The sequence below is a fragment of the Planctobacterium marinum genome (assembly GCF_020687805.1).
Classification (GTDB): Bacteria; Pseudomonadota; Gammaproteobacteria; order Enterobacterales; family Alteromonadaceae; genus Planctobacterium; species Planctobacterium marinum.
The window spans coordinates 768,575-883,917 of sequence record NZ_JAJEWQ010000001.1; the positions used below are offsets into that span (position 1 = coordinate 768,575).

The window sequence follows — 115,343 nt, forward strand, 5'->3', positions numbered from 1 at the left end:
GAATTCGATCGCTTCGAATTCAATTTTTCCGGCATCCACTTTAGAAAAATCTAAAATGTCATTGATCAGACTTAACAGCGATTCAGCACTGGAGCGTGCCACCCGCAGCCGAGCTTTCTGTTCTGCCGTCAAAGGTGTTAACTCGATCAACTCCAGCATTCCCAATACGCCATTCATGGGCGTTCGTATTTCATGGCTCATCGTGGCCAGAAATTCCGACTTAGTTTTGTTTGCTTGTTGGGCCTCTTCCAGCGCGTGTTTAAGTTCACTGGTTTGTTCATAGACGACATCTTCCAGGTTGCGATTTAACTGCTCAAGTTCCTTGTTTGCCGTTACCGCTTTGCGGCTGGCTGTTTCCAATTCTTTGATACTGGTGCTGAGCTTTTCTGCAAAGCGCCTTATGACCGGCACGATACGTTGAAACTCCTTTACTTCAGAGCTAAATCGAATGGACTTCAGTCGTTGAAAGTCTCCGGAGTCGCTAATAGCGGATAACTCCCGACTAAAACTGACAATGGGTTCGCTAATCTTTCTGGCTAACTTTTCTACTGCCCAAAAACACACCATCAATATCAACGCTAATATCGACAAGGACCAGACCAGATTGGAGGCAACATTCTGCTCATAAATTGTGCGCGGTAGTAAACTAATTACCTGCCAGTTGCTGCCCTCAATAAAACTCCGTTCTGCCATACAATACTCGCCATTGGCAGTCACGAAATAATAATTGCCACGGTCTTTGAGGTGTCTGAGCACGGGTTCTTCACTCATATCCTGTAAAAAATCAAACCCCAGTTCCTCAGAAGAAAAAATGATCCGCGACTCGCTATCCAGAATCAGCAATTGTTGTGAGTGATGTATTTTCTTACGATCCAGATTGGCGAGTCGTTTTAAATTTAAAGACGCTTCCAAAATACCGGTAAACGACCCTGCCCGGTTTTTGGGCACCGACAGCGCAACAATGGGATCATTGCCAAATCCGCGTCCCTGAAATACATCGGATACAAAGGGCTGTTTATTGGCTTTTACCTGATAAAAATAAGGCCGATCGGCCACACTGACAGACGCTGTAGACTGAGACGTGATCGCGGCCAACATTTCGGCTGGGTGCGTTGCAGTGATCATCCCCGCTTTGTCGGTTACCAACAACGTTAAAATGTCCGGATAATTGGTCGCGAGTTGTTGAATTGTCACCGACCAGTTGTCTGTTTGTGTTTGATTTAAATCGGCAGCCAGCTCCAGTACCTGGAGATGTTCCTGCAAGTAACCCTGGAGTTTTAACGCCACCACTTCACTTTCAAGACGCAACTCCTCCTGCAGATAACCCAGCGCTTCTGACTGGTAGCGTTTTAACCAGTAAAAGGTGTTGAGTAATAGTCCGGTTGTTAGCGCTATAAAGATGGCTACCGCAATAATGCGGCTAAAATGAAGGGATTCTCGCCAGGAAGATTTGATATATGGACGTAACAAATAGGCTAAGACATAGCCGAACATCACATTAACAATACCATTGACGATGTATTTAACAGTTATGGCAAATTTTGTAATAACAAAATAATCACTGAAACTAAAATACTGAATGGCAACCACGATCCATCCCGCTGTAAACCAGTATCGGATACCAAACAAAAAAGCACTTTTTTGTCTGCCCCTGGCATAAGCGATTACCGCAATTTCTCCCGCAAACGGCAGTAACACATAGAGGTGTTGCCAGTTAAACCAGGTCACTAATCCGGAAATCAGGCAACAGGCAATCCCATACCTGGCCCCCAGCAACAAAGTGACCGCCACCGCAATCACATTTCCCAGAATCAGTTGTGAGCCGGTAAAAAAATCGATTGGAAAATAATTTGCAGTGCAAGCCAGCAAAGTGGCTACGGCAAACAATAATATATCGTGGGACTGCAAAGATTCACGCGTCAAGGTAACCAGGCCCCGTCAAAGAATTAAAGAGGCCAAAGTAGCACAATGTAAACGCTTAGATAATCACAATTGACTAATACTTTAGGCGTATAAAGTAACCCAGAAAATATGCAGACAGGTTTTACGAAGCCAGCATGGCGCTCACCATTGCCTGACATTGTTTGTTATTCATGTACCTGGGAACCGGATATAAATAGTGAGCCTCTTTTAATGCACCTTTAGCTATCGCCGGGATATCTTCTTGCTTTAGTTTATCCAGCGTCGACGGTATACCGATTTGCTGATTCAGAGCTTTGACCGAATCAACAAACTTTTGCGCTAAAACCGGTTCGGCTTCACTGTGATCACCCAGCCCGGTGGCAACAGCTAATTGCGCCAGACGTTCAGTGGCGGCCGGCAACGAATAATCCAATACTTTCGGTAGTACAATGGCATTAGCCAGGCCATGAGGGGTGTGGTAAAAGGCGCCAAACTGGTGAGCGATTGCATGTACATAACCCAGATTTGCTTTAGTAAATGCCGCACCGGCGTAAAACGACGCCAATGCCATGGCTTCTCTGGCTTCCAGGTTATTACCGTCTTTGTATGCGACGGGTAAATACTTCATTATCATCTTAACGGCGCTGAGCGCATACACATCAGTATCAGGAGCGGCATGTCTGGAAATGTAAGATTCGACGGCATGTGTTAAGGCGTCCATACCGGTTGCTGCCGTTATCTGTGGTGGCAACCCCGTCATTAATACCGGATCTAAGGCTGCGGCTACAGGCACTAATTTGGGATCGATAACCGGTGTCTTCTGGTTAGTATCGGGATCCGACACCACGGCAGCTATAGTTGTTTCTGACCCCGTACCGGCGGTAGTTGGAATTGTAAAAATCGGCACGGGAGCTACTTTGACTTTCAAAACACCCACTAATTTTTTGATGGGGACCGGATTAGTCAGTCTCGCTGCAATGATTTTTGCCGCATCCAGTGATGAGCCTCCACCAAATCCCAGAACCGCATCACATTTGTGAGTCACCCCTAAATCTACACCCGCCTCAACTATCTGGTAGCCCGGATCAGGTACCACCTTATCAAACACCACGAATTCGATATTCAAGGCCTTTAACCGTTGTTCAATGGGTTCCAAAAGCCCCAATTTAACCAACATCTCATCGGTAACAATCAGTAACCGGTTAACCCCCATGTAATTCAGAGATTCACAAAGTTTGAGTGAAGAACCCGCACCAGAATAGATTGTGGGTTTAGGAGCAGGTATAAACACGGTCACCAACTTCAGCATAACCATAACAAATTTGTATAACAAAACCCGAACGGCGAAAGGCATAACGAATGTTCTATAAAACCAAAATTATGTCTAAGTTAGCAACAAAGCTGAAAGGCCACAATGCCTTGATGAATATTTTTTAAACTAGCGTTTAAAACCACTGTATGATCAAACGTATAGCGCGAAACCCTGGGCAAAAACCGTGAAGCAAAACCTTTCACGTTGACTATCAAACCGGGCATAAGATCATTAGTACTAGGGGTATAATTCAAAGGATTGAGAGCGCAAATGTGCTTTTTTCGGGCATAATACCCGGCACCTAAGCCTCGTATTTTGAGGATGAAGGCAGACTGCTTAGTTTAAAGCTTTAGCAAGGTCAGTCTGTGTCCGCATACCGCGCAAAAATCGTTGGCACTCCTACCCTGTATAATTTTATTGTCAGTGAACAATGGAAAAATAAACATCATCATCGGTATAAATTTGTTTTTTCCTGCACAAATGCGCAATCAATTTCTCAATAGGAATGAGTAATTACTTGCCACAATTAAGGCCTCACCGGCAGTTTATACGACCCTGAAAACAAGGGCCAGGCATTGGCATTTCGACTTAAAAGGTAGCATTACTTCAGCCAGACAAGGACTCAGCAGACAAATACCTGCCAGGTATTTGTCAGTGATTAGCGGTATCGATGGATTTTAGAATTAATAGCGATGGAAGAGTTTTAACAGAAGTTCTTTTCTGGCTACTGCGTAACTGGTGGGCAGCGCTTTGATACCCATGCAGTACAGCTGCCATGAAAAAGCAACTTTACCAGGTACAGCCAGCATCATGGGGGTTTTCAACAACAGTATCAGCCCCACGTGCAGCAAGTTAAGGGGCTCAAAAAACAGTGCCCGACAGTAATTTGCCAATGCAGATTTTAATGGCAATTTTCTGAGATATTCGTGGTATACGAATTCATCATTGTTATTGTCATCCGTGGACGCCATAACTACTCCACCTTTCTATTATGTGAAAGTTCATACTAGCTCTGTTCGCCAGTCTTTGCACTATTCATTTTGCAAACCTGTACTTTTTAACTAGAAGCTCGCGCCACAGGTCTGATTTTTAAGGATAATTAAATTGTAATTAAGACACACTTTTTTGCATATTTAAAGTACCAACGGACTTCAATTAACAATTTTGCAATGAGAAAGCACTTTCTGAATAAGGATCTGATTTAAGTCAGGTTACACCGCTTGTAACTGTTCTTCGAAAAAACGTACATAATCAATGCGGTAGCTTCTGGCTGAGGTAGGTTCAGATATTTCTTCACTGTGATGTAGCCCCAAATCGATGGTTCTTTTAGCCAAAAAGTGATTGGAGCGGGTGGAATAAAATGCAGTCACTTTAGGACGAAACACCATGTCATTATTCAGATCCGTAATCACGGCGATTTTTTCACTTTTCAGTTTAACCAAAGAGCCAATAGGATAAACACCAATACACTTGATAAACTTACACACCAGCTCTCTGTCGTATTTTGATTCTGAATATTTGAGCAATAATTTTAGTGCATTGGCGGCCAAAATGGGTTTTTTGTAAGGCCGCTCTGAAATCATCGCATCGTAGGTGTCAACGATAGCTAACATGCGACTATACAAACTGATTTTATCCCCGCTAATACCTAATGGGTAACCGGTACCATCTAATCGCTCGTGGTGACTACGAATCGTATTTAAAACCGTTTCGTTTACCTCCTGAAACGGAGCCAGTAATGCCACCGAGACTTTAACATGTTGCTGCATTACTTTAATTTCGGCGGCAGTGAGCTTTCCGGGTTTATTGATTATCTTTGCCGGTATCTTCACCATTCCGATATCGTGCAGTAAACCGGCAAGTGTCAGTTCATTAACAATGGCTTCTTCAAAACCCATAGCTTTGGCAAATGCTGCCATCAAAACGCCGCAATTTACCGAATGTTCGTAGTGATACCCGCCCTTTTCGCGCATTTGAGTCATACACAACAGGGCATTCGCGTTGCGATCCAGGGAGGCACTTACTGCTGCTACTATTTTGCTTGTGGCATAGAGGTCATAATCCAGACCTTTATCAATTGCATTAAACAGGCGCTTCTGGATATTTTTAGCGTTTTTGTATAGTGCCGAGGCACGTTTTATTTCGATTTTAAAATCAACATTGCCAGCGGGCGCTGTGGTATCCGGCACTGACTCGCAAAGCCTGGAACCCGAGTTTGCTAAATTTATGAAACTATCTGCTTTGAGTCGCACACATTTACTGACATCGACTACAACTTCCAGTATTCCCTTATCCTTCAGCCAACTAATGACGCTCTTGCTTTTAATCGTGCCCTGACTGGTGATCTTGAGGTTTCCGGTTTGTTTCACCACGGCCTCCACAAACATTCCTGTTTGCAGATCATCAATACTGACTTTTTGGAAGTGCGACATGGCCCTGTTCCCCAGACTAATTTCACGCCATTATGAGCTGGGGTATGGGGCTGTCAATGGGGGGCAGAAACGCCCATAAACTATGAAAAAGGATGATCCGAAAATCATCAAAACAAAGAATAATGTGTATTTTTTACTACACATTTATATTGCTGAAATTCCTTAAATATCAGTCGGTTGAATAAATTTATGGCAATTTTTGAAGATTTTCAGCCATTCAGGGAGAACGGCCTTTCGCAATTACTTATCGGGCTTTATCAGGAACCTTCATGTTTCTTCATAGAAGACCGGCAGATTACCTGGATTTTTTGGGTGTCGCAGTTGCCCAGGGGTTGCTCACGTCAGGCTGCCGTTTGGGCTGAGTGTATACGGGTTTTATACCTTTGTGTTTGCGATATAAATTTTCCACTTTTTCTCTGGCCCACGGCGTGCGGCGCAAAAATGTCAGACTGGATTTCACACTGGGGTTACTTTTAAAACAGTTGATGTTAACGCGGGCGCTGAGCCCTTCCCAACCCAGCGCTTGTTGCAACTCTGTCAACATTATTTTCAGGGTAACACCATGTAGCGGGTCCGTACTATTCATCACTGTCCTTTTTCACATGATTCCAGGCATTACTGTAATCCAGATCGGGCTTGCTGCTGACTGGCGCCTGTCTTTTTTCCTGGTTTGACCATTTTACCCTGATCTTATTCCCTTCCAGTACTTTGCTATTGAGCGCGTCGATGGCCTTGTCGATACTTTCTTGCTCGGTAAACTCAATAAAGCCGAACCCCTTTGACAGACCGGTTTGTTGATCCATTACCAGCTGACAAGATTCAATCTCGCCATATGGCGTAAACATTGTTTTTAAATCTGCTTCAGATAACGACCTGGGCAGATTGCGGACTAATATACTCAACGGATTCCCCACTTAGGTTAGTGTGCCAATGATACCACAGTTAATTGAAAGTCCCGGTACTGACACTCTTACGCCATATAATTATGGTGGATATGAACAAATATTAAACAAAAAATAGTCAAACACCAATTTATCCTGTATGCTCCCCGGCCCTTCACATCGGGTGAAGCTTCATTTTCAATTTTTCGTTCCGGTTCAAGATTTTATTATATGACATTTGACTCTCTTTCCCTTTGTACTCCCATTTTAAACGCTTTAAAAACTCAGGGATACACGTCTCCTACTGATATCCAGCAACAGGCGATCCCTGCCGTATTGGCTGGCAAGGATGTTATGGCGGCGGCGCAAACAGGTACAGGCAAAACCGCGGCATTTACTCTGCCACTACTGCATAATTTGGCAAACAGTCGTCGTCGCGCCAGTCACAATCAGGTGCGTGCTCTGGTGTTGACACCTACCCGAGAATTGGCTGCGCAGGTTGCCGATAATGTTATGAAATACGGTAAAGAGTTGAATCTGAATTACAACGTGGTTTTTGGCGGTGTAAAAATTAATCCGCAAATGATGAAACTGCGCAAAGGCACCGATGTACTTATTGCTACACCGGGACGCCTGTTGGACTTATACCAGCAAAATGCCGTTAAGTTTCAACAGCTTGAGACTCTCGTTTTGGACGAAGCCGACCGAATGCTGGATATGGGCTTTATTCACGATATTAAAAAGATTCTTGCCTTGTTGCCCAAAAAACGACAAAACCTGTTGTTTTCTGCCACCTTTTCAAAAGAAATCAGAGATCTGGCGAAGCGTCTGGTTAACGACCCCATTGAAGTATCTGTAGCGGCAGAAAACTCTACCGTAGATCGCATCGAACAATGCGTGCATCCGGTAGATAAAAACAAGAAAACGCGCCTGCTAGTTCATCTGGTCAAAAGTGAAAACTGGTTCCAGGTGTTAGTATTTTGCCGCACCAAACACGGAGCCAACCGACTCACCACCGACTTGGTGAAAAAAGGCATCCCGGCGGCTGCAATTCACGGTAACAAAAGCCAGGGGGCGCGTACCAAAGCACTGGCGCAGTTTAAAGACAATAAAATACAGGTTTTAGTGGCTACTGATATCGCAGCGCGGGGGATTGATATCGCAGAACTGCCACATGTCGTTAACTATGATTTACCTAATGTGTGTGAAGATTACGTGCATCGCATTGGTCGAACCGGGCGAGCCGGTAAAAATGGCCGGGCTATCTCTTTTGTCTGTCACGCTGAAAACGAACAACTCCACGCGATAGAACGCTTTATTAAACTGAGAATTCCCAAGCAAATTGTGGAAGGTTTTGAGCCAGGTCAGGCGTTACCCGCAGAACCCAGCAAGCCGGTTAAATCAGGTGCTCCCAAGCGCAACAGCAGTGGTAAACCTGCCAATGCGGGCCAAAAGCGCCGCAGACCAGCTAAGGCAAGAAAAACCAGCGGAAACGACGCGCAACCGGGTAAAAGCAACCCATGGCAAAGCAAGAAGCCTAAACCCGCCAACAGATCTTCGGTGACCAATAATCAGTAAGCAGCAACGAGGAGCTATTTGTACTGATAGTTCCTTGTTTCATCGTTATTAAATTTTGTCTGATGACGCTTTAACTCATTCTCTGCAGATTGAGCTTTGGTGTTCCAAGTCTGAACAAGAGGCCGTTCCGTCTAATTAGTATAATGAAGATGGCTTGCTTTGTTTAAGAGCAAACATAAATGCGCATTCTAGCCTTTTCGATGTCCCTCAGCGCCAGTCACTCTTCGTTGTCTCTGATTAACGTGCCCGGCGAAATTTCCCCTTAACTTGTCAATATCATTCCGATTTTAGTCGCTATAGACTCGTTTTATGAAAAGACACAAATTAAAATAATATTCGCGAAATTTTCACATAGAATACAACGCCTTGTGATAAATTAAACTAAAACGATAAAGAGTGATTTCTCATATGACAAAAAGTGGAAAAAACAATGCCTGGTCTATTTGCAAAAGATATCTAATACTCTTTTTATTTGTCATGTGTTTCTCCTCTTACGCAATTGCACAAATCAGACTTCCGATTAATCCCCCAATAGAAGGAGATTGGAAAAATGCGGATCCAGAGCAAAAATCCTGGGCTATTGATATTTATAGCAAACGCATCGCTACGATAGAAAAAGTGTCATCGCTTCAGGTAAAAGTGATTGAAATTCCTTTCTACACAAAACAAAAACAAAATGCTGTTTTGTATTCGATACACGAAAACACAAAACCCAATCAGCGCTATTTATTTTTAAGAAATATGACAAATGAGCGCTTCTATCAACTGGGTGAAAATATTTCCGACGTATTACCATCAATCAACAAAGATTATAGACTGTCTCTTAACAATTCAGTTGATGTTATTAACTACGTGAAGTTCTACGGCTCTTTACATGGCACTGACAAAGGCATTTTTTATGTTTTAGATCCCAATTCACATTTGGAAATGTCTGATGACCTTTATCGAAAGTATGGCATCACGTCAATCAATGCCATCAGAACAAACACCGAAAGCTGGAAAGTGTCCGCTTTTATGCTTTATGCCAGGCAACTATTCAAGGTAACGTTTTCAGTGACTGAACAAGGTAGGGTGACAATGCTAGATGATACTCCACTTCAGATATTGCCTGAGTCAATTGTTGCCAATACACTCACTGTTAAGGGCAAGGCTCGATTGCAACAAAATCACTTAAGCCATCCTGAACCTGTAGAACATTCAGATAAAAATAACCAAATATCCGAATCGACCAATGTGCCGACTTTAAGTTTTGCCACCAGAGTGAAAGCTCGCAAATTATTAAAACAATATATCACCAGCAGTGAAAACATTAAAAATATTGCCACCCGTGCATCACAGCTGAATCAAGACAATTCCATTCAAGACTACATGGAATATTGTGTTGATGTTTTACAGAGTAGTGCAGAGGGCGAACGTTGCAAAAAGAACGACGAAAAAATTGCTGATTACCTTACTCAGGGAATACAACACACTCAGTTCATGACTGAGATTTTTACCCTGGTTAAATCGGCGGAGGCGGTTATGGGAACATACGCTAAATTAGACGAAAATCAACGTCTGCCAAAAATCATTAATTTATTAGAAAATGATGTAGAAATTGAGGAAATACTAACAGCAACGGAAGATCTGGAAAATTTAACCGGGTCACTGGAAAGATTGCATAAAGCTTTGCTGGACGTGATAAACGCCAGTGAATGCAGTTGCAGCAAGGTATCTATAAATCAATAGCACCCTAAAATTGCAAAATTACGTTGGAACAGAAATTTTTTGGTGAATATAAAAAATGGTGCGTCCGAGTAGACTCGAACTACCGACCCCCACCATGTCAAGGTGGTGCTCTAACCAACTGAGCTACGGACGCACTGATTTGAAAGGGTTAACGCCTGATGCGCTGTCTTTCGAAGCGGCGCGTATATTATCGCCAGGAAACCGCCGGTGCAAGCACTAATTTTGAATTGACGTTTGAAAGCCGAGTTTTTAATCAATTGCTGATAACCGGCGGCACCTTCATGGCGTTGCTGACTTGCAAGTCGCAGGCTACGCGTTTATAACTCGCATTCTTTTGATTATTTCAGAGATATTGACCAGATGAGCCAGTGTTCCGATTGCCATGAAGTCGATCTTCAGGGCATTTTAGATGAAGTAAAACCCCTGCTCGGCCAGGGGAAAGTGGCGGATTATATTCCGGCACTGGCAAAAATCAGTGGTCAAAAGCTGGGCATAGCGATTTGCGACATCAATGGTAAAGTCTATTCCGCCGGTGATGCCACCGAACGATTTTCCATTCAAAGTATCTCAAAAGTCCTGAGCCTCACCATGGCGTTTAATCTGTATGGTGAAAGCCTGTGGCAAAAAGTCGGACGTGAGCCTTCCGGACACGCCTTTAATTCACTGATCCAGTTGGAGTTAGAGCAAGGTATTCCCCGTAATCCCTTTATTAATGCCGGTGCAATAAAGGTATGTGATCTGTTGGCTACGCGATTGTCAGCACCTAAACAACGACTCAAAGAACTGCTCTGGGACTTGTGCGGCAATACCCGTATTACCTCCAACAAAGTTGTGGCCCGTTCTGAAAAGCAATTCAGTGATCGCAATGCCGCCATGGCGCACCTGATGAAAGCATTTAATAACTTCGACAATGATGTACAAAAAGTACTGGATATCTATTTTCATGCCTGTGCTATTGAGATGTCCTGCATTGAACTGGCCCGAGCATTCTTTTTTCTGGCCAATCAGGGCAAATCGGCGGTGACACAGCAACAAGTGGTCACGCATCGCCAAAGCAAACAATTAAACGCCCTGTTGGCGGTTTGTGGCCTCTATGATCAGGCAGGAGACTTTGCTTACCGCGTAGGACTACCGGGCAAAAGTGGTGTTGGTGGCGGTATCGTCGCGATTATTCCCGGCGAATGCAGTGTTTGTGTCTGGTCGCCGGAGCTCAACAGCTTTGGCAATTCATTGGCGGGTAGTGAAGCACTGGCGTTATTTACCAGTGCTTTAGGTCGCTCTATTTTCTGAAGCTTAAATCGTTTTAAAGGGCAAGGGTTTAAGCACCTCATTGAGACAGGCTACATCCTGCAGATTTAAAAAAGCTTCGCCCAGCCGGTCTGTCTCAGACAGTACGGTTTTCCAGTATGCCAGGCGTTCGGTCACCGGGATTTTGCTGAAATCGTGCCTGTCGGGAATTTTGCCATAAGGTAAAGACGCCACAAATTCGGGAGAAGGCACCACCATAACCACATTGTCATAGCACATTTTGTGAGGATGCCGCCAGGGTAGCGATTTATCAAACCATCCGGGTTTTGGCACAGAATAAAAGTGTGGGAATAGCACCAGGTTATTTTCGACTTTATCGGTCAACGCCGCATCGGCGTCAAAGCGTAAATCGAAATGATAATCTGTCACCCCGCCGTCGCGATACATGCCTTTTCCCGCGCCTTCGATGTTGGGGATCCCCCTTAAAATGCCGGGTATCGCCCCTGAAGCCAGAAGTGCATCTATGACATTGGTTTCTGTCAGGGCAACCTGCCTGGTTTTCAATCTGGCGGGGTCTTCAAAATTTAGAGCTTGTCCGGCTCCTGAAAATACAAAGCGTTCATAAAACCGGCCCAACTGGCGTCGACTGATACCATTGGCCAATGCACTTAACAAAAGTCCGGGGTATTGGATAGCCTTGCGTTCCGGCGCCAGCAACCCACGACACCGGGCTGCAATAAAATGAGCCACGAAAACCGGGTTATTTGCAACGAAATGGCGATTCTCTGCGGGTAACATTCGCGTCAGTAATGCCGACGCTTTGTCAGATATCTCAGTAATGTCAGGCCTTTCACTGTAAACCGTTTCAGAATAGTCTTTTGCCAGTCGGTTAATGGCTGCCACCGGATCTGGCTGGGTCAGGCAGGCAAACCGAAACGCACCCGCAGAAGAGCCCACCATATTCAGAGGCTGCGCTCTGCGATTAAAAAATTCGGATATCAATACTCGATCAATGCCCGCCAGAACAAACCACTTTGGACCTCCTGATGCACCAAGTACAGTATGAAAAAGCTCAGGTTTCAGGCCATATACCTTAAGTAGCTGGAGCGCTCTGGGCCCGGCAAAAACATTTAACACGCGATTCATTACACCAAAATTCCTACTATTTTTTTCTTAAATCATTTGCTGGGAATCAAAAAATCAGCACTTTGCTCACTAATAAAACAAAGCCCCTGTGGATTGTTTAAAATCACACCAACCAATAAAAACATTAAATATCAACAACATAACAAGTTAAACAATGGTTGCCCCCAAAGTTACCCACAGACTTTGTGAATAACTAAGTAAAAGTGGTGAAGTTATGCACAACTGAAACTTTACTTGAACTCTGGGGCAAGGTTGCGCACAATTCCGATAGATTCGCAAAGGACATGTTATGCCAAAACAAACACTAGCCACTCTACCACAAACATTCATTGTACATAGCCTTGCCGCTGATGCAGAAGTACCGCGTCAGGTATTCAACGCATCGGTTTTTTTTATTGGCAAAACCAACGATGAACTGTCTATCGTGGTACCCGAAACGGTTTCCCTGGATTCAGAAGAATCTGATGGCGACTGGCGAGCACTGGAAGTGTTAGGCCCTTTGGAATTATCCATGGTGGGTATTATGGCGCAAATTGGCAATGTGCTGGCAAAAGCCCGCATCAGTATTTTCGTGGTATCCACCTTTGAAACTGATTATTTTTTGGTGAAAGAGCGGGATTTGCATAATGCCGCAGAAGCTCTGGAAAAGGATGGCTACAAAGTTATTTTATGAAGCCTTTTCTGGGAAGACTAATTGACTCTGAAGACAGCGTAGAATTCAAAAAGCATATCGCCATTGCTGCTCCGGTGAATGGCAAAGTCTGTACATTAGACAACTTCCCATCCCTGCTCTACACGCAGCGTCTGTTTGGCGAAGGTGTTGCCATCGAACTCAGTGGCTATCAGGTTGTGGCGCCCTTTGACTGCACCGTAGAACAGCTGCCGCCTACCGCTGAAATGATACGCCTTAAGTCGGCACAAGGTATCAGGATGCAAATTCAATTGGGACTGCAAACCGAAGTGCTTATGGGCAATGGCTTTCGTTTGTATGCCAGGCCGGGGCAAAAATTGCGACGTGGCGAAGCCTTACTGGATTTTAATTTACGAAAAATGAAAGATAACCTTAAATCTTCACTTGCTGCTGTGACTATATTAAACAGCAACAGGCTAAGCGGCATAAGACCACATTACCGCCAGGTTATCGCGAATGAAGATGTGCTACTCGATCTCTATATTTAACCATACCTGACACTCACAGGACCAACAATGACAACAGTATTCGGTATTAAGAATTGCGACACCATCAAGAAAACCAAAAAGTATCTGGAGACAAAACAAATAGATTTCCGGTTTCACGATTACCGTGTTGACGGTATTGATGCTGTCTGGCTTGAAAAGGTATTAGCGCATCTTGATTGGGAGAAAGTACTCAATAAAAGAGGCACCACGTACCGCCAGCTAAGTGATGATGCGAAAACGGCCATAACCCGCGATACAGTCACCGAGGTATTGGTGCAGCATCCGGCCATGATTAAACGCCCCATTATCGAACACCAGGGGGAATTTATTTTAGGCTTTTCTGCAAAGCAACTGGATGAGGTTTTTGCCTGATGTCAGCGGTAGTTGAATTAACCAAAGATCTGATAAATCGTCGCTCTGTAACACCTGAAGATGCTGATTGTCAGAAAATGATGGCAGAGCGCTTAGCGCCTTTGGGGTTTGATGTAGAATCGATGGTGTTTCACGACACAACCAATATGTGGGCCCGCAAAGGCAGTGAAGGCCCGGTTTTTTGTTTTGCGGGACATACCGATGTCGTACCTTCCGGCCCTGAAGAAAACTGGAAGTATCCCCCTTTTAGCGCAACCGAAGATGGGGATTTACTTTATGGTCGTGGCGCAGCCGACATGAAAGGCAGTTTAGCGGCGATGCTGATCGCCACTGAGCGGTTTGTACAAAAACACCCTGATCACAAAGGCTCTATTGCTTTTTTAATTACCAGCGATGAAGAAGGCCCGTTTATTAACGGCACCACAAAAGTGATTGATACTCTGGAAGCGCGAAACGAAAAGATCACCTGGTGTCTGGTGGGTGAGCCTTCCAGCACTGAAAAAGTCGGTGATGTAGTCAAAAATGGGCGTCGAGGATCACTCACCGGTGACCTCACGGTAACAGGTGTTCAGGGTCATGTTGCCTACCCTCACCTGGCGAAAAATCCGGTACATCTCGCAGCACCGGCACTGGCAGAACTGAGCACGACGGTTTGGGATGAAGGCAATGAGTTCTTCCCTCCTACCAGTTTTCAAATTTCCAATATTCACGGTGGAACAGGAGCCGGCAATGTGATTCCCGGTCATCTTGATGTGTGCTTTAACTTTCGTTTTTCTACCGAAGTTACCGATCAAAAACTGATTGCCCGCACCCGGGAAATATTCGATAAACACCAGTTGGATTACGACATTCACTGGACCTTTAACGGACAGCCTTTCTTAACCGCAGCAGGTGATTTGGTAGCCGCAACTCAAAAGGCGATTGCATCTGTAACCGGCAGGGAAACTCAGTTGTCGACCGCAGGTGGTACATCAGATGGTCGTTTTATCGCTCCCACAGGCGCACAAGTGGTGGAACTGGGTCCAGTTAATGCCACCATTCACAAAGTGAATGAATGCGTCAGTATGTCTGATTTAGATCAGTTAGCACTGGTGTATGAGAATATTCTGGCCGAATTATTAGTGGAATAAGGCCCGATGGAAATATTGCAATCTCTTCCGCTGGTGAAAATAGACGACAGGCATTACTTGCATGAAGCTATTGTCAGTGACTTTCTGAAACTACGCCAGGCTGCCAACAATGCCGGGGTAAATCTGGATATCGCCAGCAGCTACCGTCCTGTAGAACGGCAATTGTTGATCTGGAACGAAAAGTGGTCCGGTAAACGACCATTGTTGAACCGCGTCGGTACCCCCTGCGATGCCAGTGCACTGACGGATAAAGAAAAGCTGGATACCATTTTAATCTGGTCAGCATTGCCGGGCACCAGCCGACATCACTGGGGCACCGACATTGATGTTTACGATGCCCCGCGTATTGCTGAATCTGGTAAAACTTTGCAATTAGTGCCAGACGAATATCTGCCTGGTGGCCCCTGTGGTCAGCTCAAACGCTGGATGAATGACAACCTTGAAGCTATGGGATTTTATTGCCCCTACGCGACGGATAATGGCGGGGTTGCTTACGAACCCTGGCATATCAGTCATCTGGCGCAGAGCGCGAAATTTGAACGTTTACTGACTCCCGAAGCACTGGCAACCACCATCAGTCAACTGGATATTCTGGGAAAAAGTACCATCCTGGAAAACCTGGAGGTAATACACCGCCAGTTTATCAAATAATCGACAATATTATTTACCGCCAGCCAAATCCAGAAACGTACCGGTAATATAAGACGCTTCGTCTGACAACAACCAGGCAATGGCATGTGCAACTTCTTCGGGTGTACCACCGCGTTGCAATGGAATTTGCGGGATCAACCGTTCGACCCGTTCAGGTTCACCGCCATCAGCGTGCATATCGGTATAAATAAAAGCAGGTCTGACACTATTTACCCTGATATTCCTGGCGGCCAGTTCTATCGACAGTCCTTTGGTAATGGCATCCATCGCGGCTTTTGATGCGGCGTAATCGACATATTCAAAAGGTGCACCGGTACGGGCGGCAACCGAAGTAACATTAACAATTGCACCTGCGCCTTCAGCCTGTCGGATAAAGGCCCTGCAACACAAAAAACCGCTTAATACATTTGTATTCATCGTTGCCTGAAAACGATCGAAACTCATATCCTGTAATGGCATTTGCGTTTGCAGCATACCGGCATTATTTACCAGGCAACGGACTGGCCCCCATTCAGCATTGACCTGGTGGAACAAGCGCTGAACGTCTGATTCAAGGGACACATCCGCCTGAATAGCAATGGCTCTGCCGCCAGCGGCCACAATATCCTTTGCAACCTTGTCAGCGCTCTTAGCATCGCGACGATAATTGACAACAACGGCATAACCCTGACTAGCCAGTTTTTTGGCTGTTGCGGCGCCAATCCCCCGACCAGCTCCTGTTATCACTACGGTTTTATGCAATCTTCTGCCTCCTGAGATATTACCCTGTGGCCAGCTTAGGGTAATTTGGTTTCGATACACACTTTTGGCGCATCTTTTACCACCACCAGTGTACCTGAAATTTTATCCTGTATCGCTTGTCGGTTAGGATCCCAATACACCTGAATAAATCCCATCAACCCGGTGGCAAAACCTGCGGTATAGCCACCGTAGCGGCCGAATGCTTCCCACAAGTTCAGGTCCGAGCCATCCAGCTTTATCACCTTGATGCCACATATTTTTTTACCAATAGTCTGACCAGAAAACCATCCGGTAAATACACTAAAATAAAACGCAGCCCAACCAAAGTTGATCCCCATTGACGCCAGTTCATCTTCGATTTGCTGCCACAAATCCCGTGACTCGGCGCTGCTCAAGTCGGTCTCTTCCGGCTCTGCCGGTAGAGTTGTTTCTGAGATTTCAGCAGGGTTAACCTCATCCCCGGGAACATGGGTAACCTCATATTCTGGTCCTTTCGTGAAATGTTTATCATCGATATATTCCCAACAACCGACAACAAAGATAAACATACAAAAGCCACCAATTACTTTAAGGGCGTTTCGGGAAAAACGGTAACCCGGTTTACTGGCCAATTGCCGCCCTGCCCCCAGCAGCGTCCAACCTATAAAGCCAAACAGCATAAAATCGCTGAGATGGGTTAACAACAGTACCAGTGCGGCATCAATCAGCATCGCCAATCCTCGCCTACCCGGCCCGGCCAACGGTTTTCCATATAATTCAGCGCTAACCGCAAAGGCGTATGGGGTGATATAGTTCTTATTGTCTTTTGCAACAGACGGGAGTTCATGGCCCGGAGCCTCTACCACTGGTTGCTTATGATTGTCTGGCGAAGGCGAGTTCATTTACAATAATTCCTTAATCCCCTTAGTGATACCTGTCAGGGTTAACGGATACATCCTCTGTTCCATAATTTCATGCATAATCTTCACCGACGCATAGTAAGACCAGTATTGTTCCGGTTGCGGGTTCAGCCAGATGGCGTGTTTAAAGTGCTGTAATAAACGGTTCATCCATACCGCCCCGGCCTCTTCATTCCAGTGTTCTACGCTACCGCCAGGATAGGTGATTTCATACGGCCCCATGGTGGCATCACCAACAAAGATCACCTTATATTCGCTGCTGTATTTATGAATAATATCCCAAACAGAAATGGTCTCTTTACGTCGACGGCTGTTGTCCTTCCAAACCCCTTCGTAAACACAATTGTGAAAATAGAAGAATTCCAGGTGTTTGAATTCGGCGTGTGCGGCTGAAAATAATTCTTCGCAAGCCTGGATATGTGCATCCATGGAACCACCCACATCAAAAAATAACAGGACTTTAATAGCATTATGCCGTTCCGGCATCATTTTGATATCCAGGTAGCCAGCATTTTTTGCCGTTGCCCCAATAGTACCGGCTAAGTCCAGTTCATCTCTGGCGCCGCTTCGCGCAAATTGGCGCAGTTTGCGCAATGCCACTTTGACATTTCGGGTGCCCAACTCTACATCGCTGGCCAGGTCTTTAAACTCGCGTTTATCCCAGACTTTAGCTGCGGAAAACTGGCCATTGCCATTTTGCCCGATACGCACACCTTCCGGGTTGTACCCACCTGAGCCAAAAGGTGACGTTCCTCCCGTGCCTATCCATTTGTTCCCTCCCTGATGGCGTTTTTGTTGTTCCTGCAATCGCTGCTGCAGCGTTTCCATTAATTTTTCCAGGCCGCCCAGACTTTTAATTTTGGCTTTTTCTTCTTCGCTGAAAAGTCGTTCAAATTCCTTGCGCAACCACTCTTCCGGGATCGTGTCGCCTAATAAATCGACGGACTGGATGCCTTTGAAATAATCAGCAAAGGCCCTGTCGTATTTGTCAAAATGGGATTCATCTTTAACCATACACAGTCGTGACAAATGATAAAAATCCTCCAGGTCCGCAAACGCCAGGTTTTGATCTAAGGCATTGAGCAGATCCAGTAATTCCCTTAGCGAAACCGGGATCTGATACTCACGCAGTTTAAAAAAGAAAGGAATTAACATTAGCGTCGCGCCATAAACGCCAGTTTCTCAAACAAATGAATGTCCTGCTCGTTCTTCAGCAATGCACCGTACAGAGGTGGAATGGCATTTTTATTATTTGCTTCATGCAATACGTCCTCAGGAATGTCTTCTGCCACTAATAGTTTTAACCAATCCAGCAACTCCGAAGTCGACGGCTTTTTCTTAAGGCCCGGTATTTCACGTAAACTGAAAAACGACTCCAAAGCCCTATTCAGCAAGCTTTTCTTCAGATCCGGATAATGCAGTTGCACAATCTGTCGCATTTCATCCTCTGACGGAAAACTAATGTAATGAAAAAAACAACGGCGCAAAAAAGCATCCGGCAGTTCTTTTTCATTGTTAGAGGTAATAATTACGATCGGGCGTTGAGTAGCTTTGATGGTTTGCTGAGTTTCATAAACATGAAACTCCATTCGGTCTAATTCCAGCAGCAGGTCATTGGGAAATTCAATATCGGCTTTATCGATCTCGTCAATCAGCAGTACCGGGCGCTGCTCATGTTCAAATGCCTGCCACAGCTTCCCTTTAACGATATAGTTAGCAACGTTGTGTACTTTGTCATCTCCCAACTGAGAGTCCCGTAATCGCGACACCGCATCATACTCATACAATCCCTGTTGCGCTTTGGTGGTGGATTTAATATGCCACTGTAACAAGGGAACGCCCAGGCTATCCGCTAACTCCTGCGCCAATACGGTTTTACCTGTGCCCGGCTCACCTTTGATCAGCAGCGGTTTTTGCAATGTAATAGCGGCGTTTACCGCCAGTTGAAGGTCTTTTGTTGCGAGGTATTTATCGGAACCCTGAAAGGACATCATTTCTCCAAAATAGACTGTGATTCGATGAATCTGGATTTGTTTCAAAAAATTTAACAATAAGTTATAGCAAAATACACTTTCGTTTTAGGTAAATCGGCCTAATCTAGTGTTTAATTGTGATTAGGTGGTCATTTAAACCCTAATCACCGACAGAATATAAATGCCAGTATTTCAAGGACATATTATGAAGTTTTTTGAAGATAATTCCCAATCCATCGGTGGTACCCCACTGGTAAAACTCAACCGGGTTACGCAAGGTAATGTGTACGCCAAAATGGAATCCAGAAACCCCAGCTTCAGTGTTAAATGCCGTATCGGCGCTAACATGATTTGGGATGCCGAAAAGCGCGGTTTACTGACAGCAGGTAAAGAGTTGGTTGAACCTACTTCCGGTAACACCGGTATTGCGTTGGCGTTTGTTGCCGCATCCAGAGGTTATAAGCTTACCCTGACTATGCCTGCCAGTATGAGTCTGGAACGTCGCAAGCTGTTAAAAGCACTTGGTGCCAATGTCGTATTAACTGAGCCACCCAAAGGCATGAAAGGCGCCGTTGCTAAGGCCCAGGAAATCGTTGACTCAGATCCTGACAAGTTTGTCATGCTGCAACAATTCGATAACCCGGCCAACCCGGAAATCCACGAAAAAACCACAGGTCCGGAAATTTGGGAAGATACTGATGGCAATATCGATATCTTTATCGCCGGTGTGGGTACTGGTGGCACTATCACAGGTGTAAGTCGCTACATTAAAAAGACTAAAGGCAAAGCTATCACCAGCGTTGCGGTCGAACCCACTGATTCTCCGGTGATAACTCAGGCCAAAGCTGGCCAGGACCTGACGCCTGGACCTCACAAAATTCAGGGTATCGGTGCAGGCTTTATTCCGGGCAACCTGGATTTAGATTTGGTTGATGAAGTTGAGCAGGTCAGTAACGATGACGCTATCGCCATGGCTCACCGCCTGATGAAAGAAGAAGGTATCTTAGCGGGTATTTCTTCCGGAGCTGCGGTTGTCGCTGCACAGCGCATTGCTGCCAGACCGGAAAACGAAGGTAAAAATATCGTCGTCATCATGCCAAGCTCTTCTGAGCGTTATCTGTCCAGCCCACTGTTCGCAGGGCTGTTTTCAGAAAATGAGCTGGAACAATAAGTTAAATTCCAGTGAATTAATACGGTTTTAGTAAAGGGAGGGTTGACCTCCCTTTACTTTTTGCGAAAAAAAAATCAGACTAGAGGACTAAATTTAGCTACGTTGATTTAAGCATTATATGAAAAAACTAGCGGTTCTCATTCCATTCCTGATCTTTGTCCTGACCGCCTGCGAAAAGATCAAATCCTCTGGTGAGCAAGTTAACAATACGGCCGACATGTCAGCCCTGATTTTCTTCGACAGCATCTATAACAAAAATGATTTCAGGACAGCGCTGAATCACGCATCGCCGCGAATGCAAAGACTAATGAAGTCTTACCATACCTCCACCAATGTAGCGCGTCACATCATTAATCTTCGCTACGATGGTGAGGTGTACATGGAAATTGATGCCGGCGACTCGGTAGGTCGTTTGGAATATGCTACCAAACAGAATGTTTCCATCTTTTTCACCGGCAACTATCAGGGCAATGTTATCGACGAGCTGCGCACGGTCAAAATGGTCAAAGAAGATGGAAAATGGGTGGTGGATTCAATCATGGCGGATAAGTTTCGCTAAGCGATAAGCCGCTTAGCCCCCCACCGCGATACCTTCTCTTCTGGGATCGGCACCACCGATTAATTTGCCATCCTTAATCTGAACGCCATGCAAACCACTATTCAGATCAATGATTTTTAATTTGCTGTGGCCTTTTGCTTTGAGCGTTTCTGCCAACGGTTCCAGATCAGTGCCTTTTTCTATCGCTGTATAATCATTGCGATTAGTGAATTTAGGTAAATTAATAGCCTGCTGTACATCCATTTCCCAATCCAGTACCGCAATCAAAGTTTGCGCCACATAATTGATAATACGGCTACCACCTGGTGATCCGATAGCTAACACCAACTGATCGTTTTCATCAAATACCATAGTGGGCGACATTGAACTTCTGGGACGCTTTCCTGGCTCAACCCGGTTTAATACCCGGTAAGCCCCTTTCGAAGGCTCAAAATTAAAGTCGGTTAATTGGTTGTTGAGCAAAAATCCTTCGACCATTAACCCGGAGCCAAAGGCAAACTCGATACTGGTGGTCATCGAAACAGCATTGCCTTTCTTATCTACGATAGAAATATGACTGGTATTGGGTAGTTCATAGGCATTACCCATTTTCAAAAATGCCTCAGAATAAGCCGTTCCGGCACGGGCATATCGAATGTTTTTATCCGGAGAAATTTGCTCTGCCCGGCGTTTTAAATAACTCTGATTAATCAGAGCAGCAAAGGGTAACCGGCTAAACGCAGTATCGGCGATATACATGTTGCGGTCGGCAAAGGCCAGTTTTGAGGCCTGAGTAAAGAGGTGAATGGCTTCGGCGCTATTAGGCTGAAATTGTTCCATTTTGAAACCCTCCAACATTTTGAGGATTTGCAATACGCTGATACCACCTGATGCAGGCGGCGCCATACCACAGACTTTATACTTTTTATAATGACCGCAAATGGCATCACGCTTTAAAGCCTTGTAGTTACCTATATCTTCTTTAGTAAGCAGGCCGGGACGTATAGAGGCGGTTTGTACCGTTTTGGCAATGCGTTCTGCCAATTCCCCCTGATAAAAATAGTCAGCACCTTCCAAAGCGATGCCGTGTAGCGTACGCGCCAGTTTTTTGTTGGTTCGCTTGTAGCCTGATTTAATCGCAGAGCCGCCTGGATAGAAGTAAAGTTTGGTATTGGTAAATGCCTGTAATCCGGGATGTAAATTCAGGCCCACCAGTTTTTCCAGCCGCGGTGTAACAGTAAACCCCTCTTCCGCGATTGCCGCAGCATCTAAAAACAACCGTTGCCATTCCAGTACACCAAATTCTTTATGGGCCGTCTCCAGTGCTTTCAGAACCCCGGGTACCCCTACAGAACTGCCACCGACAACGGCATCTTTCCAGGGGATAGGTTTGTTGTCTCGCATAAACATGATGGGGCTTACTGCTGCGGGTGCCGTTTCTCGTCCATCAAAGGTGTGTAATTGTTTATTTTCGTTGTCCCAGTACAGAATAAACGCACCACCACCCAAGCCTGACGATTGCGGTTCTACCAGGGTCAGCATTGCCTGTATGGCTATCGCGGCATCAATGGCACTGCCACCTTCGTTAATGATCTTTTTCCCCACCCAGGAAGCATAAGGATGTGCCGCTACCACCATGTAATTATCAGCAACAACGGCGGACTTTGCTTTGAATCCTGTCGCCGCTTCAGGCTCCCCGTCTTCTCTTACTTTTTTCGTCTGGGCCAATGCGCTGCTGGTGAAAACAAACAAAAAACAGAGTGCGAAGATACGTTTTAACAATTTTCAAATTCCTTGGTTTGGCGTGAGAAGTAAAAACACAGATAAAATCGAGCTGGCGCTAACAATACTTTTTCGGATCTGGCTTGCGCTTTTCCAGGAAGGCACTAAACGCTTCTTTTGCCGCTTCCGACTTCAGTTGTTCAACAAAAACCTCAATTTCTTTGTCGATGTGCAAGTTTACGCTATCTGAAGCAGATTTCATTAAGGCTTTAGTATGCCTAAGTGCGGTATAAGGTTTTGCAGCTAACTGGCTGACCACTTTTTGGCAATGAGCGGCTAATTGCTCCGGTTCCAGTACATCATTTACCAGCCCAAATTCCCTGGCCTGCTCGGCGCCAAACGATTCACCTAACAGCAACCATTCACTGGCTTTACGGTGACCCGCCAGCTGTGGCAATAACAAACTGGATGCATATTCAGGCACTAATGCCAGATTAATAAATGGCAGGGAAAACACACAACTGGTATCACAGTATACTAAATCACAATGCAATAACATGGTGGTCCCTATCCCCACAGCCATCCCCGATACCTGGGCCACCACAGGCATGGGAAACTGCATCAGGGCCTGCATAAATTCCAGTGTTGAGTGCAGTTCAGCTTTGCTTTCAACCTTAGCGAACTGTGCCAGGTCATTTCCTGCGGTAAAATGCTCTCCCGCACCTTTTATCAGTACCGACTTAATTGCCGGATTTTGCTGTTGTTTTTTGAGTTCGTCGGCTAACTCTTTATACATGTCAGCGCTAAGGGCATTGCGTTTTTCCGGGCGGTTTAAGGTTAAGGTCAAACACTTTTCATTTATTTCTTTCAAAATCAGCGACATAGCAAATATTAATTCTGTTGTTTTTGTGGCATATTCATTTCAACATAAACGTTGCATAGCAGCGATGCAATCCCAAACTGAGTTTTTTCAGCATAATGTCATTAATAAAGTCATTGTTACCCAATCATCTACCAATTAAAACCATTCACTGGTTAGTATTGGCGTGCTGCGGCGTACTGGCGGTTTGCTTATATGGTTTTGACGGGGTGCTTCACGCACGCCTGAATTATGATCTGAATGCCATAAAAGATGGCGCCTGGTGGCGTTTGTTCAGTGCCCATTTTTTACACACCAATCTGTATCACTTGCTGTTGAATCTCGCCGGGTTACTGTTGTTGTGGGCATTGCACGGCGAATATTACCAGTACACAAACAGTCTGAGCTTACTGTTTCTCTGTACGCTTGGAACAGCTGTGGGTTTGTTTGGGTTTTCCGATCTCAGTCATTATGTCGGGCTGTCAGGCATGCTGCATGGGTTGTTTGCCTGGGGCGTTGTACAGGATATTAAACGCGGCTATACGACCGGATGGTTGCTATTGGCGGGTTTGCTGATAAAGCTGTTGCAGGAGCAAATATATGGTGGCAGTGTTGCCACTGCGTCGCTGATTCAGGCTAATGTTGCCGTTGATGCCCATCTCTATGGGGCGCTATCAGGCTTTCTTGCCGCCATTGTCATACCAGCGCACAAACAGCAAAAAACAAAAGACACTCAGGTGTCCGAAGACACCTGAGTAAGTTCGCTAGCGTTATTTTACGTGGGTTTCCATTAACTTATAGATCCGACGATATTCATCCAGCCATGAGCTTGGCTCTTTAAAGCCATGAGGCTCTACGGGGTAAATTGCGGTTTCAAAATTCTCTTTTTCCAGTTCAATTAAGCGCTGTACCAGTCTTACCACATCCACGAAGAACACATTGTTATCCACCATAGGCGCATTGATTAGCAATGGCTTTTTAAGGCCCTCTGCAAAGTATATCGGTGAACTGCGCTCAAATGCGATGGGATCAACCTCCGGTGTGTTTAAGATATTTGAGGTGTATGGCGTGTTGTAATGAGCCCAGTCTGTAACCGGACGCAAAGCTGCACCAGCCTGAAACAAATCGGGTTGTGTAAACAACGCCATAAAGGTCATAAACCCACCGTAAGAACCACCATAAGTGCCAACCCGGTCACGATCGACTCTGGCGTTTGCTACCAGCCAGTCGACACCATCTTGTAAATCCTGAATCTCCGGTGTCCCCATTTGTCGATAAATAGCAGTACGCCAGTCTCTGCCATAGCCTTTAGATGCCCGGTAATCCATGTCCATTACAATATACCCTTGTTGGACAAGGAAACTGTGGAACATAAATTCACGGAAGTAGCCCGACCAACCAAGATGAGAATTTTGCAGATATCCGGCACCGTGGTTAAAGATAACCGCCGGATACTGTTGCTCAGATGACAACTGACTGGGCATATACACTCTTGAATAAATGGGTCTGTCGCTGTGATCAGATTGCACCGGAACAATTTGAGGTGCGACCCAATCAAAACTCAGAAATTCTTCACTGACAGTATGTGTCAGGCGTTTAACCTCTGCATTAGGCTGAGCAGGCAGCACATATAATTCCGGTGGCAAGGTTAATTTGGAGTGTTGAATAACCAGACGTGACTCATCCGGGCTTAGTTGATAGAAAGTCTCCCCATTTAAATCGGTTATTGCTGCTATTTCCCCTGAACTGAGATTAACCCGATAGATTTCGTAAATGCCAGGGTGTTTTTTATTGGCCTGAAAATAAATATATTCATCGTTTCGGGTCAACGTAAGCTCATCGACTTCATAAGCGCCAGGTGTCAGATTGGTTGCCGATCCCTGTAGCGGTTTGACGTACAGATTGGCAAACCCGGTTTCTTCCGACAGATAAAACAAGGTATCGCTGTTGTTTAACCAACCGAAGCTGTTGAACTTATAATTAACCCAGGCTTCATCGTGCAGGCGATGTTGCTGCCTGAATTGTTGTTCTTCCCAATCTACTGTCGCTATCCAACGGTCTTTATTGTCCCAGGCTTCTAACATGACCGCCACCTGAGAACCTGTTTCATTCCATTGAATCGCACTTTGATTCCAGTACCAATCCTGCATTAAACTGATGGCTCTTGGCACGGCTTCGGACTCGTATTCTTCGCCATCTCGCTGTGCATTTTCCGCTTTAACTTCGGCCAGAACATCCTCATCAAAACCTGCCAACGTTTCAAAACTCAGCAGATGCTTTTCCTGAGTCGTTAGATCCAGAAACCAGATTTCATGCTCAACCGGCTCTGCATCAGCCACCCGCGCTCTGACACTTTCCGCTTTTATGCGGCCGTTTTCTTTTATGTAGTTTGGCATAATGTCGGTATCAGAGCGTGTCTCCACATCTTCTCTGGTCACCAGAATCGCTTTGCTCAGGTCGGGGGAAACACTGACTTCAACTAGCTCTGTGGCACTGTCAAAATAGAAGACATTATTATTGTAAACCGGGTTTTCTGCTTTTAATTGTTGTTTATAGTCAAATTGCTGCTGACGTTTTTCTCGTTGAGAGGCCACGTAACTGATCAACTTAATTTGTTCTTCAGCAATGTAATCTTCCGGTTCTTCCAGAGCTTCAGGTGCATCGTCAAAATGCCAGGCTAATAGTTGTGAAATACCACCTTGTTGCAGATCCACCTGATAAACCGAACCTGCGTCGGCATAAATCAAATTGCCCTGACGAGTGAATTTTGGATTGTAAGGCTGCCCCATCTGCCTTGTATGCTGTTTAACCTCACCGCTTTGCAAGTTTTTACTGAAAACGCTATTTTCGTAGACCCAGGCTAATGTGGTTCCGTCGGGAGACAAAACCGCATCATCCGGTGCCAGGTGCTGTTCCGCTAACCCAACCAGTTCACCATTGCCACTGTCAGGCTGACCGCTGTCCAGTCGCCACAACTCATCCACTACTGAACCTTCTCGTTTGCGGTAATAAAATACTGATTGTGAGTCATCCGCCCAGTAATAGTGACCGGGTTGACGTCCCAGCCAATCGGGATCTGACATGATTTTTTCCAGGGTAATACCTTTAGGCGTAGCCTGATTTGCCAGTTGCGCAATAACCGGCGGGACATCTACCGGTTGCATTGCCATTGAAGAGGAAGTTGCAGTACTTTGCGCGGTAGCTGCGCAGGCGGTCAGCATGACCAGCCCGGCACTTAACAGAGAGACCTTAATTTTCCGGGGAACCATATTTTTTCCATCGTTATTTTTGTTTCTGGACAATAAATCATTAAAGCGTCATTGTGTAGAGGTTGCAAACACGGCCAGGACAATAGTTAATAGCGATTGATCCTTCGCTGTGTCATTTTAGTAACAGCTACAATCCCAATGTTGAAGAGTAAATTATGAAAAGAATCCTTCTGTTAGCAATACTTTCCTTGTGTTCCATTCCTGCGTCATGGGCATCTGAATGCCCTTCTGAACTCAAGCATCTGAAACGCAAATTAAACAGCCAGGAAACTGTAAATTTATGTAACGAATATGGTGGCAAAGCCGTTTTGATTGTCAACACAGCCAGTTATTGTGGTTTTACCCCACAGTTTGAAGGATTAGAAGCACTGTACAGCCAATATAAAGACAAGGGTTTTGTGGTACTGGGATTTCCCAGCCATGACTTTAACCAGGAAGACAAAGACGAGGCGAAAACAGCGGAGTTATGTGAACTGACTTACGGCGTAAAATTCCCGATGTTTGAGCCACTGCATGTTAAAGGCGACGATGCGGATCCGCTTTACCGTCAGTTGTCTAAAGCCACGGGCACTGAACCGAAATGGAATTTTTATAAATATCTGATCACCAGTACCGGTGAAAAAATAACAAGTTATTCGTCGTATACGAAACCCACAGATAGCGACTTTATTGCAGATATAGAAAGCGCTTTGCCCCGGTAACCTTTTAATACTAATCTCACAGCCCGGATACGGCATAAAAAAAGCCCCGTTAATTTAACGGGGCAATAAGCACACTCAACTTGGAACACACTTTAGCTAACAGACTTGTTATCGGGGAGATAACAATGTCAGCTTTGCTAACTGCAATAGTTTAGGCAGCGGTTTTATTGATTAGTTCAATAATTTTTTCATTTGCCTGTTCAAACGCACTGTTGGCGGTTTCAGCCCCCATTGCCAAGCCTTCAGCATAAACAAACTCTACGTCCGTGATCCCCACGAAGGCAAAAAAGTCATTTAAATAGGTGGTCTGTGAGTCTTTAGCAGTCCCCGCGTACATGCCACCTCTTGCCGCCATCACATAAACTTTTTTATTTTCCAGCAAACCCTGCGGACCATTTTCAGTGTAGCGAAAAGTGATCCCGGCCCGCGCAATGCGGTCAATCCAGGCTTTCAATGTAGATGGAACACCAAAGTTATACATAGGTACGCCAAGCACAATCACATCAGCCTGTTGCACCTGATAAACAAAATCATCAGACAAACTCGCCAGCGCTTTTTGCACATCATTGCGCTCTTCCGGGGCCGTCATCCAGGATTGCATTTCCTCTGCACTGAGATGGCCTATATTGCGCTTACTCAAATCCAGTGTTTCAATCTCAACCTGTTGTTCATCACCGAGCTGACGTAAAAAGTCCTGAACTAACTTATTCGAGTTACCTTGCTCACCATTAATACTGCTGTTTACTACTAAGACATTTTTCATTGTTTGCTCTCACTGAAAGAATTAAACCAGTGACAACTATAATAATTATATTTTTTCGATTTTAAATCGCATAAATTCGGCACTTAAATCCTATTTTTTAGAACTATAAGTAAATTAGCCTATTTTAACCTTTTAAACCTGGCTGAATAGCCGTGAAAACAACGGCCATGTTCATAAAAACCTGACTACGGGGTTAACAATTAGCCAGTGAATTCTCACTTTTTAACCGAATTGTTTACTTCGCCAGCAGTTAATAAATTTGTCATAAAAAGGGGTTGACCTACCCTATCCAGATCAGCATAATACGCGCCACTCGACAAGCAGTCGGGTAAACGGCTAAGTAGCTCAGCTGGTTAGAGCACATCACTCATAATGATGGGGTCGCAGGTTCGAGTCCCGCCTTAGCCACCAACTTTTTTAGCGGAAGTGGTGAAATTGGTAGACACGCTGGATTTAGGTTCCAGTGCTTCACGGCGTGAGAGTTCGAGTCTCTCCTTCCGCACCATAGATTGTTGGGGTATAGCCAAGCGGTAAGGCAGCGGGTTTTGATCCCGCCATTCGTTGGTTCAAATCCAGCTACCCCAGCCACCTTTTTTATTCACAAAGCCGTTTGCTTGTGAATATTGGGGTATAGCCAAGCGGTAAGGCAGCGGGTTTTGATCCCGCCATTCGTTGGTTCAAATCCAGCTACCCCAGCCATACAAAAACGCCAGACCATTGTCTGGCGTTTTTTTATGCCCGCATTTCTGCAGAATAACGATTTCATCTGGACTTATGACGCTACAATAGTCAGTATTGTTGCCAAAAAAACTATAAGGTCTTTATATTTTGGTCAACGACATCGTTTCCGCCATTAACGGCGTACTCTGGGGCAATACGATATCCTTGCCAGGCATTGGCGGCGTTCCCATCCTTATTCCCATGTTAGTGTTTGCGGGTTTCTGGTTTTCAGCAAAATTAGGCTTTTTGCAATTCCGTCATTTTGGTCACATGTTCTCTGTTATGAAGGGCAGCACAAAAGGCGGTGAAAACGGCATTTCATCTTTTCAGGCGTTGTGTACCAGCCTGTCCGCGCGGGTAGGCACCGGTAATCTGGCCGGGGTCGCTGTTGCCATTTCTCTGGGCGGTGCTGGCTCTGTATTTTGGATGTGGATGATTGCGCTGTTGGGCATGGCCACCGGTTTTGCTGAAAGTGTATTGGGACAGCTTTACAAAGTAAAAGATGACAACGGTGAATTCCGTGGTGGTCCCGCCTATTATATCCAGCAGGGGCTGAACAAACGCTGGTTAGCCATTGCTTTTTCGCTGTGTTTGTTTCTGGGTTATGGTTTTATTTTCAGTGCCGTTCAGGCCAATACCATAACCGATGCACTGAATAATGCTTACGGTATTCCGACCTTCTATAGTGGCCTGGTGATCATATTGGTTGCCGGTGCCATCGTGGTGGGAGGGCTGAAACGCATCGCTTCGTTTGCCGAATACATTGTGCCTTTCATGGCCGTTAGTTATGTGGTTATTGCCCTTACTATTACCTTACTCAATATTCAACACGTCCCGGCGGTACTTTGGGATATTATCAGTTCCGCCTTTGGTTTGCAGGAAGCCGGTGCCGGTGCATTAGGCGCGGCCATTAAAAATGGTATTCAACGCGGTTTATATTCTAACGAAGCCGGCTCAGGTAGTGTGCCTCATGCCGCAGCTGGCGCCACGCCGAATCCCAATCACCCGGTGTCGCAGGGATATGTGCAAATGCTGGGCGTTTTTATCGATACTATGGTGCTGTGTACCTGCACTGCAGTCATTATATTGCTGGCCGGTGGCTCGCAAAGTGATCAGATGGAAGGTATCCGTCTTACTCAGTCTGCAATGGAAACACACCTAGGGGGAATGGGAGCAGATTTTGTCGCAGCCGCCATCAGTTTGTTTGCATTTACCTCAGTAGTTGCCAATTACGCCTACGGCGAGAGTAACCTGCACATGTTCAAACTGGATCACAAAGTTGGTCGTACAGTTTATACCACAGGTTATCTGGCCATGATTTTATGGGGTTCCAGTGCGGCATTACCTGAAGTATGGGCGATGGCCGATATGGCGCTGGGTATGATGACAGTAATCAACATTACCGCCATCATCATGTTAACCCCCACGATTGTAGCAATCAGCCAACATTATTTCGCCAGGCGGGATGCCGGTGAAAAACCAGAGTACAAGAATGGCGATTGCGAAATTCAGGGCGAAACGGAAAATGGGATCTGGTGATCAATCAGGTTTAACAGATATTAGGCATGAGGCAGGCTACCCTGCCTCAAAAAAATGCCATCCGAATTAACTGCAACACCAGCATGATACCCACCAATGGCCAGATCCAGCGGGTGATCTTTTGTAATTCTTCAGGGCTGTGACGCTTGCCATGCTTTTCCACCAGCGGCACCACTACAAATAAGGCCAGAAACAACAAGCCCAAAATGATAAAAACTGTCACTATTTCACTCCCAACGCTCTTTTGAGCGCGTGTTTTTTCAAAGGGCCGCTTCGTTGTGCCAAAAACAACCCGGTATTACGCATTAACTTTAATATTGGATTGGGATTGCAAAAAGCAATATTAAACCCATCCATTGCCGTCATCATGACACTGTTTTCCCTGCGCCGTGTTGTTTCATATTGCTGCAACTGCGCTGAGATGTCGGCATTCAAATTAATTTCCAGTAGCGCTGCGACATCCTGAAATCCCAGGTTAACCCCCTGACCAGCCAGCGGATTAATACTGTGAGCAGCGTCTCCACACAAGACCACCCGTCCTTTGAAATAGTGATTAGCGTGATTACGGCGGATTGGAAAACTGCCAACATTAAGTATCTCAAAATCACTGTGCAACGCCGGGAACTCTTGCAAGATTCGATTTTTAAGCTGGGGCTTGTCGGTTTGGGCCAGCACTTGCACCTTATCAGCCGGGAGATACCACACCAGCGCCGCATAATGATCGAACAGTGGCAGGTAGGCCATGGGGCCATCGGTACTAAACTGTTGAAAGGTATGCTGCAAACTGGGGGAGCGGGTTTTGATATTGAGGGCGAAAACCTGTTGTTGGTATTGCCAACCGGTTTCGCCTACCTGCAGGTCTCTTCTGACTGCAGAGTTACCGCCATCAGCACCAACCACCAGGGTTCCTGTACATACCGCTGAGTCCAGTTGACATTGCCCCGCCGCAGCATCCAGTATTCGCCCGGATGAAAACCAGCTTATTTGTGATTCAAAGCTGCTCAGGGCCTGATGGATTGCCAATTGTAAATGTCGGTTTTCTAATAAATATCCCAGATGACTGAACCCTAAATCAGCGGCTGAAAAATGGGTTTCACAACCCGGTGTTTCCCAGACTGACAGTTTGCGATAGGGTTGCAATCGCCCGGCCCGCAAATGCGACCAGGCGCCCAATTCTGTGAGCAACTGTTCAGAGCCCAGACTGAAAGCAGAAACCCGAATTTCGGGTTCTTCTTTCAATGCTGACCAGACAGGTTTGTCTGGTTCAACAATAGCGACCTTTAAACCGCGACGAACAAACCCCAGAGCCGCAGACGCGCCGACCATGCCACCGCCAAAAACTATCAGATCAAACTGCTTTTCACCCATATTTTAAATCCATTTTTGTTCGGTTATCGCAACGGTTTGGCTGGTTTGATGGCTGCCGGTATGCTGAGTAGACTTTGGTTCCAGCATCATAAAATGGGTTTCCACATCGGCTTCTGGACAATGTTGCATTCCTTTAGGTACAACAAACATTTCGCCTGGAAGCAGGCTGACAATCTGTGGTTCAGCATTTTCGGGTTGTAAATGCAGCTTCAGCTCACCTTTAAAAACAATAAACAGTTCGTCTTCCTGTTCATGAGCGTGCCAAACCAGACGCCCCTGCCCTTTAGCGACTTTGATGAGTTGCTGGTTGGCCTCTCCTAACACTTTGGGTGACCAAAGATCATCAAACAGGGAAAACTTCTCAGCAATGTTAATTTTTTTCAGGGACATACGAATTTCGATGACAGATAAAGAGGCCCTACTATAGCAAAGCGCAGTAATTCTTGTGCAAATTTAACGGCATTTCGATTAGTTATCTGCGCCTATAGCGAAGCTGAGTTGCGCCTTAGCAATAAAGAAATCCCCCCTGGCCGCCAGTAAATCACTACGGGTACTGGTGAGCAGATCCTGCGCATCCAGGACATCATTTGCTGTACTTAGCTGCTCTTTGTATCGAATCCCCGTCACCCGGAAGTTTTCTTCTGCCTGACTAACAGCCTTTTGCAATACAGTAATGTTTTGTCGCGCTTCCTGCACGGCCAGCCAGGCATTGTGAGTTTCCTGTTGCACCAACTCTTTAGTACGCATGTAGTTTTTGCGGGCGATTTGAACATCATGCAACGCATTACGGTTTTGATTGCGGGTGGAAAAGTTGTCCCACAGGGTCCAGTTCATATTGATGCTGAGTTGAGTGTCGCGGGCTGCGCCAGCAAAATCAAACTGATCTGACAAGTTACTTTGCGTCACTCTGGCCGTTAGTTTCGGCCAATATCCCGAGGCCACACTGTTTTTATTGCGCCTGGCAATATGAACTGCCAAATCTAACTGTTTCAGGTCGGGGCGACTGCGTATCGCTATTTGTAAGCTAGCACCTAATTCCGGCATAAACGCAATATCAGGGTCCGACGATGCCGGTTCAATTTCTACCAGTATGTTTTGGTTTAACAGGATATTTAAGTTAGTCATTGTGCGCCGGGCCGTGTTTGCGGCCACCAATACGCTTTGCTCCCCCCGTGCTACGCGAACATCCGCCTGCAGCAAGTCGTTGCGCCAAATCTTGCCGTTGGCATACAGGTGCTGAGCATTTTCCCGGTGTTGCTGTAACCGCGTCAGGGAGGCTTTTGCTTCCTGAGCCAACGCCTTATTAGTGATAAGTTGGAACCATAGCTGTTTTACAGTAAAAACCAGTTGCTGTTTTTGCCGCACATACCCCAATTCGGCATTCAGTGTCCTTAACTGACTAATTTTCCAGGCCTGCCAGACGGCCGGGTCGTATAACACCTGATTGAGTTCCAGGCGCGCAGAATAATCGGTTAGCAGTGTGTCGTTCTGATTGTCAAACAACGCCTCATTTCTGGCGGCACTTAAACTCAGTTCGGGAAACAGTTGACCATAGGCTGTGCTTTCATCGTTTTGAGCTTTTTGTAACTGCTCCAGCGCAATCTGATAATCGAGGTTTTGTTTGAAGGCTTTCTCTAATATCACCTCCAGCGTTTCCGCATTGGCAATACCAACTGTTAAGCCCAACAGCAGGACACTATTTTTAACGCCCTTTAAAACCACGCTTTTAGCTCCACATAACGTCCAGAGATCAACATAGTTTCCGTGGTATGAATATCCCACACCACTCTTCTGAGGCCACTGGAGGGCTGCAAAAGTGGAAAGAGACGTTTCACGGTGGCTTTACCTATCACCTGCCCTTTAAACAACACTTCTGTCGAGTCTCCCTCTTGTAACAGTTCGGTATATTCGGGCGGTACATCCAGAGACATAGTTAACTGCAGCAACGAGGCGAATTCAATAATTGGATCCCCAGGCTGCGCCCATTCACCTGCCGATATTTTACTATTGGCTACCACACCGTCGTAGGGGGCCAGCAAAACTGCCTGTTGCACCGCCAGTTCCGCCAATTCCAGTTTGGACCGATTTACCGCGACTTTCGCATCGGCGGTTCGCACAGAAAACTCGGCTTCCGTTAATGCGATATCCGACAGAATGTCCTCATTCACCAGGCGGCGGCTTTTTTCCAGAGCATGCTGTGCGGCGGCCAGTTCCGCCTCGGCAGAATGAAACATTGCGCGGGCCTGACTTAACTCCGCCTTGAGTCTGATGTCGTTAATTTGCGCCAGTATTGCCCCGGCTTCAACATAACTGCCATCAGGCGCAATCCAGGTTACCTGCCCCTGTTGCGCTACGGATAATTTCGCCTGTTGCGCTGGCACAACCACCCCGCGCAAATGCACAGATGCCAGATTTTCCGCCCACGCTGACAGTGCAGTGAACAACCCAATAAATATAAAAACACGCCTGATTACAGCCATAAATCCGCTCTAAAAAATTTCCTGATTTTAAACATGAAGTGTTGCCAAAGGGGCAGGTTTTCACCATAAATTTTTGCTTCGCCGCTAACACCGACCGGCAAATAATCCTCAGATTGCCAATCGGTGATCCGCATTCTGACCAGTACTTTTTGCTCCACCCCTGCGGATTTTGCCAGTGCTGAAATCACCTGAACTTCGGCGTTAAACACGCGACTCAGTTGCGCATTCAGACGTACTTTCGCCTTGTGTCCCGGTGACAGATAGGAGACATCCCGCTGATCGACTATCGCGTCGAAATAGCGGCTGTTTTCTGACAGCAGCTTCAGTACTTCTTGTTGTTCAGTAAAATACCGGCCCTGCAATAACTCCGGAGACAGACCTTCAACCTGCCATTGCCCCTGTGGAATTGCGATAGTCAGATCACGCAGCTTTTGGTCAACAGATTGCAGCTTTTCCGTAATAAGGGTAAGTTCAATTGCCAATCGCGCCTGTGTTGAGGATTCATTTTCCAGCATTGCTGCGACTTTTTGCCCCTCTAATTCTGCGCGACGCGCTACCAGATCTTGTTTTTGAATTAACAGTTCTGGTGAGGTCATCACCAGCAAGGGTTCACCCACAGCCTGGGTTAACTGGCGCTGCTCGGTATAATTTATCTGCTCTACCAGGGCATTGGCCGGACTGTATACAATATGAGTGGGCGCCTCTACGATGCCCTCCGAATACAGGGTTAAACGCGGCTGCCACCACACACTTATCACAACAAAGACGAACATGAACAGCAGTGTTCTTACTTTGCTTTTTTTGTCTTGCCATACATAGTGTTTACACCACTGCACCAGTGTCATCATCCAGTTTCCTGTGATGGATTTTAAGAGTCGAAAGACCAGATAAAGAAATCCCAGTATGGCAATGAAGCCAAACTGAGCATACACAAACTGATAACCCAACCAACCAATAAATGACAACATCAGCGTCATGTAAAACACCACTGACGTGCCATAAATCCAATAAACGCGCTTTTCTCTTGGTGTTGGATTAAAGGGTTTTTCTTCATCGCTCCTGAATAGTTTAGTTTTCAGATTCCATGAAAACCAGGCCAATGCATTCTGTCGCAAATTTTGCATTTCCAGCCAATCGGTCAGAATGTAGTAACCGTCAAATTTCAGCAATGGATTGAGATTGATCAGTAGTGAGCTGGCGGTGCCTATCGTCATCAGCACAAAAGCGATGTATCCAACCGGATTATAGATATCCACCAGCAACCAGATAAGGGTGGCGGTCGCGGCTAACAGTAGCTCGACCCATACACCGGCCAGGGCCACCTGGATTTTGTGGGTTTTATTTTCAAACAGCCAGGCGTCATTGACATTGCAGTATAAGCAGGGCTGAAAACACAGTAATAAGAATCCCATCTCATGCACATCTCCGCCGTAATACTTGCAGGTCAGGCCATGGCCGCATTCGTGCAATGCAATCGCACACAAGGCGATAATCCAGATGTAAAACACACCACTGATCTGGGTTTGCAGGTAAACCTGGGTAAAGTCCTGCGCGAATCGCTCTGCATTAAACAGGATAACCAACATCGCCAGAACAATGAATCCGGCCTGAAATTGCAAAGCTCTGGGGGACCACATAAATCGAATTGAATCTATGATGCTGTCAAACCACTTGTTGGGATTAACTAGCTGAAAACGCATCATCAAAATACTGCCTTTAGCCTGCAACAATGATTTTTTGCGCTCATCCCTGATACGCTCTAATAAGGCGACGTTTTCTTCCTGTTTACTGCGTTTCAGGATTTGATAATCCTTACAGGCGTGATACACCGACTCAGCCGTTTCCGTATCGTATTCGTAGCGTTGTGACTCGCGATTGAAGCGCTCCACTATGGCCGTCAAATCATGTACCCCGTCAAATAACCTGATAAGCTCCATTTGTGGTATGCTGAATCGGTAGTACTCCTGTTTATCAGGTTCTTTAACCACAAAACTCACATCGCCCTGCTGCACAAAGCGCCGCACTTTGACTTCGTCTCGCAATGGTGCGGGGATCACGCTCAAAACTTATAACCCCAGGGTAAACACAAAGAAATTGCGCACCCGACGCCAGTAACGCTCTACAACCGAGGTATCCGGTGTATAAATCAACGCCTGTCCGGTCATGCCGGGTAACACCCGATAATCGGCTTCAGTTATCAGTATTTCAGCGACAAAGCCGGTTTTCAGCTCACTGGTATCAACTTCTTCTTCGCCTTCCAAAATAGTGGTAGGCACATCATAGGAGCGCCCCACATGTAAGACTTTGCCGTACACGTATTCACCCGGCCGAGCCCTCAACACCGCGCGAACTTCCTGATGGATTTTGACATCCATAATGTCTTCTTCAGCAACGTGAACTACCAGTCTAAATTTATCCGGATTGGCGATGCGAAAAATCTCTGTGCCGGTCGCAAAATGTCGCCCCTGCAACTCGCCAATATTGGTATTGAGGACTACGCCAGAAATTGGGGCCAGAATCGCGGTATTTGTTAAATCTCGTTGTAGTTTGGTGACTTTCGCCAGCGTAGATTCGCGCTGAATCATGGCATTTGACAAAGCAAAACTGTCTTTTTCAGCCCGGGCCTCGACAATCTGTCGCTCCGCGATAGCCAGTTGCGCCTGGGCTTCAATCAATGCCAGCCTCACAGCGGTGGTGTCTAATTCGGCAACAACATCTCCGGCTGCGACTGGTTGCCCTTCCTGCACCAGGATACGGCTAATTCGGCCATCTACCGGGGTAAATATTCCCTGCCCCAGTTGCGTTTCAACGGTGGTGGGTGCTGCCACCCACCGCAAAACGGGTAAAAAGTGAAAACTCAGTAACAGGGTGACGACTGTGCCCATTACAATCGCGGCACGTTTGCCTTTACTTTTAAACCATTTAAGGCCACTTTCTTTCAGGCCGGACAGGGATTTTCGTTTGGTGATGCTTTTAAATAAACTGGCGTTGCGCAACGCCACAGTGGCTTGCGAAGCCATAATGTGCAGCAAATCGCCTTTACCGGCATTGGCAAAATTGGCAATATTGCTTTCAAACCACAACACCCCCAATACGCCCTCTTCATCGCGCAGCGCCACGGTCCACAGGCTTTTAACATCATATTGATTCAGGTATTTGACCCAGTCATTGATTTTGCCTTTTTGACTGTGGAGGTACCGCTCCCGCTCGGCGACATACACTGAACGTTGCAGGTTTTGTACCTGCTTCATCAGCGCCAGCATGGCCAGTTGCCTGGGCGCTTTGAGATCCACCTTCTGACCACCGGAAATTACATTTAGGCTCAATTCGCCGTCGTCATCCACCAGGGCAATGGCTCCGTAAGCGATATCCACCAGCTCATTGGTTCTGTTCACTACCAGATTAAGTACCTGATCAACATCCAGGGTTGAAACTACTTCGTTGGAAATGCTCATCAGGGCGTTCATTTCTTTTACCTTGCTTTCCATTTCCATCAGGCGTGCATTTTTCATGGAAATCGCGGCACTGATGGCAAGGTCTTTAACTAATTCACAATCGTGGGTATCGAACTGCCCGTCGACACCGTGTTTTTTATTCACGATTTGAATGGCTCCATAAGCTTCATCATCAATGATCAAGGGAACGCAAATCATAGAGCGGGTAACAAATCCGGTTTTTTGATCAACAGTTTGGGTGAACTCTTTGCTTTTGGCACAATTGAGAATGATTTTGGATTTTTGTGTTTCAATAACGGTTCCGACAATGCCCAAACCAAAATCTAACTTTAAGCCAATCACTTCATCTTTAACCGGCCCTTCAGCCAGGTGACAGACATTTTTTTTAATGTTTTCGTCTTTGATCCACAGGGAGCCTGCTTCTGCATCCAGGGCATTGAGAATACGATCAAACACAATTTGCATCAGGTGTTTGACCCCATGAGCCTGTCCGATGAACTCGTGAGTCAATTTCCGGGACGTGGAAAGTATTTTAATTTTTCGTTTTAATTCGCCGACTTCTTTGCTGGCTGTGTTTGCAGTTTGCCTTACAGTCCGGTTCACCATCAATAGTTCCCGTCACACCTCTTCTGTTATCGCCGTTTAAGTATAGAACGATATAACCATAAAAAGACTAATAAAATAGTATTAGTTTCCTTTTGTTCGCTGAGATTACGCAAAGTCTGTGTTTTGATTGCAGACAATGACCAACATCCCGGTAGCTGAAACAAAAAAGGCGGGCAATGTGCCCGCCCCGAAACCCAACAAATATTAGTTAGAGCGTGCTCTGGCTTTTGCTGTCTGCGCTTTGGCAGCCAATTTATAGCCTTGCACTTTCGCACCTGCAACGGCGGCGAGGGCTCTTTGCTTTACACGGTCAGCTTTAGTTACTGTTGCCATAATTATATTCTCCGATAGTTAATAATTTGCCGGTTAAGGCGTTTCATCAAGGTCAAAAACTAAGGTGACAGTACCATCACCGTTATCTATTACTTCTGCTAAAGGCCAGCTTTGAATGATGTAATTACCATCCGCATCAGGACCCGTTGCTTCCGGTGGAATACCACCTTCCCATTCACCTACCATCTCACCAGAGATAACAAAGGTGCTACTGGCAAGGTCTACATCGCCCATGTCAATCGGCAGGGTCCAACTGGTTGGGCCGTCCGCATCGTAGTCAAGTCCCCACTCAGCCGGATCACTCCCTCCTTCGAACAATGGCAAGATAAACTCATTGACATAGCCATTGGGGTCCGGAGGTACAGTTCCGTGTATTCCGCCGTCATCCATAGGTTCACCATCCCCGCCCTCTTCCGGGTAGGGTGCTTCTCCGGCATCCCAGGTTTCTGATGTTCCATCCGGATAAATGACACTGCCAGAGCCATCACTGTTCATCGTCCAGACAGTACCATCAGCATCGGTATGAGTACCCGAGCCATCGGCATTCCAGTTACCATAACTACCGTCGGCATTGCTGTAACCGCCCGACCCGTCAGCATTAAAATAACCACTGCTTCCGTCAGCTGAGGTCCAGCTACCGGAACCATCTGCGCTCCATTGACAACTGTTACCCTGACCGTCATCGAAGCTACCGCCACCCTGACCATCCCAGGTTTCCGTGCCGCCATCAGCGTAGTTGATACTACCTGAGCCATCGGCATTCCAGGTTTCCACCGTACCATCGGCATAGGTTACTGTTCCTGAGCCATCTTCGTTGAATTGCTCATCCACCACTTCGCCGTGGTCTTCCATTTCACTGCCGGGCTCCATCCATTCGTCATCACCATCATCTTCCGGTCCACCAGGCTCATGACCGCCGCTGGTCGTGCCGTCACTGCCCCAGGATTCAGTTGTACCATCAGGATAGGTGATACTGCCTGAGCCATCGGCGTTTTGTTGGTACACGGTGCCATCACTCTCTGTATGGGTATAAGACCCATCAGAAGCATAGCTACCATGACTGCCGTCACTGTTGGTATAACCTCCGGAGCCATCGGCGTTGCAGTAGCCACTGCTACCGTCGGATGCTGTCCAGGAGCCAGAGCCATCGGCACTCCAGGTATAGGAATTGCCTTGTCCGTCATCCCAGGTTCCGCCGCCCTGACCATCCCAGGTTTCTGTAGAACCATCGGGGAACACCATGCTACCGGAGCCATCAGGATTGAAAGTCTCAATAGCACCATCGGCATAAGTTAATACGGTTGTGCCATCGTCAAGCACCTGCTCGTCTACCACATCAGGATTTGGGTGAGAGCCATCATCACCATGCTCACCTGCGGTACCATCATGGCCGCCTTCTCCGGCAGTGCCGTCATATTCACCACCAGAGCCACTACCCTGGGTTTGATCACCGCTTTCTCCTACCGGATTACCCTGCGAGTCCCACGCGTCAACAGTACCATCAGGATAGGTCACTGAGCCGGAACCATCGGCATTGTACTGGTAAGAAGTCCCATCGGCTTCGACGTGATTTCCGGAACCGTCCGCATTCCAGTTGCCATAGCTACCGTCTGAATTTGAGTAGCCACCAGAACCATCAGCATTGTAGTAACCACTGCTGCCATCCGAAGACGTCCAACTTCCGGCACCGTCAGCACTCCACTGACAGGTATTCCCCTGGCCATCATCCCAGGTACCTCCGCCCAGACCATCCCAGGTTTCGCTGGAGCCATCGGGGTAAACCATGCTACCTGAGCCATCTTCATTCCAGGTTTCAACTGTGCCATCCGGATGCGTTACCGTTCCGGATTCGCCAGTTTCACCGCCACCTTCAGGATACTCACCACCGTCTTGCGGTTGCTCTCCACCTGCTGGTTCACCTACCGGATTACCTTGAGAATCCCACTCATCCACGGAACCATCGGGATAGGTAATGCTGCCAGAACCATCGGCATTTTGTTGGTAACTGGTGCCATCTGCTTCAGTATGGCTGTATGAACCATCGGCACCATAATTACCGTAACTGCCATCAGAATTAGAATAACCACCGGAACCATCAGCATTGTGATAACCGCTGCTGCCATCAGCTGAAGTCCAGGAGCCTGAGCCGTCAGCCGCCCAGGTTGATGAATTACCCTGACCATCGTCCCAGCTACCGCCGCCCTGACCATCCCAGGACTCAGAAGAGCCGTCCGCGTATTCTACGCCACCTGAACCGTCGGCGTTCCAGGTGTAGGCTGTCCCATCTGCTTCAGTGTGATTGCCGGAACCATCAGCATTGTAGGATCCGGAACTGCCATCGGCATTGGTGTAGCCGCCTGAGCCATCGGCATTGTAATAACCACTGCTGCCATCTGCAGATGACCAGCTACCCGAGCCATCGGCACTCCACTGACTGGTATTGCCCTGACCATCATCCCAGCTACCACCACCCTGGCCATCCCAGGTTTCGGTGGCACCATCGGGATACACTGTGCTACCTGAACCATCTTCATTCCAGGTTTCCACTGTGCCATCCGGATGAGTAACCGTACCACTTTCGCTGCCTTCCTGCGGTTGCTCCGCACCGCCATCATGGGGCGGCTCTTCACCACCACCGTCGGGGCTCTCTCCTACCGGATTACCCTGAGCATCCCAGGCTTCTGATGTGCCGTCAGGATAGGTAATTGAACCTGAACCGTCGGCGTTACCCTGATACGTAGTGCCGTCTGCTTCGGTATGGCTGTAGGAGCCATCCGCACTGTAAGCGCCATAACTACCATCAGAATTAGAATAGCCACCGGAACCATCAGCGTTGTGATAGCCACTACTGCCATCCGCAGATGACCAACTACCCGAGCCATCGGCACTCCACTGACTGGTATTGCCTTGTCCATCATCCCAGCTACCACCACCCTGGCCATCCCAGGTTTCAGTGGCACCATCAGGATATACAACGCTACCTGAGCCATCGTCATTGTAGGTTTCAACGGTGCCATCAGGATGAGTAACTGTATTACCACCGCTTTCATCACCGGGGGGCGGTCCGCCTTCTTCACCGCCTGGGGGATGTTCTTCGCCACCGGAATGGGGGCCCCCTTCATCGCCAGGTGGTGGTGCATCATTAGATTCAATACCCAGATCACCAACTAAACCACCGATACCACCCGGGGCGATACGGTCTTCCAGTTTTTCAATTTTTGATTCAACTTTTTGCTTTTTGGGGCCTTTGTCGTCTGTCATTACTAATTGCTCCTCAGACAGGGTTCTGTACGAAACTACACAAGTTTCCCGAAGGACTGGGTCATGCTATCAGTCGCTGAAAATTCCTTTGACACCGGGACAGAGCCATCAAACAGCCTGGTTAAATCGCAACCTTGATTGGCGTATATTTACCTTTGCGGGGTAGATTTTTTGCAAAGGTTAAAACACGCTTTTATCTGCTCTGCAATAATTCCAAATTTAGAACAGATATCGAACATTTCAACTGCACATTTAAAGTTCTTTGGTGGTTTTGGGAATTACTTCACACTATCAATAACTGAGTATGTAAAAATATACCCGGGCTTTCACTTCCAGGATACAAAGCCAGGATCGCTGAATATTTTGTTGCCAAATCAGCAAATAGACGGGCTATCCAATCGAAGGATCTCAACCCGCTGACCCTCGCGTAGACTTAAATGGCGGTATACCCATTGCATTGAATATTCAACGGGATGAGCATTGTTATTAAATATCTGGAAACTGACGTCAATAGGCTATAAAATACGCGCCCTTTTTTCGGGTATACTTGCCCCAAAAGAGCGAATTTTTCGAACAAGTTTAAGAATTGAGCAAGAGTGCATGAGTAAAAAGCTGTTTATCAAAACATGGGGCTGCCAAATGAACGAATATGATTCGGAAAAAATGGCTGACTTACTGGATAGCACCCATGGTTATTCCCTTGCTGAAGAAGCAGAGGACGCTGACGTCATTTTGCTGAATACCTGTTCGATTCGCGAAAAAGCGCAGGAAAAGGTATTTCATCAGTTGGGCCGCTGGAAAAACCTTAAGACCAAAAAGCCGGAACTGGTTATCGGTGTTGGTGGCTGTGTAGCTTCTCAGGAAGGCGATGCCATTCGCCAACGCGCGCCTTATGTAGACATTGTCTTTGGTCCACAAACCTTGCACCGTTTACCGGAAATGATTTCGCAAATTCAGGCCGGTGAAAAAGCCGTGGTTGACATCAGCTTTCCTGAAATAGAAAAGTTTGACCGGTTACCTGAACCACGGGCTGAAGGCCCTACGGCGTTTGTTTCCATCATGGAAGGCTGCTCAAAGTATTGCAGTTTCTGCGTTGTACCCTATACCCGCGGCGAAGAGGTTTCACGCCCGGTCGACGATGTAATTTTTGAAATTGCGCAACTGGCCGAGCAAGGCGTGCGTGAAGTCAATTTGTTAGGACAAAACGTGAATGCCTTTCGCGGTGAACATTACGATGGCAGCATTTGCCGGTTTGCCGAATTACTGCATTTAGTGGCTGCTATCGATGGAATCGACCGTATCCGCTACACCACGTCGCATCCGGTGGAGTTTACAGACGACATCATTGATGCTTACGAAACTATCCCGGAATTAGTGGATCATCTGCATTTGCCGGTACAAAGCGGTTCAGATCACATCCTCGCAATGATGAAGCGCGGCCATACGGCCATTGAATACAAATCTAAAATCAGACGTCTTAAGAAAATCCGTCCTAATCTGAGTATGTCATCAGATTTTATCATCGGATTTCCTGGCGAAAGTGACAAAGATTTTGAAGATACTATGAACCTGATTCAGGCCATTGATTTTGATTTGAGTTTCAGTTTTATCTACAGTGCCAGACCGGGTACACCGGCAGCCGACGTACCAGATGACGTCAGTGAAGAAGTGAAAAAACAGCGTTTGCACTTGTTACAACAACGCATCAGCCAACAGGCACAACGCATCGCCAGAAATATGGTGGGCACGGTACAGCGGGTATTAGTCGAAGGCCCCTCTAAAAAGAACATCATGGAGCTCTCAGGTCGTACCGAAAACAACCGGGTAGTTAACTTCGAAGGAACACCGGATATGGTGGGCAAATTTGTTGATATCGATATCACCGACGTCTTCGCAAACTCGTTACGCGGCAACGTTATCCGCACTGAAAATCAAATGAACCTGAGAATTGCCACTACGCCCGAAAGTATCCTGGAAACTCGACAGGATAAGACAGACAATCTGGGTGTTACCCAATTTCAACCACATTAATCACAGATAAGCCATTGAGTAGTTCATTACTAGTTACTAAAAGTATTACCCTGGAGCCCATAGACAACCGACGTTTGTCCAGTTTATGTGGCCCTTTTGATGACAACATCAAACAAATTGAAAAGCGCCTGGGCGTGGAAATCAGCTACAACAACACCAGTTTTAAAGTCGTTGGAAAAGACAGCATTGTAGAAGCCACTCTGACGCTGCTGAAAAATTTGTACGTCGAAACCCAACCTGTCAAAGGCGAGTTGCCGGAGATAGAGCCTGAGCAGGTGCACCTCGCCATTCAGGCCTGCGGCATCATGGAACAAAAAAGCGATGCCGGCTGGGGTAAAGAAGTTCATATTAAAACCAAACGTGGCGTTATAAAACCGCGCAATCCCAATCAGTCACAATACCTGATGAACGTATTTCAACACGACATCACTTTTGGTATTGGTCCGGCCGGTACAGGTAAAACCTATCTTGCGGTGGCTTGTGCAGTTGAAGCCCTGGAAAGACAAGAAGTGCGCCGCATATTGCTGACACGTCCGGCGGTTGAAGCGGGAGAAAAGCTGGGATTTTTACCCGGGGATCTGTCACAGAAAGTGGACCCCTATTTACGCCCCTTATACGACGCCTTGTTTGAAATGCTGGGTTTTGAAAAAGTCGAAAAGTTAATTGAACGCAATGTCATAGAAGTGGCACCACTGGCCTACATGCGCGGCCGCACGCTCAACGATGCGTTTATCATTTTGGATGAAAGCCAAAACACCACCGTAGAGCAAATGAAAATGTTTTTGACCCGTATCGGGTTCAATTCCAAAGCCGTGGTTACCGGAGACATTACTCAAATCGACCTGCCCCGCGGCGTGCGCTCCGGCTTGCGCCATGCTATCGAAGTGCTTAAAGAAGTCGACGACATTTCGCTAAACTTCTTCACGGCCAGCGACGTGGTGCGTCACCCGGTAGTGGCCAGAATTGTGCAGGCCTATGACAAATTCGAGCAGGAAGAAGCGCGGATACAAAAAGAAAAGAAAGAATTGGCCAGGCTGGAACGCCTGAATTCGGTGGATAATCAAACAGGCGAACAGTCATGACCGCAAACGCGGATAACGGCCGGTTGAGCACAGAGATTGATATTCAGCTGGCCACCACCCCCCCCCTGTCTGAAGATATCATTAGTCAATTTGAATCCTGGGTTAACCGGGCCCTGGCAGCCGTGCCAGCCCAAATACTCGCCGACTTTCCAGCCGGTGAAGCACTGGAAATCACCATTCGGGTGGTGGATGAAACGGAAAGCCAGGAACTAAACAGTGCTTACAGAGGCAAAGACAAACCCACCAATGTATTGTCCTTTCCATTTGAACAACCTCCGGGATTAAATTTGCCGCTTCTGGGGGATTTAGTGGTATGTCAGTCGGTCGTCGCAACAGAGGCCGAACAACAAAATAAAACCTTAGCCGCCCATTGGGCACATATGTTGGTGCATGGCACCTTGCATTTATTGGGCTATGACCATATAAACGACGAAGAGGCGGAACAGATGGAAAGCCTTGAAGTTCAAATTTTAAACAGTTTAGGTATTGACGACCCCTATATTGATCATGAATTATAGGGCGCTTGCCAACAAAGGAATTATGTCAAACTCATGAGTAACGACGACAACCCACACTCTACGAACGGTTCTTCTGGTAAGAGTTGGTTAGAAAAAATCATTCAAACCTTCACAGGAGAGCCCAAAAGTCGGGAAGAACTGGTTGAAGTTATCAACGAAGCTGAATTGCAGGAAGTGATCGATCCGGGTACCCGGGAAATGATACACGGTGTCCTGGAGGTGGCGGAAATGCGTGTCAGGGATATTATGATCCCAAGAGCGCAAATGGTCACTATTGATATCAACCAGACAGTGTCTGAATTCTTACCTCTAGTGCTGGAAACCGCCCACTCGCGCTTTCCGGTAGTGTCAGAAAACAAAGATCATGTAGAAGGTATTCTGTTAGCAAAAGACCTGCTCAAATATGCCTTCGGCGAAGTACAACAGTTCGAACTTAAAGATATTCTGCGTCCGGTGGTTATCGTGCCGGAAAGCAAACGGGTGGATGTCCTGTTGCGCGAGTTTCGTCAGCATCGCTATCATATGGCCATTGTCATCGATGAATATGGCGGCGTATCTGGCCTGGTTACCATTGAAGATATTCTGGAACTCATTGTCGGTGAAATCGAAGATGAACACGATGCTGACGATGAAGAGACCGAAGACATCAAAGCTCTGAATACCTATACGTATTCAGTAAAAGCATTGACCGCTGTTGATGACTTTAACCGCTATTTTAATACTGAATTTGACGAAGAACAGGCCGATACTATCGGTGGCATCGTACTCAATAGTTTTGGTCACATGCCTTCCAAAGATGAATCCATCGTGATCAATGATATTGAATTTAAGGTGAATAACGCTGACGGCAGACGACTCATTCAACTCAAGGTCACCCTGCCCAGAGTACCAGCGAACCATCTCGCCAGTGCTTAAACAACATTCATTTCACTATCTTCTGATCCTTTTATCGGGCATAGCAATGACCTTTGCTTATGCCCCGTTTTCACTGTGGTTTATCCCCTTCATCAGCCTACCGCTGATTTTCTTTTTGCATTTCAGGTACGCATTATCAGGCTTTAAATCGGGCTTTTTCTTTGGTTTAGGCTGGTTTGGTGCGGGGATCAGTTGGGTACATGTCAGTATTGCCAACTTTGGAGGCTTGCCCCTCTTAGGTTCGCTGGCCCTTATGGCACTGTTGGTAGCCTACCTGTCGCTCTTTCCGGCCGGGGCATTGTGGCTGTCGCAAAAATTTAGCCCGACGAAATATCAGATTTTAGTGATCACCGCGTGTTGGTTCCTGTTTGAGTGGTTGCGCAGTTGGTTTTTAACCGGGTTTCCCTGGCTCTCATTGGGTTATACCCAATCCACCAGTCCACTGGCTGGCTGGTACCCGGTCATCGGGGAAACCGGAGTCAGTGCTCTGCTGTTAGTTACCGGGTGCCTGCTTGGTAAGTTAGTCGCTCCATCTCACCAGACTAAGCAACAAAAAGCCAAACCCATTGCCGTCAGTCTGCTGTTTCTGACCCTGAGTACGTTGCTGGCGTCTTCGTTTACATTCACAGAAAAACAGCCCGAGGTGGTCAATATCGCCATGGCTCAGGGCAACATTAAACAAGAGCTTCGTTGGGTACCCGAACAGGACGAACCAACGATGCAAAAGTACCTGGCGCTCAGTGAAAACCTGTGGCACAACGATGTAATTTTATGGCCAGAGGCCGCTATTCCGAAACTGGAACCCCTTGCAACCCGATATTTACAGGAACTAGACCAGCTCGCCTTTGAAACCAATACCGGCTTGATCACCGGTATTGTGAATTACAATTTTGAAACCTATGAAGCGTTCAATAACCTGATTGTACTGGGCAAAGCGGCACAAGACGCAACCGGCCCTGAATACCAGTACTTTCATCAGAACCGTTACAGTAAACATCATCTGTTACCGGTTGGTGAATTTATCCCGATGGAAGACTGGCTGCGCGGACTCGCTCCCATCTTTGATTTGCCCATGTCATCTTTTAGTCGCGGTGCTTATGAACAACCCAATCTGCTGGTCAATGGCCACCATTTTGTGGCAGCGATATGTTTTGAAATTGCTTTCCCCAGACAAATCCAGGCGAACCTGAGACAAAAATCAGATTTTCTACTAACCGTAAGCAACGATGCCTGGTTTGGTGACTCCCATGGCCCGGCACAACATCTGGAAATCGCCCAGGTGCGTGCCGCCGAATTTGGCCTGCCCCTTATTCGTGCCACCAATAATGGTATAACAGCATATGTTGATCATCACGGCAAAGTGATCGCTCAGGCTCCACAATTTAGCAGCGCCACCTTAGAGGTAGCATTGCATAAAGTATCCGGCATGACAGCGTATCGCTATTGGGGCGACATGCCATTGTGGTTATTCACAATAGTGACCCTGGGCTTTGCCACTATAGCCACTAAAAGACAGCGCCGGACACACAGTTAAAGCTTTGTGTTGATTTTAAACTTTTGATTTGAAAAGATTATTGATTCATCCCCCTGCTCTGTGTTTTTGCCCATAGGAGATCAGCCATGAACTACGAAAGACTGCGAGCAAGTAAACAAGGGATCTGGTTCGCCGTTGATCTACTGATGATGGCGCTGTTAGTGGTCAATCTCATATTGTTGATTTTTGATTCCTTATACGCCACCTCTGCTGTGTTTGATTTTCTGCAGCAAAGTGCCCCTGCGGTGATTGCGCTTTATGCGCCAATTCACGCCAACTTTTTGTTCCTCGACTTGTGTTTTATTGCCGTGTTTCTGAGTGAGTTTATGGTGCGCTGAGCAGTGGCGATCAAGCACAAAGAATATATGCGCTGGTACTTTTTCCCCTTTATTCACTGGTATGACTTAGTCGGTTGTATTCCTGTCGAGTCAGCGCGGATTTTTCGCTTTTTGCGCATCATCTCGGTGCTGTATCGCCTGCACAAGTATCAGATCATAGACTTCAGAAGCTGGGCGTTTTTCCGTTTTATCAAGTTTTATTATAACGTGCTGATTGAAGAGCTGAGTGACCGTATCGTGGTTAAAATACTCACTGATGCCCAGGACGAGATTGCCAAAGGTTCCAGCTTATTGGATGAAATTGCGGATAACATTATCAGCCCCCGAAAGACGGTGGTCACGCAATGGGTATCCTCACTGGCACAACACCTTGGCACCTCCATCAGCCATCCGGAGCAAGGCGAAGTTATCAGAAAGCACATTATCAATAGCGTCGCCAAAGCAGTTCGACAGGACGACCAAATTGCGATGTTAAATCTGGTACCGGTACTGGGTGGCAACATTGAAAAGCGGTTACAAAATACCGTCTCAAATGTGGTGATTCAGTCGATCACTAATATGCTGGAAGATCTGGATAACGACACAGTGGCAGATATCTTCGACAAGGGCTTTAATCACCTCACCAGCGACGAAAAACAGGTGAATAATGAAATCCTTAAACTGATAATTGAAGTGCTGGAAGTGGTGAAAGCGCATATTTCCCAAAAGCGCTGGCAGGAGCATCTGGAAGAGCGGGATCAACAAAGAAAAGAAGCGCTTTCAGAATCCAATACACTGTTCTGACAACTATGGCTATACTACAAATAATTGTTTTAAATTCTACACTTAAGTAGCACTTAGCAAGCCGAAGACAAACATGGACAGAACCCACCGATGTTAACCTCAACAAGTTCCGGCCTGAAGCAATGGTATCAGTGGCTGTTGTTGAGTGTTGCTGTCTGCTTTAGCGCGCCTGTGTGGTCGAACGAAGACTTCCGGGTACTTAATGGCTTAAAGATGTTTAAGTCCATTTTGCAGGCGGATCAGGACATCAATGACAAGCACAATCCGGACAATGGTTTAGACATCGTATTTCTCTACACCGGAGAGTTACAGCAGGCAGAAAAACTCGCCCGCAGCTTTTTGAGAATGGGCCGTGGCGATAAAAAAGGACGCATCAAAGATATGCCGGTGTTCGTTCATTTGGTCAGGGATATGGCACATATAGAAGAAATGAACATCGCGGTAGCCGGAATTTTTATCCTGAACAAATTAAATACCGAAGAAATCAAAGGCATTGCACAATTTGGACTTAGCCATAATATCGTCACTTACTCCCCGTTTCAGGGAGATGTTGAAAAGGGCATATTCAGCGGCCTCACTATCGATACCAGCCCCAAACCCTTTATCAATGCTCAGGTCATGAATAATTCTGGTATACGCATCAAATCATTTTTCTTAAGGGTGGCAACGCTGTATGAACCCACAAGATAAAAAGTACCTGAAGCGCACCCCTAAAGCGATATCCGCTATTTTTGTGTTGTTGGCTATCTCCCTGCAAATCTCGCTGGCGCTCTACTGGACCGAAGTGTTGCAACCAAAACTGCGCACCGAGGCCGCAGCCGATGCCAAACTCATCGCAGAAGCTCAGGGATTGCAATTGCTCTCGGCCCTTCAGGATTACGAAGAGATGCATAACAGCGACGAGATCGAACGCGCCATTGGCAATCTGATGCTTTATCAGGAGCCCAATCTCGGCAACCCATTTTTCAAACAAATTAGTATTGAAATCGACAAAGACATTTTTCCCGAATTACCCAACTTTGTACGCGGTGACAGTGACTGTAGCAGTTGCTTTGATGTTGATGTTCCGCTTTATTCCCCGGTCACCTTTGCGATTATGGGCATCGCCCACTTTAAAGTATCTGATGAATTTTTCAGAATGCTGGCCCGAGATATACGCAATCAGCTCATGCTACAGGGGGCTATAGCCTTATTTTTGCTACTGATTGCCTGGCTCACGTCACTGTATTTATTTCGTTCATTAAATAAAGAAATTGACCGGCGTAAAGCTTCAGAAGTGGCCTTAACCGAAAACCAACGCAAATATCATCGTTTGGTCAGCAGCCTCAATCAATATTTTGTTTATGCCCGTGGAGTCGATGGCAAAATAAGCTGGATTAGCGAAGGCGCAACGCAACTTTACGGGCATCCAGCGCAAAAACTCAAAGACATTGCCCGTCTGCTCACCGAAAACCCTATCAACCAGGTGGCCAGACGCTATTTAAATCAGGTGAACCTGGCTCTGCAGCAGGCAGAATTTGAAGGTGAAATCAAAGACAGTGATGGTAACAAACGTTGGATCCTGTTTTCAGAAGTCAATCTGTTTGACGAAACCGGTGACCTCAAAAGTGTAGAAGGCCTGGCACGCGATATCACCAGACAAAAGCAAATAGAGGCGGATCTTATCGAGGCCAAAGAAAATGCCGAAGTTGCCAGCCAGGCAAAAGGTCAGTTTCTGGCCAATATGAGCCATGAGATCAGAACCCCAATGAATGCCATCATAGGCAACACCTATCTGATGCAGAAAACCCTGTTAGACAATAAACAGCAACAGTACCTGAACCGCATTGACTCCTCGGCCCATGTACTACTGGGGCTGGTGAACGATGTGCTGGATATTTCCAAGATAGAAGCCGGTAAAATGGAGCTCGAAAATATTCCCTTTACCATTGATGAGCTGCTCAGCAATTTAGCCAACGTGGTAATAAGCCAGAGCCAGAACAAACCGCTGGACATTTTATTTGACGTACCGGGCAACATACCCCAACCCCTATCAGGCGATCCGCTAAGATTGGGGCAAATCCTGTTAAACCTGGTAAACAACGCCATTAAATTTACTGAGCAAGGCGAAATTTTGGTTAAGGTTGAGATCCTTGAATCCGGCGATAAAGAACTACATCTGCAGTTTTCCGTGAAGGACGATGGTATTGGTATTGATGCCGATAAGCAAAAGCTGCTGTTTCAGTCTTTTAACCAGGCTGATAACAGTGTTACCCGTCGGTTTGGAGGCACTGGATTAGGACTGGCTATATGTCAGCACCTCGTTGCCATGATGAAAGGCACCATAAACGTCGAGAGCCAGTATGGTAAAGGCAGTACCTTTTATTTCGACGCCTGGTTTACCCTGAGCAATAAAAGTCAGGTTTTGCCTGTGGCAGTGCCGCCGCTACCTTCACCAACCAGTGTGTTGATTGTTGATGACAGTGAAACCTCCGCTCAGATTACTCAGGAAATCCTGAAGCAATTTAACATCGAAAGTACCATAGCCCATTCAGCCAGCCATTTGCTCAAGTTGATGCAGCATGAAGCACAATTGTCCCGCTATCAGGCCATTTTTATCGACCACTTTATGCCAGAAGTGGATGGCCTTGAAAGCGCTGAAATGCTGATTAAATCAGGAAAATCCACAATGCCGAAACGGGTATTGTTGACCTCTCCGGGTGCCGAAGAAAAACATCTTGAGAATATCAATCAGCTGTTTCACGAGGTGCTCTATAAACCGCTGAATGTACATGATTGTCAGGAAACCCTGAACCGGCTATTCAACCTTTCGCATGCCGAACTGTCGCAAAAAGATTCAGTAACCCCATCCCGACCTGATTTAACCGCCAAACATATATTGCTGGTTGAAGACAACAAAATAAATCAGGAAGTTGCCCTGGCATTACTGGAGGATGTGCACGCCACAACAACGGTTGCAAATCATGGTCAGGAAGCACTGGACAAAGTCCGTGAACAACACTTCGATTTAATCCTGATGGATATCCAGATGCCGGTAATGGATGGTCTTACCGCTGCTAAAAAACTGCGCCAGGAGCATCAGGTGACACTCCCTATCATCGCTATGACAGCACATGCACTGGAAGAAGATCGGGAAAAAAGCCGTCAGGCAGGCATGAATGACTACATTACCAAACCCATTGATGTCTCCGTGTTTTATGACACGCTTAAACGCTGGGTCCCGGGCGGTCAGCAGCCCCTGAAGGATAGCAGTGTTCAGGTAGAATCGACGTCTGTGCTGCCCGAAATAGAAGGTATTAACATCGCAACCCTGTACAAACGAATAGGCCAGCGAGACAGCCTGTTAGATGAAATATTGCAGGAGTTTTCCCAAAGTTGTTTGCAGTTTCAGCAACAAATTGGCCATGCGATAGATGAACAGGATAATCTGAAAATAAGCCAACTGATACACCGCATGAAGGGTGAGTCAGGCAATGTGGCGGCTGAAGATATTCACAGTAAGGTAGTGGCGTTGGAAAGTGGCTTTAAAAAACATCATAGCCTGGATCAAAACCTGCTGAGTTTGTTAAACGAGGACCTTAATGCACTCCGACAAGCACTGCAGCAACACCTCACTAAAAACCACGCCGAAGACGCACCTGAAACAACGCCGCCGGTCCTGCTCACTATCGAAAAACTCAGTGACATACAGCTTTGCACCGATAACCTGCAGAGTTTATTAGAAATACAATCTCTGGATGCCATGGATAATTTTGTCACGCTCAAAGCAATGTTAAATGGTCAGGTGCCTAAAAATTTATTACAAGATCTCGATTCGGCAATACATCAACTGGATTATGAGCTAGCCTTAAACTATCTGAATAAAATTTGTTTAACGCTGAATTTACACGAGAACGTAAAGTAACATGTTTGAGACGTCTACAGCCGATAAACAAACCGTACTGGTGGTGGATGACGCTATCAGCAATATCAAAATGCTCGGTGAAATTTTACGTGCCGATTGTGATATTGTGTTCGCCACCAACGGTAAAAGCGCCCTGCAGCAAGCCACTCGTATGCTTCCTGACCTGATTCTGCTGGACGTTGTTATGCCAGACATGGATGGTTATCAGGTATGCCATCACCTGAAACAAAATCCCGCAACCGCTCACATTCCGGTAATTTTTATCACTGCACTGGACAGTATTGAAGACGAAGAAAAAGGCCTTCAGGCGGGGGCTATTGATTATATAGCCAAACCTTTTCACCCCCCAATTGTCACAATGCGGGTGCGCAATCACCTGGAGCTGGTACGCCACAGAAAGCGCTTAAAAATGCTCTCCACAACAGATGGACTCACCGGAATTGCGAACAGACGTCGTTTCGATGAAGTGTTACACACAGAATGGCACAGAGCCCTGCGTGAGCAGGAGTTTTTCAGTATCCTGTTGATAGATATTGACTTTTTTAAGCAGTATAACGACCACTATGGTCACTTGAAAGGCGATGAGTGTCTGCAACAGGTGGCCGAAATTCTGCAATCCTGTATTCAACGGGAAACGGATTTTCTGGCGCGTTTTGGCGGTGAAGAGTTCTCCGCAATTCTGCCCAATACTCATTTAGAAGGTGCCAAAGCATTTGCGCAGACAATCATGTCGCGTATTGAACAAGCCAACATTCCGCATGAAGGTCATGGTAGCTTTGGTAAAATTACAGCCAGCATTGGCATTACCTCTCTGGTGCCAACCAATGCAGTCACCCTGACTGACGCGCTGTCATTCACCGACGGGTGTTTATACGAGGCAAAGAACGCCGGTCGCAATACCTGTATCTCGCGCTCATTTCCCAGCAGTCGCTGATTGTTCAGCAGACATTCTGCATTGAATAAAATCCGCATGTGACAAGTACATCAAATCGGCCATTTTGCGGATCAAGTGTTCTTCGTGTGGGTCCACCTGCCCATCCGCCATCGCCAGATGCCACAGCGATGTCAGAATATGGCGCTTTTGCTGCAGTGAGCAATTCTCATGGATTAAGCGGGTAAATTGCATGTAATCTACCGCATCTTTGGCCTTAGCTTCGACTTTTTGTAAAAATGGCGCTAATTGTTCTCTGGCAAAACCAAACTCAGTCAGGACCTTTTGTTCATATGCCTGAATCTCATCATTGCTGAATTGCGCATCGGCCCTGAGAACTTCATAGTACAAAACCGCTGTTGCAATCGGCACAGTAAGCTCTTCAGCATTTTTTGCCCCAGCGTCAGCTTCGCTGTCATTTAACCAACCTAAGATTTTTGCAATCATAACTACAGTATCTGTTTAACAGACTGCTAAGCTTAACGCCATCAGGCAAACACTTAAAGGTATCAAACATCTGCTTACAAAATTGCCGAAGATGCAAGCAGCATGAACGAAATTACCAGTCAAAGGCCCACTTTTTGAGGCTCTTATCCGCCTCTTCAGATAAACGAATCACAATCGATTGCTCAAATTGCTGTAACGGAAACGCCTGACGGGTCAAGGCATGTGAAGCCATAAACTCAGCAAACGCGCCTGAAGTCATCATTTCAATAAGCTGAGACTCTATGTATGTGGCCAATTGCCTGTTGTCTTTGTTCAGGTAAAAGTACATTTCAGTATGATAGCGAAGCAGTAAATGAGTATCCCAAATCAGTTCAGGGAATTGCTGTTTAACTGCATCCAGCTCACCTTTACCCTCAAAAATACTCAAGAACAGTAAATCACAGCGACCTATCGATAACATTGATAACATTGCTTCGAAACTTTGCACCCTGATCACGTGTAATCCCGCCGCTTCAAGTACATCAGCATCTGGCCAGTGCCGTCCCTGGCAAATACTAAAACGCTGTAGTTCCTGCAATGTCGTTATTTGCAGAAAGGTGTCCTGAAAACGCTGATGTAACACGGCCCCGCGAATACCTAAGCCGCCCTTGAACAAAGGAATCGGGACGCGTATCAGCTGTTTATTGCGGGTTTGAGAACTGCCGGACCACATCACATCAAAAAAATCCCCGGCTTCCAGCAATTTAAGCGCCCGCCCCTGCCCGGGATAGTCAATAATATCTAACTGATACTGCCCTTTTAGTGTCTGTTGCAACAAAGCAGTAAAATAAGTATGACTAACATCATCCGCTTTCTGAGGCCCTATCGTACGCACCAGCGGTAACTCTGCCGCGAGGCAAAGTACGGGGATGAACCAAAATAACGCCAGCAGTTTTTTCACGACATACCAAATGAACTAATAAAGACCAGGCTTGCAACACCGTTCTGCGCTGCGGCACGTTTATGCGGAACGAAAATGATAACAACGACAGTAAACATGAGTTACACAGCCACTTCATGGCCAGGAGACTAACGCCGAGCGATCACAAGTTTACTGATTGGTTTAAGTATACACCATGGTTAACCGGCTGGAAAAATCACGCTGTGCTGCATATCAAAACGGATACCGATGGCGTCACCGGGTTTGTGATCATGATGCGCTGAGGCGTAGCAATGCAATCGATGTTCCTGACAGCGCAATTCAAACAAGAACTGTGCACCTTTAAAATAGCGGCGAACCACAGTTGCTTTCATAGCGCTATTGTCATCGTGTACCACATCATCCGGCCGCACCAGAAGTTGCAGGGCAGCACCGGGTTCATATTCACCACCGGAGGGCATAGCGAAAGTGCCAAGGGGTGTTGCCACCTTCCCCTCAGCATTTAGCTGTGCAGGCAGATAGTCGCATATCCCCAAAAATCGGGCGATATCAGGCGAGTCCGGGCGATGATACACTTCATAGGGTGTCCCGGACTGAACCAGGTGCCCCTTATTCAGTACCGCGATTTTGTCTGCCATAGTGAAGGCTTCGACGTGATCGTGAGTCACCAGCAGCGCGGTTATGTGTTCAGCTTTGAGGATCTGCCTGATTTGTGTGGCCAATGATTCTCGCAAATCCTTGTCCAGGCTTGAAAAAGGTTCGTCCAACAAGAGTAAATTCGGTTTAGGCGCCAGGGCCCGGGCTAAGGCTACTCGTTGTTGTTGTCCACCGGATAATTCGTGCACCATGGCGTTTTCTTTACCCACCAAATCCACCAGATCCAGTAACTCCTCCAGACGGGCCTGTTGCTTGTCCTTGGTTAATTTCTGTAACCCGAAGGTGATATTCCGTGCCACATTCAGGTGTGGAAACAACGCAAGATCCTGAAACATCATACCAATTTGTCGCTGCTCGGGTGGCACCTGGCGGATGTCTGAACTGACTTCGTTGTCATTGATATGAATCCCTCCGGTGCTGATCGCTTTAAAGCCAGCAATCGCTTTTAAAATCGAGGTTTTACCTGATCCCGAACTCCCCAACAAACACCCAATATCTCCCGCATCGAGGTGCCAGCTAAATTGCTCAACAACCCGGTTGCTGCCATAACATATTTGTATATCTTGAAGTGTAAGCATGGTTAATTTGTGTTGATATTTTTTTGAATAAACCAGACAGGTAATAAACCTGCTAAGACAATAAACAGCGCTGGTAATGACGCATCGGTTAAGCGCTCATCTGAAGCCAGTTCATAGGTTTTTACTGCAAGCGTATCAAAGTTAAACGGCCTCAGAATCAGTGTGGCCGGTAACTCCTTTAACACATCTACGAATACCATCAGTATACCAACCAGTAGCGTGGGTTTCAGTATTGGAGCATGTATTCTGCGCAAAATCCCCCACCCTGATTCAGCTAAAGTTTTGCCGGCTTCATCTAACGACGGCGACACCCTCGCCAGGCCACTTAATACGTGCTGATAGCCCACTGTCAGGTAACGGATCACATAGGCGAATATCAGCGCAAACAGGGTACCGGATAACACCAGCCCGGGTTGAAAATCGAAAAGCTGCAGCGTTAATTTATTCAGCCACTGGTCAGTATTACCCAAGGCAATCACCGCACCAACCGCAATGACAGCACCGGGGAAAGCGTAGCCCATGGTAGCCAGACCGATGGCGTTTTTTATCACTTTCGGTGGTGCAGCACGCTGAGCGTAGCCAAACAACAGCGCAATGGTCATAACGACAATAGCAGCTATCGCAGCCACTAAAAAACTATTCTTTAACAGGGTAAACAACGCTGCAAAGTCGGGGGATGTTTGCACGACCAACACCGACCAGGACACCAGTCGGATCACCGGGATCACAAACGCCAGCAGGAAAATACTCAACAAGCTTGCCAGCACGATGGATTGCCGTTGCCATGAAATCCTTCGCGGCTGATTGGGTGTCGTGTTACGCGTGTGATAAAACCGTTGTTTGCGCCTAACCCACTTTTCACCCCACAGCAAAAACAATACAAAACAGACTAAACCGGAAGACAATTGCGCCGCGACCAGCGGTTCATTCATCCCAAACCAGGTTCTGAAAATTCCGGTGGCCAGGGTAGACACACCGAGATATTCCACCGTTCCAAAGTCCGCAAAGGCTTCCATCATTGCCAGCAACATGCCGGCGCTAATAGCTGGCAACGCGAGCGGTAAAGCCACTTTGTAAAAATACTGTCTTTCGTTCAGCCCCTGACTGCGGGACACATCGAACAGGGATTGAGACTGCGACGAAAATGCCACGTAGGCTAAGCCGTAAACATAGGGGAAAAGCACAACCGAAATGGTAAAAATGGCCCCGGACATTGACTGAATATCCGGAAACCAGTAGTCACCGTAGCCCCAGCCGGTTGCCTCTCTGAGTAGTTCCTGAAACGGACCTGAAAAATCCAACAGGCCGGTATAGGTATACCCCATGATGTAAGGAGGAAAAGCCAGTGGCAGGAATAACAACCACTTAAAATACCGGGAAAAAGCAAACTGATACTGGCTGACACACCAGGCACACCAGGTACCCAAAAACCCGCAAGTTATCCCCACGCCAAATGCCAGTACCAGACTATTGACGATATAATCACCTAACACCGTCTCTGACAGATGTGACCAGAGTCCCCAATCTGGCCAGAGCCAGGCGCCAAATACGACACAGGAAGGCACGGCGATGATCACCGCTGCAAACAACACCAGGGTGTTTAGACTGAACAATGAGTTCATGGAGAGCGACCCGCGAGTAACGGGTCGGGTAACTGCCTTTTCTATTTCCAGCCCGCCTTATCCATTATCTTAATGGCGCTGGCATTGAGTTCACCGACTTGTTGTAGCGGAACATCCTCAGCTTTAAAATCACCGAATGTTTTTAACAACGCGCTGGTTTCTACGCCAGCCACCACCGGGTATTCATGGTTATTTTCCGCATACCATTGTTGGCTGGAGTCACTGGCTAAAAATTCCATTAAACGCAATGCGGCAGCACTGTTTGGTGCATGTTTAAGTAACGCAGCACCGGAAATGTTGACATGAGTGCCTGTGCCCTGTTGATCTGGCCAGTGTACTTTTAACTGGCTGGCAATCTTCTGGTTTTCCGTATCAGTATCTGCCAACATGCCTGCCAGATAATAGGTATTAGCTATCGCGATATCACATTGACCGGCAACAACGGCTTTGATCTGATCTCTGTCTCCCCCTTTAGGAGTACGTGCAAAGTTCTTCACAAAACCGTTTGCCCAATTTTGCACTTTTTCTTCGCCAAACTTGGTAATCATGGCGGCCACCATGGATTGGTTATAAATATTGTTCGAGGAACGAATACAAATACGGCCTTTCCATTTCGCGTCGGCCAGTTCTAATATCGACCCTAATTCACCGGTTTTGACTCTGTCAGGATGATACATAACCGGGCGGGCGCGCATAGTCAAAGCAAACCAATAACCGTCTTCATCTCTGAGGTTAGCGGCAATTTTACTTTGTAATAATTCGGAGTCAACGGCCGACAACAGGTTCATTTCTTTAGCACGCTGTAACCGCCCCACATCCGTGGTTAAGATTAAATCCGCGGGGCTGAATTGACCTTCAGATGCAATTCTTGAAATCAAGGCATCCGCTTTACCGGTGATCAGGTTAACTTTGACTTTTTGTGCTGTTTCAAACTCTTCCAGCAAAGGTTTGATAAGTTCCTCTTTGCGCGCAGAGTAAACATTGACTTCCTGTGCGTTGCTCAAAGGCGTAAAGCTGCTTATCAACAGCGACGTTGCAAGTAGTAGTTTTTTCATAAATTAATGTCGATAAGTTATCGGTGAAGCGGATACTATTTCAATTGAGAATTATTCTCAATATTGGCCTGTAAATTCTCTTGCCATATTAACACTCTGTTACAAACATAGCTGTAAAATATTCCGTTGCGAAAAACCCGTCTCTTATTGATGCGGCACAAGGCTGAAAGTGGCGACCGCTTTAGTACCTTGTTCCAGGTACACAAAGCTATCCGTCAACTCTTTAACCAAAGCAATTCCCCGACCAAAACACTGTTCCGAATCTGCATCAGAAACCCAGGTATCGAAATCAAACCCCTCGCCGCTCTCTTTAATGGTAAATACCAATTGCGCCGCGTCGGCATCGTAAGTCACATTGAGGCGGATCCAGCCTTGTTGCAAATTGGCAATGCGTGTTTCCCGTTGAGCAAAATATGCCATAAACCCCTCGGCAGAGTCTTTTAACTGTGAATCCAGTTTCAAAATTCCGTGCTCCAGAGCATTGTTATATAACTCGCTGAGCACCGTGAAGATATTGGATCGCAATCCATAAAACGCAGCATGTCCTGAAATTAAATCGATTATTTCCCCCACCGGATTCGCTGACCCAAAATTCTGGTGGGTTACTTCGATGCTTAACCGGAATGACGCGGAAGGCAAGGCAGCAATTTGCTTTTTTAATCCGAGCGGTTGAGCCGCATAAATAAACATGCTGATGTCATCGTCCTGCTCACCGTCAGCACGAAACTGCTCGACCTTTTGCATCAATTGCGAGGTGTTGATTTCATCCATATCAGAAATCCACGCCTCCAGCCCTTCCTCAGTGAGCATTTCCCCTGCCTCATTACACAACTCGATCACGCCATCCGTATAACCCAGAAGACGATCACCCAGGTCAGCTTCGTAATGTTCTGTATCACTTTCAAATTCATCCGGCTCCAAAATCCCCAGTGCCATATGAGCCGATTCGAAGCGCTTTTTAATGTTACCGTTTATATCAAACAGGATCAGGTGCGGCAGGCCGCCATTCCAGATGTCCAGGGTACATCCGTCTTCCCCGATTTCTATGATAGCAGCGGCAAAAAACATACCATCAGGTAAAAAATCCAACAGTGTCTTGTTCAGGGTTTCTGCCATTTCCGCAACCGGAATGCCCTTTTCTGACATAGTTTGAAATGCTCTGGAAACCGGAATGGCCCCAATGGCAGAGGCCAGTCCATGCCCGGTAAAATCACCCAGCAACACATACAGTCCGGCCCCCGGAGAGCGTTCTATTAACAACATATCGCCGTTAAAATTACTGGCGGGTGCTAACTGGCTATCAAGAAATTTTGCGAGGCTGCGGTTTATTGTCAGCACATTTGAAAAAATGTGCTCTACGATGGCGTGTTCCTGCTCAATATGTTGTTGATGGAACAATAACTCACGATTTTGCTGATAGGCGCGTTTACTCAGCATTCTGGTGCGGGCATGTGCTTTTAATTTTGCGGCCAGGATGGTTTTATTAAATGGTTTCCCCACAAAGTCATCGCCGCCCACCGAGAGACATTGCACCAGGTTTTCTTCATCATCCATAGCGGTAATAAAGATTATTGGCAGGTAGGTATCACGCTGCAGCGCTTTGAGTTTAGGCGCAACATCGTGGCCACTCATACCGGGCATAACCACATCCAGCAAGACAATGTCCGGTACCAGCTTTTCGGCCAGACGCAACCCCTCCTCACCGGATTCGGCCTCATGGCAATCCGTAAAGCCGTTTTCCTGCAGCAGGTGCACCAGCAGGAAACGATTTACCGGTTCATCATCAACAATTAAAATCCGCATTTAGCTAAAGGGCTGACGCGTTATTTGATGGTGAACTTTTTATCAAATCGGGAGATTTGCAGGATTTTGGCAACTGCCGGTCTGCTGTTAACTATCTGAAAATCAGAAACCTGTTCTTTTAATGACTTTTGCATATTGAGCAACATACCTAACGCAGAGCTGTCCATATACTCGGTGTGGCCTAAATCAACAATAACCGTTGAGACAGACTCAATATCCTCTGCATAGGCGTCTCTGAATTCCTGTACTTTTGAAAAATCAAACTTGTCATCCAGGATGATGGTCAATGTTTTACCGTCACCGGAAAGTTCTCTTTCTACACTCATGAAAATACTCCGTAGTTATACTTTGGTCGAATAGTTTGTTTACAAATGTCGTTTAAGCTATTTGCTCAGGAGGTCATCACCTTTTCGCGAAAAATATGCGACAAAGAGCAAACGCCACAGGATTGAATTAACAAAAACCTAAATTAACCATATAAACAATAAATATTTTTGACTAAAATCAAAAATAAACAGTTAACGAATCTAATCATGGCAGAAAACCCTTTAGTTTACAGTACCGACTTTGGTCGAATACCGAAGAAAGAACAGAGCAAGTCGACACCTACAGGCGATGGTGTGGTGCGTATACGACGCGAAACAAAAGGCCGTAAAGGAAAAGGAGTCACTACGGTTTCGGGATTGCTGTTAGACGATACCGCCCTGAAAGCCATTGCAAAAGAACTAAAAAAGCTTTGTGGAACCGGCGGTGCTGTCAAGGATCAGGTTATCGAGATCCAGGGCGATAACCGGGATAAAATCAAAACCTTTTTGGAAGCAAAGAATTACACCGTCAAACTGGCCGGTGGCTAAATAAACAAGAGTATCTCATACAAAGACTACAAATATCAGACCTTAATATCCTGTTGATAGAGCCGTCTGACACCCAAAGAAAAATCATAACTTCACTATTGATCAAAGAGAATGTCGCTGAAATTGACGCGGTATCTGATGTGTCCGGCGCAAAAAATGCGCTCAAATCTCACGGAGCGGATCTGGTTGTCAGTGCAATGTACTTTGCTGATGGCACCGCAATTGATGTGTTGAAATACATCAAAGAATCTTCAGAATTGGCGTCGATTCCCTTTATGTTGGTGTCCAGCGAAACCAAAACCTCTAAATTGGAAGAATACAAGCAGGCGGGTATCTCAGCGATTTTACCCAAGCCATTTAAACCCGTGCATTTGACGAAAGCCTTAAATGCTTCGTTGGATTTGATCAACGAAGATGAAATCGAACTGGAGTATTTTGATATTACCCAAATCAGAGTGTTACTGGTGGACGACAGTATGCTGGCCCGCGGTCACATTCGTCGTACACTGGAAAAAATGGGGGCTAAAAACTTTATTGAGGCCGAAAATGGCGCCATGGCACTGACCTATCTGAAAGACAATGAATTTGACATTGTTGTTACCGATTACAATATGCCGGAAATGGACGGCCGTGAATTATCGGAATTTATTCGCTTCAATCCGGAAACAGCGCATATTCCGATTATTATGGTTACCTCAGAAAGTGCTGACAGTTTGCATATGTCAAACATTCAGCAAACGGGCGTAAACGCCTTGTGTGACAAGCCTTTTGAGCCCAGCATGGTGAAAAAGATGCTGGTATCCTTGCTCACGGAATAGAGAAATATCATTGATTGCTGAGTTATAACCATTAGTTTGTTGACTTTTAATGGCTGTAGTTTTACTTTCAGAACCATGAATACAAAAAACGCACTCTTTTTCTTTTTTACCTCATCCTGAATCGGGAGGCTTGTGCGTGAGTACGAAATATTAAAACCTCCCACCCGGGAGGTTTTTTTTTGCTTTTACAGAGAATAACACCAGGAAAATACCATGGACTTGCAGACACTGCGCACCCAGATCACTGAAACCGATGAGCAATTGCTCAAACTGCTGGCCAAACGTCAGGAACTTACCAAAGCGGTGGCAGAAGATAAAATTCGCCATCACAAAAATGTACGCGATGTACAACGAGAAGAATCTCTGCTCATTGAACTTGTTAAAAAAGGGCAGCAATGTGGCCTGGCACCGCAGTATGTAAAATCCCTGTTTCACCTGATTATTGAAGATTCAGTACTAAACCAACAGGCACTGCTCACACAGCACGCCAATCCGGACAAGCAAAACAGTGTTAACCGGGTAGCGTTTTTGGGAGACAAAGGAGCCTACAGTTATCTGGCCACACACAAGTATTTTGCGCGTCGCCCCGGTGTGTTACAGGAAATTGGTTGCCAAAGCTTCGCAGAGATATTCGAACACGTCGAACGCGGTACTGCCGATTTCGCGGTTTTGCCCATCGAAAATACCTCATCTGGCAGTATTAACGAAGTGTACGACCAACTGCAACACAGTGATATTGCCATCGTGGGAGAGCTTACCTTCCCGATCCGACACGCCATCCTCACCAAGGATGAAAAAGACTTAAGCAACATCAAAATGCTGTACGGTCATCCTCAGGTTTTTCAGCAATGCAGCCAGTTTCTCAACACCCTGGGTAATGTGCAACGTCAGGTATGCGACAGTACTTATCATGCACTTAAGAAAGTAAAAGAATCAGAGCGTTTTGATATTGCGGCTATAGGCAGTGCTGAAGGTGGCGCGCTTTATGACCTGCACCCGATCCAAAGCAATATCGCCAATCAACAGGAAAACCACAGCCGCTTTATTGTTATCGCCAAAGAGCCCTGTGTCGTACCTCTGCAGATTCCGGCAAAAACAACATTTGTTATGTCTACAGTTCAAAAACCCGGCGCCTTGGTTGAAGCATTGGTCGTACTCAAAGACAACAATATTAATATGACTAAATTGGAATCTCGCCCCATCACAGGTAATCCATGGGAAGAGATGTTCTACATCGATGTCGAAGGCAATATTCAGGATGGACCGGTAGAGAAAACCATTGAAGAACTCACCAATATAACCCGAAACCTCAAGGTGTTGGGCTGCTATCCCAGTGAAGATATTGATCACACCAAAGTTCCCATGGTGAAGGCCATATCTCAATAAATTAGCCCATCGCCCGAAGCGCTCCTGAGAGCGCTTTTTTTTGACTAAAAATCATGGACTTAGCCTGAACATCTGAAAATTATCACAAAACAGACTTGCCGAAACTCTGACTTTCAATCATAGTGATATCACTTTGATATCATTTTAGGTGATTTATGATTAATGAAAAACGTGGATTTTCGGTCAGCGGTTACATTGTTTTTGCCATTCTTTTGGTGGTAATAGGCGGCTCAATAATAAGTATGAGCCCGCTTCCTCAGACGTTTCCGGGTACCCAAATATTGTTAATTTTCTTGTCGATTTTGTGTATGCCTGGCTTTTTCATGGTGCAGCCTAATCAGGGCAAAGTCTTAACCTTATTTGGCAGCTATGTGGGCACAGTTCGCGAAAATGGTTTGCGCTGGACCATTCCTGTTTTTATCCGAAGAACAATTTCCCTCCGGATCAGGAACTTTGAAAGTGCCAAAATTAAGGTTAATGATAAAAATGGTAACCCCATCGAAATCGCCAGCATTGTTGTCTGGTCGGTGACTGACACTGCTGAAGCGGTTTTTGAGGTAGACGATTACGAAAGTTATGTCAGCATTCAAAGCGAAGCTGCCATACGAAATCTTGCCAATATTTACTGTTATGATCCCGCCGATGAAAATGAAATTGGTTTGCGAAGCGACCCGGTCGAAATCGCTGAACAACTGAAAAGAGAGGTTCAGGAACGTTTAGGCAAAGCCGGGGTTACCGTGCAGGAAGCCAGAATCAGTCACCTGGCTTACGCTCAGGAAATTGCCAGCGCTATGCTACAGAGGCAACAGGCCGAAGCCATTATTGCGGCTCGAGCCAAAATCGTTGAAGGCGCTGTTGGTATGGTGGATATGGCTATCTCTAAACTGGCAGAAAAAGACGTCATTGAGCTGGATGAAGAACGCAAAGCCGCCATGGTCAGCAACCTGCTTGTTGTACTGTGCGGCGATAAAGCCACACAGCCTGTGGTGAATACCGGCTCGCTCTACTGATTATGGCAAAAAAAGCCTACCCTCTGCGTATTAACGAAGACGTCCTCGCTGCGATGCAGCGCTGGGCGGATGACGAGCTGCGCAGCCTGAATGCTCAAATTGAATACGTCTTACGCGACGCCCTGGTTAAAAACAGTCGGGTAAAATTGGTGCAAAAAGTGGTAACCGAACTGGAAGATCAGGATAAAAAGTAGCGCATATAATTTTGCCTATATTTTTGGTCTTTCCTGATCTATTGTGTAGATATATTGCTCACAATTAATTTGATTACTATGAACGGTTCCAATGGCAAAGGCCCCCTGAGACCATTTATTCACCAAATCGATGGTGAATCCACAGCCGGAAAAAAAGTCGTCAATGTGGATTCGCGCCGGTTAATCAACGGTCAAAATACCGGAACTAACCGTGCATTCAGTACGGTTTATGCGCCGGCAGCGCCAGGCAGTAAGTATAAGGATATGCACCAAATGCCCAGTGGCCGGGTTGTAGCGGCGGAGGGTCCAACCAAACAAACCTGGATAAACTTCAGTGACGCAAAACGCGCCCAGCATTATGTTGCAACCTATTCAGAACAACATATTAAATCCGATTTGAAACAAACATTTGGCATTGCGCAACAAGCTGCGGCAGTGGGCCGAATGATGCAGGAGCGTCGTGAAAAACGTGGCAAAGCAGACTCCCATTCCTCCATTAAAACGACGATGAGGGCGCTGGAAGCACAGAAGCAACGTGGCCAATTTAAGGAAAAGCCCCCCAGCCTGTTTGACAACGCATCCGTAAAAACCCGTTCAGTAATAGCCGGTCAGAGAATGAATTCCTGGGGTGATGCCGGACCGGTGATACGAGGATTTGACGTTGATAAACAAACAACCCGGCAAATACTTGGCTCCGCCGTCGTTGAAGATGACAAAAAGAAAACCCGTTCCAACGTCATTAATGTTGATCAGAGCAAAGCCGCTAACCAGATAGGGATATCAGGACGCAGTAAAGAACACCTGTTCAAAGGCATTACACCAGGTTCAATGGGGAGCGTTGTGTTTAATCCGAAAGCGGTCAGCAGTCGATTTGAAAGCACTGCAGGCCAGGTATCCAGCCTGAAAAGTTTTGAACAACAACATGGCTTGTCGTCTACTGTTAGCGTTGTCGCCAGGCTCAGAGATACCCAGGATACCCGTACAGCCCCAACAACCACGGATGTGGTTGTCAGACGCTCCAAACTACCAAAAGCCAAACGCTAAAATCTGTCGGTAGTGATCTGTTTTCGCGATCAGTAATAATCTGCAGCTTTGGAAACTTTGTCTAAACCCCCGTCTCCAGGGTGCGATCATCATCCGCTTTTAACAATAACTTTTTGCTGTCCGCCAGACACTGGCTGGCGTAGTCACCAAACCATTCGGCAATCGCTGTGAACTGGCTGACAAACTGCTGCTTATCACCGGATTCCAGCAAGGCCATGGCTTCATCAAAGCGTCCGTGAAAGCGTTTTAAAAGTGCCTTGCCGGTGTCGCTACTGAAGATAATGTCGCCATAGAGTACCGGGTCCTGAGCAAACAACCGCCCTACCATGGCCAGTTCCAGACGGTAAATGGGTGAACTGAGTTTCAATAACTCGGTCAGACAGGGGTTTTCTGCTGCGAGATGGGCACCGTAAACAAAGCTACTGAAGTGGCGCATAACCTGAATAAAGGCCATGGCTTCATCGTGTTTTTCTGGGGTACTTTCGATTAACGCAGCCCCCCAGATGCGGAACTGCTCCAGCAACCATTCGTATTGCTCAGGCTGCCTCCCGTGAGATATCACTACAACTTGCTTAACCAGGCCAGGTACGTCCGGGCCAAACATTGGATGTAACCCGACTACAGGCCCCTGATGCGTCTCTAACATGGCTTTTACCGGACCTGATTTCACACTGGTGATATCCGCCAGAATGCAGTTTTCAGGAAGCTGACTTAATGTCCGTATCACTTGTTCTGTTTGACGAATAGGTACAGCTACAAGTACTAAACCGGCCGTTGCGAACAGACTATCAGCCTCATGCCAGCCATCCTTATCAATAATATCAACATGATAGCCACTGCGCTCAAACATGGTGACAAACTTAGACCCCAATGCCCCATGCCCACCGATAATAACAATATTTTGCACTTCAGGGCAGGCACACAAATAGTGTTTATTTTGCGTCTGATAAGACTCCCGCATAACACGTCGCAGTACGTCTTCAATCAGGCTTTCAGATAAACCCACCTCTTTGGCCTGGGCTTTTCTGGAGTCCAGCAACTGCGCTTCGCGACTTGGCACATAGATGGGCAAACCGGTCTTACTTTTGAACTCACCTACCTGACGAGTTAGTGCCGACCGTTTTGCCAAAATCTGCACCAATTCACTGTCCAGAGCATCAATTTGCTGGCGTAATTCGCTCAGATCCAATGCCGGCTCCTGCCCGGAAGTCGTTTTATTATCCACTTCACGTGTCATGCTTGTTGTCCTAACTGGCTTTGCTCATTTTATTTAATCGCAAAGGTAGCACAGTTATTAGTTTATCCCGGATATCTCTTAATAATTTTTCTGTGCTTTCCCAATCAATACAGCCATCGGTAATGGATACGCCGTATTCCAGTTCTTCTTTACGCTTACCTGAACTACTTTGATTTCCGGCTTTTAAATGGCTTTCCAGCATGATACCAATGATAGACTCATTACCTTCCAGGATCTGATTGGCAACGTTTTGCGCAACGGGGGGCTGACGACGATAGTCTTTTCCTGAATTGGCATGACTACAGTCCACAACAAGACCAGCGGTCAGCCCGGCCTTTAACAGTTGTTCTTCACAATCTGCCACACACACTGAGTCGTAATTAGGCTGTTTACCACCACGCAAAATCACATGTCCATCGGGATTCCCCTGAGTGCGGATCATGGCCACCTGGCCTTGTTTATTGATACCCATGAAGCTATGAGGTGAAGCCGCTGAACGCAATGCGTTAATAGCAATATCAAGGCTGCCGTCAGTCCCGTTTTTAAAACCTACCGGCATGGATAATCCACTGGCCATTTCCCGGTGAGTCTGAGATTCAGAAGTTCTGGCGCCGATGGCTACCCAGCTGAATAGCTCGGCAAGGTATTGTGGACTAATTGGGTCCAATGCCTCTGTGGCCACCGGGATCTCATGCTCTGCTAACCAAATCAATAACTCTCTGGCCTTGCGCAATCCGGTATCAATATCAAAACTATCGTCAATGTGCGGGTCGTTGATCAGACCTTTCCAGCCTACTGTAGTACGTGGTTTCTCAAAATACACTCGCATAACCACATATAAACTATCCATGCAGGACTCCTGCACGCGTTTAAGTTTCAGTGCGTATTCTTTAGCGGCTTCAACGTCGTGAATAGAGCACGGACCGCAAATCACCAGAAGACGATGGTCTTTGCGATGAATGATGTCGCTGATAATTTGTCTGGCTTCGCCAATTTTCGCTAATGCCCGTTCACTGACCGGCATCTGTTGTTGTAACTGTTCCGGAGTAACAAGCACATCTTCGGCTGAGACGTGGACGTTATCGATAGAATCCTTATGCATGTTTGTACCTGATTGTTAATGTGTAAAAAGAGTAAAAGTGGGGGTAGCTAATTGGGAATTAGCAATAATAAAAGAAATAGGTGCGGTAATAACCTGGAAGATTATTGAGCAGAATCTGATTGTGTGCGTTGACTAAAGACATATTGTAATCAATTCGTTACAGCTAAGATTTAATTATTTAGCACTATATATTGACTTTTTAACATTTGAATATCTAAAGAACAAGCAAAAAATGAAATAAATCGATTTAATCACTAAAAAGGCCGTTTAATACTGCCTATGCCGCGGTTTTATAGAAGCGTTTTAACACATCGAAATGAACAGCCCCTTGTTGACAAAGCTGGCCATCGCCTCCCCTGTCGGGGTGATGGTCTAATTGGAATTTCAGATAACAGCGCTTCACCTCAGACCAGCTTGACTCCTGCGAAAGTGTGAAAAAAACAAATGCGTTGTGCACCTCAGTCGTTGCCGGAGATTGCCACTGCTTGCTTTGTCCAAATTCGCGCCAAAAACTATCCAGCAATGCCGCAACATCCTGTTCTGTGGTCTGAGAAAAGTGACGCCAGTCGTTGTAATAGCGTTTAATTTTGTGTTCCGCTTCATCAATCAGGCCTGCCCCCTCACCAGGCATCAACTGAATATGTAATGCTGAAATTTTCAGGTACCCCAGGCCTTCAGCCAGCCAATAATCCTGCAACTGGTATAAAGTGTGAAACAGGGTAAAGTGGGTCTGGAACAGACGTAACTCATTGCTCAGCGCGTTTTTCTCAAACAACTCCCATGGCGGGCTCTGCAATTGCTGTAGCAGTTCGAACTCTTTTAAAGGCACAGTATCTGACAGAATAGCTCGCAGTGCATCGAACAGTAATTCCTGTTCAAAACGCATAGGTTGCCCCTAACCAGGCATCACGGCCGTAGCCAGGCATGGCATTATTCGCCAGCCTGGGTTCATACACCCAATAAGATTTGTTGAACAAGTTACTGGCGGTGAAGCGGATTGCCCATTCCGGGGTGGCCTGGTAATGATAATTAATATTCCACAGGCTGTAGCTACCGTGACTAAAATGGTTGTCCACTTCAATCGCCTGGCGCCAGATTAATTCAGAACTTATCCGTGTTTTCATATAACGCCAAAGCAGTCCCGCACTGGCAAAGCGGCGATAACTGGGATTAATTGGCTGATCAAACAAACTGGTGGCATTGACATACCATTCAAAGGAATCTGACACTCTGGATCTGTGGGCCAGTTCAACGCCCGATATCGACTCCTTGATCACATTCTGAAAAGTAGCCTGATCCAATGTATTGTTGAGCGACACTTTGTTCACAAAGGCGTCCAGCTCGTTGTTAAACAATACTAATTCAGTTCTGTTTTTTTCTGACTGACGTTGCCATAAAATTTCCAGCGTTTTGATTTCTTCTGGCTTCAGATCCGGGTTGCCGATTGTGACTAAATCCTCGGAATAAAGTTCATTGGTCACCGGCGTTCTGAATGCTTCACCATACTGTAATTTGACACTGTGCCGACTATTCAGCTGGTATTTTACTGCCACTCTGGGTGAAAATTTGGCGTCAATATCGGCAACATCGTCAAAGCGACCACCGATATAAAAGTCCATATTGTCATTAAGCTGTTGGCTATATTGCACGTATCCACTGCGGGTGTTTTGTTTGGATAGCAACGGCGACAACGCATTGATCCCCTGTGTCGCGAAAGATTGTGCTGCTCCCAAATAAAACTCCGGCAATAAGGTCAGCGCTCCGCTGGAAAAGTCCAGGTAATTGGTGACTGTTCCGGCTTGTGTTTGTCTGGCCCGACGCGATTCCAGTCCAAGGTTTAACAGCGCGGATTCAGACAATACATGGGTGATATCAACGGATAGTTCCAAATCATCGGTGATCCAAAAAGGCCCGGTTAAAAAGTCCTGTGTAATAAAGTCCGCTTCCTCTGCTCCCAAAACTTTTCCGGCAGATTCAATCTCATGTTCGGTATATTGTGCCTTTACGGTAATTTGTGTTTGTTCGCTAATTTCATGTTGGTAAGCCATTGACCAGGCGATATTTTCGGAATAATGGAAATTTTCCGGATGCACCCCACCAAGATTAATGAAGTCCTCCAGTTCAGAACGATTCCAACGCACTTTTACCTGAAAGCTTTGGTATTGCAGAGCCGCACTGAGAAACTGATGTTCGGAAGGGTCCTGAAATTTGGGCTCAGACAAGTTGCCATAGTCGTTGCCATAGTCGTTGCCGTCTTGTTGCCGAAGGTCTGCTAAAAAGCTCAAGGACAGGTCATTAAGCTGAAGGTTGAACCCGGCATTAATTTTCGTTCCTTTATTTTGCCCCACCGCAGCGTGAACCCAGTTGTCATCTTTGCGGGTAATCACGTTCACCACTCCCATAAACGCATTGCTACCATATATGGCAGACCCTGGCCCCCGTATGACTTCGATGCGTTCCACCAGATCCAGTGCCATGAATGGCAAATACACAGAAGCCTTACCAAAAGACAACTCGTTAACCCTTTGGCCGTCCAGTAAAAACAACACATAGCCATTGTCCAGGTATACGCCACGGGCGTGTTCCTTAGGCACGGCCCCCACCCAATCGCCACGCGTGACCTGGAACCCTGGCACCAGATTCAGTATGTCGTAGACATTTTGAAAGCCGAGATTGGCAATTTGATTGCGGGTAAAAACACTGACAGTAGAGGGAGCGTCATTAATATTACGGGGGGCAATGCTGGCTATGCTGACTTCCACATCAAACAATTCATCAAACGACAATGCCATCAGGTCGTCGAGCGGCACATTTTCGGCCTCCTGAGCAGCATAAACCGGAGCAAACAACGCAGTCCAATAGAATAAAATCAAGGTAAAAATGCGCTGTTGCATAGTGCTCCGGTTAACCTGTTAAGGTGACTCCCCCCACCTTTCACTCGACCGACTAAGGTGCGGGATAAATATAACTGGATTGCAACCCAAGTGGGAAACCCAACCCCCAGTAGATCAATAAAAATACGGTCCAGATACTGATAATAGTCACTGAAAACGGCAACATCAATGATAACAAGGTACCAATTCCGGTCCCTTTCACATAGCGCTGACAATAAACCACAACCAATGGAAAGTACGGCATCAACGGAGTAATGATATTAGAGGAAGAATCTCCCAGTCGGTACGCAGCCTGAGTTAAATCAGGTGAGATATTCAGTTGCATCAGCATAGGTACAAATATCGGGCCTAACAAGGCCCACTTTGCCGAAGAAGAGCCAACGAATAAATTCACAAAGGCTGTGAGGAAAATCAGGCCAACGATAGTTACCATACTCGGCAAATTCATGGCTTTCAGGAACTGCGCACCTTCGATGGCCAACAAGGCTCCCAGATTAGATTTACCAAAGGCATCAATAAACAAGGCGCAGAAGAACGCCATAACCACATAATAAGACATGCTGCCCATGGCTTTGGACATGGCACCTATAACGTCTTTAGTGGTTTTAAAGGTACCAGAGAGGTAGCCGTAAACCACACCGGGTATCACAAACAATAAGAATATAAGCGGTACAATTGAACGCATGACTGGTGCAGCAAAAGAGGTTAACTGACCATCGGGGGCACGCATTGGTGAATCTTCTGGCCACAAAATAGCCACTAATAACCCAACCCCTGCCAACATGGTAATAGTGGCGATTCTGAGGGCTTTGCTCTGTCTTGGATTTAAGTCTTCAAATTTAGGGATGTCATTGGGGTCGCCATCAACCGGGGTATTTTTCAGACGAGGCTCGATGACTTTATCGGTCAGATACCAGCCGATACCGATAATCAGCAAACTACTGGCCGAGTTAAAGAACCAGTTATTCAGTGGATTAACCTGTACGCTGGGATCAATGATATGAGCCGCACTTTGAGTAAAGCTTTGTAACAGTGGGTCAATGGCTGACGGAATAAAGTTGGCGCTGAAACCACCACTGACTCCGGCAAACGCCGCAGCAATACCCGCAAGAGGATGACGGCCCATCGCATAAAATATCACGCCCGCCAGCGGAATAACCAATACATAACCGGCGTCGGTGGCGGTATGACTGACAATCGCAATCAGGATTACCGACGGGGTCAGTAACATTTTAGGCGTTGAGTCCAGCATACGCTTTAGGCCAGCATTAATGTAGCCGGAATGCTCTGCGACACCAACACCCAACATGGCCACCAAAACCACACCTAAAGGTGCAAAACCGGTGAAGATAGTCACCATTCGCGATAAAAAGTCAGCTAAGGAAGCACCAGTCAGCAGGTTATTAACCACCACAGCCTCACCGGTTCGGGGGTCGATGGCGTCAAACTGAACACCAGACAACAGCGCTGATAACGCCCATACGATCATCAGGCTGATTAAAAAGATAACCGCAGGGTCCGGGAGTTTATTACCGACGCGTTCTACTTTATCCAGCGCGCGCGTAACCCAGGTAGAGTCAGACATATTTATTCCTGTTTTAATTATTAAGTCCGCAGCGAATTTTGGCACAATCCGGCCCAGAGTGAAAACCTGACCCGCCGATATTTGATAAAAAGAATGGCTTTACGGCTTGACATGCAACCTTTGGGTTGCATATAAAACCATTATCGTCATTTTTTAGTAGTTGCTATGGATATATTTCAGGCTATCGCCGACCCCACCCGTCGACAAATCATAGAGCAACTTAGCAGCTATCATGCAGCTAAGTTTGGATTGTCAATCAAGGAGTTGACTCATGATAGCGGGATTTCCCGTCAGGCAATGACCAAGCACCTGAATACTTTGATCAAAACCGGTGCCGTCGCGGCCGAATTTCAGGGAAAAGAAAAGCGTCATTTTCTGAAACATTACGCCTTTTCTGATGCATGGCAATGGCTGGAGCCGATTGCTAAACAATGGGATGGCAAATTACAAAATCTTAAACATCATCTGAACAACGAGGATAAAGCATGAGTAACATTGATTTTATTAAACGCGAAATGACCTTTAATCAATCCCTGGAAAAAGTCTGGCAGGCCATTACAGATCCACAGCAAATCGCTCAATGGTTTGGCGATAGTGCGGTATTTGAATTGCGCGAAGGTGCTGAAGGCTATTTTGAATGGCGCACCCAATGTGAAGGCAAATATGCCATGAAAGTGGTCTCCGTTAACCCTGAAAACTATTTTGCCTACCAGTGGATGAACGATCCGGATGTGCCCTTTGAGGCCTCTGGCGCCACCCTGGTGGAATGGACCTTAAAGCCCACTGTCAGTGGCAAAACTCATCTGGTGCTTATCGAGTCAGGGTTTAAACAAAAGTCACATCGCCAAATGAATATTCAGGGCTGGTTACAGGAGCTGGGCCATTTAGCGCAGCACCTTGCCTGAACAGGCAGGCTTTGCGCTTGTCTGTCCGGCCCGGTAAACACTTGTTCAACCTTTTAGTTTGTTGATCAGGTCCACATATTCCTGCATAGCCACTTCGCCTGATTTGCCTTTTTGTTCGGCCCAGGCGTCGTACTTGGCGCCCGCCACAAAATCAAAGATGCCCGGTCGGTCACCGGTCACATCACCGACTGTGGCTTGTTTATACAGGGAATAGATTTTCAACATGTCTTCATCACTGGGACGTTGCGGCAATTGTTTTGAGTCAACACTGGCTTGTTCGAAAGTTTCTTGTAATGACATAGTTTTTCCATCTTTTAGTTGTCGCTAAAAAGCCTAGCTAACAATCTCTCGCGCTTCAACAAAAAAAACCCTGGCTGAAACAGTCAGGGCTTTGCTGATACGTTAGCTAAATTCACGCTATTAGAATTTGTATGTTCCTTTCAGATACACATAACGCCCCTGGCTGCTGTGAATGGTATTCACAAAAGCGAAGAAGTCATGATGACTAAAAGGTGGCTCTTCGTTAAACAGGTTCGTGCTGCCCAGCGTAAAGACCGCGTTATCAACACCAAGATAATTTACGGTCAGATCCACCGTGGTCATGGAGTCAACGGTCTTATCACCAAAACCTGAATCTTTGTCACCGTCAAACTCGCCAATGTAGTTCACAGCAACCGCTGCCGACCAATCGTCTTTAGACCAATCCATAGAGGTGGTCCAGCGGATCTCAGGCTGCTCAAACTCCCCTTCAGACAAGGCGACACGCTTGCCACCGTCGGCGTCAGGGCGTAACTCTTCATACTCCAGCACGTAGTTCATCACGTAACCAAAACGGAAATCACCCATAGATGACGCCAGGGTATATTGCACGTCTAAATCTAAACCACTGGTTTGCAGGTCGCCGATATTCTGGAAAGAATCAAAAATTTGTACTACTTCACCTGGATCATTCGGATCAGCGGTGGGGAGTCGCGTTACGACATTGGGATCGTCGCCAAAGTTAGAGAAGACAAATTGAGTGTCTGAATCAATAATGTTTTCAATGTCATAGTTGTAGTAATCCAGTGAAAAGCTTAAATCTTCAGTGATTTCATAAATCATCCCCAGATTGTAACTGGTGGACTCTTCTGGTCCCAGATCCGGGTTACCTTCGAATACAGCGGTATATTCTTTCGGATCACAGTCGATACCCACAGCATTACAACGAATGGTATCGACCAGATTAGGTGATTCGTCAGTACGGCCCAGGCCCAACTGATGCAGTGAAGGTGCGCGGAAAGCCGTGCCCCAGGAACCCCGCAGAGATAATTTTTCCATTGGCGACCACAAGAAGGACACTTTCGGGTCCGTAGTAGTACCAAAATCGCTATAATCCTCATGGCGCAGCGCTAACTGCGCTTCAAACGTATCGCTAAACGGCAAGGCAACCTCTGCAAAGAAAGAGGTGCTGTCGCGATCACCATTGGCCTGAGTAGCTTCTGTACCAAAGATCTCGCCACGTAAAAATTGCTCATCAGGATTATCAGAGATAGATTCTTCGCGGTATTCAAAGCCGACTGCCAGCATGACATCATTGCCAAACATTTCGGCTACCGGGCCAGACACAACACCGTCGATAGACTTGTTCGTAGATTTACCGACACGCGTTGTAGACGTTTCGATATAATCCAGCGCTTCCTGTGAATTAGAAGAAGGTTCAAAGGGATTCCATAAACCTGAATCTATCGCGTCCTGAATACGGACTGAGTTGGGGAAACCATCCACACCACGCTCAACAGATTCACTTTTGATGTAGCTGTAAGCAAGTTCCCAACTCCAGTCACCAAACTCTCCTTCTAACCCAAGAATCGTACGATAATAATCAGTATCAACGCGTTTCTCACGGTTACCGATATCCACGGTACGACGACGCATGGTTAAATCTTGTTGATAGAATGGGTGCGATGGATCATCGGCAAAAGGATGATTGGGGTTATCACCCGCCATGAACAATTCATTAAAGCTTGGGCTGGCTGCACCACGTACAATAGACTTTGAGTTTTGTCCATTGAGTTCGGCAAACGCAGTGACTGAGTTTGAAATTTCATATTTACCCATGTAATTGAAACTAAAGCGCTCAGTATCCGGTACCGAGGTCATGTGTGGCGCATAATCATAGCCACACAAAGTACCTATAATATCCTCAGGCGCACACACGTCATTGCCAAAAGTATCCGGCATTCTTACTGTGGGATCTGACGCTAAAGCAATAGTTCCGGGAATACCTGCGGAACTCCGGAAATCAACCGCATCCGATACGCCGCTGATGGCTGCCTGGTTAGCAGAGCGGGAATAATCTCTGTCGGAATACATTATTTCTTCACGGTCAAAGTAATCGAGAATAAAAGTATGGCTGGCCTTATCGCTGGAAGTACCGTAAATAACGCTAAAGTTTTGCTCTTCACCACCACCATCAGCGGTATCACCATATTTCGCTGAGACTTCAAAACCTTCGAAGTCATCTTTCAGAATAATGTTGATTACCCCGGCAATAGCATCCGAACCATAAGTGGCTGATGCGCCATCTTTTAGAATATCTACGCGTTTGATGGCAGAAATAGGAATATTATTGATGTCTACGAACGCGGTATCGATCCCTTTGGCAAAGGGCGAAACTGAAACACGACGACCGTTGACCAATATCAAGGTGGAATCTGCACCCAGTCCCCGCAATGAAACACTGGAACCGCCATTCGCGGTGTCATCACTGCTGTTGCCCTGGGTTGAGAATGTGCCCTGGCCGGAAATTGGTAACTTGGTGAACAACCCAATTAAATCAGTGACCCCGCTATTTGCGATTTGCCCGGCATCAATGCTGGCTACCGGCGAAGGACCTTCCATATCCGTTCGACGAATATGTGAACCGGTGACAGAGATCTTTTCGATACTATTATTTTCCTGAGCCTGCACGCCCGAAGCAGAGAAAGCGGAAGAAACCGCTATCGCCGCCAATGTAAGTTTGACGTTTTTTATGTGTGTCATGGATTTTTCCTTGTTATTTTTTTACTGCTGCTGCCTAAAACCGCGTTTAGAACAGCCAGTTTCGTGTGGCAGTGAAAACACTGCGCTGGAACTTATAACACACCAAATCAGGAAGTAAACACCTCGACGGGTATATAATTTACACCTTAGTATCGATAAAACTATGCAATCGGGTAATTTTTGAACACCTAAGCATCAGGTAAAAAGAACAATAGGTAGATATATTTCTACGTTCTTCGGACATCTGGTGGGGAAATGCGATGAACACTATTGCAAATTGATGATTAAATGACTAACAACTTGTTAACATTTGTCTTGAGAAAGTGGAAAGAAAAGTAAACATTTGACGGGGTAAGTTGTAATAAAATATTTATTACTGGGTAAATATCACAAAAAAGCCCGCTGCTGCGGGCTTTTTCGAAGTTGACGATAACATTGTTTGTTTAAGCAGAAATGTTAGTTCCTGCCTTTCCACAGTTTGCTTAGTTAAGCTTCTCTTTGATACGAGCAGCCTTACCAGTACGACCACGCAAGTAGTACAGTTTAGCACGACGAACCGCACCACGGCGTTTCACTTCAATGCTATCAACTTGCTTACTGTGAGTTTGGAATACACGCTCAACACCTTCACCGCTGGAGATCTTACGAACAGTGAATGAAGAATGTAAACCACGGTTTTTCTTAGCAATTACAACACCTTCATAAGCCTGAAGACGCTCTTTATCACCTTCTTTAACGCGAACCTGAACAACTACTGTGTCACCCGGGCCGAACTCAGGAACATCAGATTTAAGTTGTTCTTGCTCGATGCGCTTGATGATATCTTGACTGATTTTACTCATCTTTTCCTCGCTTACTGGAATAACTGTCATCTTGCTGCAAGACTTCTTGTTGGTACTCCTTTAGGAGTGAGCCTTGCTCCTCAGTCAGAGCCAGTTTTTTAAACATATCGGGACGTCTTTGCCATGTTCTCCCAAGAGACTGCTTCAGACGCCACCGTCTTATCTTTTCATGATTACCGCTGAGTAATACCGCTGGCACCTGCTCGCCATTCAATACTTCAGGTCTGGTGTAGTGTGGGCAATCCAGCAATCCGTCTTCAAAAGAATCGTATTCTGCTGAAAGCTCATGACCTAGCACCCCGGGAATGAGTCTGGCGACACTGTCCACAAGGGCCATTGCCGGGATCTCACCACCGCTTAAGACAAAGTCACCTAAGGAGATTTCTTCATCTACCATGGTCTGAATAACGCGCTCGTCAATACCTTCGTACCGACCCGCCACCAGAATCAACTTTTTGCTTTGCACTAATTGCTTTACTTTTGGTTGATTCAAAGTACTACCCTGAGGCGACAGGTAAATAACCCTGGCATCGCCTCCTGCTGCAGCTTGCGCAGCATTAATTGCATCTGTTAAAGGCTGAACCATCATCAACATGCCCGGGCCACCACCATAAGGTCTGTCATCAACTGTACGATGTTTGTCATGCGTAAAGTCACGAGGGTTAAAACACTGTGCGTGTATCAGCCCACTTTTGACAGCTCTTCCAATGACGCCCTGATTCAGAAATGTGTCAAACATGTCTGGAAACAAAGTAACGAATCCAAACCAATGTTGCTCACTCATCAAAAACCCGGGTCCCAGTCCACTGTGATTTTTCTTGCCTCACGATCCACCTCCAGAACAACCTGCTCATAGAGATACGGGATCATGCGTTGCTTTTGGCCGAAGGCGTCTTTGATGTTAGCTTTCACTACCATCACATCATTCGCGCCGGTCTCGAACATTTGTTCGATTTTACCGAAGTCATAACCTTTGGAATTCACCACGGTCATGCCAATCAGTTCACGCCAATAGAACTCGTCTTCGTCCAGTTGTGGTAACACTGCAGGGTCAACGTTGATTTCCAGATTCTTAATGGCTTCCGCCGCGTCTCTGTCGTCTACGCCCACCAGTTTAGCCACCAAACTTTTGTTATGGTGCTTCCAGTGTTCCACTGTGTATTCCTTTACTTCTCCACCCTGTAACAACAGCCAGGGAGAGTAATCGAATATTCCATCTAACTCTTCTGTGTAGGATGTTACTTTAAACCAACCTTTCACACCGTAAGGTGCGCCAACTTTGCCTAATGTAACCGTTTCAGATGCCATAACGCCCTACACTTATTCGCAGATTAAGCAGACGCTTTACGCGCGTCTTTAACCAAACGAGATACACGGTCAGACAAACCAGCGCCTTGACCTACCCAGTGCTCAACACGGTCCAGGTCCAAACGCAGTCTTTCTTCCTGACCACGTGCAGTAGGGTTGAAGAAACCGATGTTTTCGATGAAACGACCATCGCGCTTCATACGGCTATCAGCCACTACTACTTGATAAAAGGGGGCTTTTTTAGCGCCACCACGTTGTAAACGAATAGTTACCATAATTGCCTCAAAATCGTTATTAGTTCTGCCTTATCAACGCAAGGCAAAAGCTACTAACGTTAACGTCAACTTTACCCCTCATCAGGCAAATTTAAGGCTTACGCCCGATAAATGCCGGAAAAAAGGCTCGCGAATTGTACGGATTTTGGGCTTAATTGCAAGTTAATTATTGAAAAACATGGAGAATTAAAGCCCGACAAAACGTGCAAAGTTCTCTTCCGTCGGATAGCTCCCCGAAGTCCAGCCCAGTCGGACGATAACCATATTTTGGGAAGGTATGATCATCACTATTTGTTTGCGATTGCCCATCATCATATAAGCATCCTCGGGCAATTCAGACCAGCGCACCTGGTTGCCACCGCGGTTTAGCCAAAACTGATAGCCATATTGCTGATAATTTTCGGCTTTAATTGGGGATTGGGTATCTCTGACCCACTGCCCGGAAAGTAATACCTGTTCGCCGGCTTTGCCGTTGTTTAACATCAACAGTCCCATTCTGGCCCAGTCACGCGCACTGGCAAAAATATAAGAGCTGCCAACAAAAACCCCGGATGGATCCACTTCAAAAACAGTGTTAGCAAGGTGTAACGGCTGTGCAATCTCCTGATAAAAGAAATCAATTAATGCCTGATTGCTCCCCAACTGATCTCTCATCCACCGCATCAGGATATTGGTAGTGCCGGAAGAATAAGAAAAGTAACCACCGGGTGATTTATCAGCGGTGGCCGTCAATGCCACCTCTGAGGCACTATGGGCAGTAAACAACATACGCGTAGAGTCACTACCTGGCGCATAGGTTTCGTCAAATTTCAGCCCGGAAGACATTTGCAACAGTTGCTCCAGGGTGATCTGTTTGCGTTCATCACCCTGCCAGGAAGCAAAACCAGTGGGCGCTTCTGTGTCCAGCAAGCCCATGTTCGCCATGCGCCCCAACATGATTGCGGTCACACTTTTGCCCATAGACCAGCCCAACAGCGGTGTATTACTGTCGATACCAGGCGCATATGACTCAGCCACTACCACCCCGTTTTTAACCACCAGAAGTGCCCGGGTTTGTAAACCGTTTTGATTATCAGACGCCAGGATATTTTCACTCAGTTGCTGATATTCGCGGCTAAGTGTGGTGACCTGCTCCCCTTGCGGCCAGGGTAATGATTGCTGAACCAGTTCAGGAGCGACAAGTTCATCCAACGGCGCGGTATCACCTATCTCCAGGGTACAACCCAGTCCGGGACGATACTTCGCAGAATACTCACTCATTCCATGCAGATTGGCAGTTACCCGTTGCTGGTCAACCTCATAATTTAGCGCTAACAAGCGGGTAGCTGGAGAATAGGACGCGAGATCCTCGATGATCTGGTCGTCGTCAAAGCCTGAGACATATTTTGCCGAACACGCCAGTTTAGCCCCCAGACTGGCCGCCACATCAATGGCATCGCCCAACCGGTAAACAGAAAATCCCAGACTATACCGACTAATAAAATGCACAGACACTAAAAACAGAACCAAAATAACAAGTTTTTTCACGTGTAGCTTCCCTGAAAATGAGTGAATGACCACGAGTTTAAAAAAATCCCCAAAGCATAAACCATAAAGCTGGATATTCTGTGAGAAAATTTTGTTAAACTAACAAAGTTATTTTTTAAGTGAGTTTGTATGGCTGTTGTCAAAAAGCCCGTTGAGCGAATGAAAGCTGAACGGGGATTGTTTTCGTTTCCAAAGTTCTGGGCGGCATGTTTCGATCCTGCACCGTTTTTACCTATGTCTCGCAAAGAAATGGATCAACTGGGCTGGGATAGTTGCGATATCATTTTGGTAACCGGCGATGCCTATGTAGATCACCCCAGTTTTGGCATGGCAGTGATTGGCCGCACCCTGGAAGCTCAGGGGTTCAGAGTAGGTATTATTGCTCAGCCAGACTGGACATCCAAAGATGCCTTTATGGCGCTGGGCGAACCCAATCTGTTTTTTGGGGTAACAGCTGGCAACATGGACTCCATGATCAATCACTACACCGCCGATCGCAAACTCCGCCACGACGATGCCTACACACCCGGCAATGTCCATGGCAAACGGCCTGACAGAGCTGTAACCGTTTATACCCAGCGCTGTAAAGAAGCCTATAAAAAACCGGTTATCATCGGTGGAATTGAGGCCAGTTTACGTCGTATTGCTCACTACGATTATTGGTCTGACAAAGTGCGCCGTTCAGTTTTGTTTGACGCCAAAGCTGACATGCTGATGTTTGGTAATGCCGAGCGACCACTCTTAGAAGTGGCTCACCGCCTTGCAAACGGAGAAGACATTAAAGACATGCAGGATGTGCGCGGCACGGCGATCATTGTCAAACACGCATTACCTGACTGGTTAGGCGTTGATTCCACCAGTGTCGATAAGATTGGAAAGATTGACCCCATTCCCAGCCCTTATCAGGAGTGGGAAGAAAATTGCAGCACGCAAAATGCGGCTGATGCCAAAACAGATACAACGCAAGCCATTACAGTGCAACCCTTTAATCCAAGAGCGACACGACGCAAGCCCTGGGATAAGACTTATGTAAAGTTGCCGGCCTTTGAAGTGGTCAAAGATGAGAAAACCCACTATGCCCATACCTCGCGTATTTTACATCAGGAAACCAATCCAGGTTGTGCCCGCGCACTAATGCAGCGCCACGGCGACAGAAGTATCTGGATAAATCCGCCCGCTTATCCATTAGAAACCGAAGAAATGGATGCCGTGTTCGATTTACCTTATGCCCGGGTCCCCCACCCCAGTTACGGCAAAGAAAAGATCCCGGCTTATGACATGATTAAAACCTCGGTCAATATTATGCGAGGTTGTTTTGGTGGCTGTACTTTCTGCTCCATCACCGAGCATGAGGGACGGATTATTCAGAGCCGTTCGGAAGAATCTATTGTTCGCGAAGTAGAACAAATCCGCGACAAAGTGCCCGGTTTCACCGGAGTGATTTCCGATTTAGGTGGTCCCACCGCAAACATGTATAAACTGCGCTGTAAAAGTGCCAAAGCAGAGCAAACCTGTCGCCGCTTGTCGTGCGTATGGCCAGATATCTGCGGCCATATGGATACCGATCAAACCCCAACAGTAGAATTGTACCGAAAAGTACGGGACGTCAAAGGCGTTAAAAAAGTGCTGATTGCCTCAGGTGTGCGCTACGACCTGGCCATCGAAGATCCCAATTACGTGCGCGAGTTAGTTACTCATCACGTGGGCGGGTATTTAAAGATTGCTCCTGAGCACACAGAAGAAAGCCCATTGAGCAAAATGATGAAGCCGGGCATGAGCACCTATTATCGCTTTAAGGAGTTATTTGATAAGTTCTCTAAAGAAGCCGGAAAAGAACAATATCTGATCCCCTACTTTATCTCTGCACACCCTGGCACCAGGGACATTGATATGCTGAACCTGGCGCTGTGGTTAAAAGAAAATAACTTTAAACTGGATCAGGTGCAGAACTTTTATCCTTCTCCAATGGCTAATGCCACTACTATGTATCACTCGGAGAAGAACCCCATCCATAAGATCACGCGCGACAGTGAGAATGTCAGCATTGCCAAAGGTGAAAGACATCGCCGCTTACACCGGGCGTTTTTACGTTATCACGATCCGGCTAACTGGCCCATGTTGCGCGAAGCTTTGAAAAAAATGGGTAAAGCTCATTTAATTGGCAACGGCCCTAAACACCTGGTTCCACCGGAGCGCAAAGGTGAGTTAAAAGGCAAAGCCCAAAAAGATTATGAGCGAAAGTCGGTCAATAAGGCGCACGCCAAAGGTAAACCCAATAAAGCTCTGACGCGATTTAGTAGCGACCAACCCTTTAATAAAAATTCCCGTAAAAAAAGCAAAAAGGCCTGATATCAGGCCTTTAAAATCAATTATCGAAACCGGCTACTAATCAGCGACTCTGACCGGACGCACATAGATAAAGGCGTCCTTTTCTTTCAACGAATTACTGCTGTTAAAAAAGGCCACAACCCAGGCCATGCTGTAATCGGTCAGCGATGGTGTACTGGTCCAGTAGTCGTCCGAAGTGGTCTCCGGAAAAATGTCTTCGTTGATAGAAGGACGCACACACGACTTCTCAGTAATACTCAACAATTGCTTGATGTTTGGCAGGCGCCAGTCATTGGCACCGGCAAATTCGTAGCCATAAGTCGCCTGCAACGCTTCTTGCCAGGTCATGGCGGTAGCATCGCCAGTGCATGTATTACTGGAATCGCTCCAGGTTTGCCCCAAACTACAACGCATCCATATAAGTCCGGTGGTATTGTCGGTCACAGTGCCATCTTCATTATCTGTAAAATTTGTTTGCGGTGCGGTTTCACCGATTCCACTGACGCAGGTTTGCGCCTGAACAAATGATGCCATCATTAAAAAGCCTGATAACAATAAGGTATTCAATTTCATGTTGTTCTCCTTTTTACCGGCCTGCACGCACAAGACGAAGGTAATTTTCGCTGGATTTCAATAAAAAGTTGTCGTTGCCAGAACTAAAGTCGATAGCCCAACTGTTTTGCAGGGTGTCACCACTGGCGCCATCAACATTTTGAACATTGGTCCAATACCAGGTAGGTACGCTGGTATCCGGGCTATTAAATGGAAAGTAATCACGATCAACAAAGGTTCCACCTGACTCGCCAAAATGCATGATAGACATCAGCTCGTTGTGGGTGGGGATACGCCAGTCGTAAAAACCACACAAACCTTCAGCATTAACCGCTTCTACAAATGCGGCGGTGTTGCAGTTAGCTATGGTACAACTGGCACTATCATTCTGGTTTTCCTCTGAGGTGGTACTCGAAACCCAGGAATAAGTATTATCAACATCATGCAAACCGGCATCGTTGGTTTTTAACTCCCAAATCAATCCGGTGACATTATCTCTGACACAACTCCAGTCGGTTTCGGTGGCGTCAATTTCATCACCAAATTCGTCCAGTTTCGTAAAATCAAAGCCTTCATCTCCGGCGCCGGCCTTTTCCAATACATCAGATTCATGCATGCGGTCACGGCCAATATCGGCATCCTGACCAGGGAAGCTGTGACTGGAACCGTTGATAAGACCGGTATTGGAAACATTGACCACCACTCCGGTATCATTCACATAGGTGGCGGGCATTTCACGTACTGTCACTACCACCTGATCATTGTCTTCATTATTAAATTGATCCACGACTCGCAGGTCGATAGTAATATCCGTATCTTCTGTGACGGCCGGGGCATCCGCATAAGTGGTTGCATCCGACGCATCCGCGAATTCGGCCAGATCACTGGAATTATTGGTCCATTCAAACAAAAACGGCGTTGCATCGTCGCTCAGTGACGTTGCTGAACCCGCCAATAAAAATCGCTCACCTTCCATGATCGTAATGGCCTCACCCGCTTCGGCAATTGGATGGGTTTGAGTCACATCCAGAACCACTATTTCGAAAGGTTCAGTAAAAGTGCCTCCTTCATTGTCTGTTACCGTAAATTCAAACCCCAGTGTTTCTGACGCTGCCAAGGCCGGTGTAGTTATAGTGAGACTACTGCCTGACACGTCGAGGCCAGTAAGTACATCAGTTCCCGATACTTGCTGCCAACTGTAAGCACTGATTGGGCTTTCTGCATCAATAGGATCTTCATCTGCACCACTACCGGTAAAGGTCACGGCAATCGCGCCACCATAGGTATTTTCGTCAAAACGGTTGTCCTGGGAAATGGCAACGTCAGCCGTTGGTGCAATATTGACGGGTTCAACGGTGAGGGTAAAGGTGCCACTTATGGTACCGCCTTCTTCAGACGTCGCAGAAAGCGTCAGCGTGACTTGCTCGCTACTTGTTCTGACTTCAGGCGTCGTTAACGTGGCAGCCACTGAAGCTGAATCCTCATGCTCCAGGGTATAATCACTGTCGCTCACCGACCAACTGTAACTACTGACATTATCCAATGTAGTACGGCCACTTAACGTAACTTCACTTTGCTCATTAACGGTTGACCCTGCAGAAACCAGGATTGTAACGCTGTCAACATCCTCGTCTGAACTATCACCACCGCAGGCAAGCAATGATGTAGTCAGGGAAACCAGCAACCAATGTCTTAGATCCATTTCGATACTCTTTAATCTGTTAGTCATAAAATGAAGTAATTACTGCGTCAAAAATACAGCAATTACCCTTAGCGTAAACTCGTTATGCAAATATCCTGCAAATTTGTCACAAAAATAGATTTTTTTGAACAACCGCAATAACAACTTGACCATTCAGCCTGTATTTATACAACCACCCTCAACGGGTGTGGCTTTAAGTTCGTTTACTTTTGCAACACCGGTTTTTCCATGTACCAGCTATTGTCGTTGGGCAACACGCCATGGTATCTGGTGGCCTGAAATCCGGCTTTTACATAAAGCTTTATGGCGCTTGCATTCTTTTTGTTCACGAACAACGAAAAGTAACGCGGTTGGTGTAGTTTCTGGCCTTGCAAATACAAACAATTTAACAGCATTTTGCCATACCCTTGTCCCCGAAAAGCCGGACTGACGGCTACCCGCACCAGGTGACAACGGCCATTATCAAACATCATTTGACCAAAACCGATCAACTGTCCGTCTGCTGACAGCATGGCATAGGCAGGAATAGATACCAGCTTTAACTGGTTTGCAAATTCATTGAGGGTTGCAGGATGACCAAACTTGTAGCCACTCCAGAATATAATTTGCTCAGGTGTTGTAAACCAGGACCGAAGTTGCTGGCAATATTCCGGGGAAAATGCTTTAAAAGTGAGAGAGTGAGGTTCAGGCAATGGCACCAAAAGACAGCCTACATCTTGAAATTCAAACGGTTACTGAACAACAACGCCATTTGCTGGTCTCTGAGTCACTAATGAGTAATCTGAAACCAGCGTCTTGCCGTAACCCAGTCGACTCAGGCCTTAATGGCACACCAGTTAGCGCGCCAGGCCTGCAAAGATTGCCAAATTTCCCGAAGGTGAAACCTGGCTAAGCGCTTAATGCGGGCTTGAACATTGCTGGCCAGACCTTCATGGAAAAGGATCAATGAAATGAGTGTACAGGCAAGCAGGATCAATTTACTGGTTTTAAACAGTGATAACGCAGACGCAATCAACACAAAAAGGCAGACCACAAGCCCTAAACTTCCCGCTGCCAGTAATATCCCTTTGAATTCTTTATTGTCCATGATTTGATTACCCTGTTAATTCAATGTTGTAAAAGTAGCAACTCAGTGCAAATAGTAAACTTTAAACTGTAAAACTTTGTGACATCAATCCCGCAAAACCGGCTTGCTTATCTGGGTGGAAACATTCCACCCGGGCCGCCAGGTGGCATCATGCCTTGCATATTGCGCATCATTTTCTTCATGCCACCACCAGACATTTTTTTCATCATTTTTTGCATCTGGGTAAACTGTTTTAATAAACGGTTCACATCCTGAATCTGTGTACCCGAACCTGCAGCGATGCGCTTTTTGCGCGAGCCTTTGATGATATCCGGGCGCTGTCTTTCACCAGGAGTCATGGAGTTTATTATGGCTTCCATCTGAGTAAACTGTTTATCGCCAGCCTGCTCTTTGATTTTATCAGTCATGCCACCCATGCCTGGCAGTTTGTCCATCAGGGACATCATGCCCCCCATATTGCGCATTTGCTCCAGTTGCTCTTTGAAGTCCTGCAGATCAAAGCCCTTGCCTTTTTGCACCTTTTTGGCCAGTTTGGCGGCTTTGTCTTTATCGACTTTGCGCTCCACTTCTTCGATCAGTGAAAGCACATCGCCCATGCCCAGAATACGCGAAGCAACGCGCTCCGGATGGAAAGGCTCTAAGGCATCGTTTTTTTCACCGATACCCAAAAACTTGATGGGCTTGCCGGTGATCTGACGTACCGACAAGGCCGCACCGCCGCGCGCATCGCCGTCGGTTTTGGTCAGTACCACACCGGTTAATGGCAATGCTTCATCAAAGGCTTTCGCGGTATTCGCCGCATCCTGACCGGTCATGGAATCCACGACAAAAAGTGTTTCCACCGGATTGATTGCCGCATGCAAGTCTTTTATTTCCTGCATCATGTCAGCATCCACAGCTAACCGACCCGCTGTATCCACCAACACCACATCAATAAATGACTTTTTAGCATGTTCCATCGCAGCGTTGACGATGTCCCGGGGCTTTTGTTCTACAGTGGACGGAAAAAACTCAGCATTAACTTCCGCTGACAGCGTTTCGAGCTGCTTAATTGCGGCCGGACGATACACGTCAGCACTGACCGTCAGCACTTTTTTCTTTTCACGCTCAATTAAAAATTTGGCAAGTTTCGCAACGGTTGTGGTTTTACCCGCACCTTGCAAACCAGCCATCAGCACCACGGCCGGTGGTGTTGCAGCCAGATTTAATGCTTCATTCGCCTCGCCCATCACAGATTCAAGCTGTTTCTGAACAATTTTAATGAATACCTGGCCTGGATTCAGGCTTTTGCCCACTTCTTCACCCAGAGCCTGCTCTTTAACTTTTGCCACAAACTCTCTGACGACCGGTAATGCAACATCGGCTTCCAACAATGCCATGCGCACTTCGCGCATAGTGTCTTTTATGTTGTCTTCCGTCAGACGACCTTTACCGGAGATATTTTTTAATGTCTGACCAAGCCTTTCGGTCAAATTATCGAACATGCTGATGCCTTGCTTACTGGTTCACGAAAAATTTTGGCTGATTATACCTTTTGCATCACCGAATGAGTACCCGCTTGTGGGGATTTGCATTTTTAATATGAAGGATTTGCGTCAAACACTAGTGTATCTGCCTCGGGTTATTTATACTGGCGGAAGAATTTTCTCAATAAATGAATATGTTGATAATACTTAATCTCATTTGCATCTCGCTTTATATCGTTGCAGCTGTCTCTGTCGCAAGTCGATGGTTTCACAAAGATGGGCCACTCATTAAGTTATCTCTCTTAGCAACGGCTGGCGCGATTACCCTGCACCTGATCATTTTGCTCAACAGCATCTTGTCAGGAGATGGTCAGAACCTGAGTATTATCAACGTTGGCTCTATCACAGCTCTGATGATCACTGCCGTTATTTGGCTGTTGTCATTGCGCAATCAGCAAACGTTCTTATTGCCATTAGTTACCGGCTTTTCGGCAATCACAGTATTCGTGGCCAGCTTCACCCCGGGTTCTGTCATCATGCATATAGAGTTGCGCCCTTCCCTGATGGCCCATATTAGTTTTGCCTTATTGGCCTATGGCTGTTTAAGCATCGCGTTCTTATACGCGTTGCAGCTGTCCTTTATTAATCGACGTTTAAAACAAAAAAAGGCGGTTATTATTCACTCCTCCTTGCCCCCGCTGATGGAAGTAGAACAAAACCTGTTCCGCTTGCTGATGTTGGGAACCGGACTACTCACATTGTCGCTGGCCAGTGGCTTCTTCTTTCTGGAAAACATGTTTGAACAGCGCCAGGTACACAAAACAATCCTCACCACGCTCGCCTGGGTTATGTATGCCGGCATGATTGTCGCTCACAAGCGCGTTGGATTAAAAGACAACACCATTATCAGTTTGTCGGTAGTGGGAGTGATATTGCTGACATTGGCTTATTTCGGCAGCCGAATCGTAAAAGAAGTCCTGATGGGCTAATAAAATCGACAAAAAGCCAGATTAACGCTTGAAGTCAATGTTATAACCACCTAAATTTGCATCTGTCACACTACATAGGACTGACTAGTTGGACGATATATCAACCAGTACGCTACTTATTATACTAGCAGTACTCATCGTGCTATCCGCATACTTCTCCAGCTCCGAAACGGGGATGATGTCCATTAACCGGTATCGCCTGAAACACTTAAACAGTGAAGGCCACAAAGGAGCAAAACGCGTTGAACGTCTTCTGGATACACCAGACAGGCTTATCGGTCTGATCCTCATCGGCAATAATCTGGTTAACATTGGCGCCTCAACGGTGGCTGCCATTTTGTGTTTGCGCTGGTTTAGTGATTATGGTCTGGCCGTTGCGTCAGCGATAAATACCATTGGCCTGACCGTAGTATTACTGATTTTCGCAGAAGTAACCCCAAAAACTCTGGCGGCGCTTTACCCGGAGCGTATTGCGTTTCCCAGCTCGGTTATTCTGACCCCGCTACTGAAAATATTTTACCCCCTGGTGATCGCCCTTAACTACATTACCAACGGGATTTTAAAACTGTTTCGGGTAAACCCGGACGAAGTCGAAAACCATTCACTGAGCAAAGAAGAATTGCGGACCGTTGTCCATGAGTCCAGTGTCATGATCCCGAAAAAACACCAGGACATGTTGATGGGCATTTTGGATCTGGAAAAAGTCACCGCTGAAGACATTATGGTGCCCCGCAACGACATTTTTGGCATTGATATCAACAACGACTGGAAAATCATCCAAAAACAACTTACCCACGCTCAGCACACCCGGGTATTGCTGTTCAGAGACAACATAGATGATGCCGTTGGCTTTATTCATGTCAGAGACGCGCTGAGACTGCTGTCGAAAGACGAGTTTTCTAAAGCTTCACTACTCAGAGCGGTACGGGAAATTCACTTTACGCCGGAAAAAACTCCCCTGCATAACCTGCTGTATAATTTCCAGTCTGCAAAAGAGCGCATTGGCCTGGTGGTGGACGAGTACGGCGATATTCAGGGCCTGGTTACGCTGGAAGATATTCTGGAAGAAATCGTCGGAGACTTTACCACCAGCATTATTGAAGAGAAAAGCGATCGCGAAGCACGCCTGCAACAGGATGGCTCCTACCTGGTGGACGCCAGTAACAACATTCGCGATATCAACCGGGAAATGGACTGGAATTTACCCACTGACGGTCCAAAAACCCTGAACGGACTGATTCTGGAATACCTTGAAGAGATCCCACAATCCCACCTGAGTTTTCGCCTTGCCGGCTACCCCATCGAAATAGTAGATATTGAAGACAACAAAATTAAAACGATTAGGGTAATGCCCGAGTTTTACATTTCCCCGAATGAGGGTAAAAACAACGATTAGGGTTAACTGAACCCCAAAAACAATGCCTCTGGAAGCAGAAACGCATGCTGCGCACTTCCTGTTTAATTGTCATGTGATTCATCTTCAAAATCATTCAGCCATCGCTGTAACAAGTCTTTTTATCTGGCTAGTAAAAATGCTTTTTGGCATTGTTTTTATCCACCAGCAAAGCACCAGTAAAAGGCTAAACCCGTTCTCTGTTGCCCCCATTTCCCGAAGATCTAAACAAATATCCTATAGCGAGGCCAGGGCTTGGGGAAAAGGGCATTGATTGAACTTTAAAGGGGCTGTCTTTCTATTTTGATGTCCGGGATAAAAAATAAGAGGGCCCGGCGAATAAGCCTCCAGCTTTAAAATTTTTTTGTTTTATGCCTTAAACCAATGCCGAATTGAATAAAATGCCGGGGATAAAAAAGAAAATGGACAATGCTAACGAGCTGGTTAAAAATAATGCAGTTACACTAAAAGCAGCTTGAGTAACAAATACTTTTGGCTGACACCATGCACTTCTCTTTAGTGTAATCTGCAAAATGAAAAACACCTCTTTTATTCGACGGCACTTCAAATGCATCCAAGCAATTACGGGCCTCAGATACCAAACAAGGGCGGTCATAGCCAGTTCAATACCGCCCAAATCTACCAGTAACATTAACTCGGGTGTCGTTGCAGCGATAAGGAGTATGATGAAGCCTACAATTAGTTTTTGCAGGATATTTAGGTTGTTCCAATTCATCAGATTATTTCCTTGATATTTAACGCTCTAATTTAACGTCGCAAACGCAGGGGCTATCGTGGTAAAGCAAAGCCCGCGTGTTTGGGTCCCACCATTTGGTTGTTAGCTGCCATTGCCAAATTGAAAAGTGATAGCATATACGCTAGCATAATTATTATGGACAAAGTCGTTATTGACACCAGTGTACTTATTAGCGCTTTGATTGGCAAAGCTGGACCAGCACGGGAAATTGTGCGGCGTTGTCTGCAGGCCCAACTCAGGCCGCTTGTTAGCACTGCCTTATTTTTGGAATATGAGTCCGTAAGTAAAAGGCCAAATATAAAAGAGTTATGCCCTCTAACCGAGGAAGAAATTAGCGAGTTGCTCGCTGCTTTTTTTGCTGTCTGTGAGTGGGTACAAATACATTATTTGTGGCGACCTAATTTAAAAGATGAAGGCGATAATTTTCTTATTGAACTTGCAGTGGCCGGAAACTCAAAGTGCATCATAACAAATAACCTGAAAGATCTGCGAAATGCCGAGTTACAGTTTGATGGTCTGAAAGTTTATGCGCCCGAAGAATATTTAAGAGGAGTTTAATATGTCGACTATAACAGTGCGTTTACCAGACGATAAACATAATAGATTAAAGGCATTAGCGGCACATAAAAAATTGAGCCTCAACAAATTGATAGAAGAGTTATCAACTCAGGCGATAGCTGAGTTTGATACTGAAGTACGGTTCAAAGCATTGGCTGCTACCGGTGATAAAAAAAGAGGCTTGGAATTACTGAAAAAGTTGGATGAGCACTTTGGTAGCTAACGCTCGTCTCTGCGGTAGTAAAAAGTGGATACCAGATCACCTTTCCATTTTCACCCTGTAAGGAATGTGTTTAGCACTTTGTTAGGCACATTACTACCTTTGAGCTTTACATACATACTGGACTAAATCTGATTTGCTTGAACCACTTACTAAACTTGTCCATTTGGCATTACTCCACGGTCTAAGAGTTTTAGTAGGAGCATCCCTGAGTCCATCCTCACTTGTACCGCCTAGTTCAAGATATTTTAAACTTTTGCAGTCAGCATTGAGTTTCGTAAAATCTGTATATGCATTGTTTTTGCCTACCCGACTGGACAAAACATCTATCAGTCCATCATCCAGTTTCTTGTGTTCAATAATGTAGTATTTTCCGTTGTCGACGGGTTGAGGACTTCGATAAAGTTGATTTGCTAAACCTATTTGCGGGATGAGTATTAGCAGATAAATTATAAATTGCCTTTTCATTTGAATTTCCTTATTGATTAGTGCTCAACGACTAAATTAAAGGCCAAATACTTGTTGGCTATAGAACGCCTGCCAACGCGTATTTGTCCATGTTTATATGTTCTTGTTATGTTTAAAATGGCAAGCCATTGTTTATTTGAACAGAAAAATCACTACGAGTTGATGTGGTTGCGGTCACGACCCTGAAACCATGGGCTATTAACGCGACAGTATCATCTTCATCTAGCAAATTTATCCATTCAATTGTTGCGAACCCATAGTCCCAGGCACCAGGCTGAATAGAAACATATCTGCTACTTCTCGCAGATAATTGTGTATTGCTATTGGTAAAGTTTGTATAGGTTGAAGGAGATAGCTTTGCCCCATTTTTTCCATAATAAGTAATACTGACTATTACATCGTGGTCAGTAATATTAGAGAGAAATATGTAAGATGCTTTCCCACTTTGTGCTCCCCAATGCGGAACAATTGCTTTACCGCTTCCAGCAAAACTGAAGCCAGAAAATAGTATTGAACCAACTAAAATCAATTTTCCTAAAATTTTCATTGTTTTCTCCTGATAGTAAATAAAACTAAAAATAACTATTCAACATCGACCCACAGGGACGTTTTCTTCACTATAGGAGAAATACATCAAACATAAAGGATAAATTTTCAGTGAATTTTATTTAAACGTTCCGTTGCTGTTATGTTCAAAGTCCGGACGAGTCCGGCCTGTTCGCGAGATAAGAGAAAAGAGCTGAAAAACCAAAAGGTTAGCAACAGGCGTATTTGCCTGGTCAATAGCAGCGCATAGACGCACAAGCATTGACGGGCAAATACAGGGTAAAAATTAAGGTAAAAGTGTACCTGTTCGGATTGTTCTGAAAATCGGTGCTTATCAGTTTGTGTATGAGCCGGAACAGCTCAAGAGATGCTACAGAGGTAAAGAGACCAAGATTGTTTTACAACCTTAATATCCAGACCTCTGTATTAAGAAGTGCTTTGTTTCGCTTTGCGATTTTCGAGTATCTTACTTTTGACTTCTTCAACAGATTCATTCAACGCTTACAATCTGTTAATGATGCCCTGCAACTCGTCGTCGTAAGCAATATCTTTCTGCGCCAGATGGCTTTGCAACACCTTCTGTAACTGCGCAGGTAAACTATTACCTGACATTTCCTCAATCCTCCCGATCTCTTTATCGGTTGGTTGCTCTATTTTCTCCAGTTATTTTTAGTTAAAAAATAATCAGGAGCCATCAATTCTATTTGAATATACGCCAATTTCGCAATTTTACCAGCAAAGGTCAATACGCTTAGCACATCAGGGTAAATAGACTTGTTTTAATGTGGCCTTATTTTGTTCAATATCAAAATCCAGACAGGCCACTGAGGCGGTTGCAAAAATCAACGACTGCAATTTGCCACAAAACTCATCTAACAGATAGCTTACCAGCGGCATGTGGCTCACTATAATGAGTGACTCAACAGATTTCTCATGGGCCAGGGCATAAACATAGTCATGTACCTGTTCCGCCTTGCCTGAGGGAGTGATATCTGCACAGATCTCAAAATTGTCGATTTCAACAATCGACTGAACCATTTCAAAAGTCTGCTGTGCGCGTTTAAAAGGACTCACCAGCGCATACTCAATGTTATGTATGTTTTCCTTTAACCATACTCCGGTTTTTTGGCTTTCTATGAACCCCTGGGTTGTCAGGCTGCGCTGCGCATCATCGTGAAAAGTAGGTTCCGCTTCTCCGTGCCGCATCAGGAATAACTGCATAACTAAATTATTGATTTTTTTGTGCATTAATCAGCACATGATAACAAAAAAGCGCTGTAATTCTATGAATTTGTAGCTATGCTTTAGAGCATGTTTGTCTTTGTAATTATGAAACCACTGATAAACGCATACGAAAAACAATAAATTAAACTTAGTAGTTTGAACTAATGGTCCACACCTTTGATTAAAGCCCCGACAGACAATAACGAATACCAACTTCTCCATGTCCCCAATGGCATTAAAATATTGCATGTCGAAGACCCACAAACTGAATTTTGCGCATTCGCTGTCACCGTCGCTGCCGGCAACTTTTCTGATCCCCGGCATTGTCCCGGTTTAGCTCATTTGTTAGAGCATGTGTTATTTACCGGCAGCCAACACTACCCCGAAGACAATCACATTATTCAGTTTTTAGATAGTCATCAGGGAAAAATCAATGCCTGGACATCCGCTGAATCCACCACCTTTTATTTTAAAGTCCATCATAAATACTTTTCAGAAACTCTGGATATCTTTTTTGACATGTTGCAATCGCCACTGCTAAGCGAAGCCGGTATCAAAAAAGAGATCAAGGCCATTAATGCGGAATTTCACAACAAAGTGACCGAAGAACAGCGCCGTGTCATGGAAGTCCAGAAAGAAACCTGCAATCCGGCCCACCCTTTCCACCAGTTTGCTGTTGGCAATAACGAGACTTTTGCACAGTTTTCTACTCAGGAACTTCAGCAATTACTAAGAGACTACTGGCGCCAACATTTTGTGGCCTGCAACATCGCGGTTTGCGCCATTACAAACACGGCAAATAGCGCGTTAGTCCCGAAACTTGTTGAGCAGTTAAGCCGGTTTGAAAAAGGCACTCCCTGCCGTAAAAAAGACAGCGGCACACCTTTGTATTTGGCTAAGCAACTGGGCCGACACATTCAAATTAATACCGCCAGACCTCATCACAGACTGGTACTGATATTTAACCAAACCCCTGACCTGGCAGATGCCAGAAACATAGAAACTCTGGTGAGTCACCTGTTTGGCTACGAAGGTCATGGCAGTTTGCTTCGGCTGTGGAAATCCCAACAATGGGCAACACAGGTACTGGCAGGACCGGGATTAAAAGGCACTGGCTTTGCTGATTTTAACCTGTATATCGAGCTGACGGAAAAAGGTATGGAACATATCCAGGCCATTATTGCCAGTGTATTCCACTTTTGCCAAATCATAAAAAACACTGATGATATTGAACGTCATTATGCCGAGAAAAGTCGTCTCAATCGCATTGCCTTTGAACATCAAACCGGACAACACATTCTTGATTTAGTGCAGCAATTAGTAACCAATGTTCAACGCTACACAGAGCATGAAGTGTTGTGTGGCGACTACCTGTTAGGCGACCTGCACAAAGCAGAATTACAGCAATTTTTAGCCAATATAAATCCTGAGCGCATGCGGGTAATTTCGATTTCGAACCGGCACACGGCAACGCATTCCAGCAAATGGTATCAGGTTGCGTACCAGGATCGCCCCTGGCATATGGAGGCCGTGCCGCAACAGCTGGAATCGCTGTTCGACAAGGAATTAGCACTACCCGGGGTTAATCCATTTATTCCGGACATTAAACCGGTACAAAAACCACTCAATCAGTTGCCTGTAAAGACCTCTAAAGAGCAACACAACATTTGGTACGGCACTGACACCCTGGAGTCAGGATTAAAGGGAGAGTGCTTCTTTTCCTGGCGCAGCTCCCATTTAAATCCCGACATAAATAAGGTAGCACAACGTAAACTGTACGCCAGTGCGCTGGAATCCAGCCTGCACAATAGCTTTTATCAGGCACAATTGGCCGGTTTGCACTTCCATTTTTATGCCCATCAGCGCGGTATCGGGTTACACACCAGTGGCTTTGCTGATAAGCAGTTGGATTTAGTCAGACAATTGATACAGCGTATCTGCGCGGCGCCCCAACCCTGCCCTGACTTTGAGTTGCACAAACAGGACTACCTCAACAGCCTGCACAGTAGTATCCACAACAAACCCCTCAACCGGTTATTCACCGTGCTGCAGGCAATTTTTGTTAAAGCCTCATGGTTGCCAGAAGACCTGGCTAATATTGTGCAAAATCTAACGCTAAAAGACATTCAGACGAAACACACTGAGCTATTTAGTGCGTATCAACTAGAAAGTTTGTTGTACGGTTGCTGGGACGAAAGTGCGCTGTCGGGGTTTGTTGACTCACTGCAACTGCCCACCCGGATACCCGAAGAACGCACACAGGCGTCAGTTGTGATGTTGCAGGACATTGAACAACGCAGTTTTCGCTTCGCCTGCGAACATCAGGATGCCGCCATTGTTTTATACCTGCAAACCGCTGACAAGAGCCTGAAAACCAGAGCGCTTATGATGCTCTCGGAAAGTATATTGGCTGGCTTTTATTTCGACTGGATGCGCAATAAAAAACAACTGGGCTACCAGGTCGGGACAGGTTACATGCCCTTTAATGAGCAACCTGGCACAGTATTATTCATTCAGTCACCCAATGCCAGTGCCGATGAACTCTACCAGGAAACCCTTAATGCACTGAGCCAGTTTCACCAATGGCTAACAGCCATTGATGAACCACAATGGTTGAAGTACAGAAAAAATCTGGAGCGTCAGATTTCGCAAAAAACCATCAACTTCCCGCAAAAATGTCAACGGTACTGGAGTGCAATTGCCAGACCACAGGTAGACTTTCAGCATGAGCTACACCTTAACCATGAAATTGCCAGGCTCAGTCAAGCTGATGTCGTGCAGTGGTTCGGGCAGCAGTTTCTCCATAAAAACAGTCATTTTGTTCTATACAGTCCGGGTAAACAAAGCAGTGCAACCACGAGTTTTGAAAAGCCATTGCACACCATTTATCAACATAAATAGGGCCATCGGTTTCGTCGTTCGCGCCCCTCAGTGTTGACAATCACTTTGGCGCCTGATTGTGCATTTGCACCATCGCGGTGAAATAACTGGCAGGGTGCAATAGCGCTGCCTCCAACATCATTTCGTAACCCTCTGATTAATGGCAGGTATTTTCTTTTTGGCCAGCACATGACTATGGCACTCAAATTGAAGCACTCAATAGGTTTTTTCCTTCACGGTTTCTGCTGCCGGGCCACACTCAGCACCCGAAACTGACGCAACATCGAAGCAAAGGAGGTAAATGTGCTATCCAGGAAAACACCACAACTCAGCTCGACACGGAGTTACCATTACTATCCACTGCTTCTTATAGCCACTACATCGGGCATTTTATTAAGCTTTTATCTGAGTGGCGCTACTCCATTGTTAGTGACTGCACTTCTCGTCCAATCAGGATTGCTCTATCTGAGCCTAATTTCGCGTCAAAACGCATTAACTGACACACTAAACCTTATCCAGCAAAACGGAAAAACAAAGGCGCAAAGTGAATTGCGCTTTAACTCCGATCTGCAATTCAAAATCAATCTGTTGGCTACCCTTAAAACCTTTTCCAGAAAACTGGAACTGAGCAATGATTCTGTCTCTGAAATATCCCATTCCGCTGAGGAACTTACCCACAATTCAGCGCAACTGGCCACTAACATTCTGCAGCAATCACAAACCACCAGTACCCTGGCGGCCGGTATCAGCGAGATAGAATACACACTGGCTGAAGTCAGTCGTAATATTACTGATATTCAAAATAGTGTTCAGGCAACCAATGATCTCAGCCAGTCGGGCTCCGCCTCTGTCTCCGAGGTCAGAGCCCACGTTGAGCAGGTAGCCGTACTGTCCAAAGATGCGTTTGCACAGTTGCAAAAGTTAGAAGATCTCACGCTGAATGTCGCTTCCATCACGGATCTGATCAGCGAAGTATCAGATCAAACCAACTTATTGGCGCTGAACGCCGCCATTGAAGCCGCCAGAGCGGGTGAATATGGGCGCGGGTTTTCGGTGGTGGCGGATGAAGTTCGCAATCTTGCCAATAAAACCAATGATTCGGTGCGACAAATTGATGAGCATCTGGCGCAACTTAAAAAGCAGTCCAAAGTATTGACCTCGGACATGCAGGAGGTGGTACACAATATTGATAATACCGTTTCTGAGGCCGGTAATATCGAGTTGCTACTGAGTCAAATCAGTCAGCAGTCTTCTCAAATCAACAGTGATATTCAGGATATTTCAGGTGCCTCTCAGCAACAGCAGACCGCCACCTCCGAAATGTCCAAAAGTATCGAAGAACTGGCCTTAACGGCGCAGCAAAATGGCTATGCCGCTGAACAGGCGGCGCTGATTGCAAAGCATGTCTGGTCATTGAGCAACGACAAAACCATCACCCTTTAACGCTGGTGATAAGGAGCATATTATGTCCTATATTTGGATCGGCCTATTGCTAACCTCCGTGGTTTCAGGCTTGTATTGGCTACTGCGGCCAAAACCACTGACCGTTGATGTGCAACAGGCGCACCGGCTAAAAACACTGCGTCAGCTAATGTGGTTATTTCAGACTCATCGTGGCAAATCTATCGCCTGGCTGAGCGGAGACACACAGGTATTCGCTGAACTTACCGAAATTGCGCACCGCATTCAAAAGGCAATTAATGACTACAGAAGTACCGAACAGAGCAGTTCATATTGGCTGTCTACGGTAAAGCTGTGGCAACAAATTTCTGAACAATGGCGGAACAACACCGTAGAGGTAAACTTTAAGCAACACAATGCTTTGATAAGACAACTCATGTATACCATAGAGGACGAATTATCACTGGCGCTGCTCACGCAGAGAAACGAAAATTCCAATGCCGCATCTCAGTCCGGAGGAAACCTGCTATACGTGATTGAGTTTTTAGGGCAAACCCGAGCCATTGGTACCAACGTTACTTCGTCTGGTCGATGTGAAAGTATCACCAAAATTCGGCTTTGTTACTTAAGCCAAAAGCTCAGTGAATCAGTGAGCCTGTTGGAAAGACTGGACACGGGCTTTAAACATCAGGCCCGCCTTATCCCGCCGATATTGCAGTGCGTTCAGGAGCACTTATTACCGGCACAAAACCTGATGTCGACTCAGGAATGGTTTTCCCTGTGCACAGAGAGTATTGATGCGTTATATCGTTATTTCGACCAAACCATATTGAGCCATAACGGGCGAGCAACATCAGAATCAGTGTAATAGCAGTCAGTACTAATTGTGCTAACCCCATCCCTTTGTGTTTTCAATTGGATTTATAACGCAAAACGCCCCAAAAATGGGGCGTTTTTAATATAAGGGTCAGCCAGAATTAATAAAACGACTTACCTTCTTTTGCCATAGTTTTCAGGATTTCAGCAGGTGCGAATTTATCGCCAAACTGACCCTGATAATGTTCCAGGCGAGCCACTACGTGACCAATACCAAGACTGTCCATGTAACGGAACGGGCCACCCAAAAACGGCGGGAAGCCAATACCAAAGATAGTACCGATATCGCCGTCTCTGGGATTGCGTATTACCCCTTCATCCAGACACAGCGCCGCTTCGTTCAGCATCAACAATACACAACGCTCAGCAATCTGCTCGGCACTCATACGCTTAGAGATTTCGATACCTAATAAACTATACACCGAGGAATCTACTTCTCTACCGGGTTTCTTGCCACTGTAGTTGTACAAGCCCCTGCCATTTTTCTTGCCTTTGCGATCATCCGCGAGCAATTTATCAAACGCGTCAGGTGCCTTAAACCGGTCTCCGAGATCGGCCACCAGGATCGGTGAAATCTTCGCACCCACATCAATTCCTACTTCGTCCAGCAACTTCATCGGACCAACCGGAAAGCCGAACTTCACCAATGCCGAGTCGATATGTTCAATGGGCTCACCTGCCAGAAGCACGTTTGCTGCCTCATTCATATAAGGAGCCAGGATTCGGTTGACATAAAAACCGGCACCGTCTTTGACAACAATGGGTGTTTTGCCCTGTTTTTTGGCAAAATCGACCGTCGTAGAGATGGTTTCGTCTGAGGTTTTTTCATGGGCAATAACTTCAGCCAACGGCATTTTGTCTACCGGTGAGAAGTAATGCAGACCAATTACCTGCTCAGGACGTGCAGCTTTTTCAGCAATCTGACGAATTGGAATCGATGAAGTATTCGATGCAAAAATGGTGGATGCTTTGCAGTGGGTTTCCACGTCGTTCACCATTTGTTGCTTCAGGCCTACATCTTCAAATACCGCTTCTACTATGATATCGGTATCTTTAAAGCCTTCGTAATTCAGTGAGCCGGTAAGCATCGCCATTTGCTTCTGCATTTCTGACTTGCGCATAAACTTGCGCTTTACCTTTTTATTCAGCAGGTCATAGCTGTATTTCATCGCATTGGCGATGCCTTCAGCCCGCACATCTTTGATGCGCACTGGTAACCCGGCTTTGCTGGCAGTGACAAAAGCGATACCACCGCCCATCAGACCGCCACCCAATACGCCGACTTTGTCCAGTTTTGCCGGTGCAACACCGTCAACACCGGTTTCTTTTTTCATTTCAGTGGTAGCAAAAAAGATATTGCGCAACTGCTCTGATTCCGGTGTCATAACCAGCTTACCAAAAAACTTAGCTTCCAGTTCATAACCGCGTTTGGTGGCTTTACCACCGCTGGCTTCCAGAATATCCAGAATATGTTCCGGCGCCGGATAATTGCCTTTGGTTTTACTTATCGTTTGCTTACGAGCCTGTTTAAACAGAATTTGACGCCCCAGGGTAGTGCCTTCAAGGAATTTGTTGGCCCCTTTGAGTACCGGCGGCTTGCGATTCGGCTTCCCTTTCAGAGCGAATTGACGTGCCACATCCAGTAATACACTCTCTGGCACCACGTCATCCACGATACCGTATTTTTTGGCCTGTTTGGGACGCGCCGGTGCACCAGTTAGCATCATTTTCATCGCCTGCTGAATACCTATCAGTGCGGGTAAGCGTTGAGTACCGCCACTGCCAGGCAGCAAACCCAGTTGTACCTCCGGCACACCCAGCTGGGTTTTGGGGCTATCCGTACAGACCCGGTAATGGCAGGCCAATGCCAGCTCCAGACCACCACCCAGACAAGGGCCGTGAATAGCGGCTACAAACGGCACCCGAAAGTTTTCCATCCGATCAAAGACTTGCTGTCCGCCTTTTGATAAGGCTTCTGCTTCTTCTGCGGTCTTGCAGGCTGCCAGCATAGTAATATCCGCACCCGCCACAAAAGACGACTTTTTACCACTGGCCAGAACAACGCCTTTAATATCGCTGTCGCTTTCGATGTCATCCAGCATTTTGCTGATTTGATCACCAAACTCCGCTTTCAGGGTATTCATGCTTTCGCCGGGCACATCCATCGTGAGGATGGCAATACCGTCTTCAAATTTCTCTAATGTGAAGGCGCTTTGTACTTGTTCAGTCATTATTTGCTTCTCCAAATCCCGGCTAATTATTCAGTTTCTACGATCATCGCTGCGCCCAATCCGCCAGCGGCACAGGCTGTCAACAGACCAGTTCCACCGCCTCTGCGGTTAAGTTCATTCAGCATTTGCGTGATCATACGTGTACCCGTTGCAGCAAACGGGTGGCCATAGGCAATAGAGCTACCCATGACATTAAACTTGTCCATGTCAATTTCACCCGTTGCTTTGTCCCGGCCTAATTTTTCTTTGGCAAATTTATCGCTGGCAAACATTTTTACGTTAGCCAGTGTTTGTGCTGCGAACGCTTCGTGCATTTCAATCAATGTAAGATCATTGAGGGTCATACCCGCTCTGTCCAGCGCAATAGGTGTCGCATAAGACGGTCCCATCAACATGTCTTCCCAGACATCAATGGCAGAAAATGCGTAACTTTTTATATATCCCAACGGTTTATAACCCAGGGCTTTCGCTTTGCTTTCTGTCATCATCAGCACTGCAGAGGCACCATCCGTCAACGGGGTTGCATTCGCCGCAGTAACGGAGCCGTATTTTTTATCAAACACCGGACGCAGCTTTTTGTAACCTTCCAGGCTGGAATCAAAGCGAATATTATTGTCTTTTTCCAACGCGCCTTTATAAGGTTCAGCCCAGGCGGTCATCACTTCACCGTCTAACTTGCCGTCATTCCAACTGGCTGCGGCATTGCTGTGAGAGCGATGCGCCAACGCATCCTGCTCTTCACGGGATATCTGGTGAGATTTTGCCATCTGTTCCGCCGTTTGCCCCATCGACAAACCGGTTGAGTATTCAGCAACAGCCGGCGGTACCGGCATTAAATCTTTCAGGCCCAGTTTTTTGAAGATGGCCCACTTTTGCCCCAGGGTTTTTGCTTTTTGTGCATCCACCAGGGCGCGCGCTAACTTTTTAGAAACTCCAATTGGCGATACCGACGTAGAGTCCGCACCACCGGCAATGCCCACATCGACAATACCGGCCATCATGGACTCGGCAACATTGACTGTCGCCTGGAAACTGGTGGCACAGGCACGCGACACACTGTAGGCATCCGTGCTGACATTCATCCCGGTACCGAGAACGATTTCCCGGGCGATATTGGGCGCCTCAGGCATCTGGACTACCTGGCCATACACAACTTGATCAACCCATTCTGGTTTGATGTCATTGCGCACCAACATTTCATTGACAACCATTTTGCCTAAATCCAGTGCCGGAATACCGTGAAAAAACGTCGCCATTTTTGCGAAAGGGGTTCTTAAACCTGCGACGATGGCAATGCGTTCACCGTCTCTGGTGGTGACAGATTGCTGTTTGGACATGTTACACCTCTGAGTGGTCAGACCTGTTAATTTTTTGTGATTTTAACTTTTTGATTAGAAATTACAATCTAAAGTGGCAAATTCTGTAATATCCGCCCCGGATCAGCAGCTTGTTCAAACTTTCTACATAAGTCGCTCTGTTTGTAACATTGTTTTTCACAGATGGAACCTTATATAGACTGCACGCTCTTATTTTTGGTATCAATGCACACTGGCAGGCAATATTCGAAGTAGCATTGCCAGCCCATTGAGAATAGATTAAATCTGCGGAATTTCCGCTACCTCATTCAAAATAGTAAAAAATTAAGAAAACTATGGCAGCCGAACAGTTCAGAACGTTAAAAACCTATTTAGACTCCCAGGTAATTGGGCAACCGGAATTCACTAAAAATATCCTGATTGCCTTATTGGCCGATGGACATTTACTGGTTGAGGGTCCGCCGGGCCTGGCAAAAACCAGAGCGGTAAATGCGTTGGCAAAAGGCATTGAAGGTGACTTTCACCGTGTGCAGTTTACCCCGGACCTGTTACCTGCCGATTTGACGGGCACCGACATTTACCGACCAGAAACCGGTGAGTTTGTATTCCAGAAAGGACCACTATTCCACAACCTGGTGTTAGCCGACGAAATCAACAGGGCTCCCGCAAAAGTGCAGTCGGCGCTGCTGGAAGCAATGGCTGAGCAGCAAATTACAGTGGGCAATAAAACCTATCCGCTGTCTTCGTTATTCCTGGTTATGGCCACCCAAAACCCGATTGAACAGGAAGGCACCTACCCGCTTCCGGAAGCTCAGCTTGACCGTTTTTTAATGCACCTGAATGTAGATTACACGGGCGCAGAAACCGAGTTGGAAATTTTGCGACTGACCCGTTCAGAATCGTTAAAGCAAAAAGTAACACCGCCGACGCCACTTACTCAGGAACAAATTTTCAAGGCCAGAGAAGAAGTACTGTCTTTGCATCTGGATGAAAATCTTGAGCGTTATTTGGTGGAAATCATTATCACAACACGTCAGGGTCACAAGTATGATGACAGACTGGTGCGTTGGTTAGAATTTGGCGCCAGCCCACGGGCCACGATTGCGCTTGATAAATGTGCCCGCGCGCACGCCTGGCTTAGCGGCAGAGACTATGTCGGCCCCGATGATATTCAGGCTGTGGTACACAATACCTTGCGTCATCGCATTTTGCTGTCCTATGAAGCGGAAGCTGAGGGTATAACGGCTGATCAGGTTCTGGACCTGATTATTGAATTGGTTCCTGTGCCATAGGAGACAATCGGATGGCACAGTTTGATGTAAATGCCTGGTTGCGGGTTCATCACGCCGACGGCGTCAATGTCGATATGGCGGAGCTGCTCTATTATCGCAGTAAAACCAGTTTATTGAATTTAAACCCCCATAAAACGGTGCAGGCCCGCCTCGCCGGTACCTATCTTACGAAAATGAAAGGTCGGGGTATGGAGTTCGATGAAGCCAGGCATTATCAACCCGGTGATGATATCCGGGCCATTGACTGGCGGGTAACGGCGCGTACCGGGAAAACTCACACCAAATTATTCAGGGAAGAAAAAGAGCGTCCGGTATTTATTCTGGTGGATTTTTCTCATTCTATGCATTTTGGTACCCAGCTATTGTTTAAATCCGTGGCTGCGGCACATTTAGCTTCTCTGATCGCCTGGGGAGCCTCAAAGCGCGGTGATCGTATCGGTGGTCTGGTGTTCAATGAATCTGAACATCGCGAATTTAAACCCATGACTCGACAAAAAGCGGTGTTGTCGTTACTTAGCGGTATCAAAAACCTGCACCAAAATGCCATTTCAGATAATCCGGCACAAACCTTCAGTGATGCCTGTGCCCGCATCAGACGTCTGGCTCGCCCCGGCTCCGCTGTTTTTATTCTCAGTGATTTTTTACATCTGGACAATGCTGCGCAGCGCCATCTGTCACAATTATCACGGCACTGCGAAGTGATGGCCTATCGCATCAGCGACCCATTTGAACATCAGCTTCCCGCAGTCAGAGTAGCGCAAACCGTGGCGGTTACCGATGGTAAAACACGTCAGAACATTACGCTCGGTGAGCAAAGCCAGGCCATGGACTATCAAAAAATACATGCTCAATTGATGAATAATATCTACAAAGAACTGCAGCAATCCCACGTTCGTGTGATTGATATTAACGCCGGGGTTCCCCTGGAAACACAACTGAATCCTTTGCAAAAAATAGCCTGAGGTAACATCAAATTATGCAAGGTATGCCAGTTTCATTACCCGAATCTTTTAGCCAAAACCCACAGGGTGCAGACGTTGGTTTGTGGCCGCTGGCGTGGGGATGGTGGGCACTGTTAGCCCTGTGTCTGATCTTACTGACATTGGGGGTTGTCTGGTGCGTTAAACGAGTCAAACAACAAAAAGCCAAAAAGCAGGCGATAAAGGCGCTGAAAGCCTTGCCATTATCGCAACAAAACAACTTACAGTACTGTAATCAGATCTTAAAACGAGTGTTTATGAGTTACTTTCCCAGAGGCCAGGTGGAAAGTTTGCACAGTCAGCAATGGACCGCCTTTTTAGCGGCACAATTAAAACCTGCAAAGACGGCAAAATTTCAGGTTTTATTTCAGGCCCTGAATAGCGGTTTATACCGCAGAACGTCCGGGGAACAGGCCAGTGCAGGCAGTGAGGACACAACGCAACTGGTGGGCTTAGCCATAGATTACATTAAACTGGCATTACCTCCCGGTAAAAAACAGCTTATAGTTGCAGAAGGAGCCAGTCATGATTGAGTTTCTTTGGATTTGGGCCTTTGCACTTTTACCCCTGCCGTTACTGGCGCGACTTTTGCCCGGTAAGAAGGCGCAACAACAAGCCGCATTGATGGTACCGCAGCTCACTCAGGGGATGCAAAGCATCGAAAAGCCGGCTTCGCGCAGTAAAGTTTATATTATTCTGGCGAGCCTGGCCTGGATAGCCCTGGTTACGGCCGCTGCGCGCCCTCAGTGGTTAGGCGATCCCATCAGTATTCCGTCAGAAGGCCGGGATTTAATGCTGGCAGTGGATTTATCCGGCAGTATGGAAATGGAAGACATGGCCATTAACGGCCGAACCGTTAACCGGCTGCAGATGATTAAATATGTGATGGATGATTTTATTGAGCGACGGGTGGGTGACCGCATTGGTCTTATCCTGTTCGGCGACACCGCATATTTACAGGCGCCGCTCACCTACGACCGGGAAACTGTTAAAACGCTACTCAGTGAATCCCTGATAAAACTGGTGGGTGAAAGAACGGCTATCGGTGATGCCGTAGGCCTGGCCGTTAAACGATTCCGCAAAAAAGAAGAATCTAATCGGGTCCTCATTTTGCTCACAGACGGACAAAATACGGCAGGCAACCTGGACCCAATGCAAGCCAAGGAACTGGCCGTAGCTGAAGACATTACCATATATACGATTGGTGTCGGTGCCGACCAAATGATAACGCGGGGCTTATTTGGTAACCGCCGCATAAATCCATCGGCGGAACTGGACGAAGGTATGTTGACCGATCTGGCGCAAGCCACTGGTGGGCAATATTTCAGAGCCCGCGACGTTCAAGAACTGGAACAGATCTACAGCACCTTAGATGAGCTGGAACCGATTGCCCGAGAAACCCGACAAATGCGTCCGTTAAAAGCTTTGTTTTATTACCCCCTGGCACTGGCATTGATTATCAGCGCGCTGATGGCGCTGATTCCATTGGTTAAGCGTATTTTCGTTTTCATTGGTGGTCTTTCTCGAGGGGTGGCAACGCGATGAATTACCTTGACATCATTGACAACTTTCATTTTCTCAGACCTCTGTGGTTACTGGCCTTGCTGCCCCTTGCGGTGCTTGTATTGTCATTGCGCAAACAGGCCCGCTCGCAGAGTGGTTGGCAAGGCGTGCTAGCAAATCATTTGTATAACAACCTGATAAGCGGTGAAGCAACGAAAGGCGTTACCCCGCCCTGGGGACTGTTGTTTTGTGGCTGGATGATCGCCTGTTTAGCGTTGGCCGGTCCGACATGGGAACGCCTGCCACAACCTGTGTATCAGGTCAGCAAAGGCAAAGTCGTCATGCTGGACATGTCGATGTCGATGCGAGCTGAAGACATCAAACCAAATCGTTTGGCCCGTACCCGCTACAAAGCCATGGACTTGGTCAGTTTGCTGGAAGAAGGCGAAACCGGTCTGGTGGCCTATGCCGGAGAGGCTTTTGTCATCAGCCCACTGACTTCTGACATTCAAAACCTGCAAGCGTTAATCCCCAGTTTGTCGCCAGAAATCATGCCATCACAAGGAAGCGATGCCCTTTTCGCGCTGGAAACAACCTTCGAACTTCTCAAAAATGCGGGCTATCAAAGTGGCGAAATCTATTGGCTCACGGATGGTGTCGATCTTTCTGAAGTCGCGCCAATCCGCAATTTATTGTCAGACTACGACCACACCATCAACATTCTGGCGATTGGTACCGAAGAAGGCGCCCCTATCAAGGATCTCAATGGCAACTTCCTGAAGGATGCCGCAGGTGCGGTAGTTATTCCCCGGTTGAGAAAATCGGCGCTTTCCACCCTGGCACAAAGCACTGGTGGTCGGTTTGTGATGAGTCGACCTGACGATGCCGATATCAAATATTTAACCGAAGCTTTGTTTGAGCCACAGGAGTCAAAAGAGAGTGAACAGCAAAATAGTTTCGGTGACCAATGGCGAGAATTTGGCCCCTGGTTACTGTTAATACTCCTGCCAATGGCGGCATACAGCTTTCGACGGGGTGTATTGCCCTTGTTACTGCTAACACTGCTGACAGACGCCCATAAACCAGTGCATGCAGACTGGTGGCAGGATCTGTGGCAAACACCAAATCAACAAGGCGCTAAGAGCTTTCAACAGGAACAGTTTGCCGAGGCAGCAGAACAATTTAATGATCCAATGTGGAAAGGCTTGTCGCATTTTAATGGCGGAAACTATGAGGCTGCGGCTGAAGTCTATTCAGCGCTGGATACCCCTGATGGCAATTTTGCTTTGGGCAACAGTCTGGCGCAATTGCAGCAATATCCACAAGCCATAGCCGCCTTTGAAAGAGTTTTGGAGTTGGCTCCGGAATACCCTAACGCCGCGGAAAACAAAAAATATCTCGAAGATTTGATGCAACAACAAGAGCAACAGAATCAAAACTCCGAAAACACTGAACAGAATGAGCAACAGCAAGATCCTCAGCAACAGAACCAGCAAGATGGTCAAAATGGCGAATCGCAGCAACAAGAGCAACAGCAGGAACAACAAAGCGAGTCGCAACAATCCGAAGACGCTGAAGCGCAAGAGCCTTCAGAACAACAACAAAGCGAACCCAATCAGGAGGCGGCTGAGCAACAACAAACTGAACAGCAGCAATCAGAAGAGCAACAGCAATCTCAGCAGGAACAATCTGATTCCGAACAGGAGATGCAGGAACAACAAGCTCAGTTACAAGAACAACCTGAGTTAACTGATGAACAGAAAGAACAATTACAGAAAATTGAAAACTGGTTGCGCAAGGTACCTGATGATCCGGCATTTTTGCTTAAGCGCAAAATGTTGCTTGAACAAAAGCGTCGGCAACGACAACGACTTCCCAACTCACAACAAAAAAATTGGTAGATCATGCGAGTTAACATTTCCAATCCCATATTATGCATACTTTGCCTGGTTATCTTTTGGGCTAATACGGCTTTAGCCGCGCCAACGGAAGCCTCCGCCACTGTAGATAAAAATCCGGTTATGGTAGAAGAATCGTTCCGATTAACGGTGACAGTGAATGATGATGTACCCGGCGACGAATTTGACAGCTCACCGCTTTTACAGGACTTTGTCGTAGGACGCACCAGCGTTAGCCGTCAGACACAAATGATCAACTTCGATACCACGCGCTCGACCGTATGGACGACCACGTTAATGCCAAGACAGGCCGGACAATTTACCATTCCGGCTCTGCGGGTGGCAGGACTTACCACAGCACCTATTCAGGTTCAGGTAGTGCCTGTGTCTAATGCAACTCAGGCGCAAAACAGAGACATTTATATCACCGCCGAAGTGGAGAAAGCCTCGGTGTTTGTGCAGCAGCAAATCAAATACACTACCCGCCTGCATCTGGCCGTTGATTTGCAAAGTGGCAGTTTGAGCCAACCCGAATTACCCGGGGCAGATATCGAGCAGGTAGGTAAAGATCGAGAGTTTACCGACATTATTAATGGCAAGCGCTATCGAATTATTGAGCGTACCTTTTCAATCATTCCCAATAGCAGTGGCGAGTATACTATTCGCGGTCCGTTATTTGACGGTGAAGTCATCGACAACAATCGTCAATCCTTCGGCTTTTTTAATCGCACCCGCAATGTACAGCGCATTGCTAAAGATGTAGACGTTGAAGTGTTACCAATCCCGGAAGGGTACAATGAACACTGGCTACCGTCTGAATTCGTGCAGCTCACCGAAGAGTGGCAAACCTCTGACAATGAGTTTCGGGTGGGAACGCCGGTGACCCGAACCATTACACTGACAGCGGTAGGCGTTACCGAAACCCAGCTGCCAGAACTGGACACACTTTACCCACCGTCGATGAAGGCGTACCCGGATCAAGCAGAAACCGCACGTGTACAACGCAACGGGACAATTGTGGCGCAACGCACGGAAACAGTGGCCCTCATCCCTAACGAAGAAGGCACAATGATAATCCCGGAAGTTACCCTGAAATGGTTTAATGTGGTCACTAAAGAAACCGAAGTGGCCCGCTTACCCGCGCGAAGCATTGAGGTACTTGCCCCCGCCAGTGCACCTCAGGCACTCCCTGACAGTCCGAAAGTCAATCCGGTGACCCCACCCGCAACAGTAACCGAATCGCCCCTGGCCGCCATACCCATGAGCAACGCCTGGTGGTCTGTCAGTAGTTGGGCGCTGTTAGTGTTGTGGCTGCTGACGTTACTGATATGGTGGCTGTCTGCACGGCAGAGAGTCACACCCGTTAAAACAGAAAGCACCCCATTACGTGTACAAAAACCCTACTGGCAAGAACTGCAAAAAGAATTGATGCGCAATAAAGTCGACGTCAATAAGGTGAATGGCCTATTGCCCGGCTGGTTAGCTACTCTATCCGGTTTAAACAATGTGTCGGTATATACCCACCTTGAGCGACTGGACAACAGCCAGTTAAAAGTCGCTATTGATAACTTTTTTAAGCATTATTTCGGACAGTCGGGTCAGACCTCGGAAAAGCAAGTATTGAAAGCGCTGTTGTCGGAAGCACAGAAGGTGGAAAAACAACAGCGACAATACCGCACGAAAGAAAAGCAACAATTAGCCTCTCTGTATCCCACCCGTTAACTGGGTTTTACCGGGTGATATCAATATGACAGTAACAACAGAAACTATTTTTGCGCTATTAGCTTAAAACAGCGTACTATCGGTGCTTTATTTATCTCAGTCCCGGTAACACGTTGGCCGGGCTTTATCGGGCGTTGTAAGCAATGTTTTACAACTTCTAACGAAATTATAAAAATTGTGAAGTATTCACGAAATCAAAACAAAATTTAAACGGTCACAATGAATACGCAGGAAAAGCAACAAAAATATGAACAGCTGGTTCGCGACATGCACGCAGATGTGTACCGTTACGCTTACTGGTTGATCAAAGACAAAGCCATTGCCGAGGATGTTGTTCAGGAAACCTTTTTAAGAGCCTGGAAATCACTGGACTCATTAAAAGACGATAAGGCTGCAAAAGCCTGGTTGATAACCATACTGCGCCGCGAAAATGCGAGACGCTTCGAGCGTAAGCAATTCGATTTGGTGGATATGGACGATGTTTCTTTGGCAGATGATGGCCCAATGCATGAAACCCAAATAGAACACGGTGAACTGCACAAATTGATGGAAAATTTAAGCGAGGAATACCGGGAGCCTTTAATGCTGCAGGTGATCTTTGGGTACAATGGTGAAGAAATCGCACAGGAACTCAGCTTAAACAAAAACACAGTAATGACAAGATTATTCAGGGCTCGCAATCAATTGAAAGAAGCGCTGGAAAAAGGTGAGAAGTAAGAGATGTCTTTGAATACAGACAATGACAAAATTCGTCAATCCATCATGGCTGATCCAGCCACTAGTGACGCGGAAATAACGGCGGCAATAAACGCTGATGAAAACCTGAAAGAGTTTCAGATTGCTATGTTGGAACTGGATAAAGCGATAAAAGAAACCAGTGAAGTAGCTGTCCCTGAAGGTTTGATGGACAAACTGTTGCACATTCCACAAAGCGATGCTGCAGAAACTCCAACAGCAGAGGAACAGCCGGAAACGAAACAGAATAAAGTTGTTGCACTGAGCAGCAAGCGAAACCACATAGTGCAATTGGCACTGGCTGCCAGTATCGCTTTTGCTGTGGGTCTGAGCTTTACCCTGTTTAATCAAAACCCGGATATCCGTTCCGGCGCCGACCTGGCACTTGCGCATATGTACCATGAGCGAGCCTATACCCAACGGGTATCCAGAGAGGTGTCACTGGAAGAAGTTAACACCAAGTTGGCGACTTTTGGCGGTGAAATGCTCAATGCAATTGGTCAGGTGACGTATGCCAATTTCTGCTTTTTTGAAAGCCAGAAAAGTTTACATCTGGTCATGCACACCGAATCCGGGGATATTACCTTGTTTGTAACCCCTAAAGATTTAAAAAATGAGATAGACAGTCAGTTTCAGGACGATGCCTATGAAGGCAGAAGTTGGAAAATGCAGGAAGCAGATATCACTATCATTGGTGAGAAAGGCAAGCTCGACCCGGAACTGGAAACCCGAATTCGACAATCCATGCAGTTTTCGGCCTGACCTCACCGAGCAGCTTCATATTAAAAAATCCGCTTAAGGCGGATTTTTTGTATATTGCGATAAGCACCGAAACAAAATTGCCTCTGAACTGGATTTTTACCTGCGTTCAGTGTCATGATGTAACAATAAAAAGAATAATCGGACAATTGAATGGACCCTTATCTACTACTCGCCCTCGCCCTATATTTCTGCGCCATGCTGGCCATTGGACTCTTCGCTTTTAAAACTAATGATGCCTCTGTTTCTGGTTTTTTACTGGGCGGCCGTAAAGTAGGCCCGGCGGTTACGGCATTGTCTGCGGGTGCCTCGGATATGAGTGGCTGGATGTTGATGGGCTTGCCCGGTGCCATGTATCTGAGTGGCTTATCCAGTAGCTGGATTGCCATTGGTCTGTTAATTGGTGCCTGGTGCAATTACACCTTTGTTGCGCCGAGACTGCGTACCTACACTGAGGTGACCAACTCCCTTACCATACCGGACTTTCTCGAGCGTCGATTTGAAGATAATTCACGGATTCTGCGCATTGTCTCCGCCATGGTTATTATTACCTTTTTTGCCATTTACACTACCTCAGGTGTCGTTGGTGGCGGTAAATTATTTGAAAGCGCTTTTGAACTGCCCTATGAGTTAGGACTATATATCACAGCCGGTATCGTGGTGATCTATACCCTGTTTGGCGGCTACCTGGCGGTAAGTATGACCGACTTTGTACAGGGCTGTATCATGTTTGTCGCTCTGATCATGGTGCCTGTTGTGGCCATCTTTGAACTGGGCGGCAGCACAGAAACCAGCCAGTTAATTCAAACCGCAAATAGTGAAGCTTTTAACTTAATTAACGGGGTTTCCCTGCTGGCGATTTTGTCCAGCATGGCCTGGGGACTGGGCTATTTTGGCCAACCCCATATCATCGTGCGATTTATGGCCATTTCCAGTGTAAAAGATCTCAAAGTCGCCCGCAAAATCGGCATGAGCTGGATGTTAGTCACGTTAATTGGTGCGCTGGCAGTTGGCCTAACCGGTCTGGCTTACGTACATAAAACCCAGTTACCACTTTCCGATCCGGAAACTATCTTTATCGTTTTATCCAACACCTTGTTTCACCCATTCATTTCCGGCTTTTTATTGGCGGCAATTTTGGCAGCCATTATGAGTACGGTCTCCTCGCAACTGCTGGTAACATCCAGCTCGCTGGCAACGGATCTGTACCATGAATTTATCAACAAAGACGCGCCACAAAAACAGGTACTTTTGGTGAGCCGTATCAGTATTTTCCTGGTGGCTGCGTTGGCGATATTTATCGCTCATGACAGAGATAGCTCTATCTTGTCGTTAGTTTCCAATGCCTGGGCAGGCTTCGGTGCTGCATTTGGGCCTTTAGTATTGTTTAGCTTATTCTGGAAAAAAACCACCAGAGCTGGCGCAATAACCGGCATGCTAACCGGTGCCATCACGGTTCTCTTCTGGATTTATGCGCCGGTTGGACCGGAAGGTGCAACAATGAGCGCCTACCTGTATGAGATTGTCCCGGGCTTTATCGTGGCGACCTTGTCTATATGGCTGGTGAGTTTATGCAGTCAGGATTCTTCAGAGTCCATGCAACAAGATTTTATGAGTATGCAAAAAAACCTTTAATATCCTGTAGATGGAAATTGACTCGACTCAAGTTATCACTACAATGAAATCACCTGCAACCGTGGCGACCGTTAAATTCCCCTGTTGCAGGGTTAGCGTATGACAGCCGGATAAAGGACCAAAAGCATGGCATTTTATGCAGCACGCCAGCCCATCTTGGATATAAATAAATCTGTATATGCCTATGAACTCTTGTTCAGGGAAAGTCTGAAAAATGTATTTCCAGACGTATGTGAAAATGAGGCCACCTCAAAAATGATTGATGGCCTGCAAACCAATTTGGGACTGGATACCTTAACCCAAAATAAGCTGGCCTTTATCAACTTCACCCACGATACGTTAATTGACCGTTACCCACTGCTCTTGCCCAATGACCAAGTGGTTGTAGAAGTGCTGGAAACCGTCAGACCCGGTAAAAAACTGCTGGCTGCCGTTAAAGAGATCAAAGAACAGGGTTACATAGTGGCACTGGACGATTATGTCCATGAGCCCGTCTGGAAACACTTTTATCCCTATACCGATATTATAAAAATTGACTGGCAAGCCATGACGGTTGATGAAATCAAAGAAGTCATAACGGCGATTGAAGAATACCCACAAATTAAGTTGTTGGCGGAAAAAGTAGAAACCCACGAAGATTATCAGACAGCGGTAGACTTAGGGTTTTCCTATTTCCAGGGATACTTTTTCAGTAAACCAGAAGTGTTAAAAGGTTACTCGCTGCAACCTTCTCAGTTAGCGCTGGCGCAACTCATGTCAGAAATGGCCGAAGAAGAGCCAAACATTAATAAAATTACGCGTGCTTTCGAAATTGACGTCAACATGTCATTTAAGCTGCTCAAGTACGCGCAATCTTCCTTGTTTAACCGTACCCAGCAGGAAGTCAGCAACATTAAACAGGCTATTGTGGCCATCGGTCTGCAAGAGTTACGTCGCTTTGTTTCCCTGATGTTTACCGCACAATTTAAAACCGACAAGCCGCATGAACTGACGGTGATGTCTCTCACCCGGGCACGATTTTGTGAGTCCATTGCCGCCCTACCAGGACAAAAAGTGGATAAGTCATCCGCCTTTTTGGTGGGACTGCTGTCGCTTTTAGATGCGATGCTGGACACCAGCATTGAAGAGCTTTTAGAGAAGCTTCCGTTAGCCGAATCGATAAAAACGGCACTGATTAAAGGCGAAGGACTGATGGCTGACTATATCAATCTGGTTCGCCGCTATGAGAAAGCAGAATGGGAAGAAGCCTACTTTATTTCCATGAAGATCAATGCCGATTCTGATCGCACAGCCAACAGTTTTGTGGAAGCGCAAACCTGGGCAACAGAAAGAGCTGAGTTTTCGAAGTAACTCAGAATGTGTATCTTATTATTTTTGGGATTGAATTAGTCCAAAAAGTCATATTTTAACCTGACATATTGTGTTAAAGTTCTAAGCATATAATTCTTTAATATATTAGTTATAAGCTAGAATTTTTTAGGCTCAATATGTCATCACAAATTCCTTCTTTAACTCACCTCAGACAACTTGAGGCTGAGAGTATTCATATTTTCCGTGAAGTAGCCGCAGAGTTTGAAAACCCTGTCATGCTCTATTCGGTCGGTAAAGACTCTTCGGTACTATTGCATCTGGCCCGTAAAGCCTTTGCCCCCGGAAAAATCCCCTTTCCTTTGATGCACGTTAACACCACGTGGAAATTTAAGGAAATGATCGAATTTCGGGACAGAATGGCTGAAAAGTATGGTTTCG

At 46.4% G+C, this 115,343-nt stretch carries 103 protein-coding genes, 5 tRNA genes and 1 pseudogene (2 of these 109 running past the window's edge); 54 read left to right on the forward strand and 55 right to left on the reverse strand.

Annotated elements, in window-relative coordinates:
- From LJ740_RS03510 to LJ740_RS03535, 6 genes are all read right to left on the reverse strand, one after another.
- Nucleotides 1-1,923: the 5' portion of an ATP-binding protein gene (locus tag LJ740_RS03510; RefSeq protein WP_229527664.1), read on the reverse strand. Its footprint begins 1,311 nt before the window's first position; only the first 1,923 of its 3,234 coding nucleotides appear in the window; its start codon is at nt 1,921-1,923; its stop codon lies off the left edge, out of view.
- Between the two features lie 121 nt (nt 1,924-2,044).
- Nucleotides 2,045-3,256, reverse strand: a complete 1,212-nt coding sequence (locus LJ740_RS03515) for an iron-containing alcohol dehydrogenase (RefSeq protein ID WP_229527665.1) — start codon at nt 3,254-3,256, stop codon at nt 2,045-2,047.
- 641 nt (nt 3,257-3,897) lie between these two features.
- Nucleotides 3,898-4,185, reverse strand: a complete 288-nt coding sequence (locus LJ740_RS03520) for a hypothetical protein (RefSeq protein ID WP_229527666.1) — start codon at nt 4,183-4,185, stop codon at nt 3,898-3,900.
- Between the two features lie 240 nt (nt 4,186-4,425).
- Nucleotides 4,426-5,646 carry an HD-GYP domain-containing protein gene (locus LJ740_RS03525; RefSeq protein WP_229527667.1) on the reverse strand — a complete coding sequence of 407 codons (1,221 nt, stop codon included), beginning with the start codon at nt 5,644-5,646 and terminating at the stop codon, nt 4,426-4,428.
- Nucleotides 5,647-5,941: 295 nt separating this feature from the next.
- The gene (locus tag LJ740_RS03530) at nt 5,942-6,232 is read right to left on the reverse strand and encodes a VF530 family protein (RefSeq protein WP_229527668.1); all 291 of its coding nucleotides are present in this window, start codon (nt 6,230-6,232) and stop codon (nt 5,942-5,944) included.
- Nucleotides 6,225-6,548 carry an RNA recognition motif domain-containing protein gene (locus LJ740_RS03535; RefSeq protein ID WP_229527669.1) on the reverse strand — a complete coding sequence of 108 codons (324 nt, stop codon included), beginning with the start codon at nt 6,546-6,548 and terminating at the stop codon, nt 6,225-6,227. Before LJ740_RS03535 ends, LJ740_RS03530 begins: the two co-directional genes overlap by 8 nt.
- 210 nt (nt 6,549-6,758) lie before the next feature.
- Between LJ740_RS03535 and LJ740_RS03540 the strand changes: the two genes are divergently transcribed.
- Together LJ740_RS03540 and LJ740_RS03545 are read left to right on the forward strand one after the other, a co-directional pair.
- Nucleotides 6,759-8,105 (forward strand): DEAD/DEAH box helicase, encoded by a 1,347-nt coding sequence (locus LJ740_RS03540; RefSeq protein ID WP_229527670.1) that lies wholly within the window; start codon nt 6,759-6,761, stop codon nt 8,103-8,105.
- A gap of 408 nt (nt 8,106-8,513) precedes the next feature.
- Entirely contained in the window at nt 8,514-9,833 is a 1,320-nt protein-coding gene (locus tag LJ740_RS03545) for a hypothetical protein (RefSeq protein WP_229527671.1), read from the forward strand.
- 56 nt (nt 9,834-9,889) lie between these two features.
- Here LJ740_RS03545 and LJ740_RS03550 read toward each other — a convergent pair.
- Nucleotides 9,890-9,966: transfer RNA gene (locus LJ740_RS03550), tRNA-Val, on the reverse strand.
- 227 nt (nt 9,967-10,193) lie between these two features.
- On the opposite strand from LJ740_RS03550, the gene glsB reads away from it, so the two are divergent.
- The gene (gene glsB, locus LJ740_RS03555) at nt 10,194-11,123 is read left to right on the forward strand and encodes a glutaminase B (RefSeq protein ID WP_229527672.1); all 930 of its coding nucleotides are present in this window, start codon (nt 10,194-10,196) and stop codon (nt 11,121-11,123) included.
- A gap of 3 nt (nt 11,124-11,126) precedes the next feature.
- Here the strand turns inward: glsB and LJ740_RS03560 are convergent, their stop codons facing one another.
- Nucleotides 11,127-12,227, reverse strand: coding sequence for a patatin-like phospholipase family protein (locus tag LJ740_RS03560; RefSeq protein WP_229527673.1), 1,101 nt, complete (start codon nt 12,225-12,227; stop codon nt 11,127-11,129).
- A gap of 289 nt (nt 12,228-12,516) precedes the next feature.
- Between LJ740_RS03560 and LJ740_RS03565 the strand changes: the two genes are divergently transcribed.
- From LJ740_RS03565 to LJ740_RS03585, 5 genes are read left to right on the forward strand one after another with little or no spacing between them, the layout of a single operon-like run.
- Nucleotides 12,517-12,900, forward strand: a complete 384-nt coding sequence (locus LJ740_RS03565; RefSeq protein ID WP_229527674.1) for an ACT domain-containing protein — start codon at nt 12,517-12,519, stop codon at nt 12,898-12,900.
- Complete coding sequence (locus LJ740_RS03570; RefSeq protein ID WP_229527675.1) at nt 12,897-13,406, forward strand: PTS sugar transporter subunit IIA; 510 nt, start codon at nt 12,897-12,899, stop codon at nt 13,404-13,406. Before LJ740_RS03565 ends, LJ740_RS03570 begins: the two co-directional genes overlap by 4 nt.
- A gap of 27 nt (nt 13,407-13,433) precedes the next feature.
- Nucleotides 13,434-13,778 (forward strand): ArsC family reductase, encoded by a 345-nt coding sequence (locus LJ740_RS03575; RefSeq protein WP_229527676.1) that lies wholly within the window; start codon nt 13,434-13,436, stop codon nt 13,776-13,778.
- A complete protein-coding gene (dapE, locus tag LJ740_RS03580; protein ID WP_229527677.1) occupies nt 13,778-14,908 on the forward strand; it encodes a succinyl-diaminopimelate desuccinylase in 1,131 nt (376 codons plus the stop codon). The genes LJ740_RS03575 and dapE overlap by 1 nt, the downstream gene beginning before the upstream one ends.
- A 6-nt stretch (nt 14,909-14,914) precedes the next feature.
- Nucleotides 14,915-15,559: a M15 family metallopeptidase gene (locus tag LJ740_RS03585; RefSeq protein WP_229527678.1), complete on the forward strand. Its 645-nt coding sequence runs from the start codon at nt 14,915-14,917 to the stop codon at nt 15,557-15,559.
- Nucleotides 15,560-15,568: 9 nt separating this feature from the next.
- On the opposite strand, the gene LJ740_RS03590 is transcribed toward LJ740_RS03585, so the two are convergent.
- The 4 genes and pseudogenes from LJ740_RS03590 to LJ740_RS03605 all read right to left on the reverse strand — a co-directional run bounded on the left by LJ740_RS03590 (nt 15,569) and on the right by LJ740_RS03605 (nt 19,190).
- A complete protein-coding gene (locus tag LJ740_RS03590) occupies nt 15,569-16,300 on the reverse strand; it encodes a glucose 1-dehydrogenase (protein ID WP_229527679.1) in 732 nt (243 codons plus the stop codon).
- 35 nt (nt 16,301-16,335) lie between these two features.
- Nucleotides 16,336-16,635: pseudogene (locus LJ740_RS23415) on the reverse strand (RDD family protein); the annotation flags it as partial.
- A 546-nt stretch (nt 16,636-17,181) separates the two neighbouring features.
- Nucleotides 17,182-18,354, reverse strand: a complete 1,173-nt coding sequence (locus LJ740_RS03600; protein WP_229527681.1) for a vWA domain-containing protein — start codon at nt 18,352-18,354, stop codon at nt 17,182-17,184.
- Complete coding sequence (locus tag LJ740_RS03605; protein WP_229527682.1) at nt 18,354-19,190, reverse strand: AAA family ATPase; 837 nt, start codon at nt 19,188-19,190, stop codon at nt 18,354-18,356. The genes LJ740_RS03600 and LJ740_RS03605 overlap by 1 nt, the downstream gene beginning before the upstream one ends.
- Before the next feature lie 187 nt (nt 19,191-19,377).
- On the opposite strand from LJ740_RS03605, the gene cysK reads away from it, so the two are divergent.
- On the forward strand, nt 19,378-20,343 hold the full coding sequence (gene cysK, locus LJ740_RS03610) for a cysteine synthase A (protein WP_229527683.1): 966 nt from the start codon (nt 19,378-19,380) through the stop codon (nt 20,341-20,343).
- 118 nt (nt 20,344-20,461) lie between these two features.
- On the forward strand, nt 20,462-20,902 hold the full coding sequence (locus LJ740_RS03615; RefSeq protein WP_229527684.1) for a hypothetical protein: 441 nt from the start codon (nt 20,462-20,464) through the stop codon (nt 20,900-20,902).
- A gap of 12 nt (nt 20,903-20,914) precedes the next feature.
- On the opposite strand, the gene ggt is transcribed toward LJ740_RS03615, so the two are convergent.
- Together ggt and LJ740_RS03625 are read right to left on the reverse strand one after the other, a co-directional pair.
- Complete coding sequence (ggt, locus tag LJ740_RS03620; protein ID WP_377307036.1) at nt 20,915-22,663, reverse strand: gamma-glutamyltransferase; 1,749 nt, start codon at nt 22,661-22,663, stop codon at nt 20,915-20,917.
- A 58-nt stretch (nt 22,664-22,721) separates the two neighbouring features.
- Nucleotides 22,722-23,486, reverse strand: coding sequence for an enoyl-CoA hydratase (locus LJ740_RS03625; RefSeq protein WP_229527685.1), 765 nt, complete (start codon nt 23,484-23,486; stop codon nt 22,722-22,724).
- Between the two features lie 95 nt (nt 23,487-23,581).
- Here LJ740_RS03625 and rrtA point away from each other — a divergent pair, with 95 nt between their 5' ends.
- Complete coding sequence (gene rrtA, locus LJ740_RS03630; protein ID WP_229527686.1) at nt 23,582-24,217, forward strand: rhombosortase; 636 nt, start codon at nt 23,582-23,584, stop codon at nt 24,215-24,217.
- Nucleotides 24,218-24,232: 15 nt separating this feature from the next.
- Here the strand turns inward: rrtA and LJ740_RS03635 are convergent, their stop codons facing one another.
- Nucleotides 24,233-26,731, reverse strand: coding sequence for a S9 family peptidase (locus tag LJ740_RS03635; protein WP_229527687.1), 2,499 nt, complete (start codon nt 26,729-26,731; stop codon nt 24,233-24,235).
- A gap of 155 nt (nt 26,732-26,886) precedes the next feature.
- On the opposite strand from LJ740_RS03635, the gene LJ740_RS03640 reads away from it, so the two are divergent.
- Entirely contained in the window at nt 26,887-27,432 is a 546-nt protein-coding gene (locus LJ740_RS03640; protein WP_229527688.1) for a glutathione peroxidase, read from the forward strand.
- 151 nt (nt 27,433-27,583) lie between these two features.
- Here the strand turns inward: LJ740_RS03640 and LJ740_RS03645 are convergent, their stop codons facing one another.
- Nucleotides 27,584-28,195 (reverse strand): FMN-dependent NADH-azoreductase, encoded by a 612-nt coding sequence (locus LJ740_RS03645; RefSeq protein WP_229527689.1) that lies wholly within the window; start codon nt 28,193-28,195, stop codon nt 27,584-27,586.
- Nucleotides 28,196-28,529: 334 nt separating this feature from the next.
- Between LJ740_RS03645 and LJ740_RS03650 the strand changes: the two genes are divergently transcribed.
- The 5 genes from LJ740_RS03650 (at nt 28,530) to LJ740_RS03670 (ending at nt 30,454) form a co-directional block, all read left to right on the forward strand.
- A tRNA-Met gene (locus LJ740_RS03650) sits at nt 28,530-28,606 on the forward strand.
- Between the two features lie 9 nt (nt 28,607-28,615).
- Nucleotides 28,616-28,700: transfer RNA gene (locus tag LJ740_RS03655), tRNA-Leu, on the forward strand.
- 8 nt (nt 28,701-28,708) lie between these two features.
- A tRNA-Gln gene (locus LJ740_RS03660) sits at nt 28,709-28,783 on the forward strand.
- Nucleotides 28,784-28,819: 36 nt separating this feature from the next.
- A tRNA-Gln gene (locus LJ740_RS03665) sits at nt 28,820-28,894 on the forward strand.
- A gap of 129 nt (nt 28,895-29,023) precedes the next feature.
- Nucleotides 29,024-30,454: an alanine/glycine:cation symporter family protein gene (locus LJ740_RS03670; RefSeq protein WP_229527690.1), complete on the forward strand. Its 1,431-nt coding sequence runs from the start codon at nt 29,024-29,026 to the stop codon at nt 30,452-30,454.
- Between the two features lie 46 nt (nt 30,455-30,500).
- Here LJ740_RS03670 and LJ740_RS03675 read toward each other — a convergent pair whose 3' ends face one another.
- From LJ740_RS03675 to LJ740_RS03710, 9 genes are all read right to left on the reverse strand, one after another.
- Nucleotides 30,501-30,677, reverse strand: coding sequence for a hypothetical protein (locus LJ740_RS03675; protein ID WP_229527691.1), 177 nt, complete (start codon nt 30,675-30,677; stop codon nt 30,501-30,503).
- Nucleotides 30,677-31,822, reverse strand: coding sequence for an FAD-dependent monooxygenase (locus tag LJ740_RS03680; RefSeq protein ID WP_229527692.1), 1,146 nt, complete (start codon nt 31,820-31,822; stop codon nt 30,677-30,679). The genes LJ740_RS03675 and LJ740_RS03680 overlap by 1 nt, the downstream gene beginning before the upstream one ends.
- Before the next feature lie 3 nt (nt 31,823-31,825).
- Nucleotides 31,826-32,212, reverse strand: a complete 387-nt coding sequence (locus LJ740_RS03685; protein ID WP_229527693.1) for a cupin domain-containing protein — start codon at nt 32,210-32,212, stop codon at nt 31,826-31,828.
- 78 nt (nt 32,213-32,290) lie between these two features.
- Nucleotides 32,291-33,544, reverse strand: a complete 1,254-nt coding sequence (locus LJ740_RS03690) for a TolC family protein (RefSeq protein ID WP_229527694.1) — start codon at nt 33,542-33,544, stop codon at nt 32,291-32,293.
- Entirely contained in the window at nt 33,535-34,302 is a 768-nt protein-coding gene (locus LJ740_RS03695) for an efflux RND transporter periplasmic adaptor subunit (protein WP_229527695.1), read from the reverse strand. The genes LJ740_RS03690 and LJ740_RS03695 overlap by 10 nt, the downstream gene beginning before the upstream one ends.
- The gene (locus tag LJ740_RS03700; RefSeq protein ID WP_229527696.1) at nt 34,293-36,365 is read right to left on the reverse strand and encodes a M50 family metallopeptidase; all 2,073 of its coding nucleotides are present in this window, start codon (nt 36,363-36,365) and stop codon (nt 34,293-34,295) included. The genes LJ740_RS03695 and LJ740_RS03700 overlap by 10 nt, the downstream gene beginning before the upstream one ends.
- Nucleotides 36,366-36,368: 3 nt before the next feature.
- Nucleotides 36,369-38,363, reverse strand: coding sequence for a GAF domain-containing protein (locus tag LJ740_RS03705; RefSeq protein WP_229527697.1), 1,995 nt, complete (start codon nt 38,361-38,363; stop codon nt 36,369-36,371).
- A gap of 204 nt (nt 38,364-38,567) precedes the next feature.
- A complete protein-coding gene (locus LJ740_RS23055; protein WP_267498129.1) occupies nt 38,568-38,696 on the reverse strand; it encodes a hypothetical protein in 129 nt (42 codons plus the stop codon).
- A gap of 33 nt (nt 38,697-38,729) precedes the next feature.
- Nucleotides 38,730-41,957, reverse strand: a complete 3,228-nt coding sequence (locus LJ740_RS03710) for a T-complex 10 C-terminal domain-containing protein (protein WP_229527698.1) — start codon at nt 41,955-41,957, stop codon at nt 38,730-38,732.
- Nucleotides 41,958-42,557: 600 nt separating this feature from the next.
- On the opposite strand from LJ740_RS03710, the gene miaB reads away from it, so the two are divergent.
- The 10 genes from miaB to LJ740_RS03760 all read left to right on the forward strand — a co-directional run bounded on the left by miaB (nt 42,558) and on the right by LJ740_RS03760 (nt 53,996).
- Nucleotides 42,558-43,988, forward strand: coding sequence for a tRNA (N6-isopentenyl adenosine(37)-C2)-methylthiotransferase MiaB (gene miaB / locus LJ740_RS03715; RefSeq protein ID WP_229527699.1), 1,431 nt, complete (start codon nt 42,558-42,560; stop codon nt 43,986-43,988).
- 14 nt (nt 43,989-44,002) lie between these two features.
- Nucleotides 44,003-45,070 carry a PhoH family protein gene (locus tag LJ740_RS03720; protein ID WP_229527700.1) on the forward strand — a complete coding sequence of 356 codons (1,068 nt, stop codon included), beginning with the start codon at nt 44,003-44,005 and terminating at the stop codon, nt 45,068-45,070.
- Nucleotides 45,067-45,588: an rRNA maturation RNase YbeY gene (gene ybeY, locus LJ740_RS03725; protein ID WP_229527701.1), complete on the forward strand. Its 522-nt coding sequence runs from the start codon at nt 45,067-45,069 to the stop codon at nt 45,586-45,588. The genes LJ740_RS03720 and ybeY overlap by 4 nt, the downstream gene beginning before the upstream one ends.
- 33 nt (nt 45,589-45,621) lie before the next feature.
- On the forward strand, nt 45,622-46,503 hold the full coding sequence (locus LJ740_RS03730; RefSeq protein ID WP_229527702.1) for an HlyC/CorC family transporter: 882 nt from the start codon (nt 45,622-45,624) through the stop codon (nt 46,501-46,503).
- Between the two features lie 46 nt (nt 46,504-46,549).
- The gene (lnt, locus tag LJ740_RS03735) at nt 46,550-48,037 is read left to right on the forward strand and encodes an apolipoprotein N-acyltransferase (protein ID WP_229527703.1); all 1,488 of its coding nucleotides are present in this window, start codon (nt 46,550-46,552) and stop codon (nt 48,035-48,037) included.
- 86 nt (nt 48,038-48,123) lie between these two features.
- Nucleotides 48,124-48,375 carry a hypothetical protein gene (locus tag LJ740_RS03740; protein ID WP_229527704.1) on the forward strand — a complete coding sequence of 84 codons (252 nt, stop codon included), beginning with the start codon at nt 48,124-48,126 and terminating at the stop codon, nt 48,373-48,375.
- A gap of 3 nt (nt 48,376-48,378) precedes the next feature.
- Nucleotides 48,379-49,158, forward strand: a complete 780-nt coding sequence (locus tag LJ740_RS03745; RefSeq protein ID WP_229527705.1) for an ion transporter — start codon at nt 48,379-48,381, stop codon at nt 49,156-49,158.
- 90 nt (nt 49,159-49,248) lie between these two features.
- A complete protein-coding gene (locus tag LJ740_RS03750) occupies nt 49,249-49,848 on the forward strand; it encodes a hypothetical protein (RefSeq protein WP_229527706.1) in 600 nt (199 codons plus the stop codon).
- Nucleotides 49,832-53,062 carry a PAS domain-containing hybrid sensor histidine kinase/response regulator gene (locus tag LJ740_RS03755; protein WP_229527707.1) on the forward strand — a complete coding sequence of 1,077 codons (3,231 nt, stop codon included), beginning with the start codon at nt 49,832-49,834 and terminating at the stop codon, nt 53,060-53,062. The genes LJ740_RS03750 and LJ740_RS03755 overlap by 17 nt, the downstream gene beginning before the upstream one ends.
- Nucleotide 53,063: 1 nt before the next feature.
- Nucleotides 53,064-53,996, forward strand: a complete 933-nt coding sequence (locus LJ740_RS03760) for a diguanylate cyclase domain-containing protein (protein ID WP_229527708.1) — start codon at nt 53,064-53,066, stop codon at nt 53,994-53,996.
- Here the strand turns inward: LJ740_RS03760 and LJ740_RS03765 are convergent.
- The 7 genes from LJ740_RS03765 to LJ740_RS03795 form a co-directional block, all read right to left on the reverse strand.
- Complete coding sequence (locus LJ740_RS03765; protein WP_229527709.1) at nt 53,976-54,440, reverse strand: tellurite resistance TerB family protein; 465 nt, start codon at nt 54,438-54,440, stop codon at nt 53,976-53,978. The two genes, LJ740_RS03760 and LJ740_RS03765, sit on opposite strands and share 21 nt — an antisense overlap.
- A 112-nt stretch (nt 54,441-54,552) precedes the next feature.
- Nucleotides 54,553-55,380 (reverse strand): transporter substrate-binding domain-containing protein, encoded by an 828-nt coding sequence (locus LJ740_RS03770; RefSeq protein ID WP_229527710.1) that lies wholly within the window; start codon nt 55,378-55,380, stop codon nt 54,553-54,555.
- A 179-nt stretch (nt 55,381-55,559) separates the two neighbouring features.
- Nucleotides 55,560-56,594 (reverse strand): ABC transporter ATP-binding protein, encoded by a 1,035-nt coding sequence (locus tag LJ740_RS03775; protein WP_229527711.1) that lies wholly within the window; start codon nt 56,592-56,594, stop codon nt 55,560-55,562.
- Nucleotides 56,595-56,596: 2 nt separating this feature from the next.
- On the reverse strand, nt 56,597-58,216 hold the full coding sequence (locus LJ740_RS03780) for an ABC transporter permease (RefSeq protein WP_229527712.1): 1,620 nt from the start codon (nt 58,214-58,216) through the stop codon (nt 56,597-56,599).
- A 41-nt stretch (nt 58,217-58,257) separates the two neighbouring features.
- Nucleotides 58,258-59,271, reverse strand: a complete 1,014-nt coding sequence (locus LJ740_RS03785) for a Fe(3+) ABC transporter substrate-binding protein (RefSeq protein WP_229527713.1) — start codon at nt 59,269-59,271, stop codon at nt 58,258-58,260.
- Nucleotides 59,272-59,415: 144 nt separating this feature from the next.
- On the reverse strand, nt 59,416-61,074 hold the full coding sequence (locus tag LJ740_RS03790) for an ATP-binding SpoIIE family protein phosphatase (protein ID WP_229527714.1): 1,659 nt from the start codon (nt 61,072-61,074) through the stop codon (nt 59,416-59,418).
- Between the two features lie 20 nt (nt 61,075-61,094).
- Nucleotides 61,095-61,400, reverse strand: a complete 306-nt coding sequence (locus tag LJ740_RS03795; protein WP_229527715.1) for an STAS domain-containing protein — start codon at nt 61,398-61,400, stop codon at nt 61,095-61,097.
- A 207-nt stretch (nt 61,401-61,607) separates the two neighbouring features.
- Here LJ740_RS03795 and yciH point away from each other — a divergent pair, with 207 nt between their 5' ends.
- The 6 genes from yciH (at nt 61,608) to LJ740_RS03825 (ending at nt 66,380) form a co-directional block, all read left to right on the forward strand.
- Nucleotides 61,608-61,928 carry a stress response translation initiation inhibitor YciH gene (gene yciH / locus LJ740_RS03800; RefSeq protein ID WP_229527716.1) on the forward strand — a complete coding sequence of 107 codons (321 nt, stop codon included), beginning with the start codon at nt 61,608-61,610 and terminating at the stop codon, nt 61,926-61,928.
- 17 nt (nt 61,929-61,945) lie between these two features.
- The gene (locus LJ740_RS03805; protein ID WP_229528038.1) at nt 61,946-62,746 is read left to right on the forward strand and encodes a response regulator; all 801 of its coding nucleotides are present in this window, start codon (nt 61,946-61,948) and stop codon (nt 62,744-62,746) included.
- A gap of 213 nt (nt 62,747-62,959) precedes the next feature.
- Nucleotides 62,960-64,132, forward strand: a complete 1,173-nt coding sequence (pheA, locus tag LJ740_RS03810) for a prephenate dehydratase (protein WP_229527717.1) — start codon at nt 62,960-62,962, stop codon at nt 64,130-64,132.
- Between the two features lie 155 nt (nt 64,133-64,287).
- Complete coding sequence (locus tag LJ740_RS03815; protein ID WP_229527718.1) at nt 64,288-65,142, forward strand: SPFH domain-containing protein; 855 nt, start codon at nt 64,288-64,290, stop codon at nt 65,140-65,142.
- Complete coding sequence (locus LJ740_RS03820; protein ID WP_229528039.1) at nt 65,142-65,336, forward strand: hypothetical protein; 195 nt, start codon at nt 65,142-65,144, stop codon at nt 65,334-65,336. The genes LJ740_RS03815 and LJ740_RS03820 overlap by 1 nt, the downstream gene beginning before the upstream one ends.
- A 78-nt stretch (nt 65,337-65,414) precedes the next feature.
- Nucleotides 65,415-66,380, forward strand: coding sequence for a hypothetical protein (locus tag LJ740_RS03825; RefSeq protein ID WP_229527719.1), 966 nt, complete (start codon nt 65,415-65,417; stop codon nt 66,378-66,380).
- Between the two features lie 61 nt (nt 66,381-66,441).
- Here the strand turns inward: LJ740_RS03825 and tyrA are convergent, their stop codons facing one another.
- From tyrA to LJ740_RS03850, 5 genes are all read right to left on the reverse strand, one after another.
- Nucleotides 66,442-67,617 (reverse strand): bifunctional chorismate mutase/prephenate dehydrogenase, encoded by a 1,176-nt coding sequence (tyrA, locus tag LJ740_RS03830; RefSeq protein ID WP_229527720.1) that lies wholly within the window; start codon nt 67,615-67,617, stop codon nt 66,442-66,444.
- 10 nt (nt 67,618-67,627) lie between these two features.
- A complete protein-coding gene (locus LJ740_RS03835; protein WP_229527721.1) occupies nt 67,628-68,719 on the reverse strand; it encodes a 3-deoxy-7-phosphoheptulonate synthase in 1,092 nt (363 codons plus the stop codon).
- A gap of 277 nt (nt 68,720-68,996) precedes the next feature.
- Nucleotides 68,997-69,605 carry a DNA-J related domain-containing protein gene (locus LJ740_RS03840; protein WP_229527722.1) on the reverse strand — a complete coding sequence of 203 codons (609 nt, stop codon included), beginning with the start codon at nt 69,603-69,605 and terminating at the stop codon, nt 68,997-68,999.
- Nucleotides 69,595-71,613: a TonB-dependent receptor plug domain-containing protein gene (locus LJ740_RS03845; protein ID WP_229527723.1), complete on the reverse strand. Its 2,019-nt coding sequence runs from the start codon at nt 71,611-71,613 to the stop codon at nt 69,595-69,597. Before LJ740_RS03845 ends, LJ740_RS03840 begins: the two co-directional genes overlap by 11 nt.
- Before the next feature lie 52 nt (nt 71,614-71,665).
- The gene (locus tag LJ740_RS03850; RefSeq protein ID WP_229527724.1) at nt 71,666-73,198 is read right to left on the reverse strand and encodes an AbgT family transporter; all 1,533 of its coding nucleotides are present in this window, start codon (nt 73,196-73,198) and stop codon (nt 71,666-71,668) included.
- A gap of 165 nt (nt 73,199-73,363) precedes the next feature.
- Here LJ740_RS03850 and LJ740_RS03855 point away from each other — a divergent pair, with 165 nt between their 5' ends.
- Both LJ740_RS03855 and LJ740_RS03860 read left to right on the forward strand, forming a co-directional pair.
- The gene (locus tag LJ740_RS03855) at nt 73,364-73,687 is read left to right on the forward strand and encodes an ArsR/SmtB family transcription factor (RefSeq protein ID WP_229527725.1); all 324 of its coding nucleotides are present in this window, start codon (nt 73,364-73,366) and stop codon (nt 73,685-73,687) included.
- A complete protein-coding gene (locus tag LJ740_RS03860) occupies nt 73,684-74,103 on the forward strand; it encodes an SRPBCC domain-containing protein (RefSeq protein ID WP_229527726.1) in 420 nt (139 codons plus the stop codon). The genes LJ740_RS03855 and LJ740_RS03860 overlap by 4 nt, the downstream gene beginning before the upstream one ends.
- A gap of 45 nt (nt 74,104-74,148) precedes the next feature.
- Here the strand turns inward: LJ740_RS03860 and LJ740_RS03865 are convergent, their stop codons facing one another.
- The 7 genes from LJ740_RS03865 to LJ740_RS03895 all read right to left on the reverse strand — a co-directional run bounded on the left by LJ740_RS03865 (nt 74,149) and on the right by LJ740_RS03895 (nt 81,076).
- A complete protein-coding gene (locus LJ740_RS03865) occupies nt 74,149-74,403 on the reverse strand; it encodes an acyl-CoA-binding protein (RefSeq protein ID WP_229527727.1) in 255 nt (84 codons plus the stop codon).
- A gap of 120 nt (nt 74,404-74,523) precedes the next feature.
- Nucleotides 74,524-77,124, reverse strand: coding sequence for a TonB-dependent receptor plug domain-containing protein (locus LJ740_RS03870; protein WP_229527728.1), 2,601 nt, complete (start codon nt 77,122-77,124; stop codon nt 74,524-74,526).
- 482 nt (nt 77,125-77,606) lie between these two features.
- Nucleotides 77,607-77,966 (reverse strand): 50S ribosomal protein L19, encoded by a 360-nt coding sequence (rplS, locus tag LJ740_RS03875; protein WP_229527729.1) that lies wholly within the window; start codon nt 77,964-77,966, stop codon nt 77,607-77,609.
- A complete protein-coding gene (gene trmD / locus LJ740_RS03880; protein WP_229527730.1) occupies nt 77,959-78,750 on the reverse strand; it encodes a tRNA (guanosine(37)-N1)-methyltransferase TrmD in 792 nt (263 codons plus the stop codon). The genes rplS and trmD overlap by 8 nt, the downstream gene beginning before the upstream one ends.
- Nucleotides 78,750-79,274 (reverse strand): ribosome maturation factor RimM, encoded by a 525-nt coding sequence (rimM, locus tag LJ740_RS03885; RefSeq protein ID WP_229527731.1) that lies wholly within the window; start codon nt 79,272-79,274, stop codon nt 78,750-78,752. The genes trmD and rimM overlap by 1 nt, the downstream gene beginning before the upstream one ends.
- Nucleotides 79,275-79,297: 23 nt before the next feature.
- Entirely contained in the window at nt 79,298-79,549 is a 252-nt protein-coding gene (gene rpsP, locus LJ740_RS03890; protein WP_229527732.1) for a 30S ribosomal protein S16, read from the reverse strand.
- A 186-nt stretch (nt 79,550-79,735) separates the two neighbouring features.
- Nucleotides 79,736-81,076, reverse strand: coding sequence for a serine hydrolase domain-containing protein (locus LJ740_RS03895; RefSeq protein WP_229527733.1), 1,341 nt, complete (start codon nt 81,074-81,076; stop codon nt 79,736-79,738).
- Between the two features lie 129 nt (nt 81,077-81,205).
- Here LJ740_RS03895 and LJ740_RS03900 point away from each other — a divergent pair, with 129 nt between their 5' ends.
- Nucleotides 81,206-83,425, forward strand: a complete 2,220-nt coding sequence (locus LJ740_RS03900; protein WP_229527734.1) for a YgiQ family radical SAM protein — start codon at nt 81,206-81,208, stop codon at nt 83,423-83,425.
- Between the two features lie 36 nt (nt 83,426-83,461).
- On the opposite strand, the gene LJ740_RS03905 is transcribed toward LJ740_RS03900, so the two are convergent.
- From LJ740_RS03905 to ffh, 5 genes are all read right to left on the reverse strand, one after another.
- Nucleotides 83,462-83,977 carry an Lcl C-terminal domain-containing protein gene (locus tag LJ740_RS03905; protein ID WP_229527735.1) on the reverse strand — a complete coding sequence of 172 codons (516 nt, stop codon included), beginning with the start codon at nt 83,975-83,977 and terminating at the stop codon, nt 83,462-83,464.
- A 13-nt stretch (nt 83,978-83,990) separates the two neighbouring features.
- Nucleotides 83,991-85,658 carry an Lcl C-terminal domain-containing protein gene (locus tag LJ740_RS03910; RefSeq protein WP_229527736.1) on the reverse strand — a complete coding sequence of 556 codons (1,668 nt, stop codon included), beginning with the start codon at nt 85,656-85,658 and terminating at the stop codon, nt 83,991-83,993.
- A gap of 203 nt (nt 85,659-85,861) precedes the next feature.
- Entirely contained in the window at nt 85,862-86,356 is a 495-nt protein-coding gene (locus tag LJ740_RS03915; protein ID WP_229527737.1) for a GNAT family N-acetyltransferase, read from the reverse strand.
- A gap of 116 nt (nt 86,357-86,472) precedes the next feature.
- Nucleotides 86,473-86,745, reverse strand: a complete 273-nt coding sequence (locus LJ740_RS03920; RefSeq protein WP_229527738.1) for a hypothetical protein — start codon at nt 86,743-86,745, stop codon at nt 86,473-86,475.
- Between the two features lie 107 nt (nt 86,746-86,852).
- Nucleotides 86,853-88,229, reverse strand: a complete 1,377-nt coding sequence (gene ffh, locus LJ740_RS03925; RefSeq protein ID WP_229527739.1) for a signal recognition particle protein — start codon at nt 88,227-88,229, stop codon at nt 86,853-86,855.
- Nucleotides 88,230-88,399: 170 nt separating this feature from the next.
- Between ffh and LJ740_RS03930 the strand changes: the two genes are divergently transcribed.
- Together LJ740_RS03930 and LJ740_RS03935 are read left to right on the forward strand one after the other, a co-directional pair.
- Nucleotides 88,400-89,200 carry a cytochrome C assembly family protein gene (locus LJ740_RS03930; RefSeq protein ID WP_229527740.1) on the forward strand — a complete coding sequence of 267 codons (801 nt, stop codon included), beginning with the start codon at nt 88,400-88,402 and terminating at the stop codon, nt 89,198-89,200.
- Nucleotides 89,201-89,288: 88 nt separating this feature from the next.
- On the forward strand, nt 89,289-90,596 hold the full coding sequence (locus tag LJ740_RS03935; protein ID WP_229527741.1) for an HlyC/CorC family transporter: 1,308 nt from the start codon (nt 89,289-89,291) through the stop codon (nt 90,594-90,596).
- A 373-nt stretch (nt 90,597-90,969) separates the two neighbouring features.
- On the opposite strand, the gene LJ740_RS03940 is transcribed toward LJ740_RS03935, so the two are convergent.
- Complete coding sequence (locus LJ740_RS03940) at nt 90,970-91,329, reverse strand: hypothetical protein (RefSeq protein WP_229527742.1); 360 nt, start codon at nt 91,327-91,329, stop codon at nt 90,970-90,972.
- A 156-nt stretch (nt 91,330-91,485) separates the two neighbouring features.
- Between LJ740_RS03940 and LJ740_RS03945 the strand changes: the two genes are divergently transcribed.
- Both LJ740_RS03945 and LJ740_RS03950 read left to right on the forward strand, forming a co-directional pair.
- Nucleotides 91,486-91,908 (forward strand): putative toxin-antitoxin system toxin component, PIN family, encoded by a 423-nt coding sequence (locus LJ740_RS03945; RefSeq protein ID WP_229527743.1) that lies wholly within the window; start codon nt 91,486-91,488, stop codon nt 91,906-91,908.
- Nucleotide 91,909: 1 nt separating this feature from the next.
- A complete protein-coding gene (locus tag LJ740_RS03950) occupies nt 91,910-92,131 on the forward strand; it encodes a toxin-antitoxin system HicB family antitoxin (protein WP_229527744.1) in 222 nt (73 codons plus the stop codon).
- A 93-nt stretch (nt 92,132-92,224) separates the two neighbouring features.
- On the opposite strand, the gene LJ740_RS03955 is transcribed toward LJ740_RS03950, so the two are convergent.
- From LJ740_RS03955 to sixA, 3 genes are all read right to left on the reverse strand, one after another.
- Nucleotides 92,225-92,596, reverse strand: coding sequence for a hypothetical protein (locus tag LJ740_RS03955; protein ID WP_229527745.1), 372 nt, complete (start codon nt 92,594-92,596; stop codon nt 92,225-92,227).
- 112 nt (nt 92,597-92,708) lie between these two features.
- The gene (locus LJ740_RS03960) at nt 92,709-93,143 is read right to left on the reverse strand and encodes a hypothetical protein (protein WP_229527746.1); all 435 of its coding nucleotides are present in this window, start codon (nt 93,141-93,143) and stop codon (nt 92,709-92,711) included.
- Nucleotides 93,144-93,901: 758 nt separating this feature from the next.
- Nucleotides 93,902-94,390, reverse strand: coding sequence for a phosphohistidine phosphatase SixA (gene sixA, locus LJ740_RS03965; protein ID WP_229527747.1), 489 nt, complete (start codon nt 94,388-94,390; stop codon nt 93,902-93,904).
- 153 nt (nt 94,391-94,543) lie between these two features.
- On the opposite strand from sixA, the gene LJ740_RS03970 reads away from it, so the two are divergent.
- The 3 genes from LJ740_RS03970 (at nt 94,544) to LJ740_RS03980 (ending at nt 99,515) form a co-directional block, all read left to right on the forward strand.
- Nucleotides 94,544-97,267: an insulinase family protein gene (locus tag LJ740_RS03970; protein ID WP_229527748.1), complete on the forward strand. Its 2,724-nt coding sequence runs from the start codon at nt 94,544-94,546 to the stop codon at nt 97,265-97,267.
- Nucleotides 97,268-97,549: 282 nt separating this feature from the next.
- Complete coding sequence (locus LJ740_RS03975; RefSeq protein ID WP_229527749.1) at nt 97,550-98,689, forward strand: methyl-accepting chemotaxis protein; 1,140 nt, start codon at nt 97,550-97,552, stop codon at nt 98,687-98,689.
- Between the two features lie 22 nt (nt 98,690-98,711).
- Entirely contained in the window at nt 98,712-99,515 is an 804-nt protein-coding gene (locus LJ740_RS03980; RefSeq protein ID WP_229527750.1) for a nitrate- and nitrite sensing domain-containing protein, read from the forward strand.
- Between the two features lie 109 nt (nt 99,516-99,624).
- Here LJ740_RS03980 and fadJ read toward each other — a convergent pair whose 3' ends face one another.
- Entirely contained in the window at nt 99,625-101,754 is a 2,130-nt protein-coding gene (gene fadJ, locus LJ740_RS03985) for a fatty acid oxidation complex subunit alpha FadJ (protein WP_229527751.1), read from the reverse strand.
- Nucleotides 101,755-101,780: 26 nt separating this feature from the next.
- Nucleotides 101,781-103,091, reverse strand: coding sequence for an acetyl-CoA C-acyltransferase FadI (fadI, locus tag LJ740_RS03990; RefSeq protein ID WP_229527752.1), 1,311 nt, complete (start codon nt 103,089-103,091; stop codon nt 101,781-101,783).
- Between the two features lie 314 nt (nt 103,092-103,405).
- On the opposite strand from fadI, the gene LJ740_RS03995 reads away from it, so the two are divergent.
- The 11 genes from LJ740_RS03995 to cysD all read left to right on the forward strand — a co-directional run.
- A complete protein-coding gene (locus tag LJ740_RS03995; protein ID WP_229527753.1) occupies nt 103,406-104,362 on the forward strand; it encodes an AAA family ATPase in 957 nt (318 codons plus the stop codon).
- Nucleotides 104,363-104,373: 11 nt separating this feature from the next.
- Nucleotides 104,374-105,324 (forward strand): DUF58 domain-containing protein, encoded by a 951-nt coding sequence (locus tag LJ740_RS04000; RefSeq protein ID WP_229527754.1) that lies wholly within the window; start codon nt 104,374-104,376, stop codon nt 105,322-105,324.
- A 14-nt stretch (nt 105,325-105,338) separates the two neighbouring features.
- Complete coding sequence (locus LJ740_RS04005; RefSeq protein WP_229527755.1) at nt 105,339-105,875, forward strand: DUF4381 domain-containing protein; 537 nt, start codon at nt 105,339-105,341, stop codon at nt 105,873-105,875.
- Nucleotides 105,868-106,887 (forward strand): vWA domain-containing protein, encoded by a 1,020-nt coding sequence (locus LJ740_RS04010; protein WP_229527756.1) that lies wholly within the window; start codon nt 105,868-105,870, stop codon nt 106,885-106,887. Before LJ740_RS04005 ends, LJ740_RS04010 begins: the two co-directional genes overlap by 8 nt.
- The gene (locus tag LJ740_RS04015; RefSeq protein ID WP_229527757.1) at nt 106,884-108,746 is read left to right on the forward strand and encodes a vWA domain-containing protein; all 1,863 of its coding nucleotides are present in this window, start codon (nt 106,884-106,886) and stop codon (nt 108,744-108,746) included. The genes LJ740_RS04010 and LJ740_RS04015 overlap by 4 nt, the downstream gene beginning before the upstream one ends.
- 3 nt (nt 108,747-108,749) lie before the next feature.
- Nucleotides 108,750-110,465: a BatD family protein gene (locus LJ740_RS04020; protein WP_229527758.1), complete on the forward strand. Its 1,716-nt coding sequence runs from the start codon at nt 108,750-108,752 to the stop codon at nt 110,463-110,465.
- 219 nt (nt 110,466-110,684) lie between these two features.
- Nucleotides 110,685-111,182 (forward strand): sigma-70 family RNA polymerase sigma factor, encoded by a 498-nt coding sequence (locus LJ740_RS04025; RefSeq protein WP_229527759.1) that lies wholly within the window; start codon nt 110,685-110,687, stop codon nt 111,180-111,182.
- 3 nt (nt 111,183-111,185) lie between these two features.
- Entirely contained in the window at nt 111,186-111,962 is a 777-nt protein-coding gene (locus tag LJ740_RS04030) for a DUF3379 family protein (RefSeq protein ID WP_229527760.1), read from the forward strand.
- Nucleotides 111,963-112,112: 150 nt separating this feature from the next.
- A complete protein-coding gene (putP, locus tag LJ740_RS04035; protein WP_229527761.1) occupies nt 112,113-113,594 on the forward strand; it encodes a sodium/proline symporter PutP in 1,482 nt (493 codons plus the stop codon).
- 126 nt (nt 113,595-113,720) lie between these two features.
- On the forward strand, nt 113,721-114,944 hold the full coding sequence (locus LJ740_RS04040; RefSeq protein ID WP_229527762.1) for an EAL and HDOD domain-containing protein: 1,224 nt from the start codon (nt 113,721-113,723) through the stop codon (nt 114,942-114,944).
- A 137-nt stretch (nt 114,945-115,081) separates the two neighbouring features.
- Nucleotides 115,082-115,343: the 5' portion of a sulfate adenylyltransferase subunit CysD gene (gene cysD / locus LJ740_RS04045; RefSeq protein WP_229527763.1), read on the forward strand. 653 nt of this gene lie beyond the right edge of the window; only the first 262 of its 915 coding nucleotides appear in the window; it begins with the start codon at nt 115,082-115,084; its stop codon lies beyond the right edge, outside the window.

What these genes read in the sequence shown, in the direction of transcription:
- LJ740_RS03515 (WP_229527665.1), bottom strand. Translation starts at nt 3,256, where the DNA reads ATGCCTTTCGCCGTTCGGGTTTTGTTATACAAATTTGTTATGGTTATG.
- LJ740_RS03520 (WP_229527666.1), bottom strand. Translation starts at nt 4,185, where the DNA reads ATGGCGTCCACGGATGACAATAACAATGATGAATTCGTATACCACGAA.
- LJ740_RS03525 (WP_229527667.1), bottom strand. Translation starts at nt 5,646, where the DNA reads ATGTCGCACTTCCAAAAAGTCAGTATTGATGATCTGCAAACAGGAATG.
- LJ740_RS03530 (WP_229527668.1), bottom strand. Translation starts at nt 6,232, where the DNA reads ATGAATAGTACGGACCCGCTACATGGTGTTACCCTGAAAATAATGTTG.
- LJ740_RS03540 (WP_229527670.1), top strand. Translation starts at nt 6,759, where the DNA reads ATGACATTTGACTCTCTTTCCCTTTGTACTCCCATTTTAAACGCTTTA.
- LJ740_RS03545 (WP_229527671.1), top strand. Translation starts at nt 8,514, where the DNA reads ATGACAAAAAGTGGAAAAAACAATGCCTGGTCTATTTGCAAAAGATAT.
- glsB (WP_229527672.1), top strand. Translation starts at nt 10,194, where the DNA reads ATGAGCCAGTGTTCCGATTGCCATGAAGTCGATCTTCAGGGCATTTTA.
- LJ740_RS03560 (WP_229527673.1), bottom strand. Translation starts at nt 12,227, where the DNA reads ATGAATCGCGTGTTAAATGTTTTTGCCGGGCCCAGAGCGCTCCAGCTA.
- LJ740_RS03565 (WP_229527674.1), top strand. Translation starts at nt 12,517, where the DNA reads ATGCCAAAACAAACACTAGCCACTCTACCACAAACATTCATTGTACAT.
- LJ740_RS03570 (WP_229527675.1), top strand. Translation starts at nt 12,897, where the DNA reads ATGAAGCCTTTTCTGGGAAGACTAATTGACTCTGAAGACAGCGTAGAA.
- LJ740_RS03575 (WP_229527676.1), top strand. Translation starts at nt 13,434, where the DNA reads ATGACAACAGTATTCGGTATTAAGAATTGCGACACCATCAAGAAAACC.
- dapE (WP_229527677.1), top strand. Translation starts at nt 13,778, where the DNA reads ATGTCAGCGGTAGTTGAATTAACCAAAGATCTGATAAATCGTCGCTCT.
- LJ740_RS03585 (WP_229527678.1), top strand. Translation starts at nt 14,915, where the DNA reads ATGGAAATATTGCAATCTCTTCCGCTGGTGAAAATAGACGACAGGCAT.
- LJ740_RS03600 (WP_229527681.1), bottom strand. Translation starts at nt 18,354, where the DNA reads ATGTTAATTCCTTTCTTTTTTAAACTGCGTGAGTATCAGATCCCGGTT.
- LJ740_RS03605 (WP_229527682.1), bottom strand. Translation starts at nt 19,190, where the DNA reads ATGTCCTTTCAGGGTTCCGATAAATACCTCGCAACAAAAGACCTTCAA.
- cysK (WP_229527683.1), top strand. Translation starts at nt 19,378, where the DNA reads ATGAAGTTTTTTGAAGATAATTCCCAATCCATCGGTGGTACCCCACTG.
- LJ740_RS03615 (WP_229527684.1), top strand. Translation starts at nt 20,462, where the DNA reads ATGAAAAAACTAGCGGTTCTCATTCCATTCCTGATCTTTGTCCTGACC.
- LJ740_RS03625 (WP_229527685.1), bottom strand. Translation starts at nt 23,486, where the DNA reads ATGTCGCTGATTTTGAAAGAAATAAATGAAAAGTGTTTGACCTTAACC.
- rrtA (WP_229527686.1), top strand. Translation starts at nt 23,582, where the DNA reads ATGTCATTAATAAAGTCATTGTTACCCAATCATCTACCAATTAAAACC.
- LJ740_RS03635 (WP_229527687.1), bottom strand. Translation starts at nt 26,731, where the DNA reads ATGGTTCCCCGGAAAATTAAGGTCTCTCTGTTAAGTGCCGGGCTGGTC.
- LJ740_RS03640 (WP_229527688.1), top strand. Translation starts at nt 26,887, where the DNA reads ATGAAAAGAATCCTTCTGTTAGCAATACTTTCCTTGTGTTCCATTCCT.
- LJ740_RS03645 (WP_229527689.1), bottom strand. Translation starts at nt 28,195, where the DNA reads ATGAAAAATGTCTTAGTAGTAAACAGCAGTATTAATGGTGAGCAAGGT.
- LJ740_RS03680 (WP_229527692.1), bottom strand. Translation starts at nt 31,822, where the DNA reads ATGGGTGAAAAGCAGTTTGATCTGATAGTTTTTGGCGGTGGCATGGTC.
- LJ740_RS03685 (WP_229527693.1), bottom strand. Translation starts at nt 32,212, where the DNA reads ATGTCCCTGAAAAAAATTAACATTGCTGAGAAGTTTTCCCTGTTTGAT.
- LJ740_RS03695 (WP_229527695.1), bottom strand. Translation starts at nt 34,302, where the DNA reads ATGGCTGTAATCAGGCGTGTTTTTATATTTATTGGGTTGTTCACTGCA.
- LJ740_RS03705 (WP_229527697.1), bottom strand. Translation starts at nt 38,363, where the DNA reads ATGGTGAACCGGACTGTAAGGCAAACTGCAAACACAGCCAGCAAAGAA.
- LJ740_RS23055 (WP_267498129.1), bottom strand. Translation starts at nt 38,696, where the DNA reads ATGGCAACAGTAACTAAAGCTGACCGTGTAAAGCAAAGAGCCCTCGCC.
- LJ740_RS03710 (WP_229527698.1), bottom strand. Translation starts at nt 41,957, where the DNA reads ATGACAGACGACAAAGGCCCCAAAAAGCAAAAAGTTGAATCAAAAATT.
- miaB (WP_229527699.1), top strand. Translation starts at nt 42,558, where the DNA reads ATGAGTAAAAAGCTGTTTATCAAAACATGGGGCTGCCAAATGAACGAA.
- ybeY (WP_229527701.1), top strand. Translation starts at nt 45,067, where the DNA reads ATGACCGCAAACGCGGATAACGGCCGGTTGAGCACAGAGATTGATATT.
- LJ740_RS03730 (WP_229527702.1), top strand. Translation starts at nt 45,622, where the DNA reads ATGAGTAACGACGACAACCCACACTCTACGAACGGTTCTTCTGGTAAG.
- lnt (WP_229527703.1), top strand. Translation starts at nt 46,550, where the DNA reads ATGACCTTTGCTTATGCCCCGTTTTCACTGTGGTTTATCCCCTTCATC.
- LJ740_RS03740 (WP_229527704.1), top strand. Translation starts at nt 48,124, where the DNA reads ATGAACTACGAAAGACTGCGAGCAAGTAAACAAGGGATCTGGTTCGCC.
- LJ740_RS03750 (WP_229527706.1), top strand. Translation starts at nt 49,249, where the DNA reads ATGTTAACCTCAACAAGTTCCGGCCTGAAGCAATGGTATCAGTGGCTG.
- LJ740_RS03755 (WP_229527707.1), top strand. Translation starts at nt 49,832, where the DNA reads ATGAACCCACAAGATAAAAAGTACCTGAAGCGCACCCCTAAAGCGATA.
- LJ740_RS03760 (WP_229527708.1), top strand. Translation starts at nt 53,064, where the DNA reads ATGTTTGAGACGTCTACAGCCGATAAACAAACCGTACTGGTGGTGGAT.
- LJ740_RS03765 (WP_229527709.1), bottom strand. Translation starts at nt 54,440, where the DNA reads ATGATTGCAAAAATCTTAGGTTGGTTAAATGACAGCGAAGCTGACGCT.
- LJ740_RS03775 (WP_229527711.1), bottom strand. Translation starts at nt 56,594, where the DNA reads ATGCTTACACTTCAAGATATACAAATATGTTATGGCAGCAACCGGGTT.
- LJ740_RS03780 (WP_229527712.1), bottom strand. Translation starts at nt 58,216, where the DNA reads ATGAACTCATTGTTCAGTCTAAACACCCTGGTGTTGTTTGCAGCGGTG.
- LJ740_RS03785 (WP_229527713.1), bottom strand. Translation starts at nt 59,271, where the DNA reads ATGAAAAAACTACTACTTGCAACGTCGCTGTTGATAAGCAGCTTTACG.
- LJ740_RS03790 (WP_229527714.1), bottom strand. Translation starts at nt 61,074, where the DNA reads ATGCGGATTTTAATTGTTGATGATGAACCGGTAAATCGTTTCCTGCTG.
- LJ740_RS03795 (WP_229527715.1), bottom strand. Translation starts at nt 61,400, where the DNA reads ATGAGTGTAGAAAGAGAACTTTCCGGTGACGGTAAAACATTGACCATC.
- yciH (WP_229527716.1), top strand. Translation starts at nt 61,608, where the DNA reads ATGGCAGAAAACCCTTTAGTTTACAGTACCGACTTTGGTCGAATACCG.
- pheA (WP_229527717.1), top strand. Translation starts at nt 62,960, where the DNA reads ATGGACTTGCAGACACTGCGCACCCAGATCACTGAAACCGATGAGCAA.
- LJ740_RS03815 (WP_229527718.1), top strand. Translation starts at nt 64,288, where the DNA reads ATGATTAATGAAAAACGTGGATTTTCGGTCAGCGGTTACATTGTTTTT.
- LJ740_RS03825 (WP_229527719.1), top strand. Translation starts at nt 65,415, where the DNA reads ATGAACGGTTCCAATGGCAAAGGCCCCCTGAGACCATTTATTCACCAA.
- tyrA (WP_229527720.1), bottom strand. Translation starts at nt 67,617, where the DNA reads ATGACACGTGAAGTGGATAATAAAACGACTTCCGGGCAGGAGCCGGCA.
- LJ740_RS03835 (WP_229527721.1), bottom strand. Translation starts at nt 68,719, where the DNA reads ATGCATAAGGATTCTATCGATAACGTCCACGTCTCAGCCGAAGATGTG.
- LJ740_RS03840 (WP_229527722.1), bottom strand. Translation starts at nt 69,605, where the DNA reads ATGCGTTTTGAACAGGAATTACTGTTCGATGCACTGCGAGCTATTCTG.
- LJ740_RS03845 (WP_229527723.1), bottom strand. Translation starts at nt 71,613, where the DNA reads ATGCAACAGCGCATTTTTACCTTGATTTTATTCTATTGGACTGCGTTG.
- LJ740_RS03850 (WP_229527724.1), bottom strand. Translation starts at nt 73,198, where the DNA reads ATGTCTGACTCTACCTGGGTTACGCGCGCGCTGGATAAAGTAGAACGC.
- LJ740_RS03855 (WP_229527725.1), top strand. Translation starts at nt 73,364, where the DNA reads ATGGATATATTTCAGGCTATCGCCGACCCCACCCGTCGACAAATCATA.
- LJ740_RS03860 (WP_229527726.1), top strand. Translation starts at nt 73,684, where the DNA reads ATGAGTAACATTGATTTTATTAAACGCGAAATGACCTTTAATCAATCC.
- LJ740_RS03865 (WP_229527727.1), bottom strand. Translation starts at nt 74,403, where the DNA reads ATGTCATTACAAGAAACTTTCGAACAAGCCAGTGTTGACTCAAAACAA.
- LJ740_RS03870 (WP_229527728.1), bottom strand. Translation starts at nt 77,124, where the DNA reads ATGACACACATAAAAAACGTCAAACTTACATTGGCGGCGATAGCGGTT.
- rplS (WP_229527729.1), bottom strand. Translation starts at nt 77,966, where the DNA reads ATGAGTAAAATCAGTCAAGATATCATCAAGCGCATCGAGCAAGAACAA.
- trmD (WP_229527730.1), bottom strand. Translation starts at nt 78,750, where the DNA reads ATGAGTGAGCAACATTGGTTTGGATTCGTTACTTTGTTTCCAGACATG.
- rimM (WP_229527731.1), bottom strand. Translation starts at nt 79,274, where the DNA reads ATGGCATCTGAAACGGTTACATTAGGCAAAGTTGGCGCACCTTACGGT.
- rpsP (WP_229527732.1), bottom strand. Translation starts at nt 79,549, where the DNA reads ATGGTAACTATTCGTTTACAACGTGGTGGCGCTAAAAAAGCCCCCTTT.
- LJ740_RS03900 (WP_229527734.1), top strand. Translation starts at nt 81,206, where the DNA reads ATGGCTGTTGTCAAAAAGCCCGTTGAGCGAATGAAAGCTGAACGGGGA.
- LJ740_RS03905 (WP_229527735.1), bottom strand. Translation starts at nt 83,977, where the DNA reads ATGAAATTGAATACCTTATTGTTATCAGGCTTTTTAATGATGGCATCA.
- LJ740_RS03910 (WP_229527736.1), bottom strand. Translation starts at nt 85,658, where the DNA reads ATGGATCTAAGACATTGGTTGCTGGTTTCCCTGACTACATCATTGCTT.
- LJ740_RS03920 (WP_229527738.1), bottom strand. Translation starts at nt 86,745, where the DNA reads ATGGACAATAAAGAATTCAAAGGGATATTACTGGCAGCGGGAAGTTTA.
- ffh (WP_229527739.1), bottom strand. Translation starts at nt 88,229, where the DNA reads ATGTTCGATAATTTGACCGAAAGGCTTGGTCAGACATTAAAAAATATC.
- LJ740_RS03930 (WP_229527740.1), top strand. Translation starts at nt 88,400, where the DNA reads ATGAATATGTTGATAATACTTAATCTCATTTGCATCTCGCTTTATATC.
- LJ740_RS03940 (WP_229527742.1), bottom strand. Translation starts at nt 91,329, where the DNA reads ATGAATTGGAACAACCTAAATATCCTGCAAAAACTAATTGTAGGCTTC.
- LJ740_RS03945 (WP_229527743.1), top strand. Translation starts at nt 91,486, where the DNA reads ATGGACAAAGTCGTTATTGACACCAGTGTACTTATTAGCGCTTTGATT.
- LJ740_RS03950 (WP_229527744.1), top strand. Translation starts at nt 91,910, where the DNA reads ATGTCGACTATAACAGTGCGTTTACCAGACGATAAACATAATAGATTA.
- LJ740_RS03955 (WP_229527745.1), bottom strand. Translation starts at nt 92,596, where the DNA reads ATGAAAAGGCAATTTATAATTTATCTGCTAATACTCATCCCGCAAATA.
- LJ740_RS03960 (WP_229527746.1), bottom strand. Translation starts at nt 93,143, where the DNA reads ATGAAAATTTTAGGAAAATTGATTTTAGTTGGTTCAATACTATTTTCT.
- sixA (WP_229527747.1), bottom strand. Translation starts at nt 94,390, where the DNA reads ATGCACAAAAAAATCAATAATTTAGTTATGCAGTTATTCCTGATGCGG.
- LJ740_RS03980 (WP_229527750.1), top strand. Translation starts at nt 98,712, where the DNA reads ATGTCCTATATTTGGATCGGCCTATTGCTAACCTCCGTGGTTTCAGGC.
- fadJ (WP_229527751.1), bottom strand. Translation starts at nt 101,754, where the DNA reads ATGACTGAACAAGTACAAAGCGCCTTCACATTAGAGAAATTTGAAGAC.
- fadI (WP_229527752.1), bottom strand. Translation starts at nt 103,091, where the DNA reads ATGTCCAAACAGCAATCTGTCACCACCAGAGACGGTGAACGCATTGCC.
- LJ740_RS03995 (WP_229527753.1), top strand. Translation starts at nt 103,406, where the DNA reads ATGGCAGCCGAACAGTTCAGAACGTTAAAAACCTATTTAGACTCCCAG.
- LJ740_RS04000 (WP_229527754.1), top strand. Translation starts at nt 104,374, where the DNA reads ATGGCACAGTTTGATGTAAATGCCTGGTTGCGGGTTCATCACGCCGAC.
- LJ740_RS04005 (WP_229527755.1), top strand. Translation starts at nt 105,339, where the DNA reads ATGCAAGGTATGCCAGTTTCATTACCCGAATCTTTTAGCCAAAACCCA.
- LJ740_RS04010 (WP_229527756.1), top strand. Translation starts at nt 105,868, where the DNA reads ATGATTGAGTTTCTTTGGATTTGGGCCTTTGCACTTTTACCCCTGCCG.
- LJ740_RS04015 (WP_229527757.1), top strand. Translation starts at nt 106,884, where the DNA reads ATGAATTACCTTGACATCATTGACAACTTTCATTTTCTCAGACCTCTG.
- LJ740_RS04020 (WP_229527758.1), top strand. Translation starts at nt 108,750, where the DNA reads ATGCGAGTTAACATTTCCAATCCCATATTATGCATACTTTGCCTGGTT.
- LJ740_RS04025 (WP_229527759.1), top strand. Translation starts at nt 110,685, where the DNA reads ATGAATACGCAGGAAAAGCAACAAAAATATGAACAGCTGGTTCGCGAC.
- LJ740_RS04030 (WP_229527760.1), top strand. Translation starts at nt 111,186, where the DNA reads ATGTCTTTGAATACAGACAATGACAAAATTCGTCAATCCATCATGGCT.
- putP (WP_229527761.1), top strand. Translation starts at nt 112,113, where the DNA reads ATGGACCCTTATCTACTACTCGCCCTCGCCCTATATTTCTGCGCCATG.
- LJ740_RS04040 (WP_229527762.1), top strand. Translation starts at nt 113,721, where the DNA reads ATGGCATTTTATGCAGCACGCCAGCCCATCTTGGATATAAATAAATCT.